This is a genomic window from Streptomyces sp. NPDC090499, from assembly GCF_044769305.1.
In the GTDB taxonomy this organism is placed as follows: Bacteria; Actinomycetota; Actinomycetes; order Streptomycetales; family Streptomycetaceae; genus Streptomyces.
The window spans coordinates 718,386-833,728 of sequence record NZ_JBIVXP010000001.1; the positions used below are offsets into that span (position 1 = coordinate 718,386).

Annotated in this window: 107 protein-coding genes, 1 other RNA gene and 2 pseudogenes; 61 read left to right on the plus strand and 49 right to left on the minus strand. The window is 69.5% G+C overall.

The window, feature by feature from the left end; genetic code table 11:
- Window positions 1-43 precede the first annotated feature (43 nt).
- The 4 genes from ACIQVL_RS03340 to ACIQVL_RS03355 all read left to right on the plus strand — a co-directional run bounded on the left by ACIQVL_RS03340 (window position 44) and on the right by ACIQVL_RS03355 (window position 4,250).
- Window positions 44-676 (plus strand): hypothetical protein, encoded by a 633-nt coding sequence (locus ACIQVL_RS03340; RefSeq protein ID WP_403474175.1) that lies wholly within the window; start codon window positions 44-46, stop codon window positions 674-676.
- Window positions 677-972: 296 nt separating this feature from the next.
- Window positions 973-2,766, plus strand: a complete 1,794-nt coding sequence (locus ACIQVL_RS03345) for a hypothetical protein (protein WP_403474176.1) — start codon at window positions 973-975, stop codon at window positions 2,764-2,766.
- Between the two features lie 131 nt (window positions 2,767-2,897).
- The gene (locus tag ACIQVL_RS03350; protein WP_403474177.1) at window positions 2,898-3,122 is read left to right on the plus strand and encodes a hypothetical protein; all 225 of its coding nucleotides are present in this window, start codon (window positions 2,898-2,900) and stop codon (window positions 3,120-3,122) included.
- 99 nt (window positions 3,123-3,221) lie between these two features.
- A complete protein-coding gene (locus ACIQVL_RS03355) occupies window positions 3,222-4,250 on the plus strand; it encodes a hypothetical protein (protein WP_403474178.1) in 1,029 nt (342 codons plus the stop codon).
- 264 nt (window positions 4,251-4,514) lie between these two features.
- Here the strand turns inward: ACIQVL_RS03355 and ACIQVL_RS03360 are convergent, their stop codons facing one another.
- From ACIQVL_RS03360 to ACIQVL_RS03445, 18 genes are all read right to left on the minus strand, one after another.
- Window positions 4,515-5,891 (minus strand): hypothetical protein, encoded by a 1,377-nt coding sequence (locus ACIQVL_RS03360; protein WP_403474179.1) that lies wholly within the window; start codon window positions 5,889-5,891, stop codon window positions 4,515-4,517.
- A gap of 207 nt (window positions 5,892-6,098) precedes the next feature.
- Window positions 6,099-6,548 (minus strand): hypothetical protein, encoded by a 450-nt coding sequence (locus ACIQVL_RS03365; protein WP_403474180.1) that lies wholly within the window; start codon window positions 6,546-6,548, stop codon window positions 6,099-6,101.
- Between the two features lie 91 nt (window positions 6,549-6,639).
- Window positions 6,640-6,972, minus strand: a complete 333-nt coding sequence (locus ACIQVL_RS03370; protein ID WP_403474181.1) for a hypothetical protein — start codon at window positions 6,970-6,972, stop codon at window positions 6,640-6,642.
- A complete protein-coding gene (locus tag ACIQVL_RS03375; protein ID WP_403474182.1) occupies window positions 6,954-8,945 on the minus strand; it encodes an FtsK/SpoIIIE domain-containing protein in 1,992 nt (663 codons plus the stop codon). Before ACIQVL_RS03375 ends, ACIQVL_RS03370 begins: the two co-directional genes overlap by 19 nt.
- A 171-nt stretch (window positions 8,946-9,116) precedes the next feature.
- Window positions 9,117-9,347 (minus strand): hypothetical protein, encoded by a 231-nt coding sequence (locus ACIQVL_RS03380; RefSeq protein ID WP_403474183.1) that lies wholly within the window; start codon window positions 9,345-9,347, stop codon window positions 9,117-9,119.
- A 145-nt stretch (window positions 9,348-9,492) separates the two neighbouring features.
- The gene (locus tag ACIQVL_RS03385) at window positions 9,493-10,146 is read right to left on the minus strand and encodes a hypothetical protein (RefSeq protein WP_403474184.1); all 654 of its coding nucleotides are present in this window, start codon (window positions 10,144-10,146) and stop codon (window positions 9,493-9,495) included.
- Window positions 10,143-10,580, minus strand: a complete 438-nt coding sequence (locus ACIQVL_RS03390; RefSeq protein WP_403474185.1) for a hypothetical protein — start codon at window positions 10,578-10,580, stop codon at window positions 10,143-10,145. Before ACIQVL_RS03390 ends, ACIQVL_RS03385 begins: the two co-directional genes overlap by 4 nt.
- Complete coding sequence (locus ACIQVL_RS03395) at window positions 10,577-11,035, minus strand: hypothetical protein (RefSeq protein ID WP_403474186.1); 459 nt, start codon at window positions 11,033-11,035, stop codon at window positions 10,577-10,579. Before ACIQVL_RS03395 ends, ACIQVL_RS03390 begins: the two co-directional genes overlap by 4 nt.
- Window positions 11,032-11,304: a hypothetical protein gene (locus ACIQVL_RS03400; protein WP_403474187.1), complete on the minus strand. Its 273-nt coding sequence runs from the start codon at window positions 11,302-11,304 to the stop codon at window positions 11,032-11,034. The genes ACIQVL_RS03395 and ACIQVL_RS03400 overlap by 4 nt, the downstream gene beginning before the upstream one ends.
- Entirely contained in the window at window positions 11,301-11,957 is a 657-nt protein-coding gene (locus tag ACIQVL_RS03405; RefSeq protein ID WP_403474188.1) for a hypothetical protein, read from the minus strand. Before ACIQVL_RS03405 ends, ACIQVL_RS03400 begins: the two co-directional genes overlap by 4 nt.
- Entirely contained in the window at window positions 11,954-12,244 is a 291-nt protein-coding gene (locus tag ACIQVL_RS03410; RefSeq protein WP_403474189.1) for a hypothetical protein, read from the minus strand. The genes ACIQVL_RS03405 and ACIQVL_RS03410 overlap by 4 nt, the downstream gene beginning before the upstream one ends.
- Before the next feature lie 23 nt (window positions 12,245-12,267).
- Window positions 12,268-12,510: a hypothetical protein gene (locus ACIQVL_RS03415; RefSeq protein ID WP_403474190.1), complete on the minus strand. Its 243-nt coding sequence runs from the start codon at window positions 12,508-12,510 to the stop codon at window positions 12,268-12,270.
- Window positions 12,507-12,770, minus strand: coding sequence for a hypothetical protein (locus ACIQVL_RS03420; RefSeq protein WP_403474191.1), 264 nt, complete (start codon window positions 12,768-12,770; stop codon window positions 12,507-12,509). Before ACIQVL_RS03420 ends, ACIQVL_RS03415 begins: the two co-directional genes overlap by 4 nt.
- Before the next feature lie 14 nt (window positions 12,771-12,784).
- Window positions 12,785-13,444: a hypothetical protein gene (locus ACIQVL_RS03425; protein WP_403474192.1), complete on the minus strand. Its 660-nt coding sequence runs from the start codon at window positions 13,442-13,444 to the stop codon at window positions 12,785-12,787.
- Between the two features lie 43 nt (window positions 13,445-13,487).
- Window positions 13,488-13,928 (minus strand): hypothetical protein, encoded by a 441-nt coding sequence (locus tag ACIQVL_RS03430; protein ID WP_403474193.1) that lies wholly within the window; start codon window positions 13,926-13,928, stop codon window positions 13,488-13,490.
- Window positions 13,929-14,130: 202 nt separating this feature from the next.
- Window positions 14,131-14,913: a hypothetical protein gene (locus ACIQVL_RS03435; protein ID WP_403474194.1), complete on the minus strand. Its 783-nt coding sequence runs from the start codon at window positions 14,911-14,913 to the stop codon at window positions 14,131-14,133.
- 289 nt (window positions 14,914-15,202) lie between these two features.
- Window positions 15,203-15,478, minus strand: coding sequence for a hypothetical protein (locus tag ACIQVL_RS03440; protein WP_403474195.1), 276 nt, complete (start codon window positions 15,476-15,478; stop codon window positions 15,203-15,205).
- A gap of 1 nt (window position 15,479) precedes the next feature.
- The gene (locus tag ACIQVL_RS03445; RefSeq protein ID WP_403474196.1) at window positions 15,480-15,668 is read right to left on the minus strand and encodes a hypothetical protein; all 189 of its coding nucleotides are present in this window, start codon (window positions 15,666-15,668) and stop codon (window positions 15,480-15,482) included.
- A gap of 144 nt (window positions 15,669-15,812) precedes the next feature.
- On the opposite strand from ACIQVL_RS03445, the gene ACIQVL_RS03450 reads away from it, so the two are divergent.
- Genes ACIQVL_RS03450 through ACIQVL_RS03465 form a run of 4 tightly spaced genes read left to right on the plus strand, consistent with a single transcriptional unit; the run spans window position 15,813 to window position 18,109 of the window.
- A complete protein-coding gene (locus tag ACIQVL_RS03450; protein ID WP_403474198.1) occupies window positions 15,813-16,343 on the plus strand; it encodes a hypothetical protein in 531 nt (176 codons plus the stop codon).
- A 44-nt stretch (window positions 16,344-16,387) separates the two neighbouring features.
- A complete protein-coding gene (locus ACIQVL_RS03455) occupies window positions 16,388-16,675 on the plus strand; it encodes a hypothetical protein (protein ID WP_403474199.1) in 288 nt (95 codons plus the stop codon).
- The gene (locus tag ACIQVL_RS03460; RefSeq protein WP_403474200.1) at window positions 16,665-16,937 is read left to right on the plus strand and encodes a hypothetical protein; all 273 of its coding nucleotides are present in this window, start codon (window positions 16,665-16,667) and stop codon (window positions 16,935-16,937) included. Before ACIQVL_RS03455 ends, ACIQVL_RS03460 begins: the two co-directional genes overlap by 11 nt.
- Window positions 16,934-18,109, plus strand: coding sequence for a tyrosine-type recombinase/integrase (locus ACIQVL_RS03465; RefSeq protein ID WP_403474202.1), 1,176 nt, complete (start codon window positions 16,934-16,936; stop codon window positions 18,107-18,109). The genes ACIQVL_RS03460 and ACIQVL_RS03465 overlap by 4 nt, the downstream gene beginning before the upstream one ends.
- Here ACIQVL_RS03465 and ACIQVL_RS03470 read toward each other — a convergent pair.
- The gene (locus tag ACIQVL_RS03470) at window positions 18,106-18,663 is read right to left on the minus strand and encodes an N-acetyltransferase (protein ID WP_403474203.1); all 558 of its coding nucleotides are present in this window, start codon (window positions 18,661-18,663) and stop codon (window positions 18,106-18,108) included. The genes ACIQVL_RS03465 and ACIQVL_RS03470 overlap by 4 nt on opposite strands.
- Window positions 18,660-19,868 (minus strand): Tat pathway signal protein, encoded by a 1,209-nt coding sequence (locus tag ACIQVL_RS03475; RefSeq protein WP_403474204.1) that lies wholly within the window; start codon window positions 19,866-19,868, stop codon window positions 18,660-18,662. The genes ACIQVL_RS03470 and ACIQVL_RS03475 overlap by 4 nt, the downstream gene beginning before the upstream one ends.
- Window positions 19,869-20,172: 304 nt before the next feature.
- Here ACIQVL_RS03475 and ACIQVL_RS03480 point away from each other — a divergent pair, with 304 nt between their 5' ends.
- The 7 genes from ACIQVL_RS03480 to ACIQVL_RS03510 all read left to right on the plus strand — a co-directional run bounded on the left by ACIQVL_RS03480 (window position 20,173) and on the right by ACIQVL_RS03510 (window position 27,473).
- The gene (locus tag ACIQVL_RS03480; RefSeq protein WP_403474205.1) at window positions 20,173-20,649 is read left to right on the plus strand and encodes an ATP-binding protein; all 477 of its coding nucleotides are present in this window, start codon (window positions 20,173-20,175) and stop codon (window positions 20,647-20,649) included.
- Window positions 20,650-20,735: 86 nt separating this feature from the next.
- A complete protein-coding gene (locus tag ACIQVL_RS03485; protein WP_403474206.1) occupies window positions 20,736-21,776 on the plus strand; it encodes a hypothetical protein in 1,041 nt (346 codons plus the stop codon).
- Between the two features lie 74 nt (window positions 21,777-21,850).
- Complete coding sequence (locus ACIQVL_RS03490) at window positions 21,851-23,362, plus strand: amino acid permease (protein ID WP_403474208.1); 1,512 nt, start codon at window positions 21,851-21,853, stop codon at window positions 23,360-23,362.
- Window positions 23,363-23,368: 6 nt separating this feature from the next.
- Window positions 23,369-24,736, plus strand: coding sequence for a glutamine synthetase family protein (locus ACIQVL_RS03495; protein WP_403474209.1), 1,368 nt, complete (start codon window positions 23,369-23,371; stop codon window positions 24,734-24,736).
- 148 nt (window positions 24,737-24,884) lie between these two features.
- Window positions 24,885-25,544 (plus strand): hypothetical protein, encoded by a 660-nt coding sequence (locus ACIQVL_RS03500; protein ID WP_403474210.1) that lies wholly within the window; start codon window positions 24,885-24,887, stop codon window positions 25,542-25,544.
- A gap of 183 nt (window positions 25,545-25,727) precedes the next feature.
- Window positions 25,728-25,865 carry a hypothetical protein gene (locus ACIQVL_RS03505; RefSeq protein ID WP_403252992.1) on the plus strand — a complete coding sequence of 46 codons (138 nt, stop codon included), beginning with the start codon at window positions 25,728-25,730 and terminating at the stop codon, window positions 25,863-25,865.
- 69 nt (window positions 25,866-25,934) lie between these two features.
- Window positions 25,935-27,473, plus strand: a complete 1,539-nt coding sequence (locus tag ACIQVL_RS03510) for a hypothetical protein (protein WP_403474212.1) — start codon at window positions 25,935-25,937, stop codon at window positions 27,471-27,473.
- 64 nt (window positions 27,474-27,537) lie between these two features.
- On the opposite strand, the gene ACIQVL_RS03515 is transcribed toward ACIQVL_RS03510, so the two are convergent.
- Both ACIQVL_RS03515 and dnaE read right to left on the minus strand, forming a co-directional pair.
- The gene (locus ACIQVL_RS03515) at window positions 27,538-27,897 is read right to left on the minus strand and encodes a DUF6300 family protein (RefSeq protein WP_403474214.1); all 360 of its coding nucleotides are present in this window, start codon (window positions 27,895-27,897) and stop codon (window positions 27,538-27,540) included.
- Window positions 27,894-31,490: a DNA polymerase III subunit alpha gene (gene dnaE / locus ACIQVL_RS03520; protein WP_403474215.1), complete on the minus strand. Its 3,597-nt coding sequence runs from the start codon at window positions 31,488-31,490 to the stop codon at window positions 27,894-27,896. Before dnaE ends, ACIQVL_RS03515 begins: the two co-directional genes overlap by 4 nt.
- A 404-nt stretch (window positions 31,491-31,894) precedes the next feature.
- Between dnaE and ACIQVL_RS03525 the strand changes: the two genes are divergently transcribed.
- The 30 genes from ACIQVL_RS03525 (at window position 31,895) to ACIQVL_RS03670 (ending at window position 74,811) form a co-directional block, all read left to right on the plus strand.
- Window positions 31,895-32,308, plus strand: a complete 414-nt coding sequence (locus ACIQVL_RS03525; RefSeq protein WP_403474216.1) for a hypothetical protein — start codon at window positions 31,895-31,897, stop codon at window positions 32,306-32,308.
- 44 nt (window positions 32,309-32,352) lie between these two features.
- A complete protein-coding gene (locus ACIQVL_RS03530) occupies window positions 32,353-32,745 on the plus strand; it encodes a hypothetical protein (protein ID WP_403474218.1) in 393 nt (130 codons plus the stop codon).
- A gap of 53 nt (window positions 32,746-32,798) precedes the next feature.
- Window positions 32,799-35,219, plus strand: a complete 2,421-nt coding sequence (locus tag ACIQVL_RS03535; RefSeq protein ID WP_403474219.1) for a phage portal protein — start codon at window positions 32,799-32,801, stop codon at window positions 35,217-35,219.
- Between the two features lie 123 nt (window positions 35,220-35,342).
- A complete protein-coding gene (locus ACIQVL_RS03540; RefSeq protein WP_403474221.1) occupies window positions 35,343-48,809 on the plus strand; it encodes a hypothetical protein in 13,467 nt (4,488 codons plus the stop codon).
- Between the two features lie 8 nt (window positions 48,810-48,817).
- On the plus strand, window positions 48,818-49,087 hold the full coding sequence (locus ACIQVL_RS03545) for a hypothetical protein (RefSeq protein WP_403474222.1): 270 nt from the start codon (window positions 48,818-48,820) through the stop codon (window positions 49,085-49,087).
- A gap of 96 nt (window positions 49,088-49,183) precedes the next feature.
- Window positions 49,184-49,825 (plus strand): hypothetical protein, encoded by a 642-nt coding sequence (locus ACIQVL_RS03550; protein WP_403474223.1) that lies wholly within the window; start codon window positions 49,184-49,186, stop codon window positions 49,823-49,825.
- Window positions 49,826-49,835: 10 nt separating this feature from the next.
- Window positions 49,836-50,051 carry a hypothetical protein gene (locus ACIQVL_RS03555; RefSeq protein ID WP_403474224.1) on the plus strand — a complete coding sequence of 72 codons (216 nt, stop codon included), beginning with the start codon at window positions 49,836-49,838 and terminating at the stop codon, window positions 50,049-50,051.
- A gap of 59 nt (window positions 50,052-50,110) precedes the next feature.
- Window positions 50,111-52,096 (plus strand): NUDIX domain-containing protein, encoded by a 1,986-nt coding sequence (locus ACIQVL_RS03560; protein ID WP_403474226.1) that lies wholly within the window; start codon window positions 50,111-50,113, stop codon window positions 52,094-52,096.
- A gap of 225 nt (window positions 52,097-52,321) precedes the next feature.
- Complete coding sequence (locus ACIQVL_RS03565; RefSeq protein WP_403474228.1) at window positions 52,322-53,617, plus strand: phage major capsid protein; 1,296 nt, start codon at window positions 52,322-52,324, stop codon at window positions 53,615-53,617.
- Window positions 53,618-53,695: 78 nt separating this feature from the next.
- Window positions 53,696-53,968 (plus strand): hypothetical protein, encoded by a 273-nt coding sequence (locus tag ACIQVL_RS03570; protein WP_403474229.1) that lies wholly within the window; start codon window positions 53,696-53,698, stop codon window positions 53,966-53,968.
- Window positions 53,965-55,212: a hypothetical protein gene (locus tag ACIQVL_RS03575; protein WP_403474231.1), complete on the plus strand. Its 1,248-nt coding sequence runs from the start codon at window positions 53,965-53,967 to the stop codon at window positions 55,210-55,212. The genes ACIQVL_RS03570 and ACIQVL_RS03575 overlap by 4 nt, the downstream gene beginning before the upstream one ends.
- A gap of 39 nt (window positions 55,213-55,251) precedes the next feature.
- Window positions 55,252-55,998 carry a hypothetical protein gene (locus ACIQVL_RS03580; protein ID WP_403474232.1) on the plus strand — a complete coding sequence of 249 codons (747 nt, stop codon included), beginning with the start codon at window positions 55,252-55,254 and terminating at the stop codon, window positions 55,996-55,998.
- Window positions 55,999-56,191: 193 nt separating this feature from the next.
- Entirely contained in the window at window positions 56,192-56,683 is a 492-nt protein-coding gene (locus ACIQVL_RS03585; protein ID WP_403474233.1) for an IPT/TIG domain-containing protein, read from the plus strand.
- A gap of 124 nt (window positions 56,684-56,807) precedes the next feature.
- Window positions 56,808-57,404: a hypothetical protein gene (locus ACIQVL_RS03590; RefSeq protein ID WP_403474234.1), complete on the plus strand. Its 597-nt coding sequence runs from the start codon at window positions 56,808-56,810 to the stop codon at window positions 57,402-57,404.
- A gap of 12 nt (window positions 57,405-57,416) precedes the next feature.
- The gene (locus ACIQVL_RS03595; protein ID WP_403474235.1) at window positions 57,417-58,280 is read left to right on the plus strand and encodes a hypothetical protein; all 864 of its coding nucleotides are present in this window, start codon (window positions 57,417-57,419) and stop codon (window positions 58,278-58,280) included.
- A 19-nt stretch (window positions 58,281-58,299) separates the two neighbouring features.
- Window positions 58,300-58,632 (plus strand): hypothetical protein, encoded by a 333-nt coding sequence (locus tag ACIQVL_RS03600; protein WP_403474236.1) that lies wholly within the window; start codon window positions 58,300-58,302, stop codon window positions 58,630-58,632.
- Window positions 58,632-59,162: a hypothetical protein gene (locus ACIQVL_RS03605; protein ID WP_403474237.1), complete on the plus strand. Its 531-nt coding sequence runs from the start codon at window positions 58,632-58,634 to the stop codon at window positions 59,160-59,162. Before ACIQVL_RS03600 ends, ACIQVL_RS03605 begins: the two co-directional genes overlap by 1 nt.
- Before the next feature lie 40 nt (window positions 59,163-59,202).
- Window positions 59,203-59,481, plus strand: coding sequence for a hypothetical protein (locus tag ACIQVL_RS03610; protein ID WP_403474238.1), 279 nt, complete (start codon window positions 59,203-59,205; stop codon window positions 59,479-59,481).
- A complete protein-coding gene (locus ACIQVL_RS03615; RefSeq protein ID WP_403474240.1) occupies window positions 59,481-59,906 on the plus strand; it encodes a hypothetical protein in 426 nt (141 codons plus the stop codon). The genes ACIQVL_RS03610 and ACIQVL_RS03615 overlap by 1 nt, the downstream gene beginning before the upstream one ends.
- A gap of 73 nt (window positions 59,907-59,979) precedes the next feature.
- Entirely contained in the window at window positions 59,980-60,813 is an 834-nt protein-coding gene (locus ACIQVL_RS03620; RefSeq protein ID WP_403474241.1) for an IPT/TIG domain-containing protein, read from the plus strand.
- Between the two features lie 141 nt (window positions 60,814-60,954).
- Window positions 60,955-61,479 (plus strand): hypothetical protein, encoded by a 525-nt coding sequence (locus ACIQVL_RS03625; protein WP_403474242.1) that lies wholly within the window; start codon window positions 60,955-60,957, stop codon window positions 61,477-61,479.
- Window positions 61,480-61,776: 297 nt separating this feature from the next.
- The gene (locus tag ACIQVL_RS03630) at window positions 61,777-65,775 is read left to right on the plus strand and encodes a hypothetical protein (RefSeq protein ID WP_403474244.1); all 3,999 of its coding nucleotides are present in this window, start codon (window positions 61,777-61,779) and stop codon (window positions 65,773-65,775) included.
- The gene (locus ACIQVL_RS03635; protein WP_403474245.1) at window positions 65,768-66,811 is read left to right on the plus strand and encodes a hypothetical protein; all 1,044 of its coding nucleotides are present in this window, start codon (window positions 65,768-65,770) and stop codon (window positions 66,809-66,811) included. Before ACIQVL_RS03630 ends, ACIQVL_RS03635 begins: the two co-directional genes overlap by 8 nt.
- A 64-nt stretch (window positions 66,812-66,875) precedes the next feature.
- On the plus strand, window positions 66,876-67,847 hold the full coding sequence (locus tag ACIQVL_RS03640) for a hypothetical protein (RefSeq protein WP_403474246.1): 972 nt from the start codon (window positions 66,876-66,878) through the stop codon (window positions 67,845-67,847).
- Window positions 67,847-69,049 carry a hypothetical protein gene (locus tag ACIQVL_RS03645; protein WP_403474248.1) on the plus strand — a complete coding sequence of 401 codons (1,203 nt, stop codon included), beginning with the start codon at window positions 67,847-67,849 and terminating at the stop codon, window positions 69,047-69,049. Before ACIQVL_RS03640 ends, ACIQVL_RS03645 begins: the two co-directional genes overlap by 1 nt.
- Window positions 69,050-69,137: 88 nt before the next feature.
- Window positions 69,138-72,536, plus strand: a complete 3,399-nt coding sequence (locus tag ACIQVL_RS03650) for a beta strand repeat-containing protein (RefSeq protein ID WP_403474249.1) — start codon at window positions 69,138-69,140, stop codon at window positions 72,534-72,536.
- A gap of 1 nt (window position 72,537) precedes the next feature.
- Complete coding sequence (locus tag ACIQVL_RS03655) at window positions 72,538-72,714, plus strand: hypothetical protein (protein ID WP_403474250.1); 177 nt, start codon at window positions 72,538-72,540, stop codon at window positions 72,712-72,714.
- A 126-nt stretch (window positions 72,715-72,840) separates the two neighbouring features.
- Entirely contained in the window at window positions 72,841-73,251 is a 411-nt protein-coding gene (locus tag ACIQVL_RS03660; protein ID WP_403474251.1) for a hypothetical protein, read from the plus strand.
- A 74-nt stretch (window positions 73,252-73,325) separates the two neighbouring features.
- Entirely contained in the window at window positions 73,326-73,649 is a 324-nt protein-coding gene (locus tag ACIQVL_RS03665; RefSeq protein ID WP_403474252.1) for a hypothetical protein, read from the plus strand.
- 340 nt (window positions 73,650-73,989) lie between these two features.
- The gene (locus ACIQVL_RS03670; RefSeq protein ID WP_403474253.1) at window positions 73,990-74,811 is read left to right on the plus strand and encodes a hypothetical protein; all 822 of its coding nucleotides are present in this window, start codon (window positions 73,990-73,992) and stop codon (window positions 74,809-74,811) included.
- A 681-nt stretch (window positions 74,812-75,492) separates the two neighbouring features.
- Here ACIQVL_RS03670 and ACIQVL_RS03675 read toward each other — a convergent pair.
- The 7 genes from ACIQVL_RS03675 to ACIQVL_RS03705 form a co-directional block, all read right to left on the minus strand.
- Window positions 75,493-77,127, minus strand: a complete 1,635-nt coding sequence (locus tag ACIQVL_RS03675; protein ID WP_403474254.1) for a hypothetical protein — start codon at window positions 77,125-77,127, stop codon at window positions 75,493-75,495.
- A gap of 188 nt (window positions 77,128-77,315) precedes the next feature.
- A complete protein-coding gene (locus tag ACIQVL_RS03680) occupies window positions 77,316-77,729 on the minus strand; it encodes a hypothetical protein (RefSeq protein WP_403474255.1) in 414 nt (137 codons plus the stop codon).
- 77 nt (window positions 77,730-77,806) lie between these two features.
- On the minus strand, window positions 77,807-79,012 hold the full coding sequence (locus ACIQVL_RS03685) for a DUF2637 domain-containing protein (protein ID WP_403474785.1): 1,206 nt from the start codon (window positions 79,010-79,012) through the stop codon (window positions 77,807-77,809).
- A gap of 156 nt (window positions 79,013-79,168) precedes the next feature.
- Window positions 79,169-79,942 carry an ATP-binding protein gene (locus ACIQVL_RS03690; RefSeq protein WP_403474256.1) on the minus strand — a complete coding sequence of 258 codons (774 nt, stop codon included), beginning with the start codon at window positions 79,940-79,942 and terminating at the stop codon, window positions 79,169-79,171.
- A 71-nt stretch (window positions 79,943-80,013) separates the two neighbouring features.
- Window positions 80,014-81,036 (minus strand): hypothetical protein, encoded by a 1,023-nt coding sequence (locus ACIQVL_RS03695; protein ID WP_403474257.1) that lies wholly within the window; start codon window positions 81,034-81,036, stop codon window positions 80,014-80,016.
- Complete coding sequence (locus ACIQVL_RS03700) at window positions 81,033-81,314, minus strand: helix-turn-helix domain-containing protein (protein ID WP_403474258.1); 282 nt, start codon at window positions 81,312-81,314, stop codon at window positions 81,033-81,035. The genes ACIQVL_RS03695 and ACIQVL_RS03700 overlap by 4 nt, the downstream gene beginning before the upstream one ends.
- Window positions 81,315-81,373: 59 nt before the next feature.
- Window positions 81,374-81,976 carry a hypothetical protein gene (locus tag ACIQVL_RS03705; RefSeq protein ID WP_403474259.1) on the minus strand — a complete coding sequence of 201 codons (603 nt, stop codon included), beginning with the start codon at window positions 81,974-81,976 and terminating at the stop codon, window positions 81,374-81,376.
- A gap of 427 nt (window positions 81,977-82,403) precedes the next feature.
- On the opposite strand from ACIQVL_RS03705, the gene ACIQVL_RS03710 reads away from it, so the two are divergent.
- From ACIQVL_RS03710 to ACIQVL_RS03730, 5 genes and pseudogenes are all read left to right on the plus strand, one after another.
- On the plus strand, window positions 82,404-83,039 hold the full coding sequence (locus tag ACIQVL_RS03710; RefSeq protein WP_403474260.1) for a hypothetical protein: 636 nt from the start codon (window positions 82,404-82,406) through the stop codon (window positions 83,037-83,039).
- Window positions 83,040-83,059: 20 nt separating this feature from the next.
- A complete protein-coding gene (locus ACIQVL_RS03715) occupies window positions 83,060-83,695 on the plus strand; it encodes a hypothetical protein (RefSeq protein WP_403474261.1) in 636 nt (211 codons plus the stop codon).
- A 203-nt stretch (window positions 83,696-83,898) separates the two neighbouring features.
- Complete coding sequence (locus ACIQVL_RS03720; RefSeq protein ID WP_403474262.1) at window positions 83,899-84,816, plus strand: peptidoglycan-binding protein; 918 nt, start codon at window positions 83,899-83,901, stop codon at window positions 84,814-84,816.
- 56 nt (window positions 84,817-84,872) lie between these two features.
- Window positions 84,873-85,241 (plus strand): annotated as a pseudogene (locus ACIQVL_RS03725) (single-stranded DNA-binding protein); the annotation flags it as partial.
- Between the two features lie 187 nt (window positions 85,242-85,428).
- The gene (locus ACIQVL_RS03730; RefSeq protein WP_403474263.1) at window positions 85,429-86,046 is read left to right on the plus strand and encodes a hypothetical protein; all 618 of its coding nucleotides are present in this window, start codon (window positions 85,429-85,431) and stop codon (window positions 86,044-86,046) included.
- A 128-nt stretch (window positions 86,047-86,174) separates the two neighbouring features.
- Here the strand turns inward: ACIQVL_RS03730 and ACIQVL_RS03735 are convergent, their stop codons facing one another.
- The 3 genes from ACIQVL_RS03735 to ACIQVL_RS03745 form a co-directional block, all read right to left on the minus strand.
- A complete protein-coding gene (locus ACIQVL_RS03735; protein ID WP_403474264.1) occupies window positions 86,175-87,587 on the minus strand; it encodes a hypothetical protein in 1,413 nt (470 codons plus the stop codon).
- Window positions 87,588-87,663: 76 nt separating this feature from the next.
- A complete protein-coding gene (locus tag ACIQVL_RS03740; protein WP_403474265.1) occupies window positions 87,664-88,050 on the minus strand; it encodes a hypothetical protein in 387 nt (128 codons plus the stop codon).
- A complete protein-coding gene (locus tag ACIQVL_RS03745) occupies window positions 88,034-88,702 on the minus strand; it encodes an RNA polymerase sigma factor (RefSeq protein ID WP_403474266.1) in 669 nt (222 codons plus the stop codon). Before ACIQVL_RS03745 ends, ACIQVL_RS03740 begins: the two co-directional genes overlap by 17 nt.
- Before the next feature lie 343 nt (window positions 88,703-89,045).
- On the opposite strand from ACIQVL_RS03745, the gene ACIQVL_RS03750 reads away from it, so the two are divergent.
- Window positions 89,046-89,309, plus strand: coding sequence for a hypothetical protein (locus tag ACIQVL_RS03750; protein WP_403474267.1), 264 nt, complete (start codon window positions 89,046-89,048; stop codon window positions 89,307-89,309).
- Window positions 89,310-89,470: 161 nt separating this feature from the next.
- Window positions 89,471-90,706 (plus strand): tyrosine-type recombinase/integrase, encoded by a 1,236-nt coding sequence (locus ACIQVL_RS03755; protein ID WP_403474268.1) that lies wholly within the window; start codon window positions 89,471-89,473, stop codon window positions 90,704-90,706.
- A gap of 471 nt (window positions 90,707-91,177) precedes the next feature.
- On the opposite strand, the gene rnpB is transcribed toward ACIQVL_RS03755, so the two are convergent.
- From rnpB to ACIQVL_RS03785, 6 genes and pseudogenes are all read right to left on the minus strand, one after another.
- Window positions 91,178-91,582: RNase P RNA component class A (rnpB, locus tag ACIQVL_RS03760), an RNA gene on the minus strand.
- 115 nt (window positions 91,583-91,697) lie between these two features.
- Window positions 91,698-92,483, minus strand: a pseudogene (locus tag ACIQVL_RS03765) (DMT family transporter); the annotation flags it as partial.
- Between the two features lie 16 nt (window positions 92,484-92,499).
- Window positions 92,500-93,327 (minus strand): AraC family transcriptional regulator, encoded by an 828-nt coding sequence (locus ACIQVL_RS03770; protein WP_403474269.1) that lies wholly within the window; start codon window positions 93,325-93,327, stop codon window positions 92,500-92,502.
- A gap of 18 nt (window positions 93,328-93,345) precedes the next feature.
- Entirely contained in the window at window positions 93,346-93,855 is a 510-nt protein-coding gene (locus tag ACIQVL_RS03775) for a TetR/AcrR family transcriptional regulator (RefSeq protein ID WP_403431419.1), read from the minus strand.
- 40 nt (window positions 93,856-93,895) lie between these two features.
- Window positions 93,896-94,315, minus strand: coding sequence for a DUF4260 family protein (locus ACIQVL_RS03780; RefSeq protein WP_403474270.1), 420 nt, complete (start codon window positions 94,313-94,315; stop codon window positions 93,896-93,898).
- An 86-nt stretch (window positions 94,316-94,401) separates the two neighbouring features.
- Entirely contained in the window at window positions 94,402-95,031 is a 630-nt protein-coding gene (locus tag ACIQVL_RS03785) for a TetR/AcrR family transcriptional regulator (protein WP_403430752.1), read from the minus strand.
- Between the two features lie 68 nt (window positions 95,032-95,099).
- On the opposite strand from ACIQVL_RS03785, the gene ACIQVL_RS03790 reads away from it, so the two are divergent.
- From ACIQVL_RS03790 to ACIQVL_RS03800, 3 genes are all read left to right on the plus strand, one after another.
- The gene (locus ACIQVL_RS03790; RefSeq protein ID WP_403474786.1) at window positions 95,100-96,686 is read left to right on the plus strand and encodes an FAD-dependent monooxygenase; all 1,587 of its coding nucleotides are present in this window, start codon (window positions 95,100-95,102) and stop codon (window positions 96,684-96,686) included.
- Between the two features lie 74 nt (window positions 96,687-96,760).
- The gene (locus ACIQVL_RS03795) at window positions 96,761-97,537 is read left to right on the plus strand and encodes a MerR family transcriptional regulator (protein ID WP_403474271.1); all 777 of its coding nucleotides are present in this window, start codon (window positions 96,761-96,763) and stop codon (window positions 97,535-97,537) included.
- Window positions 97,534-98,115, plus strand: a complete 582-nt coding sequence (locus tag ACIQVL_RS03800) for a hypothetical protein (RefSeq protein WP_403474272.1) — start codon at window positions 97,534-97,536, stop codon at window positions 98,113-98,115. The genes ACIQVL_RS03795 and ACIQVL_RS03800 overlap by 4 nt, the downstream gene beginning before the upstream one ends.
- Here the strand turns inward: ACIQVL_RS03800 and ACIQVL_RS03805 are convergent.
- On the minus strand, window positions 98,102-99,391 hold the full coding sequence (locus ACIQVL_RS03805) for an RNB domain-containing ribonuclease (protein WP_403474273.1): 1,290 nt from the start codon (window positions 99,389-99,391) through the stop codon (window positions 98,102-98,104). The genes ACIQVL_RS03800 and ACIQVL_RS03805 overlap by 14 nt on opposite strands.
- Before the next feature lie 273 nt (window positions 99,392-99,664).
- Here ACIQVL_RS03805 and yaaA point away from each other — a divergent pair, with 273 nt between their 5' ends.
- Together yaaA and eda are read left to right on the plus strand one after the other, a co-directional pair.
- Complete coding sequence (yaaA, locus tag ACIQVL_RS03810; protein ID WP_403474274.1) at window positions 99,665-100,447, plus strand: peroxide stress protein YaaA; 783 nt, start codon at window positions 99,665-99,667, stop codon at window positions 100,445-100,447.
- A gap of 73 nt (window positions 100,448-100,520) precedes the next feature.
- Entirely contained in the window at window positions 100,521-101,141 is a 621-nt protein-coding gene (eda, locus tag ACIQVL_RS03815; RefSeq protein ID WP_403474275.1) for a bifunctional 4-hydroxy-2-oxoglutarate aldolase/2-dehydro-3-deoxy-phosphogluconate aldolase, read from the plus strand.
- A gap of 1 nt (window position 101,142) precedes the next feature.
- Here the strand turns inward: eda and ACIQVL_RS03820 are convergent, their stop codons facing one another.
- The 3 genes from ACIQVL_RS03820 to ACIQVL_RS03830 are packed head-to-tail and all read right to left on the minus strand — an operon-like array spanning window position 101,143 to window position 103,974.
- Entirely contained in the window at window positions 101,143-102,375 is a 1,233-nt protein-coding gene (locus tag ACIQVL_RS03820; protein ID WP_403474276.1) for a bifunctional RNase H/acid phosphatase, read from the minus strand.
- A gap of 19 nt (window positions 102,376-102,394) precedes the next feature.
- On the minus strand, window positions 102,395-103,138 hold the full coding sequence (locus ACIQVL_RS03825; RefSeq protein ID WP_403474787.1) for a zinc ribbon domain-containing protein: 744 nt from the start codon (window positions 103,136-103,138) through the stop codon (window positions 102,395-102,397).
- On the minus strand, window positions 103,135-103,974 hold the full coding sequence (locus ACIQVL_RS03830) for a Nif3-like dinuclear metal center hexameric protein (protein ID WP_403474277.1): 840 nt from the start codon (window positions 103,972-103,974) through the stop codon (window positions 103,135-103,137). The genes ACIQVL_RS03825 and ACIQVL_RS03830 overlap by 4 nt, the downstream gene beginning before the upstream one ends.
- Before the next feature lie 187 nt (window positions 103,975-104,161).
- Between ACIQVL_RS03830 and ACIQVL_RS03835 the strand changes: the two genes are divergently transcribed.
- Together ACIQVL_RS03835 and ACIQVL_RS03840 are read left to right on the plus strand one after the other, a co-directional pair.
- The gene (locus ACIQVL_RS03835) at window positions 104,162-105,376 is read left to right on the plus strand and encodes a hypothetical protein (RefSeq protein ID WP_403430740.1); all 1,215 of its coding nucleotides are present in this window, start codon (window positions 104,162-104,164) and stop codon (window positions 105,374-105,376) included.
- A 96-nt stretch (window positions 105,377-105,472) separates the two neighbouring features.
- The gene (locus tag ACIQVL_RS03840; protein WP_403430738.1) at window positions 105,473-105,625 is read left to right on the plus strand and encodes a hypothetical protein; all 153 of its coding nucleotides are present in this window, start codon (window positions 105,473-105,475) and stop codon (window positions 105,623-105,625) included.
- A gap of 78 nt (window positions 105,626-105,703) precedes the next feature.
- Here the strand turns inward: ACIQVL_RS03840 and ACIQVL_RS03845 are convergent, their stop codons facing one another.
- From ACIQVL_RS03845 to ACIQVL_RS03860, 4 genes are all read right to left on the minus strand, one after another.
- Window positions 105,704-106,813 carry a PP2C family protein-serine/threonine phosphatase gene (locus ACIQVL_RS03845; RefSeq protein WP_403430737.1) on the minus strand — a complete coding sequence of 370 codons (1,110 nt, stop codon included), beginning with the start codon at window positions 106,811-106,813 and terminating at the stop codon, window positions 105,704-105,706.
- A gap of 109 nt (window positions 106,814-106,922) precedes the next feature.
- Complete coding sequence (locus ACIQVL_RS03850) at window positions 106,923-107,867, minus strand: 3-oxoacyl-ACP reductase (RefSeq protein WP_403474278.1); 945 nt, start codon at window positions 107,865-107,867, stop codon at window positions 106,923-106,925.
- Between the two features lie 11 nt (window positions 107,868-107,878).
- Window positions 107,879-108,955 carry a Zn-dependent alcohol dehydrogenase gene (locus tag ACIQVL_RS03855; protein ID WP_403430734.1) on the minus strand — a complete coding sequence of 359 codons (1,077 nt, stop codon included), beginning with the start codon at window positions 108,953-108,955 and terminating at the stop codon, window positions 107,879-107,881.
- A 29-nt stretch (window positions 108,956-108,984) separates the two neighbouring features.
- The gene (locus ACIQVL_RS03860; RefSeq protein WP_403474279.1) at window positions 108,985-109,842 is read right to left on the minus strand and encodes a MaoC/PaaZ C-terminal domain-containing protein; all 858 of its coding nucleotides are present in this window, start codon (window positions 109,840-109,842) and stop codon (window positions 108,985-108,987) included.
- Window positions 109,843-110,171: 329 nt separating this feature from the next.
- Here ACIQVL_RS03860 and ACIQVL_RS03865 point away from each other — a divergent pair, with 329 nt between their 5' ends.
- A complete protein-coding gene (locus ACIQVL_RS03865; RefSeq protein WP_403474280.1) occupies window positions 110,172-111,443 on the plus strand; it encodes a sensor histidine kinase in 1,272 nt (423 codons plus the stop codon).
- Here ACIQVL_RS03865 and ACIQVL_RS03870 read toward each other — a convergent pair.
- On the minus strand, window positions 111,421-112,992 hold the full coding sequence (locus ACIQVL_RS03870) for an alpha-L-arabinofuranosidase B (RefSeq protein WP_403474281.1): 1,572 nt from the start codon (window positions 112,990-112,992) through the stop codon (window positions 111,421-111,423). The two genes, ACIQVL_RS03865 and ACIQVL_RS03870, sit on opposite strands and share 23 nt — an antisense overlap.
- Window positions 112,993-113,254: 262 nt before the next feature.
- Here ACIQVL_RS03870 and ACIQVL_RS03875 point away from each other — a divergent pair, with 262 nt between their 5' ends.
- Entirely contained in the window at window positions 113,255-113,887 is a 633-nt protein-coding gene (locus ACIQVL_RS03875) for a response regulator (RefSeq protein WP_403474788.1), read from the plus strand.
- A gap of 34 nt (window positions 113,888-113,921) precedes the next feature.
- Here the strand turns inward: ACIQVL_RS03875 and ACIQVL_RS03880 are convergent, their stop codons facing one another.
- Together ACIQVL_RS03880 and ACIQVL_RS03885 are read right to left on the minus strand one after the other, a co-directional pair.
- Entirely contained in the window at window positions 113,922-114,743 is an 822-nt protein-coding gene (locus ACIQVL_RS03880; RefSeq protein ID WP_403474282.1) for a hypothetical protein, read from the minus strand.
- Window positions 114,743-115,282 (minus strand): SigE family RNA polymerase sigma factor, encoded by a 540-nt coding sequence (locus ACIQVL_RS03885; protein WP_403474283.1) that lies wholly within the window; start codon window positions 115,280-115,282, stop codon window positions 114,743-114,745. Before ACIQVL_RS03885 ends, ACIQVL_RS03880 begins: the two co-directional genes overlap by 1 nt.
- Between the last annotated feature and the right edge of the window lie 61 nt (window positions 115,283-115,343).

Below are 115,343 nucleotides of genomic sequence, written 5' to 3' on the forward strand. Positions count from 1 at the left end.
AGGGGGCTGTCACAGAATCCGGCCTCCCGGCGTTCCCCCGAACATGACGACATCTTCCAAGCCCCGGCGCACCATGCTCCCGCCGAACCTCACCCGCAACTACTACGAGGTGAAGCGCCTCATAGCTGAAGGGGACGGCAGGCAGCTTCCGCACTGGTACCAGCTCACCAGTGAGCAGAAGCGGTCCGAGGAACTCAACGTCGAGTTGTTCCGGCGGGCCATCCTGCGGGCCGAGGAGGAGCAGGACCTCGTCGCGAGCTTCAACGCCCCCGCCGCCCAGCAGCAGCCAGCCGCCACCGAGTCCGCCGCGCCCGCGACCGAGCCCTGCGACTGCCCCGGCTGCTCCCTCGTCCCCGCCCTGGCTGAGCTCATCAAGCAGGCCAAGCGCCTGGAAACCATCCTCGGCTGGGACGTCGACGGCAGCGGCAACAGCACCGTGTACGCCTTCAAGCCCGTCTCCCTCACCCCCGAGCAGCGCGCCGACCTGGAGAAGCGAGCCAAGGAAGCCATTGCCCGGTGGGTGGCCGCGGGCAAGCCGCTCACGACTCCCGGTTGGATCCCGACCTCTCGAGTGGGCTTGGACGGCTTCGAACCATCCCTCCTCGGCCTGCAGCGCTGGGGCTTCCTCAATCGACCCGCCCCGCAGGTGTCCGTCCGGGACACCGGGCAGCTGTAACAGAATCCGGCCCCCGTCGTACTACAGGGTGCGGCTGGCTCTCTGACCCCGAGATCCCCTAGGGGAAAGCACTCCAGCCACGCACCCCCTCGGCCGGGGTGCGGACTCCGCTCCACCTCCCCAGTGCAGAGTCCGTACCCCGGCAACGACTTCCGGCACACCAACCCAGCAGCCCCATTCCCCGGGTGAAGCTTCATTTGGTCCCTGCCGGAACCCGCGGCCTGGCCGACGGTCCGGGCATGGACCGTCCGGCCAGGCCGCGACACTAGATCCCCACGGGCTGCACCTTCCGGCCCATGTCCCGTACGCAGCCCCCGCCCTCACGGCGCAAGGTCGTCCCCCCGGCCAGGGAGCTGCAGCACGCCCGGAAGCCCGGCGTCGTCTCCCGGGATGCCTCCAACGTCGCGGACATCCTGCTCCGCGCCCCGGCCGCCGCCCGGCGCCACGCCTTCAAGCACGACATCACCGCCCGTGAACGCCCGTACGTCATGCGGGAAGTCGAGCGGGCCACCGGCTCCATGTACGGCCTTTGGGCCGACACCCCGTCCGGGTTCATCGAGGACGTCCTCGGCGAAAGCATCTGGAGCCGCCAGCGCGAGATCGTCGACGCCGTCCCGTTCCACAAGCGCACCGCGGTCCCCGCCGGCTTCGGCGTCGGCAAGACCTGGATCGCAGGACGGCTCGTCGCCTGGGCCGGGTCCGTGAACGCCCCCGGAACCATGGTCATCGTCACGACCGCCACCCGGTTCCGGCAGGTCCGAAATCAATTGTGGCCGCACATCCGCAAGGTCGTCGCCCGCGCAGGCCTGCCCGGCTACTGCGATACGACCCAGTGGAAAATCCCTGACCAGTGGGGCAACGACGTGATCGTGGCGTATGGGTTCACCGCGCCGGAGAACGACGAAGCGGCCATGCAGGGCATCCACGGCACGCCCAAGCTCCTCATCGTCGTCGACGAGGCTGGCGGTATCGCCCGCACCATCGGCAACGGCACCAACAACCTGCTGACCGGCGACGCCCGGATGCTAGCCATCGGCAACCCGGCAATGGACGACCCGCGGAGCTGGTTCGAGGGCCTGTGCGAAGAGGGCGAGGATCCCGAGGAGCCGTCCACCGTCACCATCCCGATCGCGACGTTCGCCTCGCCGGCCATCACCAAGGAACGTGTCCCGTTCTGCAACGACTGCCCCGATGGTGTGCCCCCGCACTCCCTCGCCATCCACCTCCCTGACCAGGACTGGGTAGACCGAACCATCCGCGAGTACGGGGCCGATCACCCGTACGTCATCGCCAAGGTCCACGCGAAGTTCCCGAAGGGCGGAGGCGGCCTCACCATCCCCGTGACCTGGGTCGAGGCAGCGCAGCAGAGCGACGACCCGAACGGGCCCGGCTGGCGACGCCTGTGCGACCTCGGCCTCGACAAGGAGACTGCCGCCCACACCGTGAAGGACGGCGCCTGGGTCCGCCTCGGCGTCGATGTCGCCGCCGACGGCGGCGACGAGTTCGTCATCTCCCGCATCGTCGGCGACGTCATCGAGACCCGCTACTGCTCCTCCGGCACCATGAACGACGACCAGGTCCTCCTCGCCGAGAAGGTCCTCGAGGAGATCAACGCCGCGCGGCTTCTGGCCGTCGCCCTCGGATCCCAGCACCCCGTCCGGGTGAAAGTCGACCAGAACGGCATCGGTCACGGCGTCGTGTCCATGCTCAAGCGATGGGCCGACACCGGCCGTCACCAGGCGCAGATCGTCGGCGTGATGGTGTCCGAGTCGCCCACCCAGGACGACCCGGGCGCGCTGATGCGCCCGTATCGCAAGCGCGACGAAATGTGGCTCGCCACCCGCGGCCTGCTCCAGCCCGACCCGTCCACCGGTGTCGGCCGGCTCCGGCTTCGCGTCGACCGGCAGACCGGCATCCAGCTCTCCACTCCGCGCCTGGGCTCCAACAGCGCGGGGTACAGCGTCGTCGAGTCCAAGAAGGCGATGAAGCAGCGCGGCATGAAGTCCCCCGACCGCGCCGACGCGGCCCTACTCAGCGTGTACGAGCCCGAACCGATCAGCCCGCCGCGCCGCCGCGGCCTGCTCAACTAGAACCTGGTGCCGACCAGGTGAGAGACGATGCGCCGCATGCCCCAGGCGCACCGGGACGCCCTTGATGCGGCCACCCCAAGATCCCTCACCGCAGCCCCTGACAGCCTCCAGGACGCTGGTACGGTCCCCGCATGGACGTCGCCCAGGCCCAGGCCTTCACCGTGTCCCTGACGGCCGCCGAGCGGGACCAGGTGCAACTCGCCGCGGCCGCCGCGGGCAAGACCGTCGACGACTTCCTTCGGAACGCGGTCCTAGCCGCGGCCTACGACCCATTCCTCACCGCCCTCGAACAGGCCGCGGACACCATCGCCGCCCATGCCGCCAAGGACCCGATTCAGCACAGCTACGCCAGCTGAACCACGCCCAGCCCACACTTTTCGCGCGCACGAAAACGCATTGTGACCAGCCGGAAAGGCGAGGACGCTGAGACCGTGGACTCGACCGTAAGAAGCCTCTTGGCCGACACCGTGCGCGGCATGCTCCCCGCCCCGGACCCCGTGCGCCGCCGCCGGGTACGCGCCAGTGCCCGAGAGCTCGTTGACTGCAACCCGTGGCCAGAAGACGACGACGCGACAACGGGCCTCGACGTCGCCAAACTTGCTCTGCTGCGGCTTCTCCACCTGCAGCAGCAGACACGCAAGGCAGCAAAGGCCGGAGTCGACGAGGCGGTTGTCCAACTAGCTCGGTCGTCGGTCGAGGTGTGCGTGCTCGGCGTGTACTCCCTGCACGAATCGAACGTCGTTGCGCAGTTGAGGGCCGGGTACATCAAGGCGATGAGCAGCATGCTCGCCTACCTCATCGAGGACGGCCTCGTCACGAAAGACCTCGTCGACCAGTCGGCGGCAACCCTGGGCAGAGCCGCCAACGGGCCCGGCGTATTTGCGATGGCGGACCGAATCGACACCGCCCTGGGCAGCACGGGGGCCGTCAGCCTCTACCGACGCTTTTACGTGCCGACCAGCGCCTTCTTCGTCCACGCCAATGCCGCCTCTCTGCTGCGGCACGTCAGGACGGACAACACGCTGTCCGCGCGTCCGTCGATGCCCTGGACGCGTCGGTCCGCACTACACGTCAGCGACGCATGCGTCGGCATCCTCGCCTCGGCCCTCGCCGCCGGCGAGGGCAAGCCGTACGCCGAGTTCGAGCAGTACGCCCGCAGCCACATGGCACTGACCTTCACACCGATGGCAGTCGCAGCGACCAAGGGCCTGAGCCGGTCCCTGCCGCTCAGACAACTGCCCCTTCTGGCCAGAACGGTCCGAGACCTGCACCAGTACACGGAGTCCGCTGAGGCGGCCGCGGATACACCGGAGGCCCGCGAGGCGCGCCTCCGCGACGGGTATGACCAGCTCGTGCAGCTTTCCGGCATCGCCTTCCCCGATGACATGGTCCGCCTGGTCAGCGACGACTTCGTTACACGGATCCTGGAAGGCATTGCCGAGTACAACGGAGAGACGGCACCGGCTGACACTTCGAGCCTCTGAGCTGATGCAGAACGGCCCGGTACCGACGGGGGATGCGGTACCGGGCCGTGTCTATGCAACCGTAGTCGTGACGCAGTTGGGAAGGCCCCGACGCCATTGATCACCTGAGACGATCCGTCATGTGGCCGACACAAGACGCGTTGCGGCTTCGCTTCGCACGCGGAAGGAGGAAGGCGTCCGGCCACGCAACGCGTAGGCCGTCACGCGAACCAACCGCGGCCCGTGAACTGGCGGTGATCCTTCTGGGTACCGTCCTCTTGTAGGTCAACCACGGCTTTGACCTCGCATCACGTCGACCAGCTCGGTACCTACCATTCGCCCTCCGTACAGCACACCCCAAGCAGCCACGGAGACGACCCCGATCAGCGGTGTCGCCGCACCGTCCGGCATCCCCACCGCCGTCGCCCCCACTACAGTGCCAGTCACGATCACGCCCAGGGCGACCAACCGCAGCCATTCCCGGCTCACTACGGGTGTCACGTCCTCAAGGTCCTCGGTGTCCAGCAATTCAAGGGTCCGGCCTGCGGCGTACCGCTGGGCGATCTTCAGCAGCATGGCTGCCGTGTCCTCGAAGACCTTTCCCGTATCGGCTGCGGTGTCCTGCCTGGCCTCCATGGCGCGCAGGGCACCGACCACCTTCGCCGCGTGCTCCTTCAACTCACCTCGGCGGTCGCGCCGTACGCTCCCGTGTCTGGTCCGCCACGCGCTCCACACTGCCCGCTCAGCCGCCTTCAAGCTGACCCGCGGCGCATACAGCACATCGCCGGGCTCCAGCCGCTTGTACGCCCGCCCCAGGCTCCCGCAGACAACCAGCAGTACCACCACCGGCTGCCATCGTGCCGTCTCACCGCCCTGCACCGAGCGGGGCACCCTCTCCCGCGCGTCGCGGATATCTGAGCGCCGGCCGTTCTCCTCAGCGTCGTTGACTCGGCGCAAGAACGGTGCCGCCCGCAGCATGACCTTGGTGAACATCACCAGCAACACGACAATGATCAGGACCGTGGCCGTACGGACGGGGTCCGTCCCCGGCCCGGTCATCGCCGCATCCGCAGTCTCCCGCAACCATCCGACCGCGTCCCGCCCCCAGCCCCACACTGTGGCAAGCGGGTCCAGCACAGGTCCGCGACAAGCCTTGATGGCGTCAGCCGCAGGTCCGTTCAGATGCACAACCGCGTGGTCCGCCCTCAGGCAGTCCGGCTGTGTCGGAGTTTGGCTGACCGGGGGGTGGTCGACCAGGTACCTGACGCCGGCGACAATCGTGCCGACGTTGAACAGCGCCACCACGAGGACAAACAGCTTGGTCGCGTGCACCACGAACGCCCAGGGCGCAAACCTGCACCACGCCTTGACGGCCTCAACAACGCCGCACCATTCCCGTGTCAACGGCCCCGGAGTCCTCGGTGCTCCCGGCACCACCAACTCCATATGCATCACGGCGTTCTGTACACGCTGCAGCGCGCGTCCCGTGACCCACTCCTGCCAGGAGAGTCGCGTTGGCCCGATCGCGCGGCGGAGCACCAGTACTGCCCGCCGCCTCAACCGACGGAGCGGCGGTGCGGACACATCCCAGACGACCAATGCCACGTACATGAAGATCAGGAGGGCAATGAACTTCGCCAGGGATATGAGTAGTTCGACCACCCGGGAAGTCTGCCGCATTTCAGGTCAGCCTGCCCGTGCGGCAACAAGGGCGCACACCGCGTAGCACCTCCCGCTAGGCGTGGTCAGCGGGCAGCCCTGAACACCGTTCACAACCTCGGGAAACCCCGTCGCGGTGCCGGACGCCTGACCGGCGGAAAGCTCAGGGGCCCCGTACGCGCCGTACGGGGCCCCCGTCGTCTGTCCGGGCTACTCGGTCGGGTGCGCGTCCAGCCACCGCGACAGGTTATGGGCGGAGCCAAGTACCGCCGGCCGGTTCGTACCGAAGGCCGTTGCGCCCTTGTCCTCCCCCACCGCGATGCCGTCCTCCATCTTGTTGATCAGGACGTACGCCCCCGACCAGAACTCCGGGCCCGTGCCCTTGTCCGCACGCATCGCCTTCCGCAGCACCCGGGCCGGCTCCATGACCGCCTGCATCTGCTCCCAGCACGTCCCCGGCTCCTGCTCGAGGCAGCCGCCGTCAGCGTCGAACTTCTCCACCGCGGCCTGGAACTTGGTGGTGGCCGCCCCCAGGCTCACCGCCTTCGCCGTCGGCTTCGCGTCGGCCTTGTCGCTCGAGCTGCCGCAGCCACTCGTCGTCGCCACGGTCGCGGCCAGAATCAGCGCGCCGACCGTCTTCCCCCAGATGAATCTCCCCATGACGGGGGATCATCGCACGAGCCACCGACACGGACACGACAAAGGGCCCCAGCCGTCCGGCTGAGGCCCTCCCCGAAGTGCCGCCGAGTTACTACTTCTTCGCCGCCTTGCCGCCGCCCAGAAGCCCACGCAGGGCGTAGGAGGCGACCGCGACGCACAGCGCGCACACCCCAGCCGCGATGAGCATGGCGACAATGCTGGCGAACACCATCAGCCCGATACCGGCCCCGCCGAAGGCGATGAGGAGGTACCGAAGCCACGGGTCGGACTGCTTGATGATGATCTGCTGCACGGGCGCCTGGCCGTGCCCGTGCGCGTGGCCACACTGGCAATGCTGGAGCGGCTGCTGGTACTGCTCGACGGGCAGATGGGGGGCCATGTTGCCCGGGTAGACGTTCGTCGGGACTACTGACTTACGGGCCACGAGACGGCCTCCTCGTTTGTTGCGGGCGCTTCGGGGGCGGGGGTGTGCTGGGCCGCCGTGAGGACGAAGACGACCGCGCGGTTGCGCGTACCGGTCTCCTCCACCCAGCCCGCACTGACCCACTGCGACAGCCAGGGGCCAATAGACGTGTGGTGATTGCAGATGCCGCGCTTGACCGCCTCGGGCTTGGTCAGGCCCTCCGGCCCGGCCTTCTCCAGGGCCTGCCACAGGCGGAGCCGGTTCTCCTCGATTCGCGAGCCGTCCGGGTACGTCGGCACAGCGCGCAGCACGGGCCGGCCGCCGCGGGGGCCACCGCCGGGAGGGGTGGGCGGAGTCGGCTCGGGGTCGGGATCCGGCTCGGGGTGCGGCCGCACGTCCTCGGCGGTTTCCTCGTCGGCGGGCGCGTGCTCGAGCGACGTCTCGAGGATCTGCTCCTCGCTGATCCAGTAGCAACGGCCCTCGTTCGGCGCCGTGTACCGCTCGGACGACACCATGCACTTGCCCGGCAGGTCGAGCTCGTCGAGGCGCCAGCCCTGCCCGTACGCGCCCGTGCCCATGATCATGTTGATGGGGGTCGGCTCGTTCACCGGCAGGCCGATGCGTACGCCGAACTGCTGCCGGGTGTCGGTGCCCTTGCCGCCGAACGCCTGCTCACTGGGCGACTGGGTCGCGGCGATGATGCGGATGCCCATCGCGCGGGACACCTGCATGAGCGTCATCAGCTCGGACGCCACGTCGGGCGCCTGGCGGAGAAGCTCGGCGAGCTCGTCGATGATCAGGACGATGTACTTGCCGTGCTTCCGGGTCCACTTCTTGACCCGCTCGCCCTTCGGGCCGCGCAGCGTCGACAGGTACTTGCCGCGCCGTGTCATCTCCGACTTGAGCCAGACCAGGACCTGGCGGGCGGTGTCCGGGTCGTCGGCCAGGGCGACCATGTTGTCCCGCCACGGCCCCAGCTCGAGGGCGCCCGGCTTCATGTCGATGCCCGCGAGCAGCACGTCGTCGCATGCCACCAGGTTTCCGGCCAGGACGTTGACTGCCCCGGACTTGCCCTTGTTGGTGCCACCGGCGATCAGGACGTGCCCGTCGACGATGTCGATCAGGATCTCGCTGCCGTCGGGGTAGATGCCGATCGGGATGGGCTGCTCGATCGAGGTGACGCCCACGCCCGGCCACGGGATGCCAGGCCCGGCGAGGGGGTCGGTGGTCTGCAGCCGTACGAGGAGCTGGTTCGCCTGCGCGCCCTCGCTCAGGCGCAGACGGCCGGGGAGGTCGAGGTTCGCCTGGAGCTGCTGCCGCTTGGCGATGACGGCCTGGGCGGAGGTGTTCTTGCCCGGCGGGAGCGTCACCAGGGCGTACCAACCGGTGTCGGTGAACACGATCCGGGAGACGTCGACCGCGGGCACGCCCAGGGCCACCAGGGCGCGGCGGAGCGCGGTCTCCTCCTCGGTGTCGCCCGTGACCCCGGCCTGGCCGACGTTGACGCCCATGCCGTCGGGCAAGGGCGCGGTCTTGGCCGCCTTGATCTGCAGGTTGAAGCGCTCGTGGCGGCTCTTGACCAGCCACGGCACGTACACCGCGTACGAGGCGATGGTGACGACGCCGCCCGCGATGAGGGACGGGACGGACGGGCCGGTGATGGCGCCGATCGCCGTGTTGATCAGGGTCCCCGTAGAGGCGACGCCAAGTGAAGTCGCCACGGCGTTTTTGAACTTGAGCCCGCCGTAGGTCAGGCCCGCGGTCGCGGCGATGCCCAGGCCGTACCCAACGTACGCGCTCGCATCGACGCCGGCGAGGTTGTGGAGCCAGCCCAGGCAGGTCATGCCGAACGTGGTGGCGGCCGGGGCCAGCTCGTAGCGCAGGCGCCCGCACCAGCGGCACACGGCCTCGGCCATTCGGCGGGTACGGCCGTGGGCGGAGGTCTTCTCTATGGGCGAGGTGACGTGATCAGGCGCATCTCGAGGGATGAACACGTCACGTCACCTCGACAGGAGGGACGTCGACAGACGGATAGAGGCTGCGGTGCGCGAGGGCATCGGGGGTGTTCCTTCGTTCGTTGGCCCGACGGTTGCTCTCCGCCGGTGTGCTGGCCATGACGCCAGATGTTCAGTTGTGTCAGCAGTGCCGAAGCGCCGAACCGGTGCCTACTTCGTTGCGTCCTCGGCCTGATCCGGCAGCTTGTTGTCGGCCGTGACCGGTAGCTGGATTGGGTCGGGCTGGTGGTCGTACCAGGCGTACGACCACTCGTGGCGCACCCTCATCTCAGCGGCCCACGGGAACACCTGGCCAGCCAGGACCTGGACGGAGCTGGTGAAGGACTCCGCCGCAGCCTTCACGCGCTCGAAGCGGACGTTCTTGCGTAGGCCGACAGGCACGTGGAACTCGAACGTGAGCCGTAGGACTCGAGGCGACTCTTGGTCTGCCACCGGTACCCCTCTCTAGATCAGCAACAGCCCTCATTGTGCCGATCTTTCGAGGAGATTGGTAGTTCTCGGCGAGATTGGTCAATGTCGCCGAGAATTACTCCCCTTCGAGATAGCCGCGCGCCAGGTGTTCCTTGCAGTTCCCGCACCGCAAGACCCCGGCCTGGCTGGGGTGTTCCTCAAGAGTCGTCGGCCCGCACGTCGGGCAGGTGATCCCGACACGCTGCAGCGGCCGCGGCACGGCCGGCGTGATCGGGGTGTCGTGCGGCGTTGCCCCGTCCGCCCGGTCGCTCCAGACGAACCGCGGCTCGTCGCCACGCTTCGCGGACTGATGCCAGCCGCCCGGGTCGTCGACGCCGTCGGCGAACACAGGCATCCGGTCCACGTCGTAGTGCCTGGCCGCCAGGCCGCACTGCACCCGGCCGTGGAGAGCGTGCAGCATCGTCGCGTTGCAGGCCGAGCACTCGGGGCACGGAATGGGTTCTGGCTCCCCGTGGTGCCGGTTCCATCGCGTGAAGTCCGGCACCACCTTGTTGCCGTGGCACCTGGCGCACTTCGACGGTTTCACCGGAGGGAACGAAACCTCGAGCTTCACCAGGTCCGGGTGCCGGTCCGACGGGCCGAGTGCGTCGACCTGGCAGTGCAGCGTGGTTGTGCGCCAGCCCTCGAGGGGCAGCGTGGAAGGCAGATCGCCCCTGAGTAGGTTGGCCAGCTCCGCAGGGGCGATCTCGTGGTTTCCGGGGGACGTCACGACGGCTCCGGCGTGTTCAGGAAGCCTCGGACCTTCGCGGCGAGCGTCCCGATGGCGTTCCCGTCAACCTTCCCGACGGTCACGTCCTCGTACATGGCCAGCGCCTCGCGTAGGAGGCCCTCGGCCTCCTCCCCGCGGGCCAGTTCCTTGTCGATGCGGGCCTTGAGCGGCGCCCCGAACTCCTGCACCGCAGGGTCCGGGGCGAAGCGTTGGATCATGTCCCAGAACGCGCGTGCAGCCTCGTCCGGAACGTAGTTCTCCCCGAACTCGATCCGCCTGTCGGGGTGGATCGACACCATCGGCTGGCCGTTGTCGTCTGGGATGACCACCGAGAACGACGTGATCGGCCTGATGGGGGCGTACCGGACCGGCTCGCCGGCGAGCGGCGTGGAGATGATGCCCCGGGACTCGCCGACGTTGAACGCGCTGGTCACGAGAGATCCCCCCAGTAGCCGGGCAGCGGTACGACGTCGAGGCCCTCCTGCTCCGCCAGGCGGTTCACGCTCGGGTCGGCGCTCCACACCGTGAGGTTGCCGAACTGGCGGTGGGCGGCGCGCAACCGCTCCCGCTTCACCACGGCGCTGGGCCGGTAGTCGCCGCGGCCGCGCATCAGGACCAGGGTCGCGGGCACGCTGTGCCGGCCGAGCCAGGTGATGACGAGCTGCTCCAGGCGCCGGTCCCCGCCGGTCATGGCGAGGACGGTCTTCCCGCCCGCTCTCGCGCGCCGGGCGGCGGCCACAACGTCGGGGTTGGGCGGGCAGCCGAGCATCGCGGCGTAGAACGCGGAGGCGTCTTTCGCCAGGTGGTGGATGCTCGACACGTTGACGAGACCACCCTCGAGTTCGAACGCGACGGCGCCGGTGTTCGGCGGGGCGATTGCGGTGGTCACACGGTCTCCCCGTTGTAGACGCGGATCATCTTGACGGCCTTGTCCGTGCACGGTGCGCATGCACGGTTGTGCTTGTGGCCGGAGCCGCATATCGCCGCGGCGAGAGCGTCGACGGCTCCGGTGGAGGTGATACGGAGCATGGTGGGGCCCTTCCCACGGTGGACGTCGCAGGCCTGCGTCTTACCGGGCCGCGAGTTCTCCCCGCACGCGATCAGGGCCAGGCGCTGCTCGAGCGCGTGGAAGGTGGGGGCTTCGGCGAGGGCGGTCATCGGTTGCAGTCCTTCGGGGCGCGCGACTTGTGGTGGGCGATGGTCTTCAGGTCTCCCCCGACCTGCTCGTATGCGGTCATCAACTGGCAGGAGGTGCACCGGCGGGCGAGGTAGATCCGCAGGGGGGCGGTCTTCGACGTCGGGTGTCCCGAGCGGCCGCTGGTCATCTCGCCGTGCGCGGGGTCACCGCACCACTCACACGACGGGTCGTAGTGGGAGATGACCGGTGCCGGCCACCACGGCAACGACCACTTGATCGGGTGGCCCGCGTGTTCGGCGGGCAGGAGCGCCTCGGCGTACGTCGGCAGGTCAGGAAGCGCCCGCAGGTGCCCGCGGCCGCGGCTGTCTGGCTCCGGCTCGGGCAGGGCCTCCGTGACACCGGCGGGAACGAGCCGGGGGGCCTCGGGCTCCGGCTCCCCTCGCAGGGAACGCAGGCAGGCCGGGCAGATGCTCGACTCGGTGACCGGCCCGTCCCACGGCCGTACGCCCGGCGCTTGTTCGGCGTCCGGCTGGCATTCCAGAGGCACGGTGAACACCGGCATCGCCGGGGGCGTGACGCCTTCGCCGACCACGTGGAGAACGGGGCGGCCCGCGGCACGTACGATGCCCCGCCCGACCCAGACGACCGGCGCCTCGACGGCCAGCGCGCTCATGCCCCGGCCCCCGTCCACAGGAACGGCGGCAACTCCACGACGAACACGTGCCGCCAGCATCCGGAGCCCACAACGAGGACCCCGGTCACCTCCAAGTACCAGTCCCGTGAGAGCCGTTCGCCCTCGCACGCCGGGCAGAGCAGCGAGTTCCTGACCAGCACCATCGTGCGCGGCATCGGCGGCGGGAAGACGGGGAATCCGGCAGCGAGCACCAGGCGCTCCCCCGCCTCCGGCTGCAGACGGATGTAGACCTGCTGCCAGTCGTACGGATCCGCGTACGTCTCCATCGGCCACCTGGCCGTGCGCGCCCTCATCGGGCACGAGCCACGAGGAGGGGCACCAAGCCAGGAGACTTCAGGTTCTGCCGGTACAGGTCCCGGCGGGCGGCATGGATGCTGCGCCGGGCGAGGCACAGCACGCCGGCCGGGACGTGGCAGGTCGGGCACGCCACCGAGTAGGCGCCATGCCGGAACCGGGCCGCGGTCTCGTGCGCAGCGTCGTGCGCGGCGTCCGCGGCCGGGGACGGGATGACGGCAGAGAGCAGCGATATCACGCGCGGCCGCCCTTCCTGCTCCGCTTCTCCTCCGGGACGTACAGCGTCCAGTTCGTGACGACGCCTTCCTCGACATGGCCCGAGGCCCGGGTCTCGCCCGTGTCGTAGTCGCGGAGGTCGTTCTCCCAGAAGGTGACCCGGCCCTGCGCTGCGCCAGGCTCCCCGTACGGCCCCTCGTACTCCGTGTGGGGCGTGCCACCCTTCTCCCGTACCTCGGTCCAGGTGATGACAGCTCGGTAGACGGCACCGTGTTCAGCCATGATCTTCCGCGCCATCACGCACCGACCTGGTCAGCGGCGGGAAGGAAGCGCGGGCGGGAGCCTGCGGACGGGAGCGGACGCTTCCGGTCGAGCATGTACTCCCACTGTCCGGTGTTCGGGTGGGGCTGCTTGAGCCGCCGGTAGTAGGCGGTGCCGAGCTCCATGTCCTTGCTGTCCCCGACATCGGTGGGCAGCTCGAGCAGGAGGAGCGGACCGACCAGGGTGCCCGGCTCCTGGGGCGCCTTCGGCCCCCACACACCCAGCAGGACACCCATGTGCGGGCCCTCGACGATCCGGACCTCGTGGAAGTCCTTGTCGTCTCCCGATGCCTCGGCGGAGGTGTCCCGCAAGTTGCGCGCCCAGGTGTTGACCTCTGCGGCCGTCGGCGTCGGGGAGTAGCCGAGGAGGCTCCGGAGGGCGGCGATCGTCGTGAGGAGCTCCGAGTACGCGGCGACGGGGAAACCGTCGGTCCACTGGTCCCGCAGCAGGGAACACGCTGCCTTGTCGACGGTCTCGAGGAGGTGCAGATCGACCGTGTCACGGTCGAGGAGGGTGTTGGCGGCCGCGAACGCGTTGATGACCTTGTCCACCTGTTGGTGACGGTCCCAAGTCGGGGCCTCGGGCATCCCGCGGTGGTCGTACATCTGGAAAGCCGCGAGGACGTCGGTGCTCATGGAGGGGCATCTCCTGCTGCTGGGGGCGAGGGCGGGCCAGCCCTCATGTCATGTACGTCGGGGCGTCGATTCCTGTTACGGTTTCGGCGTTTCCACTGGTCAGCGGCTTGGTGAGTTCAACGATGACGAGTGACATCCGGGCGCATCCGGAGCCCACGGGCTCACCCATGACAGGGTTCGGGCCGAGCAGATGCGTATGGTCGTCGTCCGGCAGCAAGTGCCGGAGGAGGGGCTGCTTCGGGTCGGGAGTCACCAGGCCGTCGATGTACGCCTTGGCGGCCGGGGCCCAGTTCCCGGGATCCCTGGAGCGGCTGAGCTTCCGCGGGTGCAGCACGTAGTAGATCGCCGCGTGCTGCAGGCGAGGCACGCGCATGGGAGCGATGAGGCTGGTGGCGTCCCGGCGGAGCTGCTTGCGGATGCGGTACTCAACGCTCCAGTGCGGGTACCGCTTATTGCTGGTCAGCAGGTCCTCGGCGTACGGCATGAGCAGTATCCAGTGGCGCCCCGGACTGGGTAGACCGGCGAGCAGCGGCTCAACGGCCGGTGGCGGTGGAACAGCCGGCGGACCCGGATCCACGGGCTTCCGCTTCCGTTGCGCCTCCTTCGGCAGGGGCGCCGCGGGGAGCTGGCGGCGGCGGGCCTGCAGCTCGAGGAACTGCTTCGCGGTGAACCTGGCAACCAAGGGATCAGCCTTCCAGCGCGGCGGTACCGGCTTCGGTCAGCCGCCAACGGTCGCCGAGGTGGCCCCCTTCCGTCCTGCTGTGCTCCGCGTCCTTCCGCACCCAGCCCTTGCCCTCGAGCTTCTTCAAGGCGGCGTCGACCTTCCGGCCGAGGTGCCCCCACGCCGCCGTGCTGCGCTGGCTGGTGTCCCGAATCGTGGGGCCGCCTCGAGCGAGTCGGAACGTGAACACGACGCCGTCGTGCACGAGTTGGAGCATCTTGAGCTCGGCAGGGGTGGGCGGGGCCGGGGCGTCGAGGGCGCGCACTTGGTCCGCGTAGGCGATGCACCGCTTGCAGGTGGGAGGCAGGTCCTCGAGCGGGGCGCCCAGGTGCAGCGGGTTCGAGCGGTCCGGCGTCTCGCACAGGCCCATGCCGGCCTTGTGGAGCCGGGATCGGCCGGAGAGCAGATCGACGGCCGCCGTGATGTGCCGGAGCGGCCCCTGAACACCGGTGTGACGGGTGTTCTCCCGCACGGTGAAGGTGACCGGCGCCGACCCGGTGATCAGGGCCCAACGCCGCTTCTCCGCCTCCAACTTGGCCGCGGCCCGAGCCTCGCCCTCCTTGCGCCGTGCCTCCTCGGCTGCGCGCGCCTTGACGATGCGCTCGGGCAACGCCGGCGCGAGACCGCGCTCGTCGGCGAGGATCAGCATCCAGCCGTCGGAGGAAGGGACGTAGCGCAGGCCCGGGAAGGAACGGCCGAGCACGGCCGTGCACCAGTCTCGGCCACGGCGTTGGATGACGTCCTCCATCTGGGCGATTGTGCGGCCGCCGATCGGACCGCCATCCTTCCCCCGAGCCTCTCGACGCAGCTCCTCGTACTCCGGGTACGTGGGCTCGGGATCAGGCTGTGGAAGTACGGCGGTGACGACGATGCGACGAGACATCGGGGGTGTTCCTCTCTTCGGGTACGGCGGTTGCTCTCCGCCGAAGGGCGCCACAGGGCGCGTTCTGCGGTCGTGCCGTGGTGGTGGCTGCGTGAGGGGGCTGAGCGGAGAATCGCTCTGAGCGAAGAATCGAACGCGTCGAACAGTCCGGCTGTTACGACTTGACCGGCAGGATGGCGTCGATCGATGTGTCCCAGGCGCGACCGAACCACCGCGCGGCGCGACCGAGCGGGCCGGGGAGCATCTGGCCCAGCAGGATTCCGGCGGCGATCGTCAGCGTGAGCGCCAGGTTCGCCACGAACCAGCCCACGACCGAAACGGCAACTCCCGCCATGAGAACAACAGTTGAGACAGTGGGCGGGACGATGGTCGGGTGCGCGACGGCCAGGAGGCCGAAGGCCCAGGCGAGGATCTGCAGCTTGGCGAGCATCTCAACCCTCCTGCTGCTGGCCGTAGAAGCCGCTGCGGGGGTTGGTGGTGTCGGAGAGGTGGACGCGCCACCCGTCGTTCGTCTTCACCAGCGGGTCCGCTTCGGTACCCGGGTGACCGTCGGCCGCGCAGATGTTCCGCTGCCCGTTGTGGTCGCGCTTCTGCTGAGCGCTGCTGATCCAGCCCGCCATCGAGGGTGCTCCTCAGTTCGTGGTCCGGGCGGTTGCTCTCCGCCCTTCGAGGAAGACCCTACGGTGTTACTCATGGGTAGCCGACAATAACTCCAATTGTTGTCGGTAATGTTGGGGCGTCACCACCCAACCCACGGAGGACAGTTGCGCACCGAACAGAACGACTCGGACGACCTCGACGAGATGCTGGCCGAAGAGATCAGCACCTACGAGGACGGCACCCCGCCCTGGGACGACCTGGACCCTGGCGTTGTTCCTCTCGTCCGAGCGTTCTCGAAGATGCCAGGCATCAAGTCCGTCTCCTCGTGCGAGGGCCACCCTGAGTGCAACGGCCAAGAAGCCGAGTGGCACATCGGATGGGTACTCCGCTCCGCCGACCCCGAGGTGAGCATCATCGACGCCGGCCCGCACCCAGAGGGCTGGCTGCTCACGGAGTGGCTGCTGTGGCACGCCAACGATCTCGCCCGTGCCGGGTACAACACTGTCGGCAGCACCTCAGTCCCCCCACCGTTCATGAACTTCCCCGGCCGGGCGCTGACCTTCTGGGTCCACGGAGCATTGAGGGGAGAGAAGACCATGGCGCCGGATGAGTACCTGGCGAATCTCTGCGAGACCTGGGAGAAGACCGGATACGGCGAGCTTGAGGAGCAAGCAGACTCGGAGAAGCAGTCGTGACCATGTCCCCTCTGCCTGACCCGACCCCGCAGAGAATCGTGTGGATGCGCGAGGAGATCGCCCGCAAGTCCGGTGCCCTCGGGCCGAACCTGCGCGACGCACTTCTCGGAGTGCTCGACCTCTACGGCGCCGCATCCGACCAGACCCGGCGAGACGACTCATTCCTTCAGTCGTGGGCGATGAACTTCCGCATCGAAGGGTTCACCATGCCGAACGAGAGTGGTGCCCGAACCCTGCTGCCTGGCCTCACCGCCGCCATCAACCAACTCGCCATGGCGTTCCCAGACGAGGAACCCCCCAGCCACCTGCGCAGCGTGCCCGATGACCTCTGACACTGAAACCGTTTCCGACGGCACCATGCCGTGCCCCGTCCCCAGCCCCGACCACGGTCACCCCTGCACCAAGATGATCCCGCGCGGCTGGACCGCGGACGAGGGACACAGCGGCGGCCACTTCTGGCAGTCCCCGCGGGCCGCCGAACTCGAGGCACTGGGCGCCCACTACGACCCTGGTGTCGCCCTGTCTGGGCAGCCCACACCCTGGCACCTGCCGAAGGACTGCACCCCCGACTGCTGGAAATGGCGGGACCTGTGAGCCTCCGCGACCAGGACGAGGGCGAGGTCGTCGACGCCGAGGTCGTCGACGCCGACGGCGCCCTGGTGCTCGTCGCGGAACCGCCTGCGCAGCCGCGCGTCGACCACAACACGGTGCTGTACCCGGGCCAGGCCATCCCCACCACCGCTGACCCCAGCACGCAGTACACCGAGCGGGACCTGTACGTCAGCGACGAGACCAGAAAGATCCTGGAGGAGACAGACCCGACCGACTCGGGCCCGATGCGCGCCTTCAAGGACTGGTGCGCAGAGCAGGGGCGCGTAGCCGTTCCGTGTACCACCGCCACGTTCACCGAGTACGGGAGACACCTGATGCAGCGGGGCCTCAAGGTCTCGACCATCAAGAACTACATGTCGTTGATCAAGACGGCCATGCCGCCAGGGAAGAAGCCAGATAACAGCCTCTACCTGCGGCTCTTGGCTAACTACCGGAAGAACAACAAGCGGGCCCTGCGTACGCGGCAGGCGTTCCCGCTCACCTTGCCGTACGTCGTGCCGATGATGGAGAAAGCCGAGGCCGACGGCCGGCCGATCGGCATCCGCGACGCGGCGATGTTCGCCTTCGGGTACCGGTTCCTCGGCCGCAGCATCGAGGACGCCGACGTCATGATCGAGGACCTGACGGTCCTCGACGACCGCGTCGTCGTCTGGGTCGCTCAGGACAAGACCCACAAGGACGAGGACCAGACGATCCCCCTACGAGACCGGCCGGACATCCAACTCGTCCGGCGGATGCGCCGCTGGCTCGAGTGCCTGGCCAGCCACGGCATCACCACCGGCCCGGTGTTCCGGCACCTGCTCAAGAACGGGGTGCCTGCCACAGAGGAGACCCGGGCGAAAACAGCCACGAAGCGTGGCACACACCTCCGCGGGCACGTGGTCAATGAACGGGTGAAGCATTGGTTCGCCAAGGCCGGCCTGGTGGGCGACGGCCGGCCGATCACCTCCCACGGCCTGCGCGCCGGTGGGGCCACCGACCTCGCCGAGAACGGCGCCACAGACCAGGAACTCGAGGACGCCGGCCGCTGGGCCAAGGGCTCGAACATCCCCCGCAAGGTGTATGTACGCCCGGCGCAGGCCGCGAAAAGTGACCCGTTCGCAAAGGTGCCAGTACACGCCCCGGGCACATCGAAGGGCGAGAAGGACCGCTAGCGCAGGGGGTCGCGCATCATCGACGCGAAGACGGGGGAGTCGGCGAATGGCTGCTGGCTCCCCACCTGCTTGTAGCCCCACGACTCGTACACGGCCTTGAGGCGACCGTCGGACAAGAGCGGGTTGACAAGCAGCGTGACCCGCTGCTCCTGGCGCTCGTTGAGGAGCTGTTCGTGGAGGGCGCGCGCCGCGCCCTTGCCGTGGGCGCCCCGCCACTTCCGGCGCACGAGGATCTCGTTGAGCGCGAGGGTCCGCGCCCCGTCCTCGGCTGTGTACTCGGCAGGAAGCGGCTTCTTCTCCGCGGACCACCACCCGGTGTTCTCGCCGAGGGGAACAGCGAACACGTAGCCGATCGGCTCGTCGCCCTCGTAGGCCACGACCGCTTCCCAGCCCGGCCGTGATGCGTACGTCGTCAGGCGCTCGCTGAAGCGGTCCGGGTGGTAAAAGGGCCGGTCCATCAGGCCGAACTCCCCGCGCACTTCAACGTGGATGTCGACTATCAGCTGCCGTACAGATTCGGCGTTGCTGGTCCGGTGGTAGGTGGTGCCATTCATGCGGCTGCCCTTCGGTGCTCTTGCCACGCCACGGTCTCCGGGCTGTGCGGCGCGACGGCGGCGAGTCGGGTGGTGAAGCTGTCGAGGAGCATGCCCACACGGCCGTGCCGTGCCATGCCTGGCGCGACGGTACGGGCCGCGGCGATGGCCGGCTCAATGTCGCCCTGGCCGAGCTGGGCGTGCGCCAGATTCGCGTAGGTCAGCGCCCGGTTCCGTTCGAGGTCCGGTCGGAGACCGGCAAGGCACCGGTAGGCGGTGCGCTCAGCGTCCTCCCACCTGCGCAGGCGCAGAAGCGCGAAGGTGGAGAGGCTGTCGAGTTCGGCTTGGTCGTAGAAGCCCATCCACGGCGGCCGGTGCTTCGCCCGGTCGGCCCGGTCGTAGCTGGCTTGCGCGAGACCGATTGCCCGGAGGGAGCTCCGGATGTCCCCGGCATCGGCGTGGAACGTCGCGAGACGGGCCAGGGCCAGGGAGGCGTACAGAGGATCGTTCCGGGTGATGGATTGCGAGCGGGCGACCTCAGCCGCGCGGATGGCATCGGCAGGGCGGCCGAGGTGCCGATACATGATCCCGGCGTGGCCCCACACCCGGAAGAGGATAAAGCGGTTGTTGGCCAGCCCAGCAAGAGTGACGGCTCGGTCCAAGTACGGCTCTGCCTCGGCCAAGCGTCGCCCGTCGACCGCGGCCCACATGGCGCTGGCGGTGAACGCGGCCGCCACGCCGTACAGCTCGGATCGGATGCGGGTTGACGCGACGTGACTGTTCTGGAGTTCCACGGTCTCTACGGCGAGCGCCGCGGCATGCTGCTGCAATTCCCTCGTCCCGCCGTACTTGTTGTCCATCGCGACGACGGCAGCGAGTTTGGCGTTCATCCGGTCCACGTCGGCTGACCCGAGACGACGCTGCGAAGCGGAGGGGGCTGTCAGTGCGGCGCCTGCGGCGGTGGCGGCGTTGAGGAAAGCGCGTCGATACACGGAGTCGTCCTCGGGTGCTGGGGAAGCTGTGGTCTGTTTCCCCCGGGGAACGAAGCCTAACTCTGGGGCAGTCAGGCCCGTCACCCTGTGAAGTGCGGCCTTCATGAGCTCGTTGGGTGATGCGTGTTCACCTCTGAGCAGCTTGTAGACATGCCGTTCGTGCACGGTCCCGTACCGTCCGGTGAGCTCTTCAATTGCCTCATTGACCAGGCAAGCCAGCTCCTTTTTGGACATCCCGTGCTGTCGTAACCATGACGCGAACGCCTCGTTCCGTGTCCCCGGCATAACTGAACGTTAGGACTTGGCGAGGCAGCCGCGATTAAAGAGAAAGTCAAAACGGCAGGGGTGTCGCAGGCAACTCCCCCGCCATACGGCATTCCCGCCGGTGACTGTGCAGCGGTTCTCTGGATGCCCGGAGCGCCACGCCAGACAGGGAGCCACCCCAATGTCCCCAAAACCTGCCGAATTGACGAGCCTGTCGGTGGCGCCGTTTCTCGTTCCGGTCCGATATCCCGTAACGGACGGGTTCGACGTAGCGATGCCGGCGGCTGCGGCGAGCGTCAGACAGGCACGGCGGATCGCGCGAGCCTGGTGCCGCTACTGCCGAGTGCCAGAGGGCCTCATCGACAGCGTGCTTCTCATCGTCTCCGAGATGTGCGCGAACGCCATCCTGCACGGCAGGTCGGACAGCATCGGTGTACGGGCGTGGCTGCCGTCCTTCGGCGTACTGCGCATCGAGGTCACCGACTACACCCCCTCCCAGCCCCCCGCGGTGCAGGCACCGTCCGCCGACAGTGAGAACGGCCGCGGCCTGTTCCTGGTCGACGCCGTGGCGGCGGACGCGGGTGGTAACTGGGGATTCACCGCCGACGGCACCCGCGCCTGGTGCACGCTCCCCCTGCCCACGAAGGCCTCGTACCAGCGGCCTGCCGCTCCGGAACCTGATCACAGCTTCTCGGCCCGAGGTTCCCAAGCCTCAACCCGAGATCCCGCAAGTTTCCACGCCCACCCCTAATCCTCAAGGCCACCCCCATGCCTGATTCCTTAGCGGCCGGTGCCGTGTATGCACGCTTTGCCCCCAACGGCGGCGCCCCCGATGACATGAGCCTCGTTGTCAGCCCGGTTGGTGCGGACACCGCGCTGCGAACCGCCCTGCAAGACCTGCGGCTGGGGCGCTACCACGCCGCCCGGGACCTGCTCGAAATGACGGGCCGTGAATGGGGGCTGCGGACGAGCCGCAGCAACTTACTGGCGGCCGGCGCCGGTGAGCCGGGCATCTTCAAACTGTGGCTAGACGAGGAGCCGAACAGCCCGGACGCGGCCATGATGTGGGCACGGGTGCTGACCCGGGCCGCGCTCAAGGCCTACCGCAGCGGTATGAGCGAGGACGTGGTGGGAAGCGCCGCGCGGCTGGCCGCGAAGGCGGGGTGGCGGGCAAGCGAACTGCTGCCGGAGTGCCCGGTGCCGTGGGTCGACAAGATCCTGCTCGCGCAACTTCCCTACCCGGCCCACATGCTCGATCCGTACGCGCGGCGCCGTCAGATGCCGTGGGACGAGTTGCCCGGCGGTCGTGATCAGGGGATGCCTCACCTCGGTCCCTGGCCACTGCTGGGGGAGGTCGATGCCCGCCACCCGGGCAATCGCGGGGGCTACCACGCCATGCGCCAGTACTTCCAGAGGGTTCGCAGCACGGGGGCCGCGATGGACTTCTCCTGCTGGATGCTCCTGTCGGAGCCACCCAACCCAGAGTTGTGGCTGCTCGCGGTGTACGCCCTCGTGGACAAGTTCCGCACGGAGCACGAGGACGACGGCGGGGCGACGTCGCGGTTCTGGCAGACCGGGGCCGTCGGGCACTACGCCGTCCAGGCGTACACCAAGTGGTTCGCCCAGCTCCCGCCCGCCGAGTACCCGTGGGCGTCGATGGCGGACCTCAGCCACCTGGCCCACGCCCTGGTTGCGAACGGCGAGACACAGATGGCCGCCGATGTGCTGCGGGCGATGGGCCCCTACGTCACCGCCCAGCCCTGGAAGGACGTCAACAAGATCCTGGGCCGCTTCACGGACTGGATGGACTGGTTCCTGACGCTCCGCGCCTCCACCCTGCGCCGTTGGCCCCTCCCCACCCCCACCCCCACCGCCTGACCAGCTCCTCCCCCTTGGCGTTCGACGCCTCCGATCTGTCCCTTCCCCTCATCCTGATTCGAAAGTGATCTCTGGTGTCTCACAGAAGAACCGGCACAACGACCGCCGATGCCGACGACGACGTCCTGGCCAAACTCGGGATCAAGCCCGAACTCAGCCGCCGTACGTCCGCGTTCCAGAACTTCGCGATCAGCATCACGGTGATCTGCATCCTCGCCGGCGGCCAGACCATGTTCGGGTTCGGCATGAGCCACGGCGGGCCCGTGGTCATGCTCGGCACCTGGGTAGCCATCGGCTTCTTTACCCTTCTCGTCGGGATGTGCCTGGCCGATGTGGTCTCCGCCTACCCGACCTCAGGCGGCCCGTACTTCATGGCCAGCAAGCTCGGCGGCCCCCGCTGGGGCTGGCTGGTCGGATGGCTCAACCTGCTCGGGCTGCTCGGCGCCATCGCCGGCATCGACTACGGCGCCGCAGCCTTCACCGGCGCCTTCATACAGATGCAGTGGGGCATCGCCCCCACCAACGCCACCACCATGCTGATCTTCGCGGTCATCCTGCTCGTGCACGGCCTGCTGAACTCGGCCGGCGTCCGCCTCCTCAACCTGCTCAACTCGATCTCCGTGTGGTGGCAGCTCGGCGGCGTCGCTCTCATCGTCGGCGCCCTCACCCTCTCCTCCTCCCCCCACCAGTCCCCCTCGTTCCTGCTCACCTTCCACAACGAGAGCGGCCTCCACAGCACCGTGCAGGTGGTCCTCGTCGGCAGCCTGGTGGCCGGTTACACGTTCTGCGGCTACGACGCCTCCGCCCACATCGCCGAAGAGACCACCGATGCCCAGGTCTCCGCACCCCGGGGCATCGTCCGCTCCATCTGGGTGTCCTGGGTGGCCGGGTTCGTCCTCCTCGCCGGCATGCTGCTCGCGGTCCAGGACTACGAAGGCACGCTCAACTCGGCAACCGGGGTGCCCCCCGCGCAGATCTACCTCGACGTCCTCGGCGCGGCAGGCGCCAAGGTGCTGCTGCTGGTGGTGATCGTGGCGATGCTGCTGTGCGGCAACGCCGAGGTCGGCGCCTCGTCCCGCATGGTCTACGCCTTCTCCCGCAGCCGGGCCCTATGGGGGTGGCAGAAATGGGAGATGGTCAACGACCGGACCCGGACACCCACCCGCGCCGTCTGGTTCTCGGTCGTCGTGCCGTTCGTCCTCGCCCTGCCCGCCCTGTACTCGACCGCCGCCTACGGGGCGATCACCGCGATCAACGCGGTCGGCATGATCCCCGCCTACGGCATCCCGGTCTACCTCGCCCTCCGCAAGGGCGCCGACTACCGCCCCGGGCCCTGGACCCTCGGGGCCTGGCGCAAGCCGATCGGCGTCATCGCCTGCCTCTACGTCGTGGTCATCACCATCGTGTTCTGCCTTCCCCAGACCTCCCCGATCACCACCGACTCCTTCAACTACGCCGGCATCACCCTCGCGATCGCACTGTTGTTCGCATGGGTCACCTGGCAGACCCGCGGCAAGAGGGCCTACCTGCTCACCGCCAGCCGCACCGCCCAGCCCAGCGAAGCGCTGATCGACGAAAGCCTCTGACCCACGATGACTACCCAACTCTTCCCCGAAGACCTCACCGGACGCATCGACCTGGAAGCCCTGAAGGACCCCATGCTCCAAGGCGGCATCCGCACGGTGATGGCGGCCATCCCCGACATGCGCGGCCACCTCAAGGGCAAGCGCCTCAGCAGCCTTGCCCTTCTCAACCGGCTCGGCGAGGACGGCGGCAACCGTGTGGCGGAGGCCTGCGCCTACATCCTGGCCACCAACGCTGACATGGACCCCCTTAGCGGCTTCGACCTGACCAGTTGGACCGACGGCTTCCAGGACATGGGGGTCGAAGCGGACTGGCCCTCGCTGCGCGTGCTGCCCTACATGTCCAGCCTCGCCCTCGTCCATTGCGACGCCGTCGACCTCGACGGCGCGCCCATCGAGGTCGCGCCCCGCCAGATACTGCGCCGTCAACTGGAGAGACTGGCAGAGCTCGGCTACCAGGCGCAGATCGGCCTGGAGAGCGAGTTCGTCCTCTACACCGGGCTCGAGCCGGCCGTCGGCCGCAACATCGACTACGGCTTAGATCTCCCACCGCAGACCGCGAACTTCCTGGGCCACCTGGAGACGGTCCTGCCGGACGCCGGCGTGCCCGTCGAGGCTGTGAAACCCGAAGGCGCGCCCGGACAGTTCGAGGTGACCTTCCCCCACGACAAGGCGTCGGTCATGGAGGCCTGCGACAACTACACCGTCTACCGGCACGCGCTGCGGCACGTCGCGCAGCAGCACGGCATGACCGCCTCGTTCATGGCCGCACCCGAAACCGGTGTCGGCAGCGGCCTGCATCTGCACCTGTCCCTGTGGCGGAACAGCCAGCCGGTCTTCGCCACCGCCTCACACCGGGATATGCCGACCGAGGCCATGAGGCACAGCGTCGCCGGCCTCATGGACGCGATGCCGCACCTGACACCGCTGTACACGCCGACCACCAACTCCTACAAGCGGTACGCCACCCCGCGCTCCTTCGCCCCCTACTTCATGAGCTGGGGGCCGGACAACCGCGGCTGCGCGATACGCGTGACTGGCCATGGCCAGGGCACACACCTGGAGATCCGGCTGGGCGGCGCCGACGCCAACCCGTACCTGCTGACCGCCGCCACACTCGCCTCCATCGCCCACGGCCTCGACCACAAGCTGACCCCACCGCCCCCATGCCTGGGTGACGCCTACGCCGACCGCTCGTCCCTGCCACTGCCCCGGGACCTGGCCGAAGGGCTACGGGACTTCCAGACCAGCCCACTCGCACACGACCTGTTCGACACCCAGATCGTCGTCCACTACGCCCGCGCCGCCCAGGCCGAAGTCGACGAGCAGCGCTGCACGGTCACCGACGTCGAACGCAGGCACCTCGCTACCGCCTGACACACGGCGGCGGTGCCACGACTCCGTACGCGGCAAGGTGCTCAGGTGCCGCGTACAGACCCAACTCCTCATGCCCCTCAGGTCACGGAAAGGCAGACACCTGATGAGTACGGCTCGGGCAACCACGAGCACCAACACCGGAAATGGTGTGACTGCGAAGCGGCTGCACTGGCATGGCACGCCCGTGCCGTACATCACCGCGTGGAGCGCAGAGGCCGCGCCCCAGCCGCGCGTCGTCCGCCGGACAACCGGAGCCGGCGAGGGGATCGGCTTCGAGGACGAGGATCCCCGAACCGACCGCCGCTACGGGGTGTTGTGGATCCGGTCGACGCTCGCTCCGGGCCGTGGCAAGCCCGAGTTTCTCCTGGCCAACCCTCTCCGGCAGAGGCGGGCGATGGAGCACAGCCTCTGCCAGGTATGCAGCCGCCCGACCATCGGCACACGGGCCGACGGCCGCACCCTGTTCCTTCTGGGCGGCGCGAGGCCCATCACCGAAGGCGAGACGACGACCGCGCCCCCGGTGCATCAGACCTGCGCCAGGCTGGCAGTTGAGCACTGCCCGCCACTGGGACGCGGATTCGCCGTCGCACTGGTCGAACGCGCCACGCTGTACGGCATCGCCGGTGTCATCTACGACCCCGAGACGCTTGCACCGCTTCCTCGTACCGAAGCGCGGCCCGGTGAGCTCGCCCACGTCGACATCGCCTCGGCCGCCAGCCGCTGGACGCTCGCCAGCTTCACCGTGGTCAGTCTCCACGGCGTGACGGCAGTCGGATCCGACGCACTGCGCCGCTTCCCCGTGCCCTGACCGTTCCTTCCTCACACCGGCCGTTTTACGAAGGGAAACAGCCGACCGTGATCGCCCCGCCCATCGACAGCGACGGGAAGGGGAATCATCCGATTGCCGCATCTGTACGACGGACCGGCAGCCGGATGACAGCAGCGAGCCAACCGGCTCTCTGTCCTACCAGATCTAGGAAGGGAGGTAGCAATGAACGCCGAATCGACGCTCCTCGAACTGGACGGCCTATTCACGACTGCGGCCCGCACCATGGAGCCGACCAGCGTGAACCGGAGCCGCAAGCCCTCAGGCGAGGGCGACCAGCGCGTCAACGAGGACGACGACTGATCGTCTGTCCTCAACGGGGCCCCTCATCTTGAGGGGCCCCGTCCCAGCTTCCGATGCAAGGAGCGGCTGATGTTGAGCATGCGAATCGACGCCACTTCGACCAGCCTGTCATGGGAGTGGGCCGATAACCGATGGCGCAGCGGATCATCCTGGATCTCCCCCTACGATCACCCCGCGCTGGAAATCTGGTCAGTCCAGGACAGCCAACGGGTTGCCTTCCAGGTACGCGAGAGGATGCCAGGACAGTTGCCCCACTCGCCAGACGCACCCAGGCCGGTCAGCACGCGGGCCTACAGCGAAGCCGTCTCAAAGGCCGCTGCATGGGAGCGAGCACACCATCTCATCGAGATCACCCCGAACGGGATCAGCGTCAGCACCGGAGCGCGCTGCCCAGCACCCGTCTATCTGACGGAGAGCGGCGGCGTCTTACAAGGGCATTGGGACGTGACACGTCTACTCCGTGCTGTGCAGCACCAGCATCTCGACCCCGTTGAGGTCGCGCGGCTGTTGGCACGAACTGGCCACTACAGCACCCGCACCGCATGGCAGGGCGTTTCCCTGCTCACTGAACGCTCCAACGTCTGGTTCCACGATGGGGAACTCAGGGTCCGGGTGCCTGAGCCAGCCCGCCACGATGAGCCCCGCGAACTCTCCCCAGACGCAAGGGTCCTCGACGGTTACGAACGGCTTCTCGACGCTGTACTGGCGGACCATCACTACGTGCCCGAGCGGACTGCGATCGAGTTGTCCGGAGGGATGGACAGCAGCAATGTGGCCATGACGCTGGCCAACCGCCACGGACCCATCCTCGTCAGCGGTGCGCTGCTCCAGGAAGGTGCTGCCGGTGAACAGCAGAAACGGCGCCGGGCCGCGATGATCCGTTACGCCGGCCTCCGCGACACCGCGCTGCGCGCCGCCGATTACCTGCCGCTGGACCCGCACTATGTCCCGCGTGTGCCACTGGGGCCTCATGAGGAAATCTACATTGCGGGCCACAGTCAGTTGCTTGCCAAATGGAAGGCCGACGGCGTGCTCTGGGCCGCCACTGGGGTTGGCGGGGACGAGATGCTGAGCCTGCCGCCGGAGCAGCTCCCTCCGCTAGTACCCTCCGATTTCCCCCGCTGGCTCACCCTCACCACGTTCGAGGCCCTACGCGACCAAGAGAGCGGCATCCCCCCTGCGCCGCCGATCTCCGACTCCACGCTCCGGGCCCTTGCCTGCGGTGCGCCAATGTATCTGCGCGCCGGCCTGTGGCCGCTGTACCCACTGGCCGATCCGGTGATGTGGCGGTTCGGCCAGTGGCTGCCGTTCATATGGCGCCGGAAAAAGTACCTCGCTCGCGCCCGTCTCAAGCGCCTGGGCTTCGACGCGGAGGTGACTCATCCGCCGCTGCGTGAGAACTTTCACGACGTGCTGCATCAGGCTCTCGTCCGTTTCGGCCCGGCTTCGATCCGAGCCTTGCTGGCCACAGGATCTCCGTTGATCGAAGGCAAGTTCGTAGATGCGGACGAGTTGGCGGCTGCGGCTCTACGGTTGGAGCAGAAACAGCTCAAGCCGCATGACGGCATGGTCATGCATGTGCTGCGCCTCCACCATGCCCTGATCTAGTCGCGGAAGTAAGGGGCCTGGCCGCCCACACGCAGGCCAGGCCCCTTTCCGATGTCGCGTTGGACTACAACTCGCCTCGCTTCCACAGCTCAAATTCGGCGTTCAGCGCCTCTTCATCGACGCTGCGCTGCCGAACAGACTCCACCCAGGCCGCGACGAGTCCGCCGAAGACGTCTAGATTCTCTGGACTCACAGGGCCGTCGACGGAGTACAGCGCAAGCAGCTCCGTTGCTGCCGGGTCCCCGTGGTCGCAGCTCGGACAGAGCACTGCTTCTCTGAGGCCCGATACGTCCTGCCCGAAACTGTTCTTCCAGGTGTGGGGGAACTGAGCGAGGAGCAGCGTGGAGCCGTTGCACTGCAGGCAAGAGGGCGTGCTGTCGACTTTGATGAGAAATGTCTCGCTATCACGTACTTCGCTACTCACGCCACGCCCTGCCATGCCTCTTGCCCGAAACTGCCCTTGATGTCGGAGGCTACAGTGGTGGCATTCACCATCGGCCCGAGCTGATAGACGGTCGTCTTGCTCGGGCCGCGGACCGCCAGACGTACAGGGTTCTCGCCGGGGTGCGCGCTGAGGATACGGCCGAGTTCCTTCACTGCCCTCTCGTTGATTCGGTGGTATGGCAGCGTGAGCTGCACCGGGGCTGCGCCCGCTCGCTCTGCCGAGGTCACGTCGAGTACCTGCAGTTCCTGGCCAAAGATAGACACGGTTCCGTCCCGGTCGTTGATGCGGCCCTGTACTGAGATGACGGCATCCTCCACCAGTGCTCCGACAACGAGCTGGTAAGCGGCTGGGAAGAACAAAACTTCGATCGTTCCGTCTCGGTCTGCGAGATTCACGATGGCCCAGGCGTTGCCCTGCTTTGTCACCTTCGGCTGGACGCTGGTGATCAGGCCGGAAAGGCGGACCATTCCCTCTGTACGACCAGAAGAGACCAGGTCGACGATTGTGGTGTCGCGGTTGGCAGAGAGGATGTGCTCGGTGCCGTCCAGCGGATGCGCGGAGACGTACATGCCGAGCATCTCCCGCTCAGTAGCGAGGAGATGCTTGCGCGACCACTCGTCTTCGCTGATGTCGACCTTGATGCCGAAATTTCCGTCGCCGTTGTCTGCTGCACCCATGCCGGCGAACAGGTCGTCCTGACCGTAGGCTGCGGCCTTCTTCAGCGGCACGACAGCGTCAATCGCCATCTCGTGTGCAGCGGAAAGGCCCTTGCGGGTATGCCCAAGGGAGTCGAATGCGCCAGCCTTGATGAGGGATTCGATGGCGCGCTTGTTCAGCGCGGGCAGGTCAACCTTGTCTAGGAAGTCCGAGAAGGAAGTGAACTTTCCGTGTGATTTGCGGGCGGCGATGATCGACTCGATGACGTTCTCACCGACGTTGCGCACTGACAGTAGGCCGAAGCGCACGTCATCACCGATGGCCGCGAACTCGGCCAATGACTCGTTCACGTCCGGCGCAAGAACAGTGACGCCGAGTTTGCGTGCGTCGGCGAGATAGACGCCGGCCTTGTCCTTGTCGTCGCCCACAGAAGTCAAAAGGGCGGCCATGTACTCGGCCGGATAGTTCGCCTTGAGGTAGGCGGTCCAATAGCTGACTAGACCGTACCCGGCGGTGTGAGACTTATTGAAGGCGTAGCCGGAGAACGGGAGCATGACGTCCCAGATTGCCTTTGTGGCCTCTTCTGAGTATCCCTTTCCGGTCATTCCCTTGTGGAAGTTCTCCCACTCAGCCGCCAGCACCTCGGGCTTCTTCTTGCCCATCGCGCGGCGCAGCATGTCGGCGCCGCCGAGGGTGTAACCGGCCAGGGTCCGGGCGATGGCCATGATCTGCTCTTGGAAGATGAGCAGGTGGTGGGTGGAGCCCAGGATGGGGTCGAGGACTTCCTTCAGTTCCGGGTGGATGGGGTCCGGATCCTGCTTACCGTTCTGGCGTAGCGCGTAATTGGTGTGCGCGTTGGCAGCCATCGGTCCTGGCCGGTACAGGGCGAGGGCCGCCGCGATGTCTTCGAATCGGGACGGTTCCATGAGCTTGAGCAGGGCGCGCATGCCGCCGCCGTCTAGCTGGAAAACGCCGAACGTGTCGCCGCGGCCGAGGAGTTCGAAGGTTTTCTTGTCATCAAGCGGGATTACCTTGACACCGTCGTCGCCATTTCCTGGGTCGACAGTGGCTAGCTTGACACCACGGTTCTCACGAATGTTCTTCAGCGCGTGGTCGATGACGCCCAGGTTTCGCAGGCCCAGGAAGTCCATCTTGACTAGCCCCATATTTTCGCAACTGGGGTAGTCGAAGCCAGTGATCTTAACGCCGTCCTTGGCGCGCATATGCAGCGGGATGCGCTCGGTCAGCTTTGTCTTGGACAGGATGACCGCGGCCGCATGCACGCCAGTGCCGCGGGTGAGACCCTCGACACCCTTAGCGGTGTCGATGACCGTCTTCACGTCCGGCTCGTTCTCGTACATTTGCCGGATCTCTCCCGCCTCGCCGTAGCGGGGATGCGCCGGGTCGAAGATTCCGTCGAGCGGGATCGACTTGCCCATGATGTCGGGAGGGAGTGCCTTGGTAATCCGCTCACCGTGAGAGAACGGGTAGCCGAGAATGCGGGACGAGTCCTTAATCGCATTCTTGGCCTTGATCTTTCCGAACGTGTTCACCATGGCCGTGTATTCGTCGCCGTACTTCTCGGTGACATATCGCACCATGGTGTCACGTTGGCGGTCGTCGAAGTCGAGGTCGACATCGGGCGGGTTGATACGCTCGGGATTCAGAAACCGCTCGAACAGCAGGCCATGCTCAAGTGGGCACAATTCAGTAATTCGAGTCGCATAAGCAACGATCGAGCCCGTGGCCGAACCACGACCAGGGCCGACCGGAATGCCGTTGTCACGGGCATACTTGCAGATGTCGGCGACAACAAGGAAGTAGCTAGAAAAGCCCATGGGACCGATGACTTTCATCTCGGTCTCGAAGCGCTCCATTACCTCGTCCGGAATCGGATCACCGTAGCGTTTAGCCAGGCCAACGAGACATTCCTTGCGCAGCCAGGATTCCTGAGTTTCCCCCTCCGGCACGTCAGGGTACTGTGGCATCTCGTCGACGTTTTCGAAGACGCTGTCGTAGGACTCGATACGCTCGGCGATGAGCAGCGTGTTGTCGCACGCCTCCGGCAGTTCAGCGAACAACTCTCGCATCTCTGCTGCGGTCTTGAGGTAGTACCCGCTGCCTTGGAAACGGAACCGCTTCTCATCGGCCTTGTTTTTGCCGACACCGATACACAGAAGGTTGTCATGCGCATCGGCTTGATCCTCGTGGATGTAGTGCGCATCGTTGGTGGCTAGCAGCGGGATATTTAGATCCTTGGCCAGACGCAGCAGTCCGTCGCGTACCTCGCGCTCAATGGACAGCCCGTGATCCATCAGTTCCAGGAAGTAATTCTCACGCCCGAAGATGTCCTGGTAAGCAGCGGCAACTTCACGAGCCTCGTCGTACTGCTTCAGGCGCAGACGGGTCTGGATCGCACCAGACGGACAGCCGGTCGTGGCGATGATGCCCTCAGCGTGCTCGCTGATCAGCTCCATGTCCATGCGTGGCTTACCCGCGGGGAACTGCCCCGTGTAGGACGCCTCCGTCGACAGATAGAAGAGGTTCTTCAGGCCCTGGACGTTCTGCGCCCACATCGTCATATGAGTGAAGCGGCCACCGCCTGAGACGTCCTTCGAACCTTCGCCGTCATCCGACATGGCACGCTGGCCACCGGGACCCCAGAACTCTTGCTTGCGGTTTCTGCGAGAGGAAGGAGCTACGTACGCCTCGATCCCGATGATCGGCTTGACGTTCTCGAAGCCCTTAGACACCTGGTGGAACTCGTACGCACCGAACATGTTGCCGTGGTCACTCATCGCGACGGCCGGCATGCCCTGCCGGCCGACTTCAGCGAACATCGGCTTCAGTTTTTGCGCGCCGTCAAGCATCGAGTATTCGGTGTGATTGTGCAGGTGAACAAAGCTGTCAGCCACCGGGCGGGCACCTCCGAAGGCGGTTGTGGGAAGCCCCCACCCTATCCCTCCGCCGAGGTCCGATTCGAAGGGTCTGCACCTCCTCCAGACGAGTCGGAAGTGATCACATCCGTGACCACCGACGATCACACACAGATGCTGTATCACTCCAGCGAGTTGCACCAGATGGGGCGGATGTAACAGAGCAGCGTCGTTGACGTTTGGCAAGTAGCAGGGCTTTTCGACCTGCGTCAAACCATCAGCAATGCGGAGGAACGGTGGCAACAGCCCATATCACGCATGAGGCCAGCCGCTCCCACCTACAGGAGAGCCTGTTCTCCTGGCTTGAGCCAGAGTCAGCTGCGAACCCGGGCATAGTCAGCCCCGCTCCGGGACCCCCTTCCTCGCCAGCTATCGAGGCACTGATGTTCGATGAGCCTGCCCCAGAAGGCGGCGCGGCCGCCCGGACCCCGGCCCGAGCCCCGGCCCTGGAGAAGAAGGACCTGTCCCACGCGTGGGTCGTGGCTGCCGAGATCGAGGTCACGCCGAAGATCGCGAGCATCGCGGACTACCGCGGCAGCTTCAAGACCACCGAGGGGCAGCGCGTCGACGCGCTCGAGGTGTATTGCAAGGGCTGCCGCCGCCCGTACGACGAGGTCAAGGGCCAGGACTGCGCCGAGAAGATCGACAACAGGCACCTGATCGGCGGGGACCAGAGCGTCCGGGCGAAGCGGAAAATCCCCCTGCCGCCCCCGAACGCAAAGATCATCCCCGGCGGCACGATCAACCGGCGCGGCCTCGGCGCCTACGTCTCCGGGGTGTCCCGCCCCAAGCGCTGAGCAGCACGCGACGCTAACGCCGCCCGCTGTTCATGGTGCGCGGCGTGACTACTCAGCAACCTCAGCCGTCGAACGACGCCCCGGTCGCTTCCACCGACATCACCGGGCCCGTGCTTCCCGACGCGAAGATCGGCAGGGAGTCCTTCGGGCTCGTCCTGCTCTCGTTCGGTGCGCTCGGCGGCCTTGGTGCGCTGGGCGCCCTGCACTGGGTCGCCGGCCTTTCCGCCGCACTCACCGGCCTGTGCGCCAGCGGCATTGTCGTCCGCCGCAGCTCCAAGCAGCGATGGCAGCAAGATGCCGGCGCCATGGTTGCCTTCGCCGCCTACGCGGGCCAGACCGCACTCCTGTTCTACCTGCTGCAGCCGCTGGGATGGCTAGCCGTCAGTGTCCTCGGCGTAGCCGCTGGCCTGTGGCTGTCCAGCGATGAGGGGGCCTGATGCCCCGCCAACTCTTCCCCGGGATCCGCGGCCTCCTTGTCCCTCGAAGGGCCGTGGAGCCAGCAACCGCGCCCGCGCCCGTCGAACAGAAGGACCTGCTCGCCGGAGGCGTCTACACGTCGATGTCGTTCGCGGGCGTCACGAACGTGTGGGGGACCCCCGGCCGCGCCGACGGCTGGGATCTCGAGCGCGTCATCGTCGAGGGCTACGAGCGTTCCATCTGGACCTTCAAGTCCGTGGAGGCGATCAGCAAGCACGCCTCCACCCTGCCCATCCAGATCGGCCGCGGCGGCGACGAGCGCCAGTTCGCCGAGGTCCTCAAGGACCACCCGCTCTACAAGCTGCTCAACCGGAAGGCCAACCCGCTCGAGACCGGAGACGTCTTCAAGAAGCGGCTCAGTGCCCAGCTGCTGCTCAGCAAAAAGGGCGTGTTCGTCGAGAAGACGAAGAACCGGCGGGGCGTGTTGACCCGGGTCGACCTGCTCCCGCCGGATCGTGTCAACGTCATCCCGGACACCGAGAACTCCGCCTATGTGAGTCACTTCGAGCTCACGGAGTACAACGGCCGCATCCGCGAACTGTCGCCGGAAAAGGTCATCTGGATCCGAGACCCACACCCGACGGACCCTTTCTGCGGCGTGACCCCGCTCGATGCCGCCGGCCTGTCGGTCGACCTGGACGTCAAGGCCCGCACCTACAACATCAGCTTCATCGACAACGACGGCCGCCCTGGCGGCATCGTCGGCATCGACCTGGACGGTGTCGATGCGGGCGAGGTCGCGCGGATCCAGAAACGGCTCGCTCCGGGCGCACACAACGCCGGCCAGCTCACCCTTGTCGGCACAGGACCCGGAGGCGTCACCTACGTCGACACCTCCGCCCGCCCACGGGAGATGGCTTACGAGACGCTGTCCACCACCGCGAAGAACGAGATCCTCAGCGCGTTCGGCGTGTACGAGTCGGTCATCGGCAACGCGAGCGAGCGGACGTTCAACAACGCCGACCGGGAGGAGTACAACTTCTGGGCTCACACGGAGCTCCCCCACCTCAACCTGATCGCGTCGGCGTTCGACCCGGACCTGTCGGACGACTGGGTGATCCGCTTCGACACCTCCCGCATTCAAGCGCTGGAGTTCCCGCGCCGTCAGGCCCGCCAGGAAGCCCGCGAGGAGTTCGACAAGGGCCTCATCACCATCGACGAATACCGGGTGGCGTCCGGGCGCACGCCGTTCAACACGCCACAGTCCCGCGCACTGTGGATCAGCCCGCAGAAGGCACCCGTCCCCGCCAACGCCCAGGACTCGGCCGCACTCGGCCTCTCCGACCCCGGCGGCGCCCCAGGGGCAGACGGTGCCCCCGGCCCGAACTCCGACCTGTCCGCGGCCGGCGGAAGCCAGTCCGCCGCGGCGGTCGCCGAGGCCCGCTCCGCCGAACCGGCTCCGACCGCAGCCGACGATGTCGCCGCAGCCCGCGGACAGGCATCCCTCGAGTCGCCCACCGGATCGGACTCGCCCGCCGCCGACGCCGTGGCGGCCGCCCGCGCCGATGTCCCCGACGACACCCCTGGGGAAGCAGCCGACGATGTCGCGGCCGCCCGCGCCAGCATCGTGCAACCCGAAGCCGGACCCGCCGCCGAGGAAGTCGAGCGGGCGCGCGCCCAACTCGAGACCAAGGCGCTCCCCAACGACGACAACGGGTTCGAGGTCACCGACGCCGAATTCGACACCCTGGCCGCAGCCATCGAGGCGGCCCTCACCGCGCTCCTGGCGCGCCAGGAGGGAGTCATCGTCGCCCGGCTCCACGCCCCGAAGATCCGCAAGCACACGCGGTTCTGGGAGCCGGAGAACGAGAGCGACACCCGCGGCGGCGACGCCGACCTCGACGAGGACCGCGTCGTCAGCGCGGCCCGCTGGGCGGAGGAGACCACCACCACCCTGACCCCGATCCTGCAGCGGGCCGCGGCCGCCACCGCCCGTAAGCTGAGCAAGGCCGTCACCGGCATCGACACGCTTCCCCCGGCCGCAGTCGCGCCCGCGCTCGTCACCGCGGCGCACGCCGGGGAAGCGATGACCGCATTCCTCGCCGAGCTCGCCGAAGTGCTCCACCAGGCCCAGGCCGACCCGAACCTGGACCTCGACACGCTGAAGCACATGGTAGGCGGCTTCTACAACGCGGCCGGCCCCGCCCTGACCACCAGGGTCGCCGAGACCTGCGCCGTCTCCACCATCAACGGGGCCGCGGACGCCGCAGCGGAAAGCGCTGGGCCCGGTGTCGTCCGGACATGGATCACCCGCAAGGACGACCGCGTACGGCCCGCGCACCGAGCCCTGCAGGGCAAGACGCTGCCCGCCGGCACGCCGTACCAGGTCGACGGCGCCCAGCTCCGTTACCCCGGCGACCCGTTCGCCCCGCTCGCCCTGACGATCAACTGCCGTTGCCGTCTCCACTACGCCACAGACGAGGACGTGAACTGACCCGACCTACCTGGCCGCACGAGGGCGGGAAGCCGCTTGCCCAATTGGGCAAGAACGATCTTGGAAGCGGGTGCTGCCAGCACCACGCGACGCTAACCACGCGTGACGTGCATGGTCCGCGCCATGCTGAATCGCCCCGCTGCTGCGCACGCTGAGTTGCAGGACCTGAGTGACGGTCTCGAGGTCAAAGCCGCCCGCCGTTGGAACCCCGCCCTGCACCCGCGCGACAGCAAGGGCAGGTTTATCGAGACGGGCGGAACCGTCCGCCTGTGGGGTGGCCAGCTCGCGCGCGTCCTCCGCGCGCTCCCCAACAACCGCGTCCTCGTCCAGGACCAGACCCGCCCCAACGAGTTCACCGGCCGCAGACACACCACCCTCGCCAACTGGGTGACCATGGTCGCCCGCCCTGACGGCTCCGCCCCCACGGACAACGAGGACAAGGTCCAGAAAGAGGACCAGAAGCGGGACCAGGACCCCGCCCGCGGCAACGGCGTCGCCCGGGACGACGACGGCGACCTCAACACCCCCAACGACCCTCACGACGTCGACGACCGCGGCCGCCCGATCGGCGAGGACGACCATCCTGCCGGCCCTCGTGAGAACGACGACCAGGACGAGCCCGCCGACGGCAAGCACCCCATCAACGTCCAGGCGCTGCCCAACAAACGGCACATGGCCGGCGGCCGCTTCTCGAACACCGCGGCTGTCCGCCAGCACTTCCTCGGCCTTGCCGAGCGGCCCGACACGAAGCCGAAGATGGCGCAGTTCCTGCGGTCCGTCGCAGGCGACGACGACCTGCGAACCAGCGCGGACGGCCGTTTGGCGATCCTGCGCGACGACGAGACCGGCCGCTGGTACCTGACGGCAACCGGCACCGGCCAGCGCATGAACATGGCCGGGGACTTCGCCACCCCGGAGGAAGCCGCCGACTTCGCGACCCACCTCAACCGCACCGCTCCAACCGAGGGCGATAGGTGGCGCACCTGGTCCGGTTTCGACTTCTCCGACCCGAACCTCGACGAAGCCGCCAGCACCTGGCGCTCGAGCAACGGCGAGAACATCCAGGCCGCCATCCAGCGAGCCCGCCGGGAGTTCGACAGCTCCCAGACTCCCGCTGCTCCCGCGGACAACGGCAGCGCCCCGGAGACGGTCAGCCGAGGTGACCTCAAGCCCGGTGACCGCGTCAAGGTCACCGTGAACGGCAGCGACATCGAGTGGCCGGCCAGCACTCGGGACCAGGACCTGCCGGAAACCGTCACCGTCGAGGGCACCGTCGCCCCCACCTACGACAGCAGCAAGTGGATGCCGCTGCTGGACGCCACCCTCACGGCCCCGGACGGAACGGTGATGACCTCCGGGGACAGCGTGCGCCTCATGCGCACACCGAACCAGGTCGTGGTGTCCGGCCACACCGACGGGCACACCCCTGAGAAGGTCCGCGCTGACCGCGTCCGTGTCGGCGATGTCGTCGCGGGAGGCGAGTTCGGTCACGTCGTCACGGGCGTGCGCCGATACCCGGGGGGCCGTACCTTCACCACCCGCAATCTCGGCGGCCGCCGTGAGACCCACCAGTTCGGTGCGGACGCCGCTGACACGATGAACGTCATCCCGAGGGCCCGCCGCCGCCCGGAGGACGTGCAGCTCGACACACCGGGCCGTACGCAGCAGCACCCCAACAGCACCGATGCCAAGCGCGCGGCCGCGTCCATCCTCGACGACTGGGCCAAGGTCAACGAGCTCATCGAGAAGCAGTGGCCGGACGGCGCTCCGGAGGAGTTCCAGGCCCTGGCCCAGCACATGCAGAACGTCACGGATACCCCCAAGGGCGCTGATGGCTACCACCAGAACGCCGAGGCCATGCGGGGCGCGCTCGCCTCCCTCGACGAGATGGACACCGACAGCCTGGACCGCGACATGGTGCGAGCGCTGCACCGGCTCGAGGACCACCTGGACGCGAACGTCGACCGGTTCGCCGCCGATGCCCGAGCGATCGCAGCGAAGAAGCAGAAGGCGACCGTCAACGATGCCCCGCCGAAGCCGGACGTGCCGGAACCGGCCGCATCCGAGCCGCTGAAGCACGCGTGGGACAACCCGGAGAACCTGGTCACGCTGACCATGCCGGCGGCCGTCGTCAACCACGTCACTGAAGAAGGCACCTGGACCACGCAGGACCCCGACACCCGCAAGGCGCTTGAAGAAGCCAAGACGGGCAAGAACGGCACGCTCAGGGTGACCGCGCCGATCGAGGTGCACCACATGCTGCTCGAGGCAGCGGTGGTGCTCTCCGGCAACGGAAGCGACGCCGAGCCGAACGAGATCCGGGGCTACCACAACTACGCCAAGCGGGTCCACGAGGCCGACGCCAAGCTCCGCGAAGCGAGCGCCGCCAACGCGCCGAAGCCACCCACTACCGAGCCCAACAGCGGCACCGGCGACACCGCGAGGCAGACCCCTTCCGGCGTCACCCCGTCGGCCCAGTCCGACCCTGGGGTCACCCTGAGCCCTGATGAGGTCAACGCACCCGCGGAGGCCGCGCACGCCAGCAAGGCACCCTCCTCCATGGACGACGGGGAGATCCGCGACGAGATCGTCTCCCTGATGGAACGGGAGATGGCGAACGGCGGGGAACTGGAGGGCACCGACCGCACCCGCCTTCGCGTCCTGGAGGCGGAGGAAGCCCGCCGGGCCGGCAGGAAGCCGCCGGAGGAGCCGAAGCCCAAGCCTAAGACGCCCCAGGAGGAGCCCGGAGGCCTGTTCAACGTCGACACGGACGAGCAGCAGCGGTTTGTTGCCGACCCGAACAACCCCGACGACCAGGCGGACGACCCGACGGGCACGCCGGACATGTTCGCCGCCCATGAGGGCCGCGACACCAGCCGACTGCGGCCCCCGCAGTCGCGCAAGCCTGCCGACTTCCAGCCCGGTGACCGCTTCGTCGACAACGACGGACGCACGCACACCGTGAAGGAGCCGCCGCTGCGGACTCCGCGCGGCCGTATCCGCGTCGTCGACGAGGACGGCGGCGAGCACTTCCTCGCGCCGGACAAGGAGCTGCGCGTCCTCCACGCAGACGAGGACGCCCCCGCAGCGCCGGAGGCGAACGCTCCCGGCACGAACGCGCCGGAAGACGATGGCCCGTCCGCAGACACCCCGGACAGCCAGACGCCAACGGTCGAACCTTCCGAGGCGGACACCCCGACGCCGGACGCTACAGGCACCCCGGCCGCCGAGCCCGCCGAGGCCCCGGCCGACCAGGTCCGCATCGACCACAGCGGCACCGGCACAACCGTCCGCTTCCCCACGTCGAACGGCATGGTCAGCGACGAAGAGTTCGCCGTGCTCCGCCGCCTGGGCTTCAAGGGCAGCAGGGACAGGACGCAGCCTCGGTTCTTCTACCTGCCCAGCAACATGACGCTGTCCCGCCGCGATGACAAGGTCCGCCAGCTCAAGCAGTGGCTGGACGGACGCGGGGTCGCCTACCACGCGCCGCAGGACGAGGCCGAACGGCCCGACCTGACGCCGGAGCAGCTCGAGCAGCTCGAGCAGCTCAAGGGGCGGTACCACGCCCCGCCCGGCACCTGGGCCACCACGGACTTCCAGCCTGGCGACGAGGTGTGGACCGGCCACCGGTGGGAGACCATCGACTCCCTCGGTCCGAAGAACATGCGGCTCCAAGGCCGCGGTGCCACCCCGTACGACAGCGTCCTCGCCCGCCGCCGTGGCAGCGAGATCCGCACGATGTTCGACGCCCCGGCCGACGACGGCACACCCCGCCCGGGTGCCGACGACCCCAAGACCATGCGGGACGGGCAGATCGCTCAGGAACTCGCCCAGCTCCGCGGTGCGGCCCTGCCCGAGGGCAACGAGCCGTCGGCGCGAGCCGTGCGCCGGCAGGTCGCCACCCGCATCCAGGCCCTCACCTCCGCCCAGTCTGAGCGCGAGTACGCCCGACGCCACGACGAGTCGAACCGTCGCGACCAGGCCCGGCTCGTCCGCGACCCCGAACGACTCGCACGCCTCAAGGGCGAGCAGGTGCAAGGCCGCGACGGTGCACTCATCGGCGCCGTCTACAAGGACCCCAAGACGAAGAAGTGGGTGTACGTCGACCGTGACGGACGCACCCCGACCCGCGAGCGGTACACCAGCCGCGCGGCCGCCATCACCGCTCTCAACAAGATCAACGACGCCCGTAACCAGCGATCCGGAGAGGGCTGGAAGCACTCGGGATGGGACGACGTCCAGCCCGGCGACACCGTCCGCGTGCCCGAGATCGGTCGTCCGGAGGGAACCAGCGCCCGCACCGTCACCACCTGGTCCGAGCCCATCGAGGTCTCCGAGATCCGACGCGGCGACATGGGCCAGGTCATCATCACCGGCCGCCGGAACGGCGAAGACGTCCAGCTCGAGGTGGACCGTGCCACTGCTTCGTTCGGCACGTCCCAGCCCGGCACCGTGCCGGACCGAGAGCGCAGCGACGCCGGCGGCGGCATGGACTGGCGCCAGATGCGCCCGGACGACTTCGGCCAGGACGAGCGGCCGACGCCGTCTCCGGAGCAGAACCAGCCCCGGCCCGCGGACGAGTTTGGCACGCCGGACCTCATCGCCAACGGCACCACCGACACCCCCCAAGCCTCCCCGGACAACAGCCAGACCCCGGCGACCTCGGACACTGGCGCCATAGGCGTGGATCTCAACCACGCCCACTACGAAGAGCCCGGCACCCCAAGCGGGCGGGAGGCCCGCGAAGAACGCTGGGCTCTGATGGAGAGCTGGAACGCGTCGCCCCTCAACGCCCGACTGATGAGCGAGCCAGCAGAAAGCGAACGGCATCGGCTCGCGGCCGCGGTCCAGGCATCGGAAGCCGATCCGGAGCTTGACGATCAGATGTGGGGCCTCCAGCGCCGCGCACAACAGCGCCTTCGCGACGCTGCGGATGCCCTTCTGGCGAATTTGGGTGAGGAGACCGGGAACGACGAGGACCGCGCCACTCTTCAAAAGCTGCGGGATGCGACCGATCTCCACCTCAACCGCATGGCAGTCACGAGCGAGGGCTACACCGACCCCCTCCTGGACCGGATCCGGGAGGCGCGCAAGCGGGAGGAAGAGTCAAACCGCGGCAACTCGCATGCCCCGGTAACACCCGCCGCGCCGATCCGGGACACGCCACCGGCGTCCATGGAAGACGACGACATCAAGGCCGAGCTCGAGGAACTGCAGGCGTGGCAGAACCGGCACGTCGCGCCCAGCGGAGAGGGGCCGCGCGTTCAGGGCAACGCCATGCTCGCGGTCTCCCCGGTCGCCAACCGCCGGCGTGCCCTGTGGGAAGAGCAGCGCAAGCGCGAGCTGGTCCGCAAGAACAACGAGCGGAAGGAGAAGGAGAAGCAGGATCGGGCCGCAGCGCTCGCCCGTGCCGCGATCGGCAAGCGCAGCGAAGACGGTTCGTACCCCATAACCGTCGACGGTGAGCACGCCGGCAGCGTTCGGCAGCTCGGCCGACAGTGGCTCTACACCCGGGATGGCGAGGAATCCGGGCCGCTGGAGCACTCCAGCCGCGCGGCGGCGGTGGCCGCTCTCGTCCGGAACATCGACGTCCGTCGCGAGATGGACGAGGCGCGCACCCGCGAAGCAGCACGTCGTGCCGAAGGAGAGGCGCGGGCCGCAGCCGCGGCCCAGCCCGATCACGGGCCCGCCTACTCGAACGAACTCCGTGCGCGGATGGCCGACATCGGCGACGACATCGCCACCCTGCGGAACCACTCCGAGGGGATCGACGACCAGGACCGTATGCAGCGCCTGGCCGAGCTGATCAGACGCGTCGAGGACGGCCACACCGAGGACCTCCAGGGCGACCTCCGCCAGATCCGCGACGAAGCCGCATGGCTTGAGGAGCAGTACTCGAACCCGGACCTCCCGTTCGAGACCCGGCGCACAAAGTCGTGGGCCACGGCCGCCCTCATGAAGGCCGAGCGCGACCTTGCACACCCGGACTTCCAGAGCGCTGCGGCGGTGACGGACAACGGCCCCATGCCCGCTCCGAACGCGCCGGGACAGGCGGCGGACGAGTTCGCGGCGGTGCGGCAGCGGTACGACGGCGACATGGTCCCTGCGTCCGACATCCAACGTGGGGACTGGGTGCACACCGTCTCTGGGGATCCTGCCTACAACGAGCCGATGCACATGGTGGGACGCGTCGTCGGCGTCACGCCCGTACTCAGCAACGGGCAGGTCCGTGTAGAGGTCGAGTCGCACGTCACGCTCCGCGGCCGGGACCACGTTCGGACCGAGGCTGCGATGATCGACGCAACCGACCTGGTGGAACGGCTCCCGGAGGGCAACCCCGGGCGGGATGACTCCTCCGACCTGCAGCGCCGTATCGAGGGCGCTAACGGGCAGCGCATCGCCTCCAAGGTGCGCGTCCCGGAGGGCTGGCAGGCCGTCGACGGTTCCCAGATCCAACCCCGCCCTGGTGACCGCTTCCGGATCGTTGTAGGCCGAGGTGGTCTCACCGACCGCGAGCACGTGAACGTCACGGTGGAACGCCCGGCCGAGCGAGAGGGCTACTGGCGCGTCAAGGGCCAGCCACTGAGCTTCCGCCCGAGCGACATCGTGGCCATCCCCGACGGGACCGATGCGCACTACCGGGACGATGACGCCCCCGCGGCCGGCGAACCGGACGCAGAGGGTGTGCCCGCCTGGGCCGACGATCTGGGAGACAGTGTCTGGCTGGACAGGCCGAAGCAGGGAGCTGGACCCCGGAACATCTACGTCGACGGCCAGATCGAGGGCCTCCTCGGGCGGGATAAGCCGCAGGGCCGTTACTACTGGTGGAGGCCGGGCGGTCAGACGAGCGAAGGCCGATACGACAGCCCCGAAGAAGCGGCCCGCGGCTTCGCCCACGACATGCGAGGGCAAGGCCTTCCGAGCCTGTCCAACGGGAACGACGACGCTCAGCACCGGCGCGGCCGGACGCTGCAGACACAGCTGCTGTTCAACGCGGGCATGAACGCCGTGGGCGGCGAATCGCTCCCGGAGATGCAGGAGCTGAACGACCGCCTGGATCGCGCCGACTCGGCCGACGACCCGGATACGGAGCTGCGCGACATCGCCGACCGCATTGATGCTCTCGCCGACCAGTACGAACTCGCGGGCCCGCAAGGCGAGCTTGCAGCCGAACGGTTCCGTCAGGCAGCACTTGCTGCTCGCGGCGAGCACGATGACCGCGCCAACCACGGTGGCGACGACCACAGCACCGACGGCGAGTCCAACACAGGCCAGGACGACAACCAGGCGACCCCGGCCGACGACGGAGACGACAACACCGGCGAGCCGAACCCCGACGACAACGAGGGCGAGCAGCGTCAGGACCAGGACGACGAGGACAACAGCCGGCAGCGCAACGACACGGACCCGGACGGCGGGCCCAACGGCGGCGGCGCGGACGCGCCCGACTCCAGCGACGACAACGGGAACTCGAACAACGACAGCGACTCCGACCACACGGACGACGAAGAGAACGCCCCGAACCCCGACGAGGAGAACCAGGACGACGAGGAGCGCCGCCGTAGGCGTCGGCGCCGCAACAACGGGGGCGGCACCGGCGGCCCCGGCGAGGGCGGCCCGGGTGGCGTTGGCCTGCCGCACCCGGACCTGCCGGACTTCAACGTCCCCACCGGCGACGGCAGCAACGACACCGCCGGCGACCACGGGCACGACGTGGACTCCCTGCGGAACGCCTGGCGGACCGGCGAGGGCCTCACCGCGGACGAGGACACCCCCGAGCGGCGCGCGCACCTCGCGGACTTGGCGGACCGGGAAGGCCTCGCCCTTTCCCCGCAGGGCGGTCTCGCACTGTGGCCCGAGCAGCAGGACGACGGCACGACCGTGTGGCGCTTCGCCCAGGCCCGCAACGGATCAGGCCTGCCCGGCATCACCCTCACCTCCGACGATCCAGAGGAAGCGCGCACGCTCGCCGGCCGGTTCGAGGAGCTCACCGACGCCAACGGTGACCCCTTCGACTGGCATCGGCCGCAGGACCGGGCCAGCGTCGCCGCGTGGCGTGACGGGGAAAGCCGCAACCTGCCCCAGGCGATCCGTGCAGTGCAGGACGACTACCAGCAGGAGCGGGCTGGAGCGTTCAACCTGCCCGACGACCTCACCGACGTGGAGGATGCCGACCTCGAGGCCGCGATGCGGCAGGGCCTCGGCCCAGAGGACCAACTCCGGGTCATGGCGGAGATGGACCGTCGCGACGGCTACGTCGACCAGCGGGTCCGTGCTGCCGCACAGACCACACCGCCGGCGAACGCCGACGAGGCGGAGCGCGAGGGCCGCGCCATGGACGAGGCACTGCGTTTCGGCGACACGGACGTCACCCAGCCCGCACCGGCCACCCCCGGTCGCCTGCGCCGGGAGTTCGACGGCCTCGACGAGGAGCGGTTCCAGGCAGCCACGCAGGCCACCGGCGGCCGGATGCTCAGCCCCAAGGCCGAGGCTGCCGGCATCGACCCGCGCGCGGTGTTCTCCGGCGGCAAGTACAGCAACAAGCAGGCCAGGGAACTTGCTTCGCCGGAGCTGAACCGGTGGCTGTTCGGCGACGACAAGACCGACGGCAACGGCCGCCTCACGTACCCGCAGTACCGGGCGCGGGAGGCCGACCGTGTCCTGCGCGCGGAGTTCGCCGACTGGGATGAGGCCCGCTACCAGCAGGCCGTCGACGCGACCAACGGCTACCTCTTCCGCCGTGAGTACAAGTACGCGAACCCTGGCTTCGACGAGCGTGAGCTGTTCTCCGGCGGAAGCCTGTCCGCGCGTGACCGGTGGAGGCAGTACGCCAGCGAGGAACTGGACGAGTGGTACGACCTCAACGGCGGCCGCCAGACCTTCGCCCAGTACAAGGAAGCCCGCCGCGCCAACGACCGCGCCGAACGGCAGCAGTACGAGGAGGAGCAGCGCGCCGCGAACGCGCCCCGGTTCAGCAACGTCGACGAGCTGCGGCAGCGGCTGCAGGAAGGGACGTTCGACGACCGCGGCGTGCACAACAACCTGTGGGCCCGTGACAACCGCGACGAGCTCGCGGCCAACCGCACGCTCGAGCTCTCGCCCGGCGGCCGGCTGGCCATCGCCCGCTACAAGGGATCGAGCGGACGCTCGAGCTGGCACGTCCTTGCGCCCGGCTCCATGGCCTCCCTCTACACCTTCACCAGCCAGCCGGACGCCCTGCGGATGACGCAGGTGATGGAGGGCATCCGGGACGCGGACGGCAACCCGTTCCCATGGGACGCCCCGGACGCAATGGATCGCGCCCGTGCGTTCCGTGGGCCCGACGGCGAGTCCCTCGGAGCCGCTCTCGCACGCGGCATCAGCGAGGAGTACGCCGACGACGAGAACCACCGCAACCATCGGAAGTTCCAGGCCGGCCAGGCGGTCGCGGACGAGGGCTGGCTGAACCAGCACTACGACGAGTGGCGAGCACGCCAGGAGGCGGACGGCTACACCATCCCCGTCGCACCGGGCGAGGTGCAGGGCGGCGACGAACTCTCCACCATCGCCGGGACCCGGGGCGACCTCAGCCCGAACTCCGCACGCATCACCGTGGCCGACCGCGGCGCAGGCTCCTACCTTCCCGAGAACACCGGCGGCATCGGCCTGCCCATGGGCTCCCTCGGCGACTACTCCATCGACCGCGGCAGCTCCACGCGCATCATCGACCCCAACGGCAACCAGGTCAGCGAGCGCCCGCAGAACTTCCAGGAGTTCCGGACCATCGACGACCCGGTCCGCCCCCGTCTCATGCGCCGCCCACGCCCGGACGAACTCCCGGACGTTCCGGCCGCCGAGGAGCCGGAGGCGCCGCCGGAGCCGATCGCCGGTCAGCCCGCGCACTGGGCTCGCGTCGGGGACCTCGTCCAGGGCGACATGGTCCGCATGAACGGTGCCGCCGTGAACGGGCGGCCGGTCCAGCGAGCCGGATACGTACAGACCATGCCCCAGCTGATCGACGTCACCCGCCGCGGCCGCTCCGAGCAGATGTGGCGTACCTGGGTCACCGCCAACCCGGACGGCACCGGCGAGGCCGGGAACGTCTACACGTCCGCCAACGCGAATGCGGCGCGCGCCGAGGCGCCGGACGACGTCGTGCCCGGGTCCCCGGCCAGCGGCGCCCAGGCGTCGGTTCGTGCCGGTGCTGTGCCCGACCAGATCCCCGCCGACCACGACGGGCGAGTCCTGTTCCCCGGCAGCACCGTCCACGGCACCGACGGCCGGGAGGGCACGGTCACCGGCGCCGCCGACACCTCCGTGTCGGTGCACTGGTCCGACGGCGACGACGACCCGGCGCTTCCGGCGACCACGCTGACCGTGACCGACGGACAGCGCCCCGATGGCTGGACCGCCGACGGGCACCGGGTGACCACACAGAACGTCGTCAGCGACAGAAGCGGTGCCCTCCTCGGCCCCGTCGATGACGTCGACGGGGACAACGTCACCATCCACACGGCTGACGGCACCGTGACCCGCAGCGCGGGCGACCTCCGTGTCACCGGCCAGGTGCGCGACGACGAGCCCGCAACCGCACCGGTGGCCGGCATCGACGATCTCGCGGCCGGGGATCTCAAGGACGGCGACGTCATCGTCCTGGACCTGGACGGCCAGCTCGTCACTGCCGCCATCACCAGCCCACCTCACCGGGACGGCGACCGCGTCACCCTGCAGTACGCGGACACCACCACCGGCGAGATGGGCGAGATCGACGTCGACGCCCGCGCGGTTCTCCCGCGCGCCCAGGGCCGCGACGGTGGCGCCCCGGACCTCGGCCCGGACAACGCACCCGAGCCGAACGATGACCTGACCGTGCACCCGACGCCGCGCCCCGTGGACCCGGTGACCGGCCCGACCGTCGACCCGGACCTCGACTCGAGCGATCGGAACGTCATCGGCGACCACGCCGACGGCCCGGACACCGACCCCGACGCCCACCAGGCAGCCGTGCGCATCACCGCGGACCTGCCCGTCACCCCGGAGCAGGCATCAGCACTCGCCACGCAACTGCGAGCCACGGCAGACCCGTCGACGCCCGAGGGACGTGCTGCCATGCGTGCCGCCAACCGCCTGGACGAAGCGGCCGGTCGCGCGCTCCCGCCCGGTCTTGACCGGCCGCGGCCGAGCAACGTCGGTCAGCTCGCCGACGGCGACCTGGTGGCGCTGCCCGGCGATGCGAACGGCGCACCCGTCCGCGTCTACCGGGTCCTCGACGTCACCGACGCACCGGGCGGCATCCGCAGCCTGCACCTGGAAGACTCCGACGGCCGGCGCACGCACCGCATCGAACACGGGGCAATGCCTGCCTGGCAGCTGCCTGAGCCTGAGCCGGAACCTGTCACCCCGCCGGACGCCGACGACACCCCGGACACCTTGAGCACGCCGGACGAGCCCACGATGCCCGTCGCTCAGGTCCGCCCGGGAAGCCTGCGCCGCGGCGACGTCATCGACGCCCCCGTGAGCCGCACCGGCTACCAATTGAACGGCCACCGGCGGCTGACCATCATCAGCGAGCCGCAGCGCAACGGCTGGTGGATGCAGCTCACCGGCGTCGACGAGGACGGCAACGTCCACGACTTCGGGCTGCACAACGGCCGCGCCGTGAACGTCTACGACCGGAACCGGCCCACCCCGGCCCTGCCGCCGGCCGGTACGCCCCGCGACCCCAACCAGACGCCGCAGGCTGACGTCGACCGGATCGCCAGCGATCACGGCCGCGCCCACGCAGCCCGCATCATCGACGAGGCCGTCGCGGGCACGGAACCGCCCGGCGACATCCACGCCTTGCGCGAGGCCATCGCCCAGCGCCTCACCCCCGAGGCCCTGACCGACGCCCGCCAGACGACCCGCCAGGAGGGATCCGCCGCGCTCGACGCCGCGGGCATCACCGGCCGGGACCGGGCGAACGCCCAGCGCCGCCTCCGCAACACCCGCACCCAGGCTCACAACGACACCGTGCGGGCAGCTCTGCGTACCATCAACGACCTCGAGCCGCTCAACGGCGAGAGCAACGAGGACCTGGCGGCCCGCGCGCGGGACCTGCTGCGCCTCATCCCGAACCAGGTCGCGGGCCGACCGGTAACGGACCCCGATGCCGATCCGGACGTCACCCGGGCCGTCACCGGGCACACCGACGACGCGGTGAACGCACTCCTGCAGCAACTCCAGGCCGCGGGCGTGGATCCGGGCGACGCCGAGCGGATCGCCCGCATCCTCACCCAGCAGATGGCCGGTTCCCGGCAGGCCACGGCCCGCCGGATCGCGCGCCGGGTCGCCACCGCGAACCCGGACGCCGGCCGACAGCCGGGTCTCCTCGCCCGGATCGTCGCCGCCTTGGTTCGCCTGGCCAAGCGGTTCGGGGAGTTGGTGAAGCAGGGTGCCCGGACGATCGCTGAGAAGTACCAGGACTCGCGCGACCGCCTCGCCCGCCTGCGCGCCTTCCTGGGGCGCATGGTGCGCCGTGTCCGGCAGTGGCCGGAGTCCCGCCGCCTGGCTCGCCTGCACCGCGCGGTGAACCTGCCCGACACGGATGGTGAGTCGCTGGCCGCACGGATCACCCACTGGGCCGGACTCATGCCGGAGCCGGGCCGGTTCGGGCAGGCGCAGCGGCGCCTCACGTTCTGGCGGCCGACGACGTGGGCGCGCCTCGCGTCCGGTCGTCTCCCGGACCGGTCGGACCGGATCCAGTGGGCTCCGGACCGTGCGGCCGACGGCGGCCCCGGCCTGACGGGGCTCCGCCATATGGCAGCCCTGCGGATGGCCGGGCGCGACGTCGACACCGACGTGACCCGTCGTCTGTCCGCCGCTCTCGGCGATGACTTCGGCGACGACCCGCACGTCACGCTGCAGCACGCGGACGACTACGTGGCCGCGAGCGAGCGCCGTCTGGTCAACCTGCAGGCGGCCCGCAGCAGCGCGACCATCCCGGACGACCCCGACCTCGACATCGAGATCACGGCCGCCCGCTCCGAGCTTGCGGCCGCGCGCCGGGAGTACGCGGATCTGCGGACCCGGTACGCCGCCGCGGTGCCCGACGCCGTGGCCGCGTCCCTGGCCGACATCCGCGACATGGGCCCCGAGGGCAACTCCGCGATCGTGTTCGGCCCGGACACTGACCCGGACGCCGAACGGGCCGTGCGGGGTGTCCAGCGGCTCATCCCGCGGTCCTGGCTCAACACCCCCGAGGCGCGCCGTATTACGGCCGTCAACGGCACCCAGGGCCGCTACGAGCCGGAAGGGCAGCGGGTCACCGTCGCCGACCTCGCTGACGAGGGACTCGGCGCGGCCGGGTACGCCCTGGGCCAGCACTTCGCCGGGCGTCTCGACGACTTGGACGCCGCGCAGCGCGCGTTCTGGTTCAGCCGGACCCACACCGGCCGGCCGGGTGCCCGCCGGATGCAGCGCAGCCCGTGGGATCGGCTCCTGCGACGACAGCAGACGCAACCGGAGACAGGTGACACTCTCGCCCGGTCCATTCAGAGCATGTTCAGTGGCGACTGGTACCTGGACGACGACCTGCGCGCGTTCCTCCTGGGCCTGCTCGCCACGCGATAGGAGGCAGTGTGTTCACCGTCGCTGGCGCATTCGATGACGGTGCGACCTACACCGTGCAGATCACCGGGCGGGCCGACCGCCCGGTGATCGGGTCGCACCGGGCCGCGGCCCTCGTGGAGCTCCACAAGGGGGAGAAGATCCTCCTGTCCTCGACCGGCCCCCTGACGGCCGTTGCTGGGGACAACGGGGCGTCCGTGCTCGCTGTGCTGCGCGAGTACACCAACGTCGTCGAGGAGAGCGGCGCGGTCCCCCGGCAGGCGAGCGCGCCCGGGGGCTGATCCGGACCGCTTGCCCAATTGGGCAAGAACGATCTTGATCCGGGGTGGGGCGGGGTGGCAGCGACACAAGCCGCTCCGCTCGCTCATCCTCCACCCGTGACCAGATACGGATACGCCATCAAGGCATTCCCCAAGGGCGGCAAGCCTTTCGGGCAGGAAGACGACGAGAACGAGGAGACCCCAGGGCTCGAGACGTCCAGCCCCGACGCCTCTGCCAGCGACTCCTCCCTGGACCCTGCCGACGAGCTACCCGAGGATCCGACGGCGGCCCCGTCCGCGCCCGTCGACGACCCCGCGGCACCCCCGGAGGACCCTGCAGCGCCCCCGGCTGGAGACACCCCGCCGGAGGGAGACGGCACCGGCGAGGAACCGGCCGACGCCCCGCCGCAGCCCGAAGACGACTCCCGGCCCTGGGCCGGAGACGAGTACAACGAGGGCGACGAGACCGACCCCAGCGGTCCGCAGGCCTGGAGCGCGTTTGCCAGCAGCGATGGATCACAGGCTTGGCTCGACCTGGCCCTGGACGGCACACTGACCGGATGGGTCCGTGACTCCACCGGCCAGGTGTGGCGCTACACCGACCCCGACGCGTGGGCTCTCGACGTCGACGGCGCGCAGATGACCCAGACGCACCACAACGGCGAGGACCGGGCAAACGCAGCAGGCGGCGCCGCACCGCAGGGCGGTCAACCCCCGGACGACCGGGGCCAGCAGGACCTGATGTTCGCAGGCCAGTGAGGAGAGTCGAGTGGAGCTCAACCGGCAGGCCTGCCAGGACCTGCTCAACGAGGGCAAGGCCGCGTACGCGGCGGGAGACCCCGCCGACGCCTGCCCGTACGCCATGTACGGCGCCGACGTCGAGGAGCGGTTCGGATACCGCTACTGGACGCGAGGCTGGGGCATGGCGCGCGCCGAGGCCGAAGCACAGGCCGACCAGCCCGCAGGAGCCAGCGCAGGACAGTAAGACCCACCACTCGGCACGGTGCCCGGCGGCCCACTGTCCACCGCCGGAGGTTCCCCGCCGTGCCGAGCGCCGCTCCACCCCGATCCGCAGTAGTACCCGTCACCTTTCAGCGAGGCACCAGCCGGGCAATCTATGCCGTCACGGGTGTCGTCGACGAGGTCGACGACCTCATCCTGCCCGGCGCCTTCACCCGCACCCTGGCCTCACGGCCCGTCAAGTCGGTATGGCATCACGGCTGGAAGGACCCCGTCGGAGTCGTCGCCGAGGTCGAAGAATGGATGCCCGGCGACGTCCGATTCAAGAGCATCCCCGACTGGCCCCCCGAAGCCGGCGCGCTCGTCGCCACCGTGCTCTACAACCTCCGCACCCAGCAAGGCCGCGACGCCTACGAGCAGGTCAAGCAGTGGCACGAGCACAAGCAGGCTGCGTTCTCCATCGGATTCCGTGTCCGCGAGGGGAGCGCCACCATGCGCAACAACGTCCGTGTCATCCACGACATGGACCTCTTCGAGGTCTCGCCCGTCTTGCACGGCGCGCACCCGCTGACGCGCAGCCTCGAGGTGAAGTCCGCCGCCGGCAGCGGGCACGACGGGCTCGAGTACAAGTCCACGCCCGGCCCTGTGGAGATCGACGTCGTCGCCTCCCCGAAGGACGAGGCCGCCATCAAGGTCGCGGGCCTGGTCGTCAAGGCGGCCGACACCGGCCGCGTTCTGATGATCCAGCGAGCCCTCGACGACAAGGACCCGGCCGCGGGTAGCTGGGAGTTCCCCGGCGGGCACGGGGAGGGCGACGAGGACCCGCTCCAGACCGCCATCCGTGAGTGGAGCGAGGAGACCGGCTCGACCCTGCCCGGCACCACCAGCGTCGTCGGGTCCTGGACGGCGCCGAACGGCATCTACCGGCTCTACGTCGCGGTCGTCCCCACCGAGGCGTCCGTCCCGATCAACACCCCGCAAGACGAACGCCGGACCGCCAACCCCGACGACCCCGATGGCGACGCCACCGAGGTCACCGCATGGTGGCCGATCACGGCTCTCCCCGACATGCCGCTCCTGCGGCAGGAGTGCCGCGAAACCCCGTGGGACCTCCTGGCCGGCGCCGCCCTCCCGAAGCCCCCCGCGCCGACGCTCGACCCCGTGAAGGTCGTGGCCGGGACCGTCGCCGCCGAGGACTTCGCCAACGGTGTGCTGTCCCGCTATCGGGCACTCGCCGCCACCGAGAAGAAGTCCGCACACGCCGCGGTGCAGGGCGCCCGCACGCGGCCGCGCATCGAGCACAAGTCCGCCCGCCGCACCGTCCTCGAGGTCAAAGCACGCCTCAGCGCCAGCACTGGAGACTCCATGGACCCGATCCAGCCCCTGCCCCAGTCGTTCGAGCAGATACGCGACCGCCTCGGCCAGGCTGTCCGGCTGCTACTCGCCCCCGATGAGGACACCTGGGCGTGCATTCAGGGCACCTACCCGGCCCACGTCATCGCGTCGGTGCACTCCGGAGAGGGTGAGGACCACTACCTGGTGCCGTACACCCTCGACGGCGACGACGTGGACCTGGGCTCGCCGAAGCCGGTCACGCTGGCCACCGTCGTTGTCCCCGACGAGGACGATGACGAGCCGCGCGAGGCCGACGAGGACGAGGAAGCCGAGGCCCGCGTCGTGCAGCCCACGGTCGACGCGCTCAGCGACGCGACCGCCCGGGTCAGCACCACCACCGCGGGCCCGAAGCAGCTTGAGGGCGTCCGGGACAAGATCCGTGACCTGATCGCCGCCCTGTCCGCGAAGGGACTCGACATCGGCGACGCCCCGCCCGCGAGCCGTAAGCCGGCGGCCGGAGGGTCGGAGCTGGACCTGTGGGACGAGGACGACGAGGAGATGTTCGACGACACCGAGGACGACGATCCCGACAGCGGCGAAACCGACGCCAGCGACCCCGCAGGCGACGATCCGGACGGCGACCAGGGCACCCCGACCCTCAAGCCGGAGGACGACGAGACCGTCCGCCTGGACCCGGCCGAGGTGAAGGCCGCACTCGCCGCAATGCGGAGCTGAGTTGCACCCCCGCGACCGCTCCACCCCTATGGCCCCACTCCACCACAGATAGCAAAACAGCAGGTCAAAACCCATGCGCTGTCCGCTCTTGACGTCTCGAGCGGGCAGCGCGCGACGTTAACCCCCCTCTCCCTCTTTCATCCCGCCTCGCGTTGAGGCGTCCCGGTGCTGGCCGGGCGAACGGCGCACGTCAACCGCCACCCCAGCACCAGGGAGAGCCCCGAAATGCCCACCAGCCGTATCCAGGAACTGCAGAAGGCGCTCGAGCTCAAGAGCAACGAGGCCGAGCAGATCAGCCAGGGTTTCAAGATCGAGGATGGCGGCCAGTTCGTCGTCTCCAGCGAACAGGCCGCGGCCTTCCGCAAGGTCTCCAGCGAGGCGCAGGAGATCAAGGGCCTCATCGACGCCGAGCAGGGTCTGACCGAGATCAAGCAGTACCTCGACGCCCCAGACGCGCCGCCGGCCGCAGCCGCCCACTACGCGCAGCGCCAGCTGGGCGGCGTCGAGGAGAAGTCCCTCGGCGATCTGTTCGTCGAGTCCGGCTCCTACCAGAGCGCCACCGCCCAGCAGTTCCGTGACAAGCCCTACATCCGTGCCGACATCGAGGGAAAGTCGATCTTCTCCCTGTCCGCAGGCACCGTGACCCACCAGGTCCTCGGCTCTGTGCAGAACGTCGGCATCGCGGAGCGCCCGTTCCGAAAGTTCCACGTGCGAGACCTGTTCCCCAAGTCGACCACGAAGAACGCCGTCCTGTACGGCGCGCGTGAGACCGGCTGGACGAACAACGCCCGCCAGGTGAAGGAGCGGTACGCCGCGGACGGCACGTCGCCGGCCACCGGCGCGGACACCGACACCTGGGGCCGGGCCCCGCGGTCCAAGCTGACCCTGACGCCGGTGATGTACCCGGTCGCCGAGGTCGCCCACCTCCTGGACGCGCACAAGAACATCTTGAGCGACGAACCGCGCCTGAAGACGTTCATCAACACGCGCATGGTGGAGGGTGTCAAGTACGCGGAGGATTGGGACCTCCTGCACTCGGTGGGCGACGGCCAGTCCCTGACCGGCATCTACAACACGCCGGGCGTCCAGCAGTACACCGGTCTCGCGGCCGACCAGTACTCCGTCCAGATCCGTCGCGCCATCACCAAGGCACTGTTGGCCGAGTACGACCCGACCGGCATCGTCCTGTCCCCGACGATGTGGGAGCACGTCGAGGTCGAGGAGGACAAGAACGGGGCCTTCCGCGTCGCCATCGCCGTCGCCATCGGCGCCGAGAAGAAGGTGTGGCGCCTCAACGTCGTCGAGACGACCGCGATGGCCGACACGGACTTCCTCATCGGCGCGTTCGGGCTCGGCGCGCAGCTCCACGACCGCGAGAACGTGTCCGTCACCGTCTCCTCGGAGAACGCGGACAACTACGAGAAGGGATTGATCACGTTCAGGGCCGACGAGCGCCTGGCGCTCGAGGTTCCCCGGCCGGAGAGCTTCGTCATCGGCTCCTGGACCCAGCCGACCGGCTGATCCAGGCCGCAGTGAGGGGGTGCACCCGGGCATGGGTGCACCCCCTCCCCGTACCACCGACACGACGAGGAGACCCTGGTGATCGAGAAACAGCTCACGGGACTTGCGGCAGATCTGGACGCCCTCACCACCACCCCGGCCGTACAGCGGGGACCGCGATGCCACATCGGACTTCTGCTGGAGACCGCGGACACCGACGTGGCCACGTCGCTGCGCACCGTCCTGGAGACGACCGTGTCCGCCACGGTCATCGCCGAAGCCCTCTCGCGGTACGGCGACCCGGTCACGGCCTGGACGGTCAACCGGCACCGCAGACGCGGGACCCCCAACGGCTGCAGGTGCGCGCGATGAGCCTCAGTCAGGACCTGCAAGCGCTCATCGAGCCGGCCGCCCCGCAGCAGAGCCAGCCCGCGCAGTCGCAGCGCCCGCAACAGGCCGCGCCCCGCGGCTGGGAATCCGGGGTGCGCTACGAGCCGGGCGGCACGATGGTCGTCACCGCCCCGCCCGCCGACAGCCATCCCGCCGGAGTGGCCGACTGGCGCCAGCGCGTCGAGGAGATGGGCCTCGCCATCCCCGAGGGCTTCCGCGTCCGCCTCGTCGAGGCCAAACATGACCCCAGCGCATGGCATCGCGACGCCCAGGGCGACGACGCCGTCACCCGCGCGGTGTGGCGCTGCAAGTACGTCATCGAACCCGCAGCACCCGCATGGATGTCCGCTGGCGACGTCGACGCCCTGATGCGCGACGCGATGCGCCGCCGCCGCAAGACGCGCCCGGCCATCGACACCGCCGAGCGTGCCCTGGTGGTGGTGTACGCCGACGCGCAGGCCGGGAAGGTCGGTCGGGACGGAGGCACGCCGGAGCTCATCGCCCGGATCGCCGACCGGTTCGACCGGCTCGACGACCACGTCCGGGACCTGAAGGCCGTGGGCCGCGGCCCGTCCGTCGCCTACTGGGCCGACGCCGGAGACTGCGTCGAAGGCTTCGAGAACACCACGCAACAGGCCTTCACCAACGACCTGGCCCTGACGGAGATGGTCCGCGTCCATCGCCGCGTGACCTTCGAGGGCCTGGACCGTCTCGCCGGGAAGTTCGGCCGTGTCGTCGCCGCGACGTGCGGCAGCAATCACGGCCGGGTGCGCCGCGGGAAAGACACCGTGGGCCCGCCGGTCGACGACTGGGGCATTGAGGTCATGTCCCAGGTGGCCGACGCCTACGCCCGCAACGAGGACGCCTACGGGCACGTCTCGTTCGTGATGCCGGAGCGGTGGCGGGACAGCGTGAGCTTGGACGTCGCCGGGAAGATCGTGGGCCTGTCCCACGGCCATCAGTACCCGCGGCCGGACAAGGCGGGTGACTGGTGGCGCGGGCAGACGTTCGGCCGTCAGCCCGTGGCGGACGCCGACATCCTCATCACGGGCCACTTCCACCACTTCCGGGCACAGCAGATGGGCAACGGCCGTCTGTGGATCCAGGCCCCGACCCTGGACAACGGCAGCGACTGGTACGCCGTCCGCTCCGGCGAGGTCTCGTCCTCGGGTCTGCTGGTGTTCAGCGTCGGCCCGGACGGCTGGGACGACCTGCGGATCCTCTGAGCGCGACGCAAGCCAGCCCAGGACCCCACGGTCCGGGGCATGACTGAGAAACCACGGTGGCTACTCACCCAAAACAGCGATATGCGCAGGCAGGGCATCTACAACTGGTCAATCCCGGCGTGGGCCGGGACCCTGCCTGACGGCCGGAACTACAACACGTGCCCCTCAGCGGGCATCTGCGCCCCACTCTGCTACGCACGCCAGGGCGCTTACCGGTTCCCGGGCGTCAAGGCCCGGCACGAGGCGAACCTGATGATGGTCCTGGACGATCTGCCCGGCTGGGAGGCGCAGATGACCGCCGAGCTCCAGCACAAGCGGTACCAAGACCGCTGGGTCCGCTGCCACGACGCCGGCGACTTCTTCTCCCGGGAGTACACCGACGCGTGGATGCGGATCATGCGGGCCGCGCCGGGCGTCCGCTTCTACGCGTACACCAAGAGCGTCACCCTGTTCCGCGAGGCCGTCGAACCGGACCCACCCGCCAACTTCAAGTGGGTGTACTCGCTCGGAGGCCGCGAGGACCACCTGGTCGACGTGACCATCGAACGGCACGTCGACATCTTCCCCGACGAGGAGTCCCTCGCCGAGGCCGGATACACCTCCCGCGGCACAGCCGAGGAGGGGTGCCTGGTGTCCGTGCTGGGCCCGCAGAAGGTCGGCATTGCCGCGAACAACATCAAGCACCTCAAGAAGAAGCAGGGTCCCAACCGCTGGAGCGACCTGCAGCGCGCCCAGGACGAGCGCCGCCGCGGGCCCGGCAAGCAGTTCCAGAGCGGACGGCCGTAGCCGCCAAGGGGTACACCAAGATCGTTCTTGCCCAATTGGGCAAGCGTCACCCGGCACCGGATCCGTGCCGGACGACATCAAGATCGTTCTTTCCCAATTGGGCAAGTGCCCCACCCGGCAGGGCGCGACCGTAACCGCTCGGGTGGGGCACGGTGCCCGCGCCCAACACAGACACGAGAGAGGGGCGTGGAGCATGGCGCTCTATAAGGCGGACGGAACCCGCATCACGAAGGCGGCGTTCCCTTCCACCACCGCAGGCATCACCGACCCCGAGGTGATCGTCACACAGGACGTATACGCCACCCGTCACAGCGACGAGGGCAGCTACTACACCGGCACCAGCAACGACACGAAGCCCGAGGGGTCCGTCAAGACCCTCGCCTTCAAGGCGGGGCAGGTGGTCCGGCAGTCGGCGATCAGCGCCCAGTACCCCGCGGCGACGATCGACAGCATCAGCCCGGCAACGGGCGGTGTCGCCGGAGGCACGGTCGTGACCATCACCGGCAGGTACCTCGATGGCGTCACCTTGGTCACCTTCAACGGCGTCACAGGCACCGCCCTGAACGTCGTCTCCGCCACGAAGCTGACCGTCACCACGCCGGCCGTGACGGCAGGCGCGAGGGACGTCGTCCTGGTCGACGACGCGGGCAACACGACCAAGACCGGCGGGTTCACCTTCGCCTGACCCGCAGGGCACGGGGCGGCTTCCTTCGCAGGGGGCCGCCCCGTGTCGTAGAGCGCGACACAAGCTGTGCCCGGAGTGCAGGGTGCGCGCCGTCCGGACCAACCCCCTGAGAGGGAGCCCACTCATGGCAGGCACCACCGCCCGCACCCGCAAGACCACGGCCAAGGTCGCCGAGGCCGCCCCCGAGCAGGAGCCCGCCGCCGAGGCCGCTCCCGCCCCGGAGGCCGCACCCACCGAAGCCACCACCCCGGCCCCCGCCGAGGAGTCGACCACGGAGGCCGCCGCCGCGGAGACGACGCCCACGGCCGAAGACACCCCGGCCGACGCCAGCACCCCGAAGGCACCCGAGGCCGCTCCGCTCGAGCCGCCGGCCGTGCAGGACGCGCCGGAGGCACCGGCGGCAGCCATCTACGCCAGCCCCACCGAGGTCATCCCCGACGAGGCGAACCTGTCCGAGGTGATCATCGACGACGCCACCAAGCGGCCTCCGGCCGACCCCAGCAACGTGTTCCGGCCGCTCACCCCGTACGGCTCCACTCTCGTGTGCACCCTGCGACTGGTCGAGCGGACGTACCTCGGGCCGCACGCGAACCCGATCGAGCGTCTCCTGCAGCCCGCGGGCGCGCACGTCTCCGAAGGCGTCGCCGCGCGGATCCAGGAGCGACTGGATACCCAGGCCAAACGGCTCGCCGCCCAGGCCGGCGCGACGACCGAGCAGTAAGGGGAGCCCGGGGTGTCGACCTTCGACTACAAGCCCATGTACGGCGGGGCGCACTACGACCCCGAACCGGCCGGAGGGCAAGTCACCAGCCTGTCCCTCTACGACGGCCCAGACCGCACCACCTTCTCGGCGGGAGCAGGGCCGGCCACTCGGCTGCGCGCCGGGGTGTATCGGTTCGCGCTGCCCGACGTGCCGCCAGGCCGCTACTGGGCCACCGTCGCCTTCACCCCGAGCGAGGGAGCCCAGCCCGTCAAGGACGAGTCCGTACGCATGGACTTGCCCCTGGGGCTGGGCCTCGTCACCTCCCCCGAAGCCGTCGCCAAGGAACTCGGCGTCCCGCTCCCGCTCACCGCGGAGCAGCGTGACGACCTGCTGACCGCCATCCGCAAGGCACAGGCCGACGTCGTCGGATACCTCGGCCAGCCCGTCATCCCCCAGCTCGTCACCCGCACCGCCCTCACTCCTTACTGGCGCCGAGACGAGGACCTGGAGGACCCCGAGTCGTGGCCGTTCGAGGCCGACGACCTGGTCCAGGTCTCCGCCTACTGCGACCGCGGAGATGGCACCTACGACGTCGACTTCCTCGTGGGCTTCGACGGCGCCGCGAACGACCCCGTCGTCAGATACGTGACCACGCACGCCGCAGAGTCCGAGCGGCTCCGCCCCGGCGGTGTCGGCTCCCAGGGCCGCCGCGTGTCCTCCGTCAGCGCGGAGGGACAGTCGATTTCCTACGAGTCGGCACCGACCACCGGCCAGGCCGGCGCACTGCCCGAGCTCAGCAGTCTGTCCCGCTGGAAACGCCGCCTGTTCCAGCCGCTGAACCGGCCCGCCCGCCCACCGTGGCCGTACTCCTCCAGTCGCGGCCGCGGCTACTGACGAACGGGAGCTGCTGGCCATGACTGTTGTGCTGCCGAACGCCACGCTCACGGTGTACGTGCTCGCCCACCCCTGGGCACGCGACGCCAATGGCGTGCCCGTCCCACCGAACCCGAACCAGAAGCCCGCCCCGCGCGGCACCTGGCCTGGGTCTGTCCTCGAACAGGACGACGGTTCATGGACCGTACGGCTCGCCCCGCAGGCATGGCCGGTCAAGGAAGGCGACACCATCTCCGACGAGACCGGCCGGACCTGGACGCTCACCAGCACCCGCAACCACGCCGTACCCGGCTGCCCGGATGTCGACTACGTCCAAGCCACCGCCACCCTCAACCCGCCGCAGGTGGCGTGATGGCCAAGTTCACGCCCGCGCAGGGCCTCGAGGAGCAACTCGCCCGCATGCTCGCCCCCGCGGTGCAGCGCATCGCCCACCAGGTCGAGATCGAGGCGAAGCGGTTGGCCCCGCCCATCAAACGATGGGTGACCGTGGGCGACGACAAGGTCCGCCCCACCCACGTCGCGGCCCAGGGCCAGGAGGTCCCCGGGAACCTGCGCTTCTCGATCAACTCCATGCGGTGGGACATGGAACACCGCGGCGTCGGCGCCCAGACCTACATGCTCGAGCCCCGCGACGAGAGCTCCCGGGCCGTCGCCAACCTCAAGAACTGCCGCTGCACCACGCACAAGGACCCGGACGGCATCGCCCGGCACATCAACACGGGACAGCCGGTCGTCGCCGGGAAGAAGGTCACCGTCACCGTGTCCGTACAGGCCCCCATGGTTGTCGAGGCCGAAGTGGGCACCGTCTACCCGGGCAACCTGCGTGCCGATGGCGCACACTTCATGTCCGGCGCGGCCGCCATCGTCGCCGCCCGCCACTGAGCACGCGACACAAGTGAGCCGCGCCCGCACAGTGCGCGCCATGGCTACGAACACGACCACCAAGAAGCCCGCCGCCGCGGCGGAGGAGTCCGCCGAGACCGTCACTGAGACCGCCGCGGCCCCGCCCGCACCCAAGACGCCGGCCCCCGCCCCGGAAGTCGTCGGCCCCGCCCTGCGGCCCGGCGTCGAACCGGTCTCGGTCACGCTGTCGCACCACCACACCATCGACGGCACCGACTACCCGCCCGGCGCCGAACTCCTCGTCGCCCCGGACTACGCCAACCACCTGCGCGCGCAGGGCTACGTCTCCCGCACCTGATGAGCGAGCTGACCCTGGCGGACGCGGATCCGGTCTCCGCGATCCTCGCCTGGCTACAGGAACACCCGGAGGCCGCCGACGCACTCGGCGGCCCCGGCCGCGTGTCCGGAATCGCGGAAGCCCCCTGGCCGCACCTCCTGATCAGTCACGGGCCCGGCGGTGACCTGCGGGACCTGCTCTGGGCCATCGCGCCGGAGGTGACGCTCGAGGTCTACGGCGACCCGGGCGGCTGGCCAGGGCAGGCTGAACTACGGCGCATCCTGATGCGCTGCGCCAAGGCAGCCCAGGACCTGGTGGAGGCGCCTCACGTCCCCGGCCGACCGGTCATCAGCGGCATCAAGCCGTCCGGGCTGCTCGTGTGGTCCCCGCTCGTCGACGGCCAACCGCGGTGGCTGATGAACCTCTCCGTCACCCTCCACCCTTGACGACGCGACGCTAACCACCCCGGCTCTCCAAGGTGTCCGCGCCCTAGTACCGGACACCAAGGAGAGGCCCGCCATGGCTGGCGAGAGCACCAACAACAACGAGATCGTCATCCCCCAGCTCAGCCGCCTGTGGCTGGCTCCCGTCGGCACCGTGGCCCCGGCCGACGCCACGGTGACAATGCCCGCGGGGTGGTACACGGTCGGCCTGTTCACCGAGGACAGCCTCAAGTTCAACAGTGAGCCCAACTTCGAGCAGGTCAAGTCCGCGCAGTCGAGCTACCCGACCCGCACCTTCCAGACCAGCGATGCCGCGACCATCGAGGTCGACCTGCAGCAGTGGTCCGGCAAGAACTTCCGGGCGGTGTACGGCGGTGGCCGCATCAACGCCATCACCCCGGCCGGAGGCGGTGCCAAGCACTTCAAGTTCACGCCGCCCCGGATCGGTGGCCGCACCGAAGTCGCAGCGTGCATCGAGGTCGTCGACGGTGGCAAGCACTACCGCTACCCGATTCCCCGCGCCATGCAGATGGAAGGCGTCTCCAAGGACCTCGCCAAGACCAAGGAGGCCGTGCTCCCGCTGCGCCTGGCCGTCCAGGGCGGCGACGACACGGATGCCTGGTACGTACTGACGGACGACCCGGCGTTCCAGCCCCCGGTCCCGACCATCACCACCCTGTCGCCGAGCACGGGCCCGATCGCGGGCGGCACCGTCGTCACGATCGTCGGCACCGACCTCGACAGCGCGACCGGCGTGACTTTCGGCACTGGGGCCGGTACCGCGCTCGTCGTCGAGAGCGACACCGAGCTGACCGTCACGACCCCGGCCGGTACCACCGGCGCCAAGGACGTGACCGTCACGACCGCAGGCGGCACCGCGACCAAGACCGGCGGCTTCACCTACGCGTGACCCGGGCCTGCGGCCGCCCCTTCCTTGCCGCGGTGAGGCAGGGGCGGCCGCACTCCGCGACACAAGCCGTGCAGCGCTGCCACTGTCCGCGCGCTGCCACACACGGCAACCCAGCTACGTACTCAAGAAGAGGTCACGCACATGTCGTTCGTCATCGACCTGGACGCCGAGCGCCGCGAGGTTCAGTACCCCGACGGCATCCCGGTCCAGTTGGGCGGAGAACAGTTCATCTTCCCGGCGGAGCTGCCGGCGGAAGCCCTCGACCCGATTCTGTCGGACGAGCTGGACCTGGTCGGTCTCCTCGGCGAAGTCCTCGAGTCGTCCGACGGCGACGCCGGCGTCAAGGATGTCGTCAACGCCATCTTCCGGCGCCCGACCCTGCCGCGGATGTTCCTCGCAGCGATCCGCGAGACGTACGCGATCCTCCTCGGCGACCAGCATGAGGACTTCCTCGCGCAGCGTCCGTTCATCGGCGACTACATCCGCCTGACAACCGGCCTGACCCGGGTCTACGGGGTCGAGTTGGGAAAGCTCTTTCGGTCGGCCGACTCCTCCGAGAACGATTCTCCGACGTCGAGTCCGACCTCTCCCGCTACCACCGAGTCGACGCCCGACGGGTCTGGCTTCGTCCCGGACAGCCTGGATTCCTCGGACTCCGACGGCTGATCTCTCTCGTCGACGGCCTCCCAGACGACTCCCAGGTTCGCTCCGTCCCCCTCGGGGGCTGGAACCGACACCTCGAGCTCCTGGCGCTGCTCGTCGAGGAGATCGGGCTTCTCGCCGCGGACAAGCGCCGCGAGGAGCCGACCACCATCGTTCGCCCGCCGCGCTCCGGCACCACGACGCGCAGCAGCTCCGGCACCACGCCCCAGCCGCCGCAGTCCGCCCCGGAACCGTCGGCGCCCCGCATGACCGGCCACAAGCAGATGCTCGCGGCGGCCATGCAGAGAGGAATGGTCCGTAGTGGGTGAGGGTCTGCAGGCCGGTCGCCTCGACGTGCCGGTCGTCGCGGACCTTGCAGGGTTCGCGGCCAAGCTGCGCAGCGAGGTCGAGGCGGCCGCCGAGGGCCTGGCCGCCAAGATCAAGGTAGAGGTCGACGCCAAGGGCCTGCGTAAGCAGATCAAGAAGGCCGTCGAGGAAGCCTCCAAGGGCATCACGGCGAAGATCAAAGTCAGGGTCGACGAGGAGCGGTTCCGGTCCGAGCTGGACGGGATCCGGCGCCGCCTCGACGACGAGGACTTGAACCTTCCCGTCCGCCCCAACGGCGGCCGCCGTGACGGCCTCCTCGACGGACTGCGCGGCATCATCGGGGGCGCCCAGCGTGACGCCGACCGCAACCCCGTCAACGTCCCCATCAAGCCGAAGCTGCCCGGCGGCCGCGGGGCACTGATCGGCGGCATCCTCACCCTCATCGAGCCGGCCGTCGCGCTGATCACCCAGTACGGCGCAGGCCTTACCGCGATGGTGTCCGCGGCCGCGCCCGCGGTCGGTGTCCTCGGCGCGATACCGGGGCTAATCGCCGCGGCGGGCTCCGCAGCGATCGGCACGAAGCTCGCGTTCTCCGGGGTGGGCGACGCCCTCAAGGAGACGCTGAAGATCCAGCAGCAGCAGGCCGCCGGGACCAAGATCACGGCGGCTGAGCAGCAGAAGCTGGACCAGGCCGTGGACAAGCTGGGCACCTCGGCCCGCAAGTCCGTGAAGGACATCGCGTCACTGTCCCCGGCCTGGGACAAGGTCAAGAAGTCCATCAGCGACCGATTTTTCAGCCGCATCGAAGGGGACATCAAGCCGCTCGCAAAGGCCACGCTCCCCCTGCTGAAGAGCGCCCTCGGCGACTCGGCTTCCCAGATGGGAAAGCTCGCCGACCGCGGCGCCCAGTTCATGAAGTCCAGCATCTTCCGCCGGGACTTCAAGACCATCGCGGGCACCAACTCCCGCGTGCTGGGCAGCATGACCAACGGCCTGGCCAACATGGGCCACGCCACACTCGACTTCCTCGTCGCGAGCGGCCCCTTCGTCGAGCGGGTCGGCCGCGGCACCGAGCGCATGACCCAGTGGGTCCGCGCCCAGGTCCAGGCCGGCCGTGAGACGGGGAGCCTCGCCAAGTTCCTCGACCACGCGGGCGACGCGGCCGGACAGCTCGGCCGTACCACCGGGAGCCTGATCAAGGGACTCGGCGGTGTCGGCAAGGCCGCCATGGACACCGGCCAGTCCCTCCTGGACGGCCTTGAGGGCAGCATGAAGCGCTTCGAGCGCTACGCCCAGTCAGGCGCCGGGCAGAAGGCGATGAAGGCCTATTTCGCCGGGTCGGCGCCGGTGTTCCACGAGGTCAACCTGCTGTTCGGCGACATGATGCGCGGCCTCGGCAAGACCATGAAGGACGGCGGCGTCCTCGACCTGGTCCGCCAGATCCGGCTGCAGCTCATGCCCGCGATCGGCACGTTCTTCAACTCCCTCGGGCACAACATCGGTCCCGCGCTCATCGCTGTCATCTCGAACGTTGCTGAGGCCCTCGGGAACCTGTCGGCGGCCGGCAGCGGCCTCGGCGTACTGCTCGCCGCGTTCAACGGTCTCCTGCACGGCGTCAACGAGGTAACACGGGCGTTCCCGTTCCTGAACACCGCGGCGGCGATCCTGCTGGGAACCATGCTGGCGTTGAAGGTCGTCAGCACCATCACCACCATGCTGGGCCGCTTCGGCACATCGGTGATGGGCGCGGGCACTTCCGTCAGAACCCTGAACACCACGCTGCGCGGAACGCAGACCTCGACGGGCACGAACCTGAGCCTGTGGGGCCGTATGACCGCCGTCTACGGCCGGGTGTCCCAGAGCGGCAACCGGCTGACCGGCACCCTGCGCGGCATCGGAGCCGCCAACCGTGTCGCCATGCGGGCCCTCGGCGGTATCACCTCGGCTCTCGGCGGCCCCCTCGGTATCGCCATCACCGGTGTCACCATCGGTCTCGGCCTGCTCGCCTCCCACCAGGAAGCCGCCGCCCGCGCCGCCCAAGCCCACCAGGAGCGCGTGAAGTCCCTGACGGACGCCCTGGTCCAGTCGGGCGGCGCGATCGACGCCAACGTGAGGGCCCAGGCCGCTCAGCTCCTGCAGGACACAGAACTGGCCGACGGCAAGGGCAAGCTGATCGACATGGCCGCCAAGGCCGGCATCAGCCTCGGCCAGTTGACGAACGCCTACCTCGGACAGGGCACCACCCTCGAAGCCCTTCAGAAGGATCTGCAGGACACGGCCGACGCCCATGAGGAGTGGGTGACGAGCGGCAACGTGGCCGTGCAGACCTGGGACGACGAGGGACTCGCAGCGATTCGCGCCAAGGACGCGATCGGCTCGGTCCGCGGCGAGCTGGAGAGCAGCCAGAAGGACCACAAGGCCCTGGCCGATGCCATCAACAACTCCGGCACCAACGGCACCACCGTGTACGACCGGCTGTCGGCGGCCGTCCTCGGGTTCTCCGACAAGACGAAGTCGGCGGATGAGCGGACCCAGGCCCTCAAGCGGGCTCTGGACGCCCTCAACGGCAATACCACGTCGTTCCACGACGCCGAGGCGCAGCTCAACCAGGTGATGCTCCAGGTCGACGACACGATGAAGTCGAACATCGACCACGCGGACGGTTGGGGCAAGAAGCTCGTCGGCAACGACAAGCTCGTCGACACCAGCACCAAGAACGGCCAGTCGCTGAACAGCCAGCTCACGGAGCTGCGCGACTCCATGCTGGCCGTCGCCACCAGCGCGCAGGAGGCCGGCGAGTCCGGCGCGATCCCGATGGCGCAGGCGATGGACAAGAGCCAGGCCGCCATGGAGAACGCCCGGAAGAAGGCGCTCGAGCTGGCCCGGGACATGGGTGTCCCGAAGAAGGAGGCGAAGGAGCTCGTCGACCAGATGGGTTTCGTGCCGTCCGAGATTCAGACGGTGGTCATGGGCAACATGCCCGAGGCGACCCAGCAGGTCCTCGCGCTACGCAACCAGCTTGAGGCCCTGAAGCCCGGCAAGACCATCACGATCGACGCACCCACCGCCGCGGCCCAGGCGCAGCTCAAGGCCTTGGGCTTCACAGTGGAGAAGGTCCCCCACAGCAAGAAGATTGCGGTCACCGCTCCGACCACCGGAGCCCGTGCGGACCTGGCCGCGCTCGTCGCGGACATGGCGAAGGCGCCGAAGAAGAAGCAGGTCACCGTCGAGGCGATCATCAAGCAGGCAGCAGGCGACCTGAAGGGCATCCAGGAGAAGGTCGCCAGCCTCAAACCGAAGAAGTCGATCACGGTGACGGCCCCGACATCCGTGGCACAGAAGGCGCTCAAGGACCTCGGATTCAAGATCGAGAACGTCGACAAGGGCGGCAAGAAGGTCAAGATCACCGCGCCGAACGCCACCCCGCTCGCCCAGGTCCAGCGGATCCAGAGCGCGATCAACAACCTGACCGGCCGCACCATCAACGTCACCGTGCAGTACACCGAGTCAGGCAAGCCGGCCGTGGTCCGTACGCACGCGGACGGCGGCATCGTGCAGTACGCCAACGGCGGCATCCGCCGCGCCACGGACCGCATCAAGGCGTTCGCGGCCGGCGCCGAGAACCACATCGCGCAGATCGGCAAGCCCGGCGAATGGCGGCTGTGGTCGGAGCCCGAGACCGGGGGCGAGGCCTACATCCCCCTGGCCCCCGGCAAGCGCAAGCGCAGCGAGGCAATCCTCGAAAAGGTCGCGGAGATGTTCGGCGGCCGCGTCGTGTACTTCGCCAACGGCGCGCTGCGCCAGTACGCCCAGGGCGGCGTACGCGCACGGGCCACCACCGTCCGGCAGCGAGCAGCAGCCACGCAGGCAGCCGCCTCCCTCGTCGGCGGTGACCTGAACCTCAACATCGGCGCCGTGGACAGCACATCCACCGCCCTGGACGACGCCATGTTCGAACTGCGTCGGATTCGCCTGGGAGGCAGCAATGCGTGACGGCGACTGGTACATCAGCTACTCCTCCTACGACAACTACCCGGGTGCGCTGCTGCACTTCGGGCGGGAGGACGCGGGCATCTACTGCCTATCGGAGCCGGACATCGCGTTCGCGGACATCGACGACGCCGATACGGCGCTGCCCGGCGAGGACGGTGTCCGCATGGGCCGCGACTACCAGCGCAGCGCCACCGCCACGTTCGAGCTGGGCGTCGACGGCAGTCACACGCTCATTGACCGGCACTGGCCCCTGCGCCCCGGGCCAGGCGACCAGGCCGGCAACTGGTCCGAGATGGAGGCCGCGCTGGCATTCGTAAAGAAGTACGGCCAGGGCCCCGCCGTACGGGGTCTGGACGGCGTGAACCTGCTGCGCCAGGCGTGGCGGGCCGACGCCATCCGCGGCAAGGCGGGACGCATCTCCGTGCTCGCCCACAAGACGGCAGGCCGCACCCGCCGGCTGTACGGCCGCCCGCGGAAATTCGCGGTCTCCCACTCCCGGCTCGCATCCCAGGGGTACACCCCCGTCGTCGCCGACTTCGTCGCGGTCGACGATCGGTTCTACGACGAGACGGAGCAGCAGGCCGAGCTCTACGACCACAAAGCGGCCACCCTGCCGTGGCGGCCGGGCCGGGGAGCACCGCCGATTCCGCAGTACACGTCCAAGAAGACCGTCGAGTTCCAGCAGAAAGGCACGGTGAGCACGTTCCCGTACATCGACGTCTACGGGCCGTGCAAGAACCCCAAGATCACGATCAACAAGGATCTGTGGGCGGTACAGCTCGGGATGACGATCGCGGCCGGCGACTACGTTCGGATCGACCCGCGGCCGTGGGCCCGCACGGTCATGCTCTACAGCGGGTCGAGCTCCAAATCGGTCGCGGACAAACTGACCCGCGCGTCGCCCCTCCTGAGGCAGATGTTCATCCCGCCTGGCCGTTGGTCGGCGTCCCTGTCGTACACCTCGGCCCTTCCCGCACCGACCCTGGACGGGCCGCGGATCCTCATCAACTGGCGGGACGCCTTCAACTGGTGGTGAGCGGGCGACAGTAGCCCCTGCCGCCGCTCACGCTCTCCCCTTCCGTACGGAGAAGGAGAGCAGCATGACGTGGGACCCGATTCCCTGGTTCGTGGAGAACACGGCGGCGTCCGAGGAGGTACTGCGGCTGATCGCCGACGTCGCTGCAACCGGCGGGGAGGGCATCGTGGGCCCCGCGGACCTCCTGGTGACCGCCCTGGACGTCCCGGCCGGTGCGGTCCAGGTAGGGCCGGGCGCCATGGTCGCCAAGCGCCGGGCATCAGCGGGCGGGGGCAGCCAGAGCTACGCGGCACGGATGCCGACGTCGGAGCAGGTGGACATCGAGCCGACGTCGGTGGACGGCGGCCGCTCGGACCTGATCATCGTCCGGATAGAGGACCCGTACGGCGGGGAGACGTGGCCGGCGCCGGAGGACCCGGAGCTCGGCCCGTACGTGTTCACCCGGGTCATCCCCGACGTGCCGGTGGGCACCACGAGCGTCCTCGACATCGACCCCGACTCCACCGCGGTCACCCTGGCGCGGGTCGACATGCCGGCGGGGACGACGAACATCACCGCGGCGATGGTCACCGACCTGCGGCAGCTCGCGCGGCCGCGGTCGCAGGCCTCCCGCCGCTACCTGCCCGGCGCCTGGTCGACCCCGGACGACGTCGGCGCGATCAGCGACACCTGGGAGGCCTTCCCCCTCGGCGCCTCATGGACAGAGAAGACCCCGGAGTGGGCGACTCACGTAGCGGTACACGTGTCCATTACGGGCCTGCTCCACCCGGACACTGTGGAGGCGCGCGGGCAGCTCCGGGTGTCGTTCGCCGACACCCAGCACGGCGTCGGGATGCCGTTCAGCGCCTCCCAGGCCGGCCGTCTCGCGGTACAGGCGGGGGCCAAGTTCGCCCTCGCCTCGGCCGACCGCGGGGAGATGCTCGACATCGACGTCGAGGGCACTGGCACCGCGGGCTTCACCGGCGTACTGCGCGCGGACGCCTACACGGTGCTGTCGCTCGAGGTGACCTACTCGCAGGAGCCGGTGAGTGCCTGATGAGCGGGTGGCGGTACATCGCGATGCGCGCGGTGTCGGGTGACTTCCTGGACTGGGACGTGCCGTTCGTCGCCGACTCCCCGCCCAAGCGGGAACTGAACGGGCCCGGCCAGATGACGGGGACGATCTCCCCGGAGTACATGCGGTTGATGGCCAAGCCCGACGGCCTGCCCGTCCTCGCGGAGTGGTCGACCGCTCTGTTTGCGGAGTTCGAGGGCCGTATCCGGTGGGGCGGACTGATCACGAACATCGCCTTCGAGAACCAGTCGATGAAGATCACGTGTGCGGGTTACACCGCCTACCCGTCCGGGATGCCGTACTTCGGGACCGCGATCCGTTCCGGCGCCATCATCGCCCAAAAGTGGGCGTACGACGGAAAAGACAAAAACCACGACGGGTACATCGACGGCACCAGCCCCAAGCGGAAGATGCCGAAGAAGCCGAAGGACAAGGTCAGCGCCCGGTGGGACGCCTACGACGTCGTCCGGACCATCTGGACCCACCTGCAGAGCTACAAGATGGGCGCCCTGGGCGTCGCCCTCGACGGACACGACTCCGGTTACAAGCTCGGCGCGGCGAGCGGCAAGGATCCGTGGGAGCTGCTGTGGTGGGACAGCCCCGACTGCGGCTCCACCATCACCGACGTGATGAACCTGGCGAAGGGCGATTTCCTCGAGCGCCACTACTGGGACGGCAGCAAGGAGAAGATCCTCCACCACATCGACTTCGGCACCCGGCGCCTCGGCAAGGCCCGCAGCGATCTGCGTTTCGCCCAGGGCGAGAACATCGTCGAGATCGCGACCCCGTCCTACCAGGGTGATTTCTTCGCGAACAACGTCTACGTCCTGGGCAAGGGCAGCGGCCAGAAGACCGCCCGGGTCCGCGTCGTCGTCGACGACAAGCGCCTACGCCGGGCAAAGATCATCGCGCACAAGAGCACCGCGAACGCGAAGACGCTGACTGAGTACGGCAAGAAGGAACGCGCCAAGCACTCCGAACAGCTCACGATCCCGTCCATCGCGATCCGCCACCACCCCAACGCCCCCCTGGGCTCATGGACTCTCGGGGACCGCATCCTCGTCCAGGTCGACATCCCGTGGGTGGGCGAGCTCGCCGTCTGGCACCGCATCACGGCCGAGGAGATCGACCTCGCCGCCGGCACCGCGATCCTCTCCCTGACGCGCGCCGACTTCTACGGCTGACCAGGCCGCGACACTAACCCGTTCGCCCCTCCACTCTCCGCCTGCCCCGGACATCCCGGCGGCCGCGGAGACACGGAGGGGAGGACGGGTGTCGTCCTTCAACTTGGACGCGCGGGAGAAGCGCAAGCAGTTCGCTGCCTACTTCAAAGAGCTCGAGGACCGGATCGCCAACCTCGAGCGGGCCAACCAGCTCAACCAAGCCAGCATCGAGGGCGGGGCCCTCGACATCTACGACGAGGACGGCGTCCTCAAGGGCTCTGTTGGCGTGCAGATCGACGGCACCGTGGCCCTGGTCCCGGAGCCGGAGAACACTGACCCGCCCCCCACGCCGGCCGCACCGACCGTCGACTCCGCCCTGGCCGGGCTGGACATCACATGGTCCGGACAGTGGGCTGACTCGGAGGCCGCGCCCAGCGACTTCGCCCTGGTCCAGGTCCACGTCGGCACGTCAGCCGACTTCACCCCGAACGCCGCCACCCAGGTATCGCAGATCAATGACGTCACCGGCGGCAAGGCCACCGTGCACGTCGAGGGCTACGACCCCGTGTGGGTGCGCCTGGTCGCGGTCAACACCGCGGCGCTGACCGGTGATCCGTCGGACGCGGTGCAGGGGCAGGCGCGGCAGGCCGTCAGCCAGGACCTCATTGACGGCATCGTGACCGAGGTCAAGATCGCGAACGAGGCGATCAGTGAGGCGAAGCTCGCACTCGGCGCCGTCACCACAGACAAGATCGCCGAAGGAGCGGTCAACGACCTGCTCCTGGCCGACGATGCGGTCACTGCGGCGAAGCTCGCGGCCGGCTCCGTCGGGACGGTCGCACTCGCCGACGGGGCAGTGCTGTCGGACAAACTCGCCGACAACGCGGTCACGCAAGCCAAGGTGGCGGCGAACGCGGTCACCGAACTCGCCCTCGCGAACTCGGCGGTCACCTCGGCGAAGGTGGCCGTGGGCGCGATCGACTCCACGCGGATCGCGGACGCGGCCGTGTCGGCGGCGAAGATCGGCGCGGCCGCGGTGACAACGGCTGCAATCGCCACGGACGCGGTCACATCTGCGCAGCTCGCGACGAACTCGGTCACGGCGTCGGAGCTGGCGGCGGGCGCTGTGACGGCTGGGAAGATCGCCGCCGGATCGGTGACGGCTACGGAGATCGCCGCGTCGACCATCACGTCCGGCCAGCTCGCCGCGAACTCGGTCACCGCGACCCAGTTGGCCGCGGGGTCGGTGCAGACGGCGGCCCTGGCCGCGGACTCCGTGGCGGCCGGGAAGATCGCCGCGGACGCCATCACCGCGCGCGAGCTCGCGGCGAACTCCGTGACGGCCGCCGAGATATCCGCCGGAGCCGTGACCGCCAGCGCTCTCGCGGCAGGGTCGGTAACCACCGACAAACTGACGGTCGCGGGTGGGGCGAATCTTCTCAGTGACCCGTCCTTCGAAGGTGCCTACAGCGCCGTCCTGGTGGCGGGTAGCAGCAGCTTCTCCATCGACACCACGGGCAACGGCTCCGCCAAGTCACTGAAGCTCAACGCGGTCGCCGCGTCCGCCACCACGAAGTCCCAGAAGATCACCACCCTTCCGATCCTTGCCGGGGATCAGCTGTTCCTCGCGTTCGACTACCTGACGTCTAGCGACTACACATCGACGGCCATCCCGAAGCTCTACGCGAGGTGGGAGGACTCCACCGGCGCAACACTCGGCTGGGGAGTCGCACAGCCCGCGATGGTCGTCTTCGGCGGCACCACGTGGAACCGGCCCACAGCCACCGTCACCGCGCCAGCCAGCACCGTGCAGGCGTCCATCTGGGCGGAGAGCTACCAAGCGGCGGCCGGAACCCTCTGGTTCGACAACGTCGCCGTCCGTCCCGTGGTGGCAGGCGTCCAGATCGCCGACGGGGCGATCACCACACCCAAGATGGTCGTGGGGTCGATCCAGGGCGACCGGATCGCTGTGGGCTCGCTGGCGGCCGACCGGATCGTGTCCGGCTCGATCACCACGAGCCAGCTCAATGTCACCACCGCGGCGAGCGTGCTGCAGAAGTTCTACGACACCGGCGCGGACGCCGGGAAGTGGCGGATCGGCGGTACGAGCACCACCACCGCGACCACGCCCAGCAACCTGACGTCGGTCCAGGTGACCGACGCGCAGACCGGCAGCTACGTCATGCGCGCGGTCGCCGGCATCGTCGGCGGCTGGCGTCCCGACGTGCTGATCCCGTTCGACCCGGGTGTGCTCTACCGGATCGTCTTCACGGTGCGGCAGACGGTGGCGGGCAGCGACACGGCGCAGCAGAGGGTTTACCTGGGGGTGGGTGGCGTTGCTGTGGACGCGACGACGCTGGTCAACATCAGTGGATCTGCTTCAGTGTCCTCGCAGCACTATGTGGCCGGCGATGCCCAGAACTTGACTGCAGGCGGCGGGTGGCAGCGCTTCACGGGCTACCTGAAGGGTTACGCGGCCTCGGGAGCGAGCGGCACCCGGGGCACGACCTCGCCGACTGCGCCCGGGGTGCTGCACGCGAACGCCCGCTACATCACGCCGTTCTTCTACGCGAACTACAGCGCCGGAACCGGCACGGCCGAGATCGGCGTGGTCACGATCGAGGTGGTCGAGACCGGCGCGGTGCAGACCGTGAACATCGCGGACGGCGCGATCACGGCGAACAAGATCCTCGCGAACGCGGTCACGGCGGACAAGATCGTCGGACTGTCCATCACGGGTGACAAGATCGCGGCGAACGCCATCACGACGGACAAGATCGCAGCGCTAGCGGTCACGGCCAGCCAGCTCGCCGCGAACTCGGTCACGGCGACCCAGTTGGCGGCCGGCGCGGTCACGGCAACCGCCATTGCAGCGGGCACCATCACGGCCGACAAGCTGGACGCGAGCGCGATCAACGGCAAGACCATCACCGGCGCCACCGTGCAGACGGCTGCGACCGGCCAGCGGCTCGTCCTCAATCCCGACGGAACCCTGTACCTGTACACCGGTGACGCAGCCGAGACGGCCCCCGGCAAGATCGTCGCGGAGGGCGGTTCCTATCCTGCGCTCCGCCTACGAGCACCCGACAACTCAAGCAAGACCGGCGCCGAGATCGTCATGTGGACCGCGCCCGACGGCAGCAGCGAGTACGCGATCGGCCAGTTCCGAGTCTCCCGCACAGCGGCCGGCGCCGACTCCATTTCCCTGTACGGCGGGGAGCTCGACATCGGGACTGCCTACGCGGAGAAGGTCAGCGCGGGCAACATCAAGTGCGGGCGGGTGACGATCACGCCCTCGGCCGCCAACACCCCCACCTCAGTCACTGTCACTGGGCTGGGCCTCACAGGCTCCAGCCCTCGAGCTGTGGCCACTCCCTCTACCACCGTGCCCGGCACAGCGGTGACCGGAGTCGGTTGCACAAACGTGAGCACAGATTCCGTGACCATCTGGGTGACCCGCACGAATACCACATCAGTCGGAGTCGATTACATCGTGATGGCGAGCTGACATGGACGAGGAACTGGACCCGGTGATGATGTCGGCCACCTGCCACACAAAGGGGTGCCCGGTCGCCGACATCGCCTTCGTTGCACCGATGTATCCCAACGCCACCGAGCCGATCTACCGCGCGCAGTGCGGGCAATGCGACCAGGCCATCACGGATTTAGTCCCGGTCACGGCGTGACGAGCATGCCCACGACGAGACGTTAACGGTCGGGCTGGGCCAGCGTGCCGAGTGCGGGGAGCCGCGGGCTTTCGGGCCCCGGCTCCCGCGCACCCCATTCCCCACCTGCCGGCCGAGGAGGCGCTCGTGAAGCTGCTCATCTCCCTGGCGCCCATCCTCAGCCCCTTCTTCGGCATGCTGGGCGTGCTGGGCGGCGCGTGGCTGGTGTACCGCCAGACCAACCGACGTACCGAGGTCGACGAGGAGACCGCGGAGGGCACCACCTTCGTCACGTCCGTCCAGACCGTGACGGGCGCCTTCACCCAGCTCCTGGAGCAGCAGCGTGAGACGCACGCCAAGACCCTGGAGCGCGTCACCACGCTGGAGACCCGGGTTGAACGCCTGGAGGAGGAGCAACGGCAGTGGCACCGGTGGAAGACCGCGGCCGTCGGATACATCCACCAGCTCCGCGCCCTGGTTGCCCGGCTTTCCGACCGTCCCGCTCCGCCCCCGCCGGGTGAGATCGCCGAGGACCTGGTGGACGGGCCCGGCATCTGAGCCAGGACGCGACGCAAGACGCCGGCGACGTGCACAGTCCGCCCGACACGCAACCCCGCATGAAGGGCAACCCCATGTCTGCAACGCTCGAATCCCTCTCGACCGGCGTCCAGGTCGGCACCGTTCTCCCGCTGCTCACCGCGATCGTGCAGCGCCCGGCCTGGTCGGAGAAGTACAAGAAGGTCGTCGCGGTCGTAGCTGCTCTCGTCGCCGGCGTCGTCACCGTGGCGGCGGGCAGCGGCTGGGACCAGTTCCAGCACGGCAAGCTCACGACCGCGACCATCCTCGGCGTCCTGGCGGCCTCCCAGACGAGCTACGACCTCGTGTGGAAGCCCAGCAATCTCGCCCCCTTGATCGAGGCCCTCACCACGAAGAAGACGCCTCAGCAGGCCGAATAAGACCCAGGGCGCCCGTTCGGTCCCCCGCCGGCGGGTACCATCAGCAGCGAGGTGGCCGTACAGCCGCCGCGAAATATGCGTTGAGATTCGGTCAGGGTCTTGTGGCGTACAAGACACGCCCCTGCGCCTTTGGGGCAATGGGAGTGTTCCTCGGCCCGTTGGTAGGCCCTGGCCATATGGATCGAGCAACCGGGTGTGTGCAGAGCACTCGGGGCCTGGTAGCGGTTGCTCCTGCGATGATCCACGGCACACGCTGTTCGCGGCCGTACGGCCACCTCGCTCTGTTGCAGCAGAACAACGGCCCGAGAGCACGGGTCATACCCAAACTGGAGGAACACCCATGCCTGATGCGCAGCCGGTTGTCGCCGAGATCAACCGCTTGTCACGGATGAGCCCGGACGCCTTCATGGGCACGGTCGTTCAGTACGTCACCGGCGGGACCGACAAGCGTGCGCCACGGGACGTGCAGGGCCAGGCCCTCGGCTCCCCGCAGCTCGCCCCGCGAGTCCTCGAGGCCCTCGAGATGGCGCTCAAGCATGCCAGGACCTTCCTGCCGCGGCAGGAAGGCGAGACCAAGCGGGATCAGCAGGCCCGCATCGTTCCGTGGAGGGAGCGCATCCGGGCCGCGATGGATCCGGTGTGGGAGGTCCTGGACGACCTGGCCCACGAGCACACGAAGGTCCTGGCCGCACTCGATGATGCTGCCTTCACGCGCCGATGGACCGCCTTCGTCCTCGGCCGACCCACCCCCGACGGCGTTTCCCGCAGCGTGGAAGGCCTCGCCTTTCGCTCACCGAGAGTAGCGGCCAGGGCGGGTGAGGTCTGTCGGCTGATGTTCGAGGAACCGGCCCGCTTCATGCCTCCGGCCGCGCCCGGCGAGAGCGGTAACGCCAGGGCACAGCGCGTCGACGACTTCCGCCGGCGAGTGGGCGCCGAGGCCCGATACCTGAGGTATGCCACCCAGTACGCGGAGGCGCGCCAGGGCCGTATGCCGAGCGAGCCGAACGTCCGGCTGCAGGCGCTCAAGCTCCTCGGCGAGCGGCACCCCCAGGAGCTGATGCAGCTCCTGCGCCAGGTGCGCGGGGAGGAAACCGAGCGGCGCACGGAGGCGCGCCGGGACCGGCGCGATCTCCGGCGGGCTGCCGGGCAGGGCACGCGATAAGGCGCGCCACCGGCTGATCGTCCACTACTTGAGGGCGCGCCCGATGGCGCGCCCTTTGCCATGTCCGGGCGCGCCTGGACGGCGTAGTCGCGCGCAGGGGAACGGCGCGGGGCCGGCCGATCGGCGCGCGCCCGCGTGACTCCCGCGCCGGTTGGCGCGCGCCCTCGAACGCCTGGGTACGCGCGACCAGGCGCGCCGGTAGGGGTCCCGCGATCCTGGTCGAGGGCCGCCGTGGGGGCCGCGCCCGACGAGCTGCGCGGCGGCCGAGCGCGCGGCGCGCCACGATAAATGCACAGGTCAAGGGCGCACGCCCGGGGCGCGCCCGCTACGGCGCGCATGCACACGGCGGCCTCGGCGCGGGCGCGCGGCACGGCTGGTTCGGGCGCGCGCGATCTTCGGGAGGGGCGCGCCGCGCGGCGCGAGCGGTGGCGCGCGCCTTCCTGATGGGCGCGCCTGGGCGCGCGCGTGAAGGCGCGCCCGGATCGGCGCGCGTAGGTGGACCGAGGGCGCGCCAAGAGGGCGCGGGGGAACAGCTCGCGGCCGGCTGGGCGCGCGCCTGCAGTTGGGGGCGAGGCGCGCGGGCGCGCCGTGTCGAGGTGATGTGAGGTGACGGGAGCGGGGAGGGGCCCGGTGCCGGGGCGCGCGCCCGATCGAGTCAGGCGCGCGTCACCTCACGTCACCTCACTGTCCGGCGGGCGCGACCTCGAAGTACGCGGCGAACCTCTTCCGGATCTGCGGGTCCACCTCCGGAGCGTTCCGGTAGTAGGTGGCGAGCTCCGTCTGCCCCTCGTTCTCGAGCTGGGTGATGAGCGCGGGGCGGTGGCCCACGACGAAGTTTCGAAGGACGGTCAACTGGGGGTCGCCGTCTTCGGAGACCGGCCCCAAGTGCTCACCCTTAGTCATCATCCTGAGCCGCGCCTGGACCTCGGCCTCGTCGTACAAGGCCTTGAAGGCGATTCCCTCGCCCCTGTTCCTCCGGGGCGCCGGACGGGGAGCGGCCGCGGACTGAACGGGGATGTCCTGTGGCTCCTCGGCCGCGCTGGTCTCCTCCGGGGACTCGCCCGGCGGAGACTCTTCGGTCTCCGGGTCCGGCGGTGGGGGCGCGTCGTCCTCGGCAGGCGGCTCCGGCTCCTGGTGCTCGCGGGCCCCCTCCGGTCCGCCCTGCTGCGGAGTCGGACCAGCGCTCGTACCCTGCCCCTGCTGCGGTGGCCGGTGTCCTTGCCCAGCGTCGCCTGTCTGCTGCTTCTGCTCGGCGCGCTCCTTGATGAACTGGAGGGAGCGGGTGATCGCCTTGTGCGCGTCCATCTCCCCCCAAGGGGTCTGGATGGTGACCTGCTGCAGAGTTCGGATGCCCCATTCTTCGCGGATGGCCTGGAGGCAGGACTCCGGGTCGTGCTTGCTTTCGAGAGCCTGACGGACAAGCTGAGCCGCTCGCTCGCCGGTCAGCGGCGGTCGCTGGTCCTGCTGCTGGGCGGGCGTCTGCCGCTGTTGCGGGGGTCGCTGCTGCTGCCGTTGCTGCTCCTGGGGGCGCTGCCTCTGCTGGGTCTGCTGCTCGTCGAGGTACGCCTCCGGCCGGGCCTCGGTGACCTGTCGGGTGGGGGCGGCCTCTTCGAAGCCCATGCGGCGGAGCAGGGCGTCGATGCTGAAGTCGTCGAACCGCTCGCTCTGGCCGGGGGTGACCTCCCAGTGCAGGGTGCGGACGCCGGTCAGGTACACCTCCCCCAGGGCGTGGAGCTCAACGATGGCGTCGACCGCGGCCGGGAGGTTCTTCTCCGCCTTGATCTTGCGGGTCTTGTCCCGGGTGGGCTTGTCGTTCTCGAACGCGGTGACGAGTTCCTGGCGGGCGAGCAAGAGCGTCGGGCCGGAGTGCCGCCGCAGAAGCCACAGGATCTCGCCCCACCGGTCTTTCGCCCGGTTCCACAGGTCGGGGTCCACTGTGACGGGGAGGTCCGGGTTCGGGCCGCGGCGGCGGTTCTCCTGCGCCTTCTTCTCGGCGCGCCACCTGGCGAACAGTGCCTGTTCGTCGCTGAGCATGTCCCAGAGCACAGACACGTTGTCGAGCACGATCATGTTCCGCTTGCCCTCAACGGCCGGCGGCTGGGCGACGGCCCAGCGGACCGCGTCGAGGATGTCCTGGTAACTGCCGTCATGGGGAACGATCTCGTAGTTCGCCCCGGGGATCCGGCCGTAGTAGTCGGCAGTCCCCTCGGAACCGCCGATCTCGATCCACCAGGTCATCCCGACCAACTCGGAAGCGGTGCCCTCGGCGGCTACGCGGCTCTTGCCGGTTTTCTCGGGGCCTGCGAGGAGGATCATGGGCGGGTTGGGGAGACCGGTCGGCTTCCGGGACGTGCGCGCACGTTGAGGCGCGGTGATACCAGGCATCTGAGTGTTCCTCGCTTCGTGGTTCCCCGGGTTGCTCTCCCGCGGAGGATGCAACGGCAGAGGCCTTAGCCTCTCGCCGTTGCCATCGGCTTACTATTCTACCCGCCTGGTTGGGTAGATCAATGCCGGTTGAGCAGATCAGCGACAGGAGTTCCGCGCTCCGGGTCCTGGTCCTCGCGGTGCCGGGCATACCAGGCGTCGAGGTCCTCGAACCCCTCGGCCGCACGCTCCAGCTCGGCCTCAGACTTGGCCCCCCACTCGGCGACGTCCTCGGTGAACTCCCGCTCCACGGTGTCCGGGTCGCGCCGTCCAAGTGCTGTCGCGATCTCCTCCCAGGACGCCCCGCCCAGGGCCTCGGCGAACGCGATCAGGTCGACGACGTCGCCGGCCAACTTCCGTAGGCGGCGGGCCTGCTCGATGCGCTCCGCCGTGCCGGCGGGCTGGGCGGTGGTTGCGACTGCCTGCCGGGCGAGGTCGGACAGGTCGCGGGCGGCGCGGGCGGCGGTGATCCGGGCCAGGATCTCCGGTGTCATGGATGAGTCCGATCCTGCAGGCGGCGGGCACCCCAGGTGGGGGCCCGCCGCTTCGGTTTGGGTAGGTGCAGGATGCCTTACGGCTGGGCTGCCGTCAGCGCCTGGCCGAACGCCGCGAAGACGGCGTCGACGGTGACAGGCTGCGGGAGGAGCACCCCCTTCTGCGCGGCGTACTCCTTGATGATGCGCCCGCGGACCTTGCGCCCGTTGCCCTCGCTCTGCCCGAGGACGTCCGCAATCGCGGCTCCGGTCAGGGGGCCATCGAAGAGCTTGCGGTGTCCGCCGTCGATGACCTGGGCGATGACCGTACGCAGTTCGTCCTCGGTGCTCCATGCCGGGATCTGGAACGGCGCGGGGGCGGGTCCCGAGGCGACGGCGGGGGGCGCCGGCGGCGGCTGCGGCGCGGTGGGCTGCGACGGCACGACAACAGTGACAGCGCGCGGCTTGACGGCGGCGGCCGGTGGCACCGACGCGAGGACCGGCGCCGCCGTGGGCACCTGGGCCGGGAGCTGGGGCAGCTCCTCGGCGGGGGCGAAGATGCCCAGCTCGAGGCCTGCCGCGCGCAGACCGTCCGCGGCCGTCTCCTTCAAGGGGACACCGGTACGGGCCAGGCGAAGCGGCATCAGGGACTCAACGGGCGCCTTCCTGCGCCACGCCCGACCGAACCTGCCGCGGAGCTTCGACTGGTAGATGAGTCGTTCCTGCTCGAGATTGAGGACGGTGTCGTAGTCGGTGAGCTCCCACAGCTTCATGCGACGCCAGAGCAGGAAGGTGGGCAGCGGGGAGAGGGCCCAGCGGGACCACCGGACCTTGTCCATGCGACGGCGGCGACCGGTGGCCGCGCCGATGCGGACGGCGTAGGTGTGCGCGGCGATCTCGGAGACGGCCACCCAGAGGAGGGACATAGCGCCGTGCGAGACCTTGGACCACAGGGAGTCGCCGGACGCCACGTTCAGGGCGCAGGTGATCAGGCTCAGGGCCCAGGGGACGAGCCGCGCCCACCAGAGCCGCATGTCCGTACGGATGAGGAGGAGGTAGGCCCCGGTGAACACGGGGATGGCCGAGTCGATGGCCGTGGGAAGAACCCACGGATCGTCAAAGCCCCACTCAGCGGCCTTGGTCGAAACGGCGTCGAACGATGCGTAGAAGCCGAGACCTCCGACGCCGGCCCCGCCCAGTGCGGTCAAGCCTGCGCCTTTGCGCTCCCAGGGGCTGAGTGGCGGGACGCCGGAGTCGTCGGGAGCCTCCGACTTGTCGCCCTCGCGGGTACGAGTGAACTGCACCTTCAAGACACTTGTTCCTCTCGTTTGGGTCTCCCGGTCGGTTTATGCTCATGGCCTTCCGGGTCGATCAAACGATATAGCGTCTACCGCCTGTTGCGCCTGAATCAGTTCCCACACTGCGTCAGCAACCTGCGTGTATCGGGGGATTCGGGACGGTCACCAGTCGAGAGGCTTCGCGGGCTTTCGCCGGTCTTGGCCGGTGATCCGCGCGACGTGGGCGGAGGCCTCGAGTCGGGACAGCAGTCGCTCTCCCAGGACGTCGACCACGCCCAGCCCGGGACGGTCGGGGGTTCGGCGGCTGCGGAGGTTCGTGGTGTACGCCGTGGGCCGCCCGGCTGAGATGCGGGCGTCGATCAGGTCGATGGTCTCCCGCCGCGCGAACTCCGTGGCGACCGTGTCCATCTCGCCGCACAGCTCGTCGAGGATCAGGAGATCGCACGTCACGAACATCTTGCGGACCTCCCACGCTTTCAGGTTGCGGGGAGCAGAGTCCGGGCGACGCCACGTCAGGTAAGTCGCGTGTTTCACGAACAGGGTGTCCACGCCCGCGAGGACTGCCTCGTTGCCCAGGGCGAAGGCCGCGGCGGTCTTCCCGGTCCCGATGTTTCCCGGGATGATCAGGTTCAGGGTTTCCGGTCGGGACCCGGAGCGCTTCGCCTCTACCAGGGAGTCGCGCCAGTTCTGGAGCGTGTGCGGTTTCTGATTCGTGTCCAGCTTGAGCGGGCCGGTGAAGAACCGGAACCCGAGGTACTCCTGGTGGGCGGCCTCTTCGACGCTCCGCTCCCAGGCAAGTCGTCGTGCGTTGGCCTTCGGCACAGCGATGTCGTCCCAAACGTCGATGTCAGACCGGTCGGTGCGACGATCGGGTACACCAAGCTGAGACATGTCGGCGCCGCCGCGACGCAAGACAGCCCACATGTGGTCGGTCACGGCACCTGCCCGGTTCAGACCACGCTCAGGTCCCGGGGTCACCGGAGCATCCACCGCCAGAGACATCAGGATCACACTCCCTGCGTGCGGGCGACCACGCCGAACGTGGCGTTGTCGGAGTCGTCGTGTGCGTGGCCGTCGGGGGTGTCATGCGAGGCCTCGCCCTGGTCGCCCCAGGTCGCCGAGTCGCTGTACGGCACGGCGCCGTTGGTGCGGGTCGGGGCGAAGTTTTTCGTGACGAAGATCAGGGCGTCCTGCCACTGCTGCGCGCTGGGCAGGTGCCTGCGTGCGCGCCGGAGGGCTTTCGCGCACTGCTGTTGGGTGTAGCCAGCGGCGAGGGCGTTACGAACCATGCCTCGCATGGCGACGTAGCCGTTGGTCTTGCCGACGAACTTGCCGAGGTGCTTCTCGGCGTCGTCCCACCACCACTTCGCTACTTCCTGGGCGGCCGCGTCCAGGGCGGTTTCGTCCTCAGCCTTCTGCTTGGCCGCGGCGTCCTTCTCCGCGTCGCCGGTGGCCTTCTGTGCGGCGGTCCGGCGGGGGCGCCGGGCAGGCTTCTTCGGCGGGGGCGGCGGCTCCTCCTCGGCCGCGGGCTCTTCCTCCGGTTCAGGCTCCGGGGTGGCGGGGGGCTCCTCGGCGTAGTACGGATCGGGTGCGAAGCCATCGCTTCCGAGGGTGCCGTCGGGGTACTCCACAAGGAATGTGCAGTCCTCCTGTTCGACTACCGGGACGGCCGGGTCCGAGGCGGTGCTGAAAATCTCGTGGTCCTTGATCCACTGTTCGACGGGATACTCCGAGACCGCCGTGCCCATGACGCACTTGCCGCTGCGAAGTCGACGCCGCTCGAGGCGGTAATAGCCCTTCGCGGCGAGCTCGCGCAGCGCAGTGCGGACGGCTCCACGCCCCTCGCGTCCCTCCCCCTTGGAAAGCTGGTCGGACCGAACCTGCCATCCCTCTCGCTGGTCCAGGAGGTATGTCAACAATCCCAGCGCACGGAAGCTGATGCTGGTGTCCCGGACAGTCGTCGACTCGACGTGCACGTAGTGGGCACGCCGGTTGTGTCGGACCGCCGTGGGACTGGACAGGCGGCTCATGCGGAGGCCTCGCTGGTCTCGTTGGTCAGGCGGAAGTACGTGCGATGCGTCGGTCGGTCACCGTCCCGTATGAATCGCCGGTCTCGCTCGGCCACACCGGCGGTACGGAGCTCGGCGAGTGCCCGGCGTACGGCGTGCGGCTTCACCTTGAGCCCATCGGCGACGGACGGGACGTCGACCCAAGCCCCTCGCGGGTACAGGGCGAGTTGGCAAAGGACGCGGAACGCACGGTCGGACAGGTCGGTGGCTTCGATGCGCGTGCTCTTCGTGGTGGTCATGCTGTGGTCCCCGGGGAGAGGGGGCCGGCCGCCCTGGGGCCAGCCCCTGGTGGTCGGCGTCACTCGTCGGCGGCGGGTGTAGACCCGGCCATCAGTTCCGGCCACTCCTGCAGCAAGTCGTCGAGCTGACCACTTCGGTATGCCGCGAGCAGGAAGTCCATCCCGACGTTGCGCCCCCGGTGCTTTTTCCAGGTCCAGGTGAGGGTGCCGGTCGGCTGGCCGCCCGACACGAACGCGAGGCCAGGGATGACCTCGCCCGTCTCAGAGTCGACGATCAGGCCTGTCTTCGCGTCCCTCACCGCGCGCTTGAGCATCGCGTCCACGAACGCGGGCTTCGCGGTGATGACGATGTCGAGCTCGTCTTTGTCCTCCGCATACTTGTCGAACGCGCCCTGATCGGAGATCTCGAACCTGTCGTTGGTGGTGTTGACCTTGTAGTGGCCCACCTCCTGCCCGTTGACCATCACGACCAGGTTGGGCTGCTTGGTCTTGATGTAGCCGCCGACCAGCCGCTTCAGGGGGGCGTCCTTCTTCGGCTTGATGACGTCCTTCTGGTGGGTCTCCATGGCGCGGGCAATGGCGCCGACCAGTCCGAGGGACTGCAGGGGAATCTCGACCGGGCCCTCGGCGGACTGGGTGTCGTCGGCGACGTCGTTCGACACTGTGTTCCTCTCTTCCCCGGACGCCACGGCCCAGGTGTTGGCTTCTCCCGGGCGGGGTGTGTCGGGGCGTCGCATGGAGGTACGTCGCCGACCGATTTTTGTTACACCTAGGCCCAGGTGGCTGGGTTGCTCTCCCAGCCGATCCGAATAGTACACCTAGGGAAATACCTTGTGTAGGGCGCGACGTAAACGGCGCGCGCACCTACCTTCCTCGCGGCTCTGCAGCGGTCGGCGACGTCACCGACCGCGGTGGGGCCCCGGCTCCGCCCCATCCGGAACGAGGGCGGAACCGGCCCGGCGGCGGGTGGGGGACGGCCATGACGGCATCGCCCCGCTTGCGAGGCGGGGCGCCGCGGTTGAAGTCCGCGGGCTCGCAGCCCTCACCCGCTGCCGGTCACCGACCGCATGGGAGAGGACTGCACCCACCGTGACCGAGACGATCGCCAGGCCGCCGCGCTACATCGCCTACGTGCCACTCGCCAACCTGGCGCCGGCGCCCCGGAACCCCAAGCGCCACGAACTCGAACTCATCATCGCGTCCATCGACATGCACGGCCTGGTGGAGATCCCAGTCGTCGACGAGCGAACCCAGCAGACCCTGCACGGCCACGGCCGCCGTGAGTCCCTGCTGGAGATGCAGAACCGCGGGATGCGCGTCCCGAGCGGCATCGTCATAGACGAGGACGGCGGCTGGCTGGTCCCCATCCTGCGCGGCTGGTCCTCGAGGAACGACGCCGAGGCTGAGGCCCTGGCCATCAAGCTCAACCGTCTTCCCGGCGAGGGAGGATGGGATCCGCGCGAGCTTGCCGAGGTCCTTGAAGATCTGGCCACGAACGAGGCGGAGCTGTTCGACTCCCTGGCGATCCCCCACGAGGAGATCGACAAGATGCTCGGCCGAGTCGACCCCGAGACTCTTCCCGGCGGCGGCCGCGAGGACGAGCCCCCTCTGCTGCACCTGCCTGACGACGGCGAACGCGACAACGGCCTGAGCCCCGACGACGAGGGCCGTGCCCCGCACACGACGTGCCCGGCCTGCGGGCACCTGTTCACCTCCAGCCGCTGACCCGCCTCCTGAGGAACACCATGTCCACGCGACGCAAGCCACGTCGGCCCAAGGGCGGTCGCCCGCGCCTGCTCTCTGAGGAGGTCGAGGCGCGTCTCGTCGCGGCCTCCCGCACGGGCGTCGCCGTTGAACTGGCTGCGGAGATGGCCGGGGTGAGCCGATCAACGTTCCTGGCGTGGATGGCCCGCGGCCGCGCCGAGGTCGACGCCCGCGAGGAAGGCCAGAAACCCGACCCGGCCGAGGAGGAGTACGCGGACCTGTTCGAAAAGGTCCGCGCCGCCCGCGCCACCGCGGCCGCCCGCGCCATGATGAACATCCGCCGTGTCGCCGACGGCGGCATCGTCACCAAGGTCACCACCCGTAGGTTCCGCGACTCCGTCACGGGCGAGATCGTCGAGGAGACCGTGGAGGACCGCACCGCGCCCGACTGGCGCGCCGACGCGTGGTACCTCGAGCGGCAGCACCGCGAGCACTACGGCAAGGACGCCGTGATCGCAGTCGAGATCAACGGCCTAGGCGACGTCCCGGCCGGCGCCGACGAGGGGGCCGTCGACCTGGCCGCGCTCGCGGAGCGCCTGGACCGCAGCCTGTTCGCAGTCGAGTTCCCGTCCGAACTCGAGGACGGCAGCGTCGTCGACGCGGAGGTCGTGGACTGACATGCGGCCATCCGGGCTGTCCGGCATGACCACCGCTGATAGGTGCATTGCCGCGGCCTCCGCAGCGTTCACCGGCTCAGCTTCGAAGTCCCCGAGGACGGCTCTTGGGCCATGACCGGTCGCATCGCCATCACGACAGGACGTTAACCAGTCCGATCCTCCATGGTGCTCCCTCCTTGCTCACAAGCACCGGAGGAACCACCGTGACCACCACGTATTACCCGGGCGCCGATCGCTCGCTGGACTTCACGAAGTCCTACAAGGGCGACCTGATGGACCCCGACAAGGTCCTCCTGCACACGACCGAGGGGACCACCCTCGTCGACTACTCCAAGGGCGCCGTAGCGCCGAACATCACGGCGAGGCCGAACTTCGACGAGAGGCGCCTGGACTGGTACCAGCACTACGCGTTCGACCGCTCCGCGCGGGCCCTGGTCAACAAGGCCGGCGGCGTGGAGACCAACACCGACGACGTCGTCCAGGTCGAGCTCGTCGGCACCTGCGACCCCACACACCGCAAGACCTGGGGCAAACTGCAGGCCGGCGTGCATTACATCTACTGGCCGGACGCCCCGGACTGGGCGCTCGACGACCTGGCCGACTTCCTGGCCTGGCAGAACGTCAAGAACGGCGTACCGCTCAAGGCGCCCAGCGAGTGGCTTCCGTACCCGTCCTCGTACGGCAACAGCAAGGCGCGGATGAGCTTCGACGAGTGGCGCGCCTTCACGGGTGTCTGCGGCCACCAGCACCCCCCGGAGAACGTGCACGGCGACCCCGGCGACATCGACATCACCACGCTCCTCGCGAAGGCGAAGACGAAGGCCGCGGCCCTCAAGGGCAGCTCCACCGGCAGCGGGACGACCACCTCGACACCGAAGCCCGCACCGCCGTTCCCGGGCGTCAAGTACTTCGGGGCGGGCAAGAGTAACTCCCACATCACGACCCTGGGCAAGCAGCTCGTGAAGAAGGGGTACGGCAAGTACTACACCAGCGGCCCCGGCCCGAAGTGGAGCGACGCTGACCGTAAGAACGTCCGCGCCTTCCAGCTCGCGCACGCCTCGCTCGCGGGTGACGCCGACGGTATCCCCGGCCCGAAGACGTGGAAGCTGCTGTTCTCCTGACCCCCCCGGCCGGCCCGCGCCCGCGGGCCGGCCCCTGACCCCTGAAAGGCCCGCCCGTGGCAGGCGAGACCGTCATCACCGTCATCGGAAACCTGGTCGACGACCCCGAATTCCGCTTCACTCCCTCCGGTGCCGCGGTGGCCAAGTTCCGCGTCGCCTCGACTCCCCGCACCTTCGACCGGCAGACCAACGAGTGGAAGGACGGCGAAAGCCTGTTCCTGACCTGCGCCGTGTGGCGGCAGGCGGCCGAGAACGTCGCCGAATCCCTGCAGCGCGGGATGCGAGTCATAGTCCAGGGGCGCCTCAAGCAGCGTTCTTACGAGGATCGTGAGGGTGTGAAGCGCACGGTGTACGAGCTGGACGTCGAGGAGGTCGGGGCGAGCCTGCGCAACGCCACGGCGAAGGTCACCAAGACCAGCAGCGGAGTACAGCGTTCCGCGCCGGCCACCGGTCGCCCGGCCGCCGATGACACCTGGGCGGCGCCGGGCGGTGACGAGCCGCCGTTCTGACCGTCCGTACATGAGAGGGGCCCCGAGCTACGGTCCGGGGCCCCTTTCGCGTACGGACTCAGAGTGGTGGTCTCACCCGCCGTAAATGGAAAGGATGCACGCCATGAACGACACAGCGGCCACCATCTTCACCGCCATAGCGGGCGGGCTGTTCGCCCTCGCAGTGGCATACATCAGCTACCGCGCCGGCCGACGGCAGACCACCGACCAGGCCACCATCGAGCACGGGCAATGGCTGCGCGGGCAACGCCAGCAGGCCTACCTGGCACTTCAGGAAGCGTGGGACACTGCCATCGACGACCTGCAGAAGTTACAAGACTCGTGGGAGGGACGGGTACACGCCTACGCGCAGGACCCGGAGCTCGAAGATCCCTCGGCGTTGGCCATCCGACGGTACGACGCCTCTTGGCGGGCGGTGTGGAAGGAGTTCGAGCGGGTGGAACTCCTCGGCCCGCAGCGCGTCGACGTCTGCCTCCGCGAGATGGAGCACGCTTTCCGGGCGATGGGCGAAGTGATCAGCAACCAGTCGCTGAATTCAGTTAGTTTCCCGTACTGGGATGAATGGCACCCGGCGCTGAGGCAGGCAAACACAGCGCGGTCCAACTTCCATGCGGCGGCGACCCGAACGTTGCGGCAGCCACCGAGCCCGGAGGGGGAGCGTGGGGGCCCAGGGGAGCAACCACCCCCACAGGCACCCCTCAGCCGGACGACAAACACGTAGCGCCTGCCCATCGGGGGGCGAGATCAAGCGGAGGGCACTACGGGTGCCAACCGTTACGAGCGCACTCGGCGCCACACGCAGTAGGCACCCACCACATTTGATCGCAAATACGTTCGATAACTCTCGGTTCAGGCACCGGCCGGTACGGTCCAGGCCGTCCGTACGATGAGCAGGTCGTCCGCGTGCTCCTGGTCCTGGTCGTTGCTGTTCGGCGTTCGCTCCTGACCGTGAGGCTCCTCGGCCTGCGAGCCGTTATCCCCCCAGGAAGGCGTGGCCTCCACCGGTGGCACCTCCACAGGGGCCGGGGTGTCCCCCACAGGCGCCTCCGCCGGGGGAGGCGTGTCCTGGACCGGCGGAGTGATCGTGCCCTCCGGGGGGCTCGACGCCGGATCCGTAACCGGGGGCGGAGTCTCCTTCACCGGCTGGATCGCGTCCGTCGGCGGCGCCGGCGTGGTTGTTTGCGCGGGCTGCTCGGGAGTCGTCACCAGCACCGCACTGCCACCCGCGGCTGGGGGCCGCTCGATGCCGATGGCGAGAGCCACGATGTCCTCATGGTCCGGGCCGCTGAACACGGGCGTCATGTCCAGGCCCAGCACGAGGCGGGCTGCGACCATCGACGGGGCATCCGCTGTCGACGCCGCGGAACGAGCGATGATCTGGTGTACCTGTCGGCCGTCCAGGCCGAGGGTGCCCAAGGTGAGGGCAGCGAGCCGGGGCGGCAGCGGAGTGGATTGGCCCATCGTGTGGGGCCCAGCACCCTTGTCTGCCTGCTTCAGCAGCTTCATGTACTCACCGATCCGCGCCGTGTCGGTGCCCCACAGCACGTATCGGCCGTGCCTCTGTATGTGCTCGTACATCTCCCGCGACCCGTCTTGGCGCGACCAGGTCTTGGCGTAGGCAGCGTCGTAGAAAATGCGCAGGCCGATCTGTTCCCGGCCGTAGGCGAACGTGAAGATCGTGGAATCGGGGCCGGTGGCTGCCTTCGTGGACATGACCATGCCGTCGGCGTCGGTGCACTCCGCTTGCAAGTTGGCGATCGGCTGGCAGTCGATTCGCCCCGCCTCGGAGAAGTCCAGGAAGTCCGAGTCAACGAACGGGGCCGGCTGCGTATCCGGAGCGCTGGTGGAGCTCGGCGAGGGCCTGACGGCCGGGTCGTTGGCTGAGCTTCCTGCCGTGTGATCGGCTGTGGCGTAGCCCAACGCCCAGCTGCCTACGAGCGCCGACGTCAATGAAGCAGCGATTGCCAACCGCTTCAAACGCGCGCGGGACCGTACTGGCTGGAGCGGCCGTTCCTGCAATGGGGTGATGTCCACGGGCGGACCTGGCTGCGCCAGTTCCATGAGCTCTTCAAAGGCCTTGAACTCCGGATGCTCGCGCAGCAGGCGCTCAACCTGCTCCAGCGGAAGTTCCGGCAGAGCAGAACTCACCTGCCGTACTGCTGTGTCGAAGGGCTGGGGCTTCAGAAACAGGTGGCGCTCCCCCCCGATGTTGACGAGACCCACATCGGTGAAGTCAGCGTCATCCCCGTCCTCAGCGGTCAAGACGTGGATCTGGACAGTCGGTTGCGACTCAGTCACGGCTGGCCCCAGATGCCGCGGCTGTTGAGTATCGCGCTGCTCACGTCTGCCGGTCTCTTTCCCGGCTGTTCAGGATGCGCGCGAAGCGAGCGGCCGCCTTCTCGGCGCGCTCGGGGGTGATGGCTTCGATGTCGGTGAGGACGAGTTGCCCGCCGTCAGGAAGCTCGACCTCCTCGCGGTGGATCTCTGGCTCATCCAGGCCGTCTCTCGATCCAGCGTCCGCCCGGACCTCTGGCGGATTCTGCGCGCGCTCGTACTCGCGAAGCATGGCCGCTCGAGTGTCGCTCACCCGCGAGGGGCTGCGGTGTTCGCCCGGCTTCAGCGCCCCTGCGGCAGCCAGCATCTGGCGGCTCTCGTCATCGTGAGGTGCGGCCCCGCCGCCCAGCGCCCGCTCCAGACGCTCGCTCTGGTCAGCGCGTCGCGACATGCGCCCTCGCCTCTCGTGTCTCTGTCCTTGTTCCGGCAACTCTATTTCGTCCCGCTGCCGCCGTCAGCAGTTCCTCGATCAGCGCGGATGAAGAATCGCCAGCCGGCATGACCTCGGCGAGCTTGCGCAAGGCCCGCAGCGTAAGGGTGCGGACGGCGCCAGGTGTCTTCCCCATGACTTGCGCCGCGTGGGTGGGGTTGAGCCCGTCGTAGAACCGGAGGATCAAGACCTGCCGTTGGTCATGGCGCAACTTACTCAAGTGGGAAGCGACCGCCTGCGCCAACGCACGCCTTTCGGCGTGCTCTTCAGGGCTCTGGTCAAAGCGGGGCCGGTCAAGCTCGAGCTGGTCGGCGTAGAACACCTCCGAGGGGCGCCGCTGCATCGCGCGCAGGTAGTCCAGGGCGGTGTTCGTCGTGATCGTCCGAAGCCAGGCCAAGAGGTTTGTACCTGTTCGGTACTTGCTGATGTTCTGGGCGATCTTCAGCCAGACGTCCTGACACAGGTCCTCGGCGACATGCCCGTCCCGGATGTACCGCCGCATCCAGCGATAGATCGTGTCATTGAGCTCGTCGTACAACGCCCCAATGGCGTCGGCTCCGCCCTCCCCACCCGCTGCGGCACGTGCGGCCAAGTCCTCCAGAATGTCGGTCACGGCGTGATTTCCCCCCAAGCCGGTGCAGTGGCGATCAGCTGCCGCGCCGCATCCGGACTCCTCACCGCGGGCCCCCACCAGCGGACGATCACGTTCCGATGCGACGCCGAGGCAGCATAACCAATCCCTTAGGAAAAGGTCGAACAGTTCAGCGATAACTCGCAACGATCACTGTGCCACATGACCGAGGCATGTGCCGAGGGCGGCAACCGTCCACCGTCGATTCACAGGAAGCGCCCCAAGACCCACCCCCGCTCCCACCACCCTCGATCCACCCATCGCCCGCGCTGCACCGCGGACTTGGTCCGGGTGTAACAGATTTTCGCGCCCCACGTACATACCGGTGCCGGACCGAACGCAACCGGCCCCATCCGGCCGGATCGGCACGCCGGAAGGTACCTACGAATACACCGGGATGACTATGCCTCGCGGCGGTTCAAACACCTTGCTGAGTTTCGAGACGATCGCGGAGCGCATGGAAGTCTCAAAGCGCACCGTCCTCGACAACTACAGGAGTTGGGACATCCCCGTCGTGCGCGTGAGCGATCGCATCCTTCGCGTGCGAGAGCGCGATTTCGAAGCATGGCTCGACGCACGCACGGAGTGAATTCGGGACACGAACAAGACGGCCATAGCAGCGAATACAACGAGCATTGCGGCGCCCACCCGCACCAGCACCGCGACTTGACCTGCCTCGGCTACCGCTACGTAGAGTCCAACTCCCTTGGCCAGGGGCTCACTTGCGAACAACAAAATGAAAGGCGTCCCGTGGCACGCAGGCCCACTGTCTACAAGCGGTGCGAGTGCTCCGACCAGAACAGACCCAAGAAAGGCGGATGTCACCACAACTGGGAATACAACCTCACGGTCGACGGCAAGCGCACGCGCGCCGCGCTTCCCGAGACCGTTGGCCTGACCCAGGCTCAAGCTCAGGCCATTCTGGACGGAACACCTTCAGGTGCAGCACCCGAGCCAGTGGAGTCCAGCCTCACCTTTCGACAATGGGCCGCCGACTGGCTCAGCAGGCGGCGGGTGAAGGACACCAGCCTGGAGAAGTACGAGATCGCCATCCGCGTGCACCTCAATCCACGCTGGGGCAGACAGCGCCTGCGAAATATCAAGAAGGCCCAGGTCGAAGCCTGGGTCCAGGAGATGGAGGACAACGAGAAGCTCGCCAACTCCACTGCCGAGGGCCACTGGAAGGTCTTCCAGATGGTCATGAAGGACGCCCTTCAGAACGGAAAGATCGCCTCAAACCCGACCTACGAAGTCGATGGGCCCTACGTAGGTGAGTCGACGTCGTACGTCTTCGCACCTGACGAGTACTGGGCGATCTACGACGAGTTCCCCGAGCGCTACCGCCTCATCCCCATGTTCGGTTTCGCATGCGGCACTCGGCAGGCCGAAGCGTTCGCCGTATGCGACGACGTTATCGACCAGGCGCAAAGGCTGCTCACCGTGCGTCGACAGGTACTGAGGATCAAGGAGACCCGCTACAGACCCCTCCTGGTAGACCGCCTGAAGACGAGTCCGCGCCTCAACTCGAAGAACACGCCGATGCCTCCCTACCTCCTGGAAGCCATCGCCGAGCACACCCAGCGCTTCCCTCCTCGAGCCACGCAGACCGTGTTGTGGGAGCACAGGAAGAAGGTTGACGACTGTAAGCGCGGCTCAGCACGAGCACTCTTCTGGTCGTCACGCGGCAACCTGCTGTGCCGCAACCACTTCAACGATGACCTGTGGAAGCCCACGATGCTGAAGTTGGGCATCAAGGACCAGGAAGGGAACCTTCCGACCTTCCATGACCTCCGGCACACCTTCATCTCCACATGCCTCCAGGACGGCATACCGGAGCACACTGTGGCCGCGTGGGTGGGCGACTCCGTCGATGAGCTTCGGCGCACGTACAGCCATCTCCTGAAGGACCACGTCGACACACACGGGGCGGTAGCCGCCGGCCTGACAGCGCGGCCGAGGCTGTCCATCGTGCGCAACGCGGCGTGACAACTCTGCTTGTTCCCCTTCACCTCTCATAGGCGCAGCGGACAAGCATGAACCTCGGCGGGGTCGAGGCCGGCAACCGGCCTCGACCCCGCTCTTGCTGTTGCTGGCCTGCTGGTCTCGCACTGTCGCGCTGCGGCTGACGGCGCCCTCGCGCATCCTGCCGACACCGACCAGACGACGAGTGCACGCCGCTCAGCAGGCCTATCGGAGAGGTACAGCCAGATGCAGTTGCACCGCATGCTCGGACGTCACGGCGGATCGATCGCGATGTCCCAGGACAGAAGCCACCTGCACCAGGTCAGGCCCCACTGCCGCCCATCTCCGGGCTCTCGATTCATGGCTACTTTCATGGCTACCTACGTAGCCGCGTAGTCCGGTTTGGACCGGTGCGGACCGGGGTCTGACCAAGCCCCTGATCTTGCCAAAAAGGGCCGGTGACCAGCACTTTCCCTGGTCACCGGCCCTTGGCGGCAGACGAGTCGGGCTGTACGCCGGGTTCTGTACCCCGGTCCCTCGCGGGAGCCGAGGCGACGGCCATCCATCTAGGGCCGGTGTTGCCACCGGCCTCGTGCGGTCTACCCGGGGGCTCGGGCGGGCAGCCCTCGAACGTCCCCGCAGAAGCACCGGGGTGCTTCCTCTTGACCTTGCTCCGGGTGGGGTTTACCTAGCTGCCCAGGTCGCCCTGGGCACTGGTGGTCTCTTACACCACCGTTTCACCCTTACCGAGGACCGAGGTCCCCGGCGGTTTGCTTTCTGTGGCACTGTCCCGCGAGTCGCCTCGGGTGGCCGTTAGCCACCACCCTGCCCTGTGGAGCCCGGACGTTCCTCGGGAAGCCCCCCGTCAAGGGGACTCCACGCGGCCGTCCGCCCGGCTCGTCTGCCGTGTGGACCATGCTACCGGGCGGGCCGACCCCTTCGGTGCCGAGGCCATCGTCGCCAGCACCGAACCCGTCAGGATCAGCGCGAAGGACACGGCGATCGTCGGGGTGAAGCTCTCGCCCAGGAAGAGGGCGCCCGCCGCCACCGCCACCGCCGGGTTGACGTACGTGATCACCGTCGAGCGGGTCGGGCCGATCTCCTTGATCAGTTCCAGGAAGGCGACGAAGGCCACCGCCGTGCAGAGGACGCCCAGGGCGAGGAGGGAGAGCAGGGCGTTCGTGGAGGGGACGGAGGAGGGCCAGGTCGCGGCCGCCGCCGGGGCGTAGACCAGGGTCGCCAGGGTCAGGCAGGGGGCTATCAGCTGCAGGGTCGGGACGTCCTTCAGGCGGCGGGCGGCTATCAGAGGCGCCGTCGCGTAGCCGATCACCGTCAACAGGACCTCGCCCAGCGAGCGGGCGTCGCCGCCGGTGAGGTGCGGGACGGTCAGAACGCCGACGCCCGCGAGGCCGATCAGGAGGCCCGCGATCCGGCGTGCGCCCAGGTGCTCGCGCTCGCCGCCGAAGTACCGTGCCGCCACCACGCCCACGATCGGTACGCCCGCTATGAGCAGGCCGGCCGTGGAGCTGGACAGGTGGCGTTCGGCGTCGGTGAGCGTGAACCACGGGCCCATGATCTCTATGCATGCGAAGGCCAGCATCGGGCGCCAGTGGGTGCGGAGGGTCAGCCACAGGCCGCCCTGGCGGATCGCCAGCGGGAGGAGGAGCAGGGCGCCCACCGCGCACCGCGCGAACACCACCGTCGACGGGGACACCTCGTCCACCGCCACCTTGATCATCAGATAGGGGATGCCCCAGATCACTCCCATGAGGGAGAACAGGAACCAGCCGCGTGCAGTCATGCGGACAGCTTCGCTGTCAGTACCGTGCCGCGTCTTGAACGCTGTTGCGGTAGGCCGCCGGCGTCACCCCCAGCACCCGGCGGAACCAGCGGGTCAGGTGGGCCTGGTCCGCGAAGCCGACGAGCATGGCAGCCTCCGCGGGGCGCAGGCCCGAATCCAGGAGGGCGCGGGCCCGGGTCACCCGGTACTGGGCCAGCCAGGCGTACGGCGGGACACCCATCGTCGTACGGAAGGCCCGCAGGAGCTGGTAACGGGAGAGGCCCAGGTCGGCGGCCAGGTCGGCGAGGGTCGGCGGGGAGGTGAGTTCGTCGGCGAGGCGGTCCCGGACGAGGAGGGATATGCCGTCGGCGCCGGGCACCAGGTCCCTCGCCGGGCGGGCCGTGGAGTGCCGGCGGGACAGGGCCGACAGCAGCCACGGGAGGCGCGTCTCGGCCTCCAGCGGGTCCGGGCAGGCGGCCAGCTCGGTGTGGGCCTGGCGGATGGCCGCGACCAGTTCCGGGTCGTCGACGACCGGGTCCCGGAAGTGCGGTACGGCGTCCAGCGTGCCGTCCGCCAGCAGTGAGGGGGCCGCGTACAGGGCGCGGTAGGCATAGCCCTCGGTCGGGGTGGCGGGACCGCCGGTGTGCATCTCGCCGGGGGCCAGGACGACGATCGCGCCGGGGCCGGTGTGGACGTGGCCGCCGCGGTAGGCGATCACCTCGGAGCCGCCCACAGTCACCCCGATCGAGAACTCGGCGTGCATGTGCGGGGCGTAGACGTGTCTGTCGAAGCGGGCCGTCAGCAGGTCGAGGGACGGGCCGCACCGGCCCAGCCTCGCCCTCGTCCACCGTGCGTGTTCAGCCACTCTCGGCACCCCCTTGCGCTAAGGGTGCAACGACTTCAGGCCCCGTTTCCATGCCGCGTCCAGGTCGGCGTCCTCCGGGAAGCGGCCGTGGATCTCCAGGACCACCATGCCGTGGGCGAACGCCCAGGTGGCGCGGGCCAGGTCCAGGTCGCCGCCGCAGGCCCGCAGTAGCGGTAGGGCGGCCCTGTCCTCCAGGCCGGCGGGCAGTGCGGCCCGCGGGAGGGGGCGTTCGGTGGCCAGGCAGTAGAGGTGGGGGTGGGCCAGGGCGTAGGCCCGGTACGCCTCGGACAGGGCCTCCAGGGAGTCGGGGTACCGGGACGCCGCCGTCTCCAGCGCCTCCGCCGACTCCTCCAGCATCTGCGCGGTCAGTTCGACCTCCACCGCGTGCTTGTCGGGGAAGTGCTTGTAGAGCGACGGTGCCTTGATGCCGAGGCGGTCGGCGAGGGTGCGCATGGTGAGGACGGCGGGGCCGGACTCCTCCAGCAGCTCCCGGGCCGCCGCCACGATCTCCCGCGCCCTCGGCGTCAGCCGGTCCGTCACGTGAGTCGCGTCAGTCACATGAGTCGCGTCAGTCACGCTGGAAGCCCTCCTTCGTCCGCAGCCCGTACCCGAAGGCGCGATCGTACGAGATGTGGGCCAGCCAGCCGCACAGGGCGGCGAAGGCCGGGGGCCAGGCGAACGGCCCGCAGGCGTAGGCCACCAGCAGCGCCAGCGGGACCAGCGCCCGGTGCATCGCGTTGTAGTACGGCACCGCGCGGGGCGGCAGCTGCCCCTTCGCCATCCGGGGCGCGTCGTCGAGGGCGACCAGGAAGGTGAGGTCCGGGAGGATCAGGAAGAGCAGGGCCAGGGTGCCGGCGAGCCAGCCGTGGTGCACGCCCTCCAGGATCGCGAACGCTGTCCAGAACAGGGCACCGGCCAGCCAGGCGGTGCGGCGGGCCACCGTGGTGGCGGTACGGAGGGAAGGGGTGACGTTCGTGGTGCTGGTCATGGCTGCCTCCAGGGGGCAATTCAGCTAACGCTGTTAGCCACAACGGTAGGGCTAACGGCGTTAGCCGTCAAGGGGAGGCGGGCCCGTTACCGCACCATCCGCTCCAGCGCGTCGAACGCCGCCCCCATCCGCTCCCGGTGGTCCTCGACGATCTCCGCGAACGGGTCGCCCGCCAGCTGGCGGCTCACGGAGGTGACGCACACCGAGCGGTACGCGGCCACGGTCACGGCGGCCACCAGCTGCGGATCGGCGAGCCCAGCTTCGGCGAGCGCCCCGGCCAGCGCCCGCTCCACCTCCTCGACCGCCTCACGGGCACGGGCCCGCAGCGCCGGCGAGTCGGCGACGACCGGCCAGAAGCCCCCGAAGTTCTCCCCCACACCGCCCAGCGGATGCCGCGCGTCGATGAACCGGAAGGCCAGGCGGCGCAGTGCCGCGAGCGGGGGCTCGCCGGGTGCGCGGTCCCGTACCGCACCGGCGAAGGCCGCGACGGCCTCCGGGATGCGGTCGAGGAACAGGTCCTCCTTGCGCGGGAAGTAGTTGAACACGGTCATCGCCGACACTCCGGCCGCCCGTGCGACCTCCGCGACCGTCACCCGGTCGAAGCCGTGCTCCCGGAACATCACCGTCGCGACGTTCGAGATCCGCTGCCGCGTCTCCCGCTTCTTGCGCTCCCGCAGGGACTCCCCTGGCCCGTCCGGCCTGTTTTCATCGATCACGAGAAAAACTATAGCCGCTCGAAAGTTTTAGTGACTACAGTGAAGTCATGAGCGAAAGCATCGAGAGCATGGCGACGGCAGACAGCAGGAACGGCAAGAACGGCAAGAACGGCACCGACTACGACGTGGTGGTGGTCGGCGGCGGGCCCGTCGGGCTCTTCCTCGCCGGCGAGCTGCGGCTCGGCGGGGCGAAGGTGCTGGTCGTGGAGCGGCTGGCCGAGGTGGACGAGACCATCAAGGCGGGCGGCATCAACACGGCCGGCGCGGTGAGCCTCTACCGGCGCGGGCTGCTGCCCGACCTGGTGGCGGCCTGGGAGCGGAACCGGTGGCGGTTGCGGGCCTTCCTCGGGGACCAGAAGCGGGAGCAAGGGGCCGACGCGCCCCGGACTCCCCCGAAGTTCGCCGGGCACTTCGCCGGGATCATGATGCGCGGCGACCTGTTCGACGACTCCGACCCGGCGTTCGCCGACATCGGCCCCGCCGACGGCGTCGGCCTCGGTGTTCCGCAGGTGGAGCTGGAGCGGATTCTGGGCGCCCGCGCCGAGCGGCTCGGGGTCGAGGTGCGCCGGGGCGTGGAGCTGACCGGCTTCGACGCCGGCGACGAGGCGGTGTCCGTACGCCTCGGCAGTGACCACACCGTCCGAACCGGCTGGCTGGTGGGCTGCGACGGCGGCCGGAGCACGGTCCGCAAGCTCGCCGGGTTCGACTTCCCCGGGACCGAGCCGGAGATCACCGGCTATCAGGCGGTCGTCGAGATGAGCGGCGGCGAGCGGCTGGGCGTCGGGTGGAACACCACCGACGTGGGGACGTACGTCAACGGGCCCTTCCCCGGCCGGATCCTCACCGTGGAGTTCGACGGGCCGCCCGCCGACCGCTCAGCGCCCGTCACCGCCGGGGAGCTGCAGGCCGCCCTGCGCCGGGTGTCGGGCGTGGACGGGGTGACCGTCCACGAGGTGCACTCCTCGACCCGGTTCACCGACAACGCCCGGCAGGCGAGCGGCTACCGCAAGGGCCGGGTGCTGCTCGCGGGGGACGCGGCGCACGTGCACTCGCCGTTCGGCGGGCAGGGGCTCAACCTCGGGCTCGGCGACGCCATGAACCTCGGCTGGAAGCTGGCCGCCGTGGTGCACGGGACGGCTCCCGACTCCCTCCTGGACAGCTACACCGCCGAGCGGCACCCGATCGGCGCCTGGGTGCTGGACTGGACCCGTGCCCAGATCGCGGTGATGCGGCCCGACCGGCATGCCCGCGCCCTGCGCCGGGTGGTCGCCGACCTCGCGCTGACGACGACCGGGACGACGTACCTCGTCAAGCAGATCTCCGGTGTCTGGCAGCACTACGACCTGCCCGGCGAGCACGCCCTCACCGGGCAGAGCACCCCTGACCTGGAGCTCTCCGACGGAACCCGGCTCGGCGACCATCTGCACGGCGGCCGGGCCCTGCTCCTCGACCTCGCGGACGACCCGAAGCTGCGTGCCCGGGCCGAGGGGTACGCCGACCGGGTGGACGTGCTGACCGTCGCCTGCCCCGGACGGCCGGAGCTGACCGCTCTGCTCGTACGGCCCGACGGGTTCGTCGCCTGGGCCGCGGACCAGGACGACGAAGGCGGGAACGGCCTCGACGACGCCCTGAGCCGCTGGTTCGTCGCCGTCTGAGCCCACGGGAGCCCACGGGAGCCCTCAGCCCGGCGGCTTGACCCTGCCGCGGCGTCAACGTCTGTACTGGTCCCATGCGGATCGGAGAACTCGCCGCCGCCGTCGGCGTCACCACGCGCACGGTGCGGCACTACCACCACCAGGGCCTGCTGCCCGAGCCCGACCGGCTCTCCAACGGGTACCGGGACTACACCCTGCGGCATGCCGTCGTCCTCGCCCGGATCCGGCGGCTGACCGAGCTGGGGCTCGGGCTCGCCGAGGTGCGGGACGTGCTCGCGGACGACGCCGGCAAGGACCTCGTCGAGGTGCTCACCGAACTCGACGCGGACCTCGCCCGGCAGGAGGCGGGGATCCGGGAGCGCCGGCAGCGGCTGCGGGCCCTGCTGGAGACGGGCGAGCTGCCCGCCGAGGGGCCCGTCTCGCCCGAGCTGGCCGCCCTGTTCGCCGCGACGGCACCGCGGTTCGCAGGCTCCCCGATGGCCGCCAAGGACCGCGAGGTCTTCGCCCTGCTGGAGACGGTGGCCGACCCGGCGGCCCGGGAGCGGCTGATGTCGCTGGCCGGGGCCATGGCCGGGTCACCGCAGGCGACGGCGCGGGCGCACGAGGTGTACGCGCTCCTCGACGCCCTCGCCGACGCCCGCCCCGACGATCCCCGGGTGGCCGAGGCCGCCCGGGTGATCGCCGCCGCCGTCCCCGCCGACGTGCTCCCGGAGCACGGCTTCGACCACGGGGACAGCTTCCTGCGCGCCCTCTACGCCGACCTCGCCCCGGCGCAGGCCGCGGCGATCCGCCGGGCGCTCGACCTCGCGACGACCGGCGCCACCGGGGACGCCACCGGGGAGGGACCATGAGGGCGACGTACGCGCTGCTCCGGCACGAGGCCCGGCTGATGGCGAGCCTGGTGCTGTGGGCGGCCCGGCGCACCAGCGGGACCGGGGTGCGGTTCGGGTACGCCAAGGGCCAGGGCGCGATGATGTCCGGGTTCGCCTTCATGTGCGTGGTCGAGACGGTCGCCGTGTCGGTGCTGCTGCGCAACTGGCCCGCCGTGGAGCGGGTGGTGCTGGTCCTGGACGTCTACACGGTCCTCATGGTCGTCGGCCTGCACACGGCGAGCGTGGTCCACCCGCACCTGCTGACTCCCGACGCGCTGCTCGTCCGCAACGGCGTCCGGCTCGAACAGCGCATACCGCTGGACGCGATCAAGTCCGTGCGCCGCGACACCCGTTACCTGCACGACAAGGCCGCCACCGCCGAACTCGACGTGCCCGTCGGCTCGCAGACCTCGGTGACCGTCGAACTGACCGAGCCCGTCGCCCACTTCACGCTGCTGGGCCGTCGACGCGAGGTGCGCGTCGTGCGCTTCCACGCGGACGACGCCCCTGACCTCGTACGGCAGCTCACCGCGGCCCGGGAGCTCACGCGGGCGTGAAACGGACCTTCGTGGTCCCCGGGTCGGCCTCCGCCAGCCGCACCGGCAGCCGCTCGCCCAGCGGAAGCGGGTCGGTCGCCTCGATCCGGCCTATGACCGCGGGCTGCTGCAACAGCACCTTCCCCACGGTCGGCCGGCGCGCCTCGACCTCCACCACGCACCCGTCGAAGACCTCCCCGACCCGGTCCTTGAGCAGGGCCGCCTCCACGATGTCGACGCACTCCCGCTCCACCGTGCCCGAGCGCCGCGCCCCCTCGGCCATCTGCTTGGGGAGCGTGTCCAGCGCCATCAGCACCCAGTCCGGCGGTTCCTCGCCGGCGGCCGCGGCCAGGCAGAGCTCCGAGGCGTAGCGGTCGGCCAGGCGGCGCAGGGGCGCGGTGCAGTGGGCGTAGGGGGCGGCGACGGCCGCGTGGGTGGTGTTCGGGGGGAGGACGCCGTCCCTGAAGACCGTGTAACCGGCGCCGCGCAGCAGAGTCGTGCACTCCTGGAGGAAGGCGGCGTGGCGGGGGCGGCGCGGGTTGAGGGAGCGGATCAGCGCGGCGTACGAGACGTGGTGCGGCCACTCGATGCGCAGCGCGTGCGCGGTGCGGCGCAGGCGGGCCACCGCGCCGTCGGGGGCGGTCGGGAGGGTGCGCAGGACGCCGGTGCCGTAGGCCAGCATCAGGTCGGCCGCGGCCATGCCGGTGAGCAGGGAGATCTGGGCGTTCCAGGCGTCGGCGGGCAGCGGCGCGCGGTAGGTCAGCTCGTAGGTGTGGTCGTACTCGACGATCTCCTGTTCGGGCACGTTGAGGGAGATGCCGCCGCGCGCCGCCTCCAGGCGTTCGCGGGCCTCGCCGATCTCCCTGAGCAGGGCGACGGGCTCCTCGGCGGTGCCCTCGTCGATCCGTTTCTGCACGCCCGCGTAGTCGAGCTTGGCCCGGCTGCGGACGAGGGCGCGGCGGACGTCGGCGGTCACGGTCCGGCCCTCCCCGTCCAGGTCGATGGTCCAGAGCACGGCCGGGGTGGGCTGGCCGGGCAGCAGGCTGGCCGCGCCCTCGCTCAGCACGGGCGGGTGCAGGGGGACCTTCTCGTCCGGGAAGTAGAGCGTGTTGACGCGGTGGTGCGCCTCGGAGTCCAGTGCGCCGCCGGGTACGACGAAGGCGGCGACGTCGGCGATGGCGTACCGGACGCGGTAGCCGCCGTCGTGCCGGGAGAGGTGCATCGCCTGGTCCAGGTCGTTCGCGGTGGGCGGGTCGACCGTGAAGAAGGGGATGTCGGTCGCGTCGTGGCCGGGCACGGCCGGGAACCTGGCGGTGCTGTCGGCCTCCGCGAGGACCTCGGACCGGAAGGTCTCGGGGACGCCGAGGTCGGCCCGGAGCGCGGCGAGCGCGGCCCGGAGGGGGCCTCGGGGGCACCCTTGACACGGATGTGGCGGCTGGGCATAGGACGAGCGTAGTCACATCGCACCGCTCCGGCGCTCTACGCTGGCGCGAAGCGTTGATGACGAGCGTCGGCGAACGCCGGCGGTGACGAGGCGCCGGTGCGGAGTCGTCGGTGAAGAGGAGTACGTGTGCTGGTCCTGCTGCCGCCCTCGGAAGGCAAGGCGTCGTCTGGGCGTGGTGCCCCGCTGAAGCCGGAGTCGCTGTCCCTGCCGGGGCTCGCGGCGGCGCGCGAGGCGGTGCTCGGCGAGCTGGTCGACCTGTGTGCCGGTGACGAGGAGAAGGCGCGCGAGGTGCTCGGGCTGAGCGAGGGGCTGCGCGGCGAGGTCGCGAAGAACGCGGCGCTGCGGACGGCGGGCGCGCGGCCGGCCGGGGAGATCTACACCGGGGTGCTGTACGACGCGCTGGACCTGGACTCCCTGGACGCGGCGGCGAAGCGGCGGGCCGCGCGGTCGCTGCTGGTCTTCTCCGGGCTGTGGGGCGCGGTCCGGGTGACGGACCGGATCCCGTCGTACCGCTGCTCGATGGGGGTGAGGCTGCCGGGTCTCGGCGCGCTGGGCACGCACTGGCGGGGGCCGATGGCCGAGGTGCTGCCGGCGGTGGCCGGGGCGGGGCTGGTGCTGGACCTGCGGTCGGCGGCGTACGCGGCCGCGTGGAAGCCGAAGGGCGAGGTGGCCGGGCGGACGGCGACGGTGCGGGTGCTGCACGCGCCGACACGGAAGGTGGTCAGCCACTTCAACAAGGCGACGAAGGGGCGGATGGTACGGAGTCTGCTGGCCGCCGGGATCGCGCCGGCCGGTCCGGCCGAGTTGGTGGAGGCGTTGCGGGAGCTGGGGTACGAGGTGGAGGCGGAGGCGCCCGCCAAGGCCGGGCAGGCGTGGGCGTTGGACGTGCTGGTGACAGAGGTGCACTGAAGCATCACCTGCATCATTGCAGCATGCGCAACGGCCTTTGCGTGCTCTGCATCGCGTCGGCAGGATGTTCGTCATGCCCACCTCCGTGCTGGATCTCGCGCCCGTCGTGCCCGTCGTCGTGATCGAGGACGCCGCCGATGCCGTGCCCATGGCGCGGGCGCTGCTGGACGGCGGGCTGCCCGTCATCGAGGTGACGCTGCGGACGCCGGCCGCGCTCGACGCGATCCGGGCCGTCGCCGCCGCGGTGCCGGACGCGGTGGTCGGCGCGGGGACCGTGCTGACGCCGGAGCAGGTGACGGAGTGCGTGGCCGCCGGGGCGCGGTTCCTGGTCAGCCCCGGCTGGACGGACGGGCTGCTGGCGGCGATGGCCGCGTCCGGGGTGCCGTACCTGCCGGGGGTGTCGACCGCCTCCGAGGTGGTGGCGCTGCTCGAACGCGGGGTGCGGGAGATGAAGTTCTTTCCGGCGCAGGCCGCCGGCGGCACCGCCTACCTCAGGTCGCTCGCCGGTCCGCTGCCGCGGGCCCGCTTCTGCCCCACCGGAGGGATCGGCCCGGACAACGCGCCGGAGTACCTCGCCCTCCCCAACGTCGGCTGCGTCGGCGGCACCTGGATGGTCCCGGCGGACGCGGTCGCCGCCGGGGACTGGGACCGGCTCCGGGAGCTGGCCCGGGGCGCGGCGGGGCTCAGGCCCTGATTCAGGGACGCAGGTGGGACGTGTCGTTGAAGAGCCGTACGCTCGCGTTGCCGTCCGCGTAGTAGGCCACCGCCGACAGCGAGGCCGCCGACAGTTCCATGCGGAACAGGGACTGGAGCGGGGCGCCGAGGGCGAGTTGCACGAACGTCTTGATCGGCGTGACGTGCGTGACCAGCAGGACCGTGCGGCCCGCGTAGGCCGCGATCAGCTTGTCGCGGGTGGCCGCGATGCGGGTGGCGGTCTCGGCGAAGCTCTCGCCGCCACCGGTGGGATGGGCCGACGGGTCGGCCAGCCAGGTGGTCAGGTCGTCGGGGTAGCGCTCGCGGACCTCGCCGAAGGTGAGGCCCTCCCAGGCGCCGAAGTCCGTCTCCTTGATCCCCTCCTCGATCGTGACGTCGAGGCCGAGGCGTTCGGCGACGGCCGCGGCGGTCTGCCGGGTGCGGGTGAGGGGGGAGGCGAGGATCGTCTCGATCGTGCCGCGGCGGGCGAGGGCCTCGGCGGCGCGCTGTGCCTGCTCCAGGCCGACGGGCGACAGTTCCGGGTCGGTACCGCCGCTGCCGGAGAAGCGTTTCTGGGGGGTGAGGGGGGTTTCGCCGTGGCGGAGGAGGACGAAGGTGGCCGGTGCGCCGAGGTCGGGGGCCGAACTCCAGCCGGGGCTCGCGACGTGGCTCGCGGCGCGGGTGTCGGCGGTGGTCCTGTCGGACGTCGTCACAGTGCCGGTGCGTGGGGGTTGCTCGCGCAGTTCCCCGCGCCCCTTGCGGGGCGCTGTCCTGCCGCCCGTATCCAGCTCGGCCGTCGACTCCGACGCCGACCACTGCTCACCCCGCTGACCCGCGTCCATCGCCTCGTTCGCCAGGCGGTCGGCGTGCTTGTTCTCGGCTCGGGGGATCCACTCGTAGGTGACCTGGTCCGCCGGGAAGACGCGGCTCGCCTCGGTCGCCAGGGGCTTCATGTCGGGGTGCTTGATCTTCCAGCGGCCCGACATCTGCTCGACGACCAGCTTGGAGTCCATCCGGACGTGGACCGTGGCGGTCGGGTCCAGGTCGTGGGCCGCGCGCAGGCCCGCGAGGAGGCCGCGGTACTCGGCGACGTTGTTGGTGACGACGCCGAGGTATTCGGCCGCCTCCGCGAGCGTCTCGCCGCTCGTCGCGTCGACGACCACCGCGCCGTAGCCGGCGGGTCCCGGGTTGCCCCGGGAGCCGCCGTCCGCCTCGACGATGAACTCCCTTGCCACGTGCGCCCCTTAAGTGTTCCTACAGACCCGACTCGGACGTGCGCACCAGGATGCGGCGGCAGTTCTCGCAGCGGACCACGGTGTCCGGCGCGGCCTTGCGGACCTCGGCCAGCTCGGTGATGGCGAGCTCCTGGCGGCAGCCCTGGCAGGTGCGGGCGTACAGCTTGGCCGCGCCGATGCCGCCCTGCTGCGCGCGCAGCTTGTCGTAGAGCTTGAGGAGGTCGGCCGGGACCGAGCCCGCGATGACCTCGCGCTCCTTGGTGACCGTCGCCGCCTCGGCGTCGATCTCGCCGGACGCGGCGTTGCGGCGGCCGGTGGCCTCGTCGATCCGGCCCTGGACGGCGCCGACCCGCTCGGTCAGCTCGGCGACCCGCTCCTGCGCGGACTCGCGGCGCTCCATGACCTCCAGGACGACGTCCTCCAGGTCGCCCTGGCGCTTGGCGAGGGAGACGATCTCCCTCTGGAGGTTCTCCAGGTCCTTCGGGGAGGTGACCGCGCCGGAGTCCAGGCGCTGCTGGTCGCGGGCGGCGCGCTGGCGCACCTGGTCCACGTCCTGCTCGGCCTTGGTCTGCTCGCGGGCGGTGTCGCTCTCCTCGGTCTGCGCGGCCACGAGCAGGTCGCGCAGCTGGGTCAGGTCCTTCGTCAGCGACTCGATCTCGGCGTGCTCGGGCAGCGACTTCCGCTTGTGCGCCAGCTGCTGGAGGCGTACGTCCAGGGCCTGGACGTCGAGGAGTCGGATCTGGTCGGCGGGCGCTGCGTTCAGTTGGGGGCTCCAAGGGAGGGAGAGTGGCTGGTCCAGGGGTCGGTGACCGTCTTGGAGACGTGCACGCGCAGGCCCCAGCCGTGGCGGTCGGAGATCTCGTCGAGCTGGGTCGCGGCCAGCTCGCACCAGGGCCATTCGGTGGCCCAGTGCGCCGCGTCGAGCAGCGCGAGGGGGCTTTGGGCGACCGCTTCCGACGCCGGATGGTGGCGCAGGTCGGCGGTGAGGAAGGCGTCCACCCCGGCGGCGCGTACGACGTCGAAGAGGCTGTCACCGGAGCCGCCGCTGACGGCGACGGTACGGACGAGGGCCTCGGGGTCGCCGGCGACGCGGATGCCCTGCACGGTGGCGGGGAGGCGGGCGGCGGCCCGGTCGGCGAGCTCGCGGACGGTCACCGGGTGGTCCAGCTCGCAGACACGGCCCAGGCCTCGACGGCCTTCCGGGTCCGTCGGGTCCGGGACGAGGGGGCGTACAACGCGCAGGTCCAGGGCGCCCGCGAGCGCGTCGGAGACGCCGGGGTCGGCGGTGTCGGCGTTGGTGTGGGCGACGTGCAGCGCGATGTCGTTCTTGATCAGGGTGTGGACGACGCGGCCCTTGAAGTGGGTCGCCGCGACCGTCGTCGTCCCGCGCAGGTAGAGCGGGTGGTGGGTGACCAGCAGGTCGGCGCCGAGCTTCACCGCCTCGTCGACGATGTCCCGAACAGGGTCGACGGCGAAGAGGACCCGCGTGACCTCCTGGTCCGGGTCGCCCACGACCGTACCGACCGCGTCCCAGGACTCGGCCCGCTCGGCGGGCCACAGGTTCTCCAGCGCGGCGATGACTTCTGACAGACGGGGCACGGGGAAAGGCTACCTGCCTGTTCCGCGGGGCCGTACCTGCTCGTCTGCCGCAGGCAACGCGCAGCACACCCGCCCCCGTTTCCTCAGGCGAATCGTCGAGTGTGCACCCGTATGTGTGAAGTCGTCGTCGGCCGGTGCCCCGTCTGTGCGTACGAAAACTAGCTTCGTGGCCGGAGGTGACCGAACGATGACGGCCTGTGCGATCGAACCCTCGGCTGCGGACGAGGAAGACAGCGCGCCGGGGGCGGGCTGCACCATCACGGTGGACGGGGCGTACGCGGCCCGGCTGGCCCAGCAGGAAGGTTCCTGGTACCCGGAGCGGTGGACGCTGGACGGCCCCGAGCCCTACGCCGTACCGCTCCCCGGAAACCAGCCGGAGGAGCCGGGCACGGAGGTGCAGCCGCTCGGCGACGGGCGGGTGCTGATCCGTCGCCTGGTGGACGGGCGGCACCACTTCGCCCTCCTCTATCCGACCGGTCCCGGCACCGGTGAGCTGCCGCTGGGCGCGGTGGAGTGCCCGGACGAGGGGGCCTCGCTGCGGCTGCTGCCGCCGGCGCCGGGGGGTGTGCTCGCGTACGCGCTCGCCGTGGGGCCGCGTTCCTCCGCCGTCTGGCTGGTGGCGGGCGGGGCCTTCGGACCGGAGCAGGTCGCGGTGGTGCCGGGGCGGTGTGCGGGCGGGGTCTGGCTGGACCGGGCCGGGCGGATGCTGGCGCTGGACCGGGAGCTGGGCGGGCGGACCAAGGCGGTCGTGGTCGATCTGGAGCGCGGCGGCGAGGTGTCGCCGCTGCTGCAGATCGCGGCGGACAGCGACGACCGGCTGCTGCTCGCCGACCCCGACAGCGGGCTGATCCTGGTCGGCTCGGACGCGCCCAGCCCCGGGCAGGAACGGTTGGGCTGGGGTGTCCTCGGCTCCACGCTGCCGGTGCGCTTCCCGGAGAGCCTGCGGGTGCCGGAGTGCCCGGACTGCGTGGTGACGCCGTTCGCCGTCCAGCCGGGGCAGGTGCTGGTGCCGGAGAACTGCGGGGTGGCGCTGCGGATCGACGGTGCGCTCGGCAGCTGGGTGGGGGCCTGGCGGCCCAGAGCCCGCAGGATGTGTCATCTCCCGGCGCCCGAGGGGTGGTTGACGGGCGCCGGGGTGTGGACGCAGGACGGGGTGCTGCGGCTGCCGTACGCCACGGGGGAGGTCCCGTGCGGCGTGGCGGCGGTGGCGGTGCCCTGGGGGGAGACGGGGGAACACGGGGGGCCGGGGGACGCGGGCCCGGGGGATCCGGTTCGGGACGGCACGGCTGCCGGGGCGTCGGACACGCCGGGACAGTCGGCGGAACCGGATCCTCCGGGACCTGTCGTGGCCCGGCCGGTGCCCCTCCAACAGGCGCCACTTGCACGGCTTGTAACGAACTAGTAGCGGTCGGCGTGCCCGCCTGGATTCGCCCCGTGGTGGGCCGGTTAGACTCGCCGCGCTGTAAGAAAGATCATGTTGACGGGGTGAATTCTTCCGATGAGCGACGCCAGCACGTCCCAGCAGCTGTCCGCCGAGGCCCAGGAGACGGACGGTCACGGCAAGCACCGTGGTCACGTCTCTGCCCAGGACAGCGAGACGGCCCCCAGCGGCCGGCACCGCAGGCCGGAGCCGGTAGAGGCGGCGGCCTGACGGTAGGCAGTAGGCAGGAGGAGGGGCCCGCCGGGTGACCGGTGGGCCCCTTTCCCGTCTTTCGTGCCGGGGCAGGGTTCACAGGCGCACGATGACCAGGGCGGTGTCGTCGGTGGCGTCACCGGGCGGGAGCAGGTCGGCGAGCACGGCGTCGGCGAGGGCTTCGCACCGGGCGGCGCGGTGGCGGACCAGGGAGTCGGCGAGCCGGTCGAGGCCCTTGTCGATGTCCTCGCCGCGGCGTTCGATCAGGCCGTCGGTGTAGAGCACGAGGACGGAGTTCTCGCGGAAGGCCGCGACGGCCTGGGTCCGGGGGCCGTGCTGGGGGCGGGCGGCCAGTGGCGGGTCGGTGGCCCGGTCCAGGAACTCGACGGTCCCGTCCGGCTGGAGAAGTGCCGGTGGGGGGTGGCCGGCGCTGCTGTAGGTGATGGTGCTGCTCTCCCAGTCGATGAATGCCGTGGCCACGGTGGTGTTCTCGGCGCCGTCGACGGTGCGGGCGTACTGCCCGAGGACCTCCAGGGCGCGGGCGGGGCCTTCGGGGACCAGGGAGGCGGCGGTGAGGGCGCTGCGCAGCTGCCCCATGACACCGGCCGCGGGCAGACCGTGGCCGACGACGTCACCGACGGCGACGGCGATGCGGTCGCCGGGCAGGTCGACCAGGTCGTACCAGTCCCCGGCCACGTTGAGGGCCTCGGCGGCGGGCCGGTAGCGGACGGCCGCCGGGTGCCGGCCGACCTGGCGCGGGGCGGGCAGCATGGCTTCCTGCAGGGTCAGTGCGACCTCACGGGCGCGGATGAGTTCGGTGACGTCCTCCAGCCGGTGCAGCAGCAGCGTCACCTGCCCGTCGTCCCCGAACACGGGAATGTTGGTCACGTTGAAGTACCGCTCGTGCCACACCCCGGGCCGGTCGGGGTCCTCCGTGTCGAAGCGCTGCAGCGCCACCACACTGCGCTCGCCGGTCTCCGCCGCCCGCCGCAGGGACGCCAGAACCCTGAGCAGGAGGGGCTCGGCGGACTCGTTCTCGATGTTGTCCTCGGGCAGGAAGCGCCCGATCATCTGCTCACGGGACAGACCCCGGAGGCGCTCGAACTCCGCGTTGACGTCGGCGAAGATCAGCTGGGGGGTCACCAGCGCCGCAGCCCCGGGAAGGGCCTGGAACACCGCCGCGTAGTCGACCGCCGGACCAGCCATGATCTTCCTTGCTCACCCCGCTGCTCGCTGTCCTCCCACGATACGAGCAGGTGGTCGTGGCCCGCACCAGGAGACCGCGGCGCCCTTCAGGCGCCGCGGCCGGCCGGTGTCACGCGCGTTTCAGCCCCAGCACCTCCGCCGCCGCGAACGTCTCCCCCGGCGGCCGCTCCGCGTAGTGCGGTGTGAGCGCGGCGTCGAGTTCGGCGTAGTCGAAGGTGTCCTGCTTGCTGTCGAACTTGGCCTGTACGCGCGGGCGTTCCACGATGGCGACCATGCCGCCGTGGACCACGAGCAGCTGGCCGTTGATCCGTTCGGCGACCGGGGAGGCCAGGTAGCCGACGAGCGGGGCGACGTGCTCGGGGGCGAGGGGGTCGAGGCCCTCGGCGGGCTGTTCGAAGCCGGCGAAGACGTCCTCGGTCATCCGGGTACGGGCGCGCGGGCAGATCACGTTGGCGGTGACGCCGTACTTGGCGAGGGCGAGGGCCGTGGAGGTGGTCAGGCCGACGATGCCGCCCTTCGCGGCCGCGTAGTTGGGCTGGCCCGCGGAGCCGGCGAGGAAGGCCTCGGAGGAGGTGTTCACGATCCGCCCGTAGACCTTCTGGCCGCCCGCCGCCTTGGCGCGGTCCCGCCAGTGCGCGGCCGCGAAGTGGGTGGTGTTGAAGTGGCCCTTGAGGTGGACCCTGATCACCGAGTCCCACTCGTCCTCGGTCATGGAGAAGACCATGCGGTCGCGCAGGATCCCGGCGTTGTTGACGAGGATGTCCAGCTTTCCGTAATGGGCTGTCGCAAGCGTGAGAAGGTCTCGCGCCTGCGAGAAGTCGGCGATGTCTCCGGTGTGGGCGACGGCCTGCCCGCCCGCCGCGCGGATCTCCTCCGCGACCTGCTCGGCGGGGGCCGAGGAGGCCGCCCCCGAGCCGTCCCGGCCCGGCCGGCCGAAGTCGTTGACGACGACGGCCGCGCCCAGCCGGGCCAGCTCCAGTGCCTCGGCCCGGCCGAGGCCCCGGCCGGCCCCCGTGACGACGGCGGCCAGCCCTTCCAGCGGCCTCTCCCGCATACGGCGGCCCCTCAGATCTCTATGCAGGTGCGCAGGGCGGTGCCCGTGCGCATCTGGTCCAGGGCCTCGTTGATCTCGGCCAGCGGCACCCGGTGGGTGATCAGGCCCTCCAGGTCGATCCGGCCCGCCCGCCACAGGGCGATCGTCCGCTCGTAGGAGCGGACCACGTCCCCGCCGCCGTACATGGACGGCAGGATCCGCTTCTCGTCGAAGAACAGCTCGAACATGTTGAGCTGGAGGAAGTCGTCCATGGCGCCCGCGCCGACGACCACGAGGGTGCCGCCGCGCCGGGTGTTCTCGTACGCGGTGCGGGCGGTCGCGGACCTGCCGACCACCTCGAAGACGTAGTCGAAGCCCTCGCCTGCGGTGACCTCCTGCTTGGCGCCGGGGAGCTCGTCGGGCGAGACGGCCCGCGTCGCCCCGAACCGGAGCGCCGACTCGCGCCGCGACTCGACCGGGTCGACGGCGACGATCTCGGCCGCGCCCTTGAGCCGCGCCCCCTGGATCGCCGAGATCCCGACGCCTCCGCAGCCGATCACGGCGACCGACGAACCGGCCTCCAGATCGGCCGTGTTGAGGGCCGCGCCGAGCCCGGTGGTGACCCCGCAGCCGATCAGCGCGGCGATGTCGAAGGGCACGTCGTCCGGGATCGGCACCGCGCACCCGGCGTCGACCACGACCTCCTCGGTGAAGGTGCCGGTGCCCGCGAAGCCGAACACGTCGCCGGTGGGGCGCCGGAAGTTGGGGGTCCCGGCGTTCATGAACCCGGCGAGGCACAGCTCGGTCTGGCCGCGCCTGCACGCGGGACACGCGCCGCAGGCCGGGAGCCAGCAGACGACCACCCGGTCACCGGGCTTCACCCGGGTGACGCCCTCCCCCACCTCAAGGACCTCGCCCGCGCCCTCGTGGCCCGGCACGAACGGTCCCGGCTGCGGCAGCACCCCGCTCATCGCCGACAGGTCCGAGTGGCACAGCCCCGTGGCGCGCACCCGGATCCGTACCCTGCCGGGTCCGAATCCCACCGCCTCGACGTCGTCGAGGACGTCCAGCTTCTCCTGGCCGATCTCGTGCAGTACGGCTGCGCGCATGCTGCGACTCCCCTCAACTGCCTACTGGATCAAAGGTGTTCGACGATCGTGTCGGCGAGGACGGGGGCGTCCTCGCGCTCTGCGGCGCTCACGGCGACCCGGACCCGCCCGTCGCCACGCCACATGCGGATACGCAGCGTCTCCCCCGGGTACACCACCCCGGCGAACCGTGTCGTGTACGACCGCACCCGGCTCACGTCCCCGCCGAGCAGTGTGTCCACGACCGCCTTGAGCGTCATGCCGTAGGTGCACAGCCCGTGCAGGATGGGCCCGTCGAAGCCGGCGAGCTTGGCGAACTCGGGGTCGGCGTGCAGCGGGTTGTAGTCGCCGGAGAGTCGGTAGAGCAGCGCCTGGTCCTCGCGGACCGGGCGCTCGACGGTCCGGTCCGGCTCGCCGGCCGGCGGGTCGAGCCGGGTCGAGGGGCCGCGGTCGCCGCCCCAGCCGCCCTCCCCCCGTACGAAGATCTGCGCGTCGTTGGTCCACAGCGGGCCGTCGGCGTCCGCGACGTCGGTGCGCATCACCAGGACGGCCGCCTTGCCCTTGTCGTACACGGCGGCGATGCGGCCCGTGGCGATGGCGGTGCCGGCGGCCGGGATCGGGCGGTGCAGGGTGAGGGACTGGCCGCCGTGCAGGACCTTGGCGAGGTCGACGTCGATGCCGGGCATGGACAGTCCGCCGATCACCCCGGGCGAGCCGGCGCCCGCGACGGTCGCGAAGCTGGGCAGGACGTGCAGCCGGGTCTCCAGGGTGTAGCGCAGTTCGTCGGGATCGGTGGCGGGGCGGCCCGCGCCGATGCCGAGGTGGTAGAGCTGGACGTCCCGGCGCTCCCAGCTGATCTCCCCGGACCTGGGTTCGGCGGCGAGGGCCTTGGCGGCGTCGATGGGCATACGGCTCCTGAGGTGTCTCAAGACCCCGGCACGGCCGTCCGCACCGTCGGCCGCACCGAGGTCGTCCACGGGTGCAGATCTAGAACGCGTTCCATTCCAGCGCACCTTGTATAGCCCAGCCCTCCGTACTTGTGAAGGCTCCTGACGTCGTGTCAGATGTAGCGGTGCCGGACCATGACATTTGTCCTGCCCGCGGCCGTACATCCGCCTCTGCCGAACCGGCACCGCCTTCCGTAGGGTCGTAACGCCGGACAGTACGCCGGACGGAACAGAAAACAACGAACAGGTACGGATCCCTACGGATCCATCCAGCACGGGGGAAGAGCGACATGGCGTGGTGGCAGCAGGTGAAGTGTCAGGCGGACGGGTGGCGGACGGCCCGTGCCCAGTGGCGGGAGGACATGGCCCGCTTCAAGGAGCAGCAGAGGGCCGCCCGGAAGAACGGCGAGGTGCCCGATCACGCGGGGCCGCCGCCCTCCGGGTTCGCCCTGCTCCCGTGGCTGCTGATGGGGCTGGGCTCACTCTCCAACCTGCTCCAGGGCAGGACGGCCAACCCGTGGATCGGCGCGTTCGGCCTGCTGGCCTTCAACTCCCTCTACATCTACGTGACCTTCCGCTCCTTCCGCAAAGAGGCCCGGGAGGCCACCTCCACCCGCGTCGCCCTGCTGCTGATGGGCCTGCTCACCACCGGCCTGGCCCTCGGCTACGGCGGCAGCTGGCTGATGTTCTTCCCGCTGCTGGGCCTCGCCGCCGGTGCGGCGCTGCGCGGGCCCTGGCTGGGCCGGACCGGCATCCTGCTGGCCTGCTTCGCGGGCGCGGTGTCCTGGTACCGGGACGGCTCCGACGCCATCACCATCGCCTACGGCACCTTCCTGTCGACGATGATCACCGCCGCGATCCTCTCCCTCTCCGAGGCCGTGCGGGAGCTGCGCGCGGCCCGCGAGGAGCTGGCCCGGCGGGCGGTGGAGAAGGAGCGGCTGCGCTTCTCGCGGGATCTGCACGACCTGCTCGGCCACACCCTCTCCGTGATCGTCGTGAAGTCGGAGGCGGCCCGGCGGGTCGCACCCCGGGACCTGGACGCGGCGCTGACGCAGATCTCCGACATCGAGTCGGTCGGCCGGCAGGCGCTGACCGAGATCCGCGAGGCGGTCACCGGCTACCGGGAGGGCAGCCTGGCCGCCGACCTCGTCCGGGCCCGCTCGGCCCTGACGGCGGCCGGTGTCGAGCCGGTGGTCCGGCAGTCGGGGGCACCGCTCGTCCCGCAGACCGAGACGCTGCTCGGCTGGGTGGTGCGCGAGGCGGTCACCAACGTGGTCCGGCACAGCGACGCCACGCGCTGCGAGATCGCCGTCGACAGCGCCGCCGGGCGGGCCCGGCTGACGGTCGCCGACAACGGCTCGGGCGCGGTGGCCGCCGAGCCCTGCCGGGAGGGCATCGGCGGCACCGGCCTGCAGGGGCTGACCGAGCGCCTCGCGGCGGCGGGCGGCTCCCTGACGGCCGGCCCGGCGCCGCGCGGCGGCTTCACGGTCACCGCGGAACTCCCCACCGAGGCGCTGGAGCTGCTGGCCCCGGCGGCCGCTACGGCGCCCAGGGCGAGCTGACGACCCAGCTCACGTCGTCGGTCCAGGACGTGGCGCTGTCCCAGGCGTTCGAGCCGCCGTCGCTCGCTATGTAGAGGTTGTAGTTGTAGTGGCGCAGGTATTTCGTCGGGTAGTTGTACGAGGCGAAGGACGTGCCCGTACCGCTCTTCCCGGTCGTCGGACAGAAGGTCGCGTCCTGCCGGAACGTGGTGGTGCCGTCCATCGGCTGCCGGTAGATCTTGTAGTTGTAGTGGCGGAGGTAGTCGCCGGGGTAGTTCCGCGACTCGAAGGAGACGCAGGAGCTGCTCGCGAGGCCGGGGCGGACGATCCAGGTGGCGTCGCTCTTGTCGAGGGCCGAGCTGCTGGAGGTGATGGCGGACAGCACGCCGGCGTTGTTCTGGTGACGGACGTAGTCGGTGGTGCAGCAGGACGTGGTGGCCTTCAGGGAGATCTCCGAGGCGGAGTTGAGGCTGCCGGTGGTGCCGGTGGCGCCGCCGTAGCCGACGGAGACGATGTCGGACTGGACGGCGTCGTCGGCGGCGTCGGTCGGGATGCCGGAGGTCATCACGCCCTCGAAGAACGAGCCGATGGAGCCGTTGCTGTTGTCGCCGCCGGTGCCGAGGACGATCGCGCCCTCCTGGTGCATCGGCGAGTAGCCGCTGCTGGTGCTGGGCTCACCGCCGGAATAGGTGGTGGTGAGACCGCCCGATTGCGCGTTTCCCCATTTCAGTGCGAAATGGTCCTGCCCGTTGTTCTTCAGCAACGCGGTGACGAACGGTATCGCGCCGGTGCCGGTGTTGGACGAGTTGGTGCTGTAGCCGAGGTTGGACTCGAACAGCCCGTTCTCCAGGTCCGCCTGGACCCAGGGTCCCGAGCCGTAGCAGGGCGAGAACCAGCACTCGGTGCCGAAGTTGATGGCGTCCATGTGGCCGTTGCCGGTGTCCTTGTTGTTGGTCTCGGCGTTGCCGTAGTCGAAGCAGCAGCTGCCGTTGACATGGGTGCCGGAGGTGACCATGTACATCCCCTCGGCGGCGCCGTTGGTGGCGACCCCCGAGGTGGCGTTGTCCCGGTAGCCCATGCCGGCCGAGATCTCCAGGCCGTAGACCTGGTGCCCGCCGACGGTCACCGGCAGCGCGTCCGCCGGAGCCCCGACGTCGGCCGCGCCGGCCCCGCCCGCACCCTCGACCGTGAGGTCGTTGTGCTTGCTCGACTGGTCGTAGATCCTGGTGATGATGCAGGTCGTACCGGCGCAGAAGGAGTTCTGCGCGGCCGCGTTGGCGTAGCCGCCGGTGGCCAGCAGACCGATGTCGGCCGTGGCGCTGTCCGAGGCGCGCTGCACCTGGTAGAGGGAGCCGCTGTACGACGAGTACAGCGCCCGCACCATGCTGTGCGCGGCGACGCACGGGGTGCCGGCGGCGGCGTAGACGTCACAGGGCAGCGAACTCGCGGCGGACGCCTCGGGGGCGCCGGCCCCGACGACGAGCGCGGCGACGGTCGCGAACGCGGCGAGCACGGACAGGGCGGCTCTGCGGACGCGCGGCGGACAGGAGCGCAGGGCTCGTACAGGCACTGAGAACACGGTGCACCTCTTCTTGGTTCCTCGTAGGGCGGTGCGGGTTCTTGCCGTCCGGTATCCCGAACGTCGTTCGACCGAAATACCGAACCTATTCAGCTGTCGAAATACCGACCATTCGCCGGCCATTCAGGGAATTGCAGAGGCGATTGTTTGAGCACGGTCAACCGGCGTCAAGCCCTGCGGCACGGAACAATGACTGTTCTTTAATTGCCGGGCCCGAGGCTACGCTTGGGCTGTGTACGAGCCTGCGAACGAGATGCCCCGGGACCACCGGCCCGCGAAGTCCATCAGGGTGCTGCTCGCCGAGGACCAGGGGATGATGCGCGGGGCTCTCGCCTTACTGCTCGGGATGGAGCCGGACATCGAGGTCGTCGCCCAGGTCGGGACGGGCGACGCGATCGTGGACGCCGTGCAGGCCCACCGGCCCGACGTGGCCCTCCTCGACATCGAACTGCCGGGCATGAGCGGCCTGGACGCGGCGGCGGAGCTGCGCGAGCAGGCACCGGACTGCCGGGTGCTGATCCTGACCACCTTCGGCCGGCCCGGCTATCTGCGCCGGGCGATGGAGGCCGGGGCAGCCGGGTTCCTCGTCAAGGACGGGCCGGTCGAGGAGCTGGCACGGGCGATCCGGCGGGTGCTCACCGGGGAGACCGTGGTCGACCCGGCGCTCGCCACCGCCGCGCTCAGCGCCGGGCCGAACCCGCTCACCGCCCGCGAGTGCGACGTGCTGAAGGCGTCGGTGGACGGCGCGACCGTCGCCGACATCGCGGCGAAGCTGCACCTGTCGGAGTCGACGGTCCGCAACTACCTCTCCGCCGCGATCGGCAAGACCGGCACCCGCAACCGGGCGGAGGCGGTACGGGAGGCCAGGCAGCAGGGGTGGCTGTGACCTCCCGGCGGCCCGGCCGACGGGCGGCGGCGCGTTACTTCGTCACCTCCGCCGACTGGTAGACCGTGCCCTGCGGGGCCACGCAGACGAACCAGTTCGCCGTCGGGAAGCCGTCGACCGCACGGATCGCGTTGCCGTCGTCGTGCGCCGAGAAGCCCACGGCGGGGCGGGCCACACTGGTCCGCCCGTCCTTCCAGTCGCAGGTGACCTCCTGGGCGGTCCTGGCGACCATGCCGATCACCAGCCGCTCCGAGCTCGCGGGGTCGGACGAGAACCGGGTCGCCATGGACTCCAGGTCCGTGCCGGCGTAGGACTCCAGTGTGCGGACGGTGTTGAACATGACCTGCTGGACGTGTTCCTCTCCCCAGCCCCGGGTCGCGAAGAACGAGATCTTGCCGATCAGGTCGGCGGGCTTGCGGACGTCCGCCGGCTTCAGGCCCAGTTCGTCCATGCGGTCGAACTGCCGGTCCGCCTCGGTCTCGTCGCGCGGCGCTCCCCACACCTGGACACTGACCCTCCATTCCCTGCCCTCGTAGGTCCCCCGAGCCAGCTCGGTCCGCTGCGGCTCGTACACGTGCCGCGCGTCGGGGGACGACGGCCGTGCCGCCACCTGGGTCCGGTGGTGCTCCCCGGGCAGCCCGGCGACCGCCAGCGTCGCCCCCGCCGATCCGCCCAGCACCGCGACCGCCGTGGCCGCCGCCACCGCCCACCGCCGGGCCCGGCGCCGGCGGCCGCCGCGCATGACCGCCTGCACGGGGGCTATACCGATCTCGACCTCGTCCGCGGCGTCCGCGAGGAGGAGGGCGATGTCCGACTCCGTCTGTGTCATGTCGTGGTTCTCCCGGTCCGTGCTCATCAGCTACGCCCTCCCTGCGTCACCATGTCGGCCAGTCCCGGTATGGCACGGAGTTTCGCGATCCCCTTGGCCGCGTTGCTCTTGACCGTGCCGACCGAACAGCCCATCGCCTGTGCCGCCTGGGTCTCCGTCAGGTCCTCCCAGTAGCGCAGCACCACCGCCTCCCGCTGCCGTGGCGGCAGTTGGGCGAGCGCCCCGAGCAGGGCGCTGCGGTCGTCGGCCTGCGCGATCCGGTCCCCCGTGTCCGGCACCTCGCGCACCAGGCCCGAGTCGTCCTTCGGCGCCAGGAACTCCTTGAGTTTCCTTCTGTGCCTGCGGGCGTGCGCGTTGATCATCACGCGCCGCACGTACGCCTCCGGGTCGTCGGCGGCGCCGACCTTCCGCCACGCTGCGAAGACCTGTTCGAGCGTCGACTGGACCAGGTCCTCGGCGGCGTGCTGCTCCCCCGTGAGGAGAAATGCCGTACGCATCAGCCGCGGCCAGCGGCCGACCATGAAGCTCTGGAACTCCTCGTTCCGAGCGTCCTTCCGCTCCCCCATGGGCACCTCCTAGATGTAAGAAGGAGTCCACGAGCCGCCCGGACCGTTGCCCGCCGTCCCG

Excerpts from the sequence above, each read along its gene's own strand:
- ACIQVL_RS03835 (WP_403430740.1), top strand. The coding sequence starts at position 104,162 with ATGACGGCCTGTGCGATCGAACCCTCGGCTGCGGACGAGGAAGACAGC.
- ACIQVL_RS03345 (WP_403474176.1), top strand. The coding sequence starts at position 973 with ATGTCCCGTACGCAGCCCCCGCCCTCACGGCGCAAGGTCGTCCCCCCG.
- ACIQVL_RS03430 (WP_403474193.1), bottom strand. The coding sequence starts at position 13,928 with ATGCCGTACGCCGAGGACCTGCTGACCAGCAATAAGCGGTACCCGCAC.
- ACIQVL_RS03620 (WP_403474241.1), top strand. The coding sequence starts at position 59,980 with ATGGCTGGCGAGAGCACCAACAACAACGAGATCGTCATCCCCCAGCTC.
- ACIQVL_RS03400 (WP_403474187.1), bottom strand. The coding sequence starts at position 11,304 with ATGACCGCCCTCGCCGAAGCCCCCACCTTCCACGCGCTCGAGCAGCGC.
- ACIQVL_RS03425 (WP_403474192.1), bottom strand. The coding sequence starts at position 13,444 with ATGAGCACCGACGTCCTCGCGGCTTTCCAGATGTACGACCACCGCGGG.
- ACIQVL_RS03600 (WP_403474236.1), top strand. The coding sequence starts at position 58,300 with ATGACTGTTGTGCTGCCGAACGCCACGCTCACGGTGTACGTGCTCGCC.
- eda (WP_403474275.1), top strand. The coding sequence starts at position 100,521 with ATGCCCACCTCCGTGCTGGATCTCGCGCCCGTCGTGCCCGTCGTCGTG.
- ACIQVL_RS03460 (WP_403474200.1), top strand. The coding sequence starts at position 16,665 with ATGACCTCTGACACTGAAACCGTTTCCGACGGCACCATGCCGTGCCCC.
- ACIQVL_RS03655 (WP_403474250.1), top strand. The coding sequence starts at position 72,538 with ATGGACGAGGAACTGGACCCGGTGATGATGTCGGCCACCTGCCACACA.
- ACIQVL_RS03700 (WP_403474258.1), bottom strand. The coding sequence starts at position 81,314 with ATGACCACCACGAAGAGCACGCGCATCGAAGCCACCGACCTGTCCGAC.
- ACIQVL_RS03475 (WP_403474204.1), bottom strand. The coding sequence starts at position 19,868 with ATGTCCAAAAAGGAGCTGGCTTGCCTGGTCAATGAGGCAATTGAAGAG.
- ACIQVL_RS03580 (WP_403474232.1), top strand. The coding sequence starts at position 55,252 with ATGACTGAGAAACCACGGTGGCTACTCACCCAAAACAGCGATATGCGC.
- ACIQVL_RS03440 (WP_403474195.1), bottom strand. The coding sequence starts at position 15,478 with ATGCTCGCCAAGCTGCAGATCCTCGCCTGGGCCTTCGGCCTCCTGGCC.
- ACIQVL_RS03860 (WP_403474279.1), bottom strand. The coding sequence starts at position 109,842 with ATGCCCATCGACGCCGCCAAGGCCCTCGCCGCCGAACCCAGGTCCGGG.
- ACIQVL_RS03350 (WP_403474177.1), top strand. The coding sequence starts at position 2,898 with ATGGACGTCGCCCAGGCCCAGGCCTTCACCGTGTCCCTGACGGCCGCC.
- ACIQVL_RS03850 (WP_403474278.1), bottom strand. The coding sequence starts at position 107,867 with ATGCGGGAGAGGCCGCTGGAAGGGCTGGCCGCCGTCGTCACGGGGGCC.
- ACIQVL_RS03470 (WP_403474203.1), bottom strand. The coding sequence starts at position 18,663 with ATGAATGGCACCACCTACCACCGGACCAGCAACGCCGAATCTGTACGG.
- ACIQVL_RS03730 (WP_403474263.1), top strand. The coding sequence starts at position 85,429 with ATGAACGACACAGCGGCCACCATCTTCACCGCCATAGCGGGCGGGCTG.
- ACIQVL_RS03610 (WP_403474238.1), top strand. The coding sequence starts at position 59,203 with ATGGCTACGAACACGACCACCAAGAAGCCCGCCGCCGCGGCGGAGGAG.
- ACIQVL_RS03525 (WP_403474216.1), top strand. The coding sequence starts at position 31,895 with ATGTTCGATGAGCCTGCCCCAGAAGGCGGCGCGGCCGCCCGGACCCCG.
- ACIQVL_RS03540 (WP_403474221.1), top strand. The coding sequence starts at position 35,343 with ATGCTGAATCGCCCCGCTGCTGCGCACGCTGAGTTGCAGGACCTGAGT.
- ACIQVL_RS03485 (WP_403474206.1), top strand. The coding sequence starts at position 20,736 with ATGAGCCTCGTTGTCAGCCCGGTTGGTGCGGACACCGCGCTGCGAACC.
- ACIQVL_RS03780 (WP_403474270.1), bottom strand. The coding sequence starts at position 94,315 with ATGACCAGCACCACGAACGTCACCCCTTCCCTCCGTACCGCCACCACG.
- ACIQVL_RS03340 (WP_403474175.1), top strand. The coding sequence starts at position 44 with ATGACGACATCTTCCAAGCCCCGGCGCACCATGCTCCCGCCGAACCTC.
- ACIQVL_RS03585 (WP_403474233.1), top strand. The coding sequence starts at position 56,192 with ATGGCGCTCTATAAGGCGGACGGAACCCGCATCACGAAGGCGGCGTTC.
- ACIQVL_RS03715 (WP_403474261.1), top strand. The coding sequence starts at position 83,060 with ATGTCCACGCGACGCAAGCCACGTCGGCCCAAGGGCGGTCGCCCGCGC.
- ACIQVL_RS03795 (WP_403474271.1), top strand. The coding sequence starts at position 96,761 with ATGCGGATCGGAGAACTCGCCGCCGCCGTCGGCGTCACCACGCGCACG.
- ACIQVL_RS03640 (WP_403474246.1), top strand. The coding sequence starts at position 66,876 with ATGACGTGGGACCCGATTCCCTGGTTCGTGGAGAACACGGCGGCGTCC.
- ACIQVL_RS03675 (WP_403474254.1), bottom strand. The coding sequence starts at position 77,127 with ATGATCCTCCTCGCAGGCCCCGAGAAAACCGGCAAGAGCCGCGTAGCC.
- ACIQVL_RS03885 (WP_403474283.1), bottom strand. The coding sequence starts at position 115,282 with ATGGGGGAGCGGAAGGACGCTCGGAACGAGGAGTTCCAGAGCTTCATG.
- ACIQVL_RS03645 (WP_403474248.1), top strand. The coding sequence starts at position 67,847 with ATGAGCGGGTGGCGGTACATCGCGATGCGCGCGGTGTCGGGTGACTTC.
- ACIQVL_RS03590 (WP_403474234.1), top strand. The coding sequence starts at position 56,808 with ATGGCAGGCACCACCGCCCGCACCCGCAAGACCACGGCCAAGGTCGCC.
- ACIQVL_RS03740 (WP_403474265.1), bottom strand. The coding sequence starts at position 88,050 with ATGTCGCGACGCGCTGACCAGAGCGAGCGTCTGGAGCGGGCGCTGGGC.
- ACIQVL_RS03665 (WP_403474252.1), top strand. The coding sequence starts at position 73,326 with ATGTCTGCAACGCTCGAATCCCTCTCGACCGGCGTCCAGGTCGGCACC.
- ACIQVL_RS03455 (WP_403474199.1), top strand. The coding sequence starts at position 16,388 with ATGCGCGAGGAGATCGCCCGCAAGTCCGGTGCCCTCGGGCCGAACCTG.
- ACIQVL_RS03575 (WP_403474231.1), top strand. The coding sequence starts at position 53,965 with ATGAGCCTCAGTCAGGACCTGCAAGCGCTCATCGAGCCGGCCGCCCCG.
- ACIQVL_RS03625 (WP_403474242.1), top strand. The coding sequence starts at position 60,955 with ATGTCGTTCGTCATCGACCTGGACGCCGAGCGCCGCGAGGTTCAGTAC.
- ACIQVL_RS03840 (WP_403430738.1), top strand. The coding sequence starts at position 105,473 with ATGAGCGACGCCAGCACGTCCCAGCAGCTGTCCGCCGAGGCCCAGGAG.
- ACIQVL_RS03615 (WP_403474240.1), top strand. The coding sequence starts at position 59,481 with ATGAGCGAGCTGACCCTGGCGGACGCGGATCCGGTCTCCGCGATCCTC.
- ACIQVL_RS03680 (WP_403474255.1), bottom strand. The coding sequence starts at position 77,729 with ATGACACCGGAGATCCTGGCCCGGATCACCGCCGCCCGCGCCGCCCGC.
- ACIQVL_RS03435 (WP_403474194.1), bottom strand. The coding sequence starts at position 14,913 with ATGGAGGACGTCATCCAACGCCGTGGCCGAGACTGGTGCACGGCCGTG.
- ACIQVL_RS03670 (WP_403474253.1), top strand. The coding sequence starts at position 73,990 with ATGCCTGATGCGCAGCCGGTTGTCGCCGAGATCAACCGCTTGTCACGG.
- ACIQVL_RS03495 (WP_403474209.1), top strand. The coding sequence starts at position 23,369 with ATGACTACCCAACTCTTCCCCGAAGACCTCACCGGACGCATCGACCTG.
- ACIQVL_RS03845 (WP_403430737.1), bottom strand. The coding sequence starts at position 106,813 with ATGGCTGGTCCGGCGGTCGACTACGCGGCGGTGTTCCAGGCCCTTCCC.
- ACIQVL_RS03505 (WP_403252992.1), top strand. The coding sequence starts at position 25,728 with ATGAACGCCGAATCGACGCTCCTCGAACTGGACGGCCTATTCACGACT.
- ACIQVL_RS03510 (WP_403474212.1), top strand. The coding sequence starts at position 25,935 with ATGTTGAGCATGCGAATCGACGCCACTTCGACCAGCCTGTCATGGGAG.
- ACIQVL_RS03865 (WP_403474280.1), top strand. The coding sequence starts at position 110,172 with ATGGCGTGGTGGCAGCAGGTGAAGTGTCAGGCGGACGGGTGGCGGACG.
- ACIQVL_RS03420 (WP_403474191.1), bottom strand. The coding sequence starts at position 12,770 with ATGGCTGAACACGGTGCCGTCTACCGAGCTGTCATCACCTGGACCGAG.
- ACIQVL_RS03365 (WP_403474180.1), bottom strand. The coding sequence starts at position 6,548 with ATGGGGAGATTCATCTGGGGGAAGACGGTCGGCGCGCTGATTCTGGCC.
- ACIQVL_RS03800 (WP_403474272.1), top strand. The coding sequence starts at position 97,534 with ATGAGGGCGACGTACGCGCTGCTCCGGCACGAGGCCCGGCTGATGGCG.
- ACIQVL_RS03855 (WP_403430734.1), bottom strand. The coding sequence starts at position 108,955 with ATGCGCGCAGCCGTACTGCACGAGATCGGCCAGGAGAAGCTGGACGTC.
- ACIQVL_RS03875 (WP_403474788.1), top strand. The coding sequence starts at position 113,255 with ATGCCCCGGGACCACCGGCCCGCGAAGTCCATCAGGGTGCTGCTCGCC.
- ACIQVL_RS03405 (WP_403474188.1), bottom strand. The coding sequence starts at position 11,957 with ATGAGCGCGCTGGCCGTCGAGGCGCCGGTCGTCTGGGTCGGGCGGGGC.
- ACIQVL_RS03605 (WP_403474237.1), top strand. The coding sequence starts at position 58,632 with ATGGCCAAGTTCACGCCCGCGCAGGGCCTCGAGGAGCAACTCGCCCGC.
- ACIQVL_RS03695 (WP_403474257.1), bottom strand. The coding sequence starts at position 81,036 with ATGAGCCGCCTGTCCAGTCCCACGGCGGTCCGACACAACCGGCGTGCC.
- ACIQVL_RS03880 (WP_403474282.1), bottom strand. The coding sequence starts at position 114,743 with ATGAGCACGGACCGGGAGAACCACGACATGACACAGACGGAGTCGGAC.
- ACIQVL_RS03445 (WP_403474196.1), bottom strand. The coding sequence starts at position 15,668 with ATGGCGGGCTGGATCAGCAGCGCTCAGCAGAAGCGCGACCACAACGGG.
- ACIQVL_RS03410 (WP_403474189.1), bottom strand. The coding sequence starts at position 12,244 with ATGGAGACGTACGCGGATCCGTACGACTGGCAGCAGGTCTACATCCGT.
- ACIQVL_RS03480 (WP_403474205.1), top strand. The coding sequence starts at position 20,173 with ATGCCGGCGGCTGCGGCGAGCGTCAGACAGGCACGGCGGATCGCGCGA.
- ACIQVL_RS03565 (WP_403474228.1), top strand. The coding sequence starts at position 52,322 with ATGCCCACCAGCCGTATCCAGGAACTGCAGAAGGCGCTCGAGCTCAAG.
- ACIQVL_RS03635 (WP_403474245.1), top strand. The coding sequence starts at position 65,768 with ATGCGTGACGGCGACTGGTACATCAGCTACTCCTCCTACGACAACTAC.
- ACIQVL_RS03790 (WP_403474786.1), top strand. The coding sequence starts at position 95,100 with ATGGCGACGGCAGACAGCAGGAACGGCAAGAACGGCAAGAACGGCACC.